Raw genomic sequence first — 115,343 nt, 5'->3', positions numbered from 1 at the left:
GCGATTGCCGAAGGGAAATACAACGAGGATCTGGGTTACCCGGATTATGAAATTTTCATGGAGTATGTGAACAAGCTGGGCGGTAAGGTATCGCCGAAGGTCGAGGGCCGAATTACGGAGCAGAAGAAGCCGGCGAATCCTGGCGATGGCTCTTCTCCCGGATCAGGATCAGGCGGTTCGGGAGGCGGCACGGTAACGCCGCCGACAACGCAGCCTAATCCTCCTGCTACTGGCGGAAATACATCCGAGCCAAACGTGATGACAGGCAATAGTTTGAATATCAGCGCTGCTTCAGGCGGAACGATGGACCGCATTACGGTAAAGGAAGAGGCGTGGAAAAAGGCCGTAAGCGGCTTGTCCGCGAACGGGCAGCAGGAATTGATTATTCGGGCTCCTGAATTGAACCGTGCCGCGGAGCTGTCCCTTCCCGCAGCAGGCCTGAAGCAGGCCATGGAACGGAATCCGAAGGCAACCCTGGTGCTGGAGACCGCACTTGGAGCCTTCCGTCTTCCGATAACGGCTCTGCCTCTGGATGAGGCTCTGGAGACGGCACAAGGGTCCGGCAACATCCAGGTGAAGATGTCGGTGGCTCCCGCAGCAGGCAAGGTAGCGGACGCTATGACAAGCAAGGCCACTTCCATGGGCGCCTCGTTGGCAGCCAATGGAGGACTGCGGTTCGGCGCAGCGGTTGGAGCGCCTGGCGCAGAGCAGGAACTGAAGGATTTCGGGAAGCGCGTCATCAGCCGTATCATGCCGCTGCCGACAGGGATGAATCCGGATTCGCTTGCTGCCGTCATTTATGACGAAGCGGCGGGGACTTTCCGGTTTGTACCGGCCGTAAGGACGACATGGAACGGTAAAGCGGCGATCGAAGTCAAGCATGCCGGAAACGGCGTTTATGCGCTGCTGCAATACAAGAAGACGTTTGCGGATCTTGACGGCCACTGGGCGCAATCGGAAATCGAATCCATGGCTTCCAAGCTGCTCGTGAACGGAGTCAACGCGGACTCCTATGCACCGGGCAAGGCGATCACGCGAGCTGAATTTACGGCCATGCTCGTCCGTGCGATGGGGCTCAGCCCGGTCATCGAGAGCGGTGCATTCAAGGATGTTCAGGATCATTCCGCGTATGCCGGCGAGATTGGCGCAGCCTCGCGCTACGGCTTGATCGAGGGCGGCAACGGCGGTGCCTTCTCGCCGAATGCCAGCATGACCCGAGCGGAAATGGCTGTAATGATCACCCGGGCCATGGAGGCGGTGAATCCGACAGACTTGTTGAATCAGGGTGCGAATGCCGCTGCCGGATTCAAGGATCAGGCATCCATCCCGGTTTGGGCGGCGGCCCATGTGGCCAGTCTTACTAAGCAAGGCATCGTACAGGGTGACAACCAAGGCAATTTCGGAGCACTCGATTCGGTCACGCGTGCGCAAGCAGCACTCGTACTGAAGCGTACTTTGACAGCGTTGAAGTTTATGAACTGATCGAAGCAGGATAGCATTTCATGATTAGACCGTCCTTAAGGTGGATTGAAACCTTGAGGGCGGTCTTTTGCATACTCAGGCAGATGGCAACCGGTTAAAGTGAAGCGATCAGGCATCCGATACATTTATTAAGGGATGGATATAACGACCTGATAACGATCTGATAAGGATCTGATAAGGATGGAGTTCATGCGCATTGAATCTGAATATACATATTGGAAGTGGAACAAAGCATTGCTGAGTGAGACGAAGCAATCGGAGGAAACAGCTGCGGAGAGTGTTCTCGGCTGGTATCTAAGCCTTATGGGAACGGAATGAGCCTTAATACCGAGGAAGCGCTGGAGCTGCTGAATCTTCAGCAGGAGCGGCCGCTGTTCAAGTCAGAAGGTATTCGAGATAAACCGTGAAGATGGTAAAAAATCATGCTGGTAACAAATTGATACTTGCTGTATAATTCTCAGTAAGTATTGGATGAACGTGAGATTTTTCATTGTATTCAAGTCTAATTTCGTTTATTTTGAAAATAGATGTATTTACATGAAAGGATTCATGTTATAATTTCAATATAACAACTAAGTTTATAGGAATTATCGGTTAATTAGTGATTAAGGCATTACAAAATAAAACATGAATATGGATCTTCGGGGTAAGGTGAAATTCCTGACCGGCGGTGATGGTTCGTTCCTTCGCGAACGAACCCAAGCCCGCGACTCTCTGCGTTCTGTAGCCAACATGAATGCAGCGACTGACTTGGTGCAATTCCAAGGCCGACGGTAAAGTCCGGATGGGAGAAGATCAAAGATGAGTTTGCCGTGAATGCGAATATTCCATTTTGGCGCAGGCTTATTTGATCAGCCCCCGTATACGTCGGCCATGCCGATGACGGGGGCTTTCTGCTAGTAAGACCTCCGTATTCAAGACAGGAGAGGGCAAGATGAGTAATATGAATACCGGGATCAAGGTGAAACCTTATGGTTCCGACACACAGGCAAGTCGACGTTTTAAAGGAGGGTTCTGGCTCGTCGTTTTGGGGGCCGCCCTGTGGGGCGTTGACCCGTTATTCCGGGTTATTCTGCTTAAGAATCTGACTTCGGCTCAGATCGTTTTGCTCGAACATATCATTATTTCCTTGATTGCGATTCCTGTATTGTGGAAGAACCGGGAGGAACTTAAGAGCCTGGGCTGGAATCATGTCGGCGCACTGCTGTTTATATCCTGGGGCGGTTCGGCATTGGCTACCGTATTGTTCACGATGGGGCTGTCGAGCGGAAATCTGAATGCCGTCCTGCTGCTGCAGAAGCTGCAGCCGCTGTTTGCCATCATTCTGGCCAGCCTGCTTCTGAAAGAGAAGCTTCCGCGCCATTTCGGGATCCTGCTTATCATCGCTTTGGCAGGCACGTATTTACTCACCTTCGGCTTAACCCTGCCGATCGGCCATTGGAACGAGTTTGTTCAAGTCGGCAGCCTCCTGTCCTTAGGCGCAGCAGCCTTATGGGGCGGCTCAACGGTCATGGGACGCTTGATGGTAGGCAAACTGAAGTATGAGACGGTAACCTCGCTTCGTTTCGTGCTCGCGCTGCCGCTCCTGACCGTCATTACTTGGAGCGAAGGGGCAGCTTGGAATATGCCGGCATGGGGCACAGGCGCCTTTGCCTTGGTATCGCTGAACCTGATCGGGCAGGCACTGCTGCCGGGTCTGCTGAGCTTGCTGGTGTACTATAAAGGGCTGACCACGACCAAAGCCTCTGTCGCAACGCTGGCTGAATTGAGTTTTCCCATGGTGGGCGTGCTCATCAACTGGATTGTATTCCAGCAAATCGTGACAGGGCCTCAGCTCCTAGGATTCCTGCTGATTTGGATCGTGCTGTTCATCATATCGAGACAGCAATCCGAGGCTTCTCCGCAATTGCAATAAAATCATACGTTTGTAGAAAAAGCCGATCCGATGGGGTCGGCTTTTTTTGCCGTTACTCCAAGCAAAGCTACTCCAATCCGTTTGCATGGCGAAACGATTATTTTTTCAAAAGATGTGTAGGGTTTCCGGAATTAAAGGTGTCTTATATAGTAGCACGGGATTTGTGGCTTGGTTCTACCAACAGAGATGATTATATAAGAGGGGGAGGATCCCATGGAGGATCAGACATTGCTGGATGGGCTAGCGAGGAAAGATCCGCGATGTTTTGAAACATTGGTTGACCGCTATTCACGCTACATAGCCGCGGTGGTTGCTAAGGTGGCAGGAGGGCGGTTTAATTCCTTCGATGTGGAGGAGATCACCGGGGACGTGCTGGTCAAGCTGTGGACAGACGGGACAAAAATCATGCTGCGCGGAGATAGTCTCAAGCCTTATCTGGCGATAGCCGCGCGTAATCATACCTTGAATGCATTGCGAAAGAGGCAGCGGGTCATTGAATCCGAATTGGAAGATGACGCCGTTTCTTGTCCCTCTGCGGAGGCACTGGCTATTCTGCGGCAGGAGAAGGAAACGATAAGCGGCATGGTACAGGGGATGGGCGAACCGGATCGCGAAATATTCATCCGCAGGTACTTTTATTTAGAGAAAGTCCGCGATATTGCAAGCCGGCTGAATATGCAGGAGAAGGCCGTCACCGCCCGGATCCGCCGGGCAAGGGACAAACTGCGCATACATTATGAAACCGAGAATCCGTAGGATTTCTATAAAGACCGTGTCTATAGGAGTGAAGCTTCAAATCGATTGCGAAAGGGGATGGATGCAAGTGAAGCGGCGAATTGTAGATATCATGGCCAATATCGACAATCAGGAGCTGGACAATCTCCTCCTTACGGAGGAAGAAGAACGCGAGTTAACGCAGCAGATCAGTATGGAACGGATCAAGAGCCGAGCGATGAAGCGTATTCAAGAGGAGGAAACGATGGTGTTTAAAAACAGGAAAGTGAAAAAATATAAAGCCAGTATCGTTATCGCTGCCGCGATGATTATGATACTTAGCACGACCGCTTTTGCGAGCCAATACATGGATAGCTTGAAGCAGTTCTTCGGTCAATCCGCGTCCATTGCGGAAGACGAACGGTCACCTATACAAGGGACGGATACAGCATCCGGGGTAACCATGAATGTTGAAGAAGGGGTTTATGTCGGCAACAGCGGTTATTTGGTGGTCAGTTTCATGAAAGAGGACGGCATGCCATTCCCCGAGGGTGCTTCGATCCCCCTACTTGAACTGAAAACGGAGCAGAGTGTGAATTATATGGTGGGGCAGCAGCTTCTTGACGACAACAAAAAGCTTGTCGGCGTGTTTGAGATGGATGCGATGAATGACCTCGAGGGACTGAAGGCACGGATCACAGCCGATCGAATCATGTCAGCGGACAACGCCCAAGCCGTTGAAGGCCCTTGGAATGTGCAATTCACCATTTCTCCGGGCAAGCAAAGAGAACAGAGTTTGAATCTGGCAATTGATGAGGGTAAGGAAGCACTGTCTCTCCACACCATTAGTGTTTCATCCATCGGTGTAGCCATCGAAGGCAAGCGTACCGACGGTGAGCTGGATAAACTGCCGGACTATACGCCGGAGGTTAAGGTCATCGCCGCGGACGGATCGGAATTGAAGCTTCACGCCAGCTCGACAAGCACCACGAAGAGCGGATTTCAGTGGCTGTATAATCTGGACAGCAAGAATAACCTCGTATTTCTGGGGGATATGGACATCAAAAGCGTCAGCATTGACGGCAACGTGACGGAGCTGAAATAAATATAAAGCCGGCATGGGGAAACCATAAAGGGGCAGAAGCGAAGGCTTCTGCCCCTTATCCATGATGAATACCTCGGGCAGCAATGGAACCCGAAAACCGTGAAGCAGCAGGCCATAGCCTGAATGCTCACGGTTTTTTTGCAGCTTGGGATCCGAATTTTATACATGAGAAAAAAATGTATTGAAATTGAAGAAAACGTCCATTACAATGAAACCAATTGCCATACTAGTTATACTAGTATACAAAATTACGACTCTCTACATAAGTGAAAGCAGCAGCGGAATCTATTGAATCTAACGCTCCAAATGAGGGAGTCTATTCTTTAAGTCAAATATGTAAGCGCTTAATTGCACAAGCTGGTGGACGAAGGACTGCTGGACAAAGAGAGCTTTACCCAGGATGACGATCAGGCCGTGCAAAAATTCGTGACCGGCAAATCCTTCATCATCAACGGCAACTCCCAGACCGTGGTCCAGCACCGCACCGATATGGACAAAACGCTGGGCGAAGGCAAGTATGCCATCAGCAAAATCACGGTTCCCGGCGGACCGGCCGGCCAGCTGATGTCCGGCAGCCGACTCGAGAACGGGGTCATGATCTCATCCAAAGTGAAGGAGAGCGAGCATTTCAAAGCCATTCTGCAGTTTATCGACTGGCTCTATTACAGCGACGAAGGACAGGAATTCGCGAAGTGGGGCGTCGAAGGCGTAACGTATACGAAGGAAGGCGGCGTACGCAAGCTGATGGACGACATCAACTACAACGGACTGAATCCGAAGGGCACGAAGGATCTGCGGATCGAGTATGGCTTATCGGGCGGCGTGTTCGCTTACGGCGGCACGACCGAGCTGCTGCAATCCATGTTTAGCGAGGAAGAGCAGCAGTTCCAGAAGAGCATGAGCGAAGCAAAAACGGTTGTGAAGCCGGAGCCGCCGATTCCATACTCGGTAGAAGAGCGCGAGCGAGTGACGCTTTTGAGCACGCCGCTGAAGGACTACACGGATCAGAACACGCTGAAGTTCATTCTGGGCGACCGCGATCTCGCCGAGTACGACAAGTTCGTGCAAGAGCTGGATAGCCAGGGCGTGGGACAATACCTGGAGATTGCGAATAAAACGTATAAAAAATATAAAGAGCAACCATAACCAACGGATCGACAGGCTGCGTTTCTTGATGGAAGGGCAGCCTGTTTTTCGGTTCGGCCGTTTGCGTTGGTTCCCAAGGAGGGCATTCCAGATTGCGAGTCACCGTTCAAGACATCATCAACCGCTTAATAGAGCCCGCAGCATTTCTTGAATCCAAGGTGGACAGGGTTACGGCAGGAAGCGCCGAAGCGGTGGTCCACGGCATTGCCGTCACGTTTACGGCATCGTATTCGGTTCTGCAGAGAGCGGTCCAAGTTGGGGCCAACCTTGTCATTACCCATGAAGGGGCGTTTTACAGCCATCAGGAGGAGGGATATGAGGGGTTGGAGGCGAGTCCTGTCTTTCAGGATAAACTCCGCTTGATGGAGTCCGGGGATCTGACGATTTACCGGTTCCATGATGCGCCTCACCGATACGTTCCCGATATCATGACGCAAGGACTGGTTCAGGCGCTGGATTGGGAAGTTTATGTCGATAAGCATCTTAAGGCAGCGGCCATTGTCACGCTGCCGGAAGAGATGAGCCTGCCGGATATTGCGGAGCATGTAAAAAGAAAGCTGAATCTTCCTTACCTTCGTTATGTCGGTAATCGAAGCAGCATATGCTCCAGAATCGGCATAACCGTGGGCTATCGCGGCGGCGGCGCGCATGCCATTCCCCTCTGCCTGAAGGAGTCGCTGGATCTTCTCATCGCAGGGGAAGGTCCGGAATGGGAGACGCCTGAATACATGGGCGATGCGGCGGCGCAGGGCAGGGGCCCGTCCCTGCTTCTGCTCGGCCATGCTGCCAGCGAGGAGCCCGGCATGGCCTGCGTGGCCGATAGGCTGCGGGAGTTTTTTCCGGGGATTCCTATACATTATATACCGTCCGGCCCTTTGATTCGGGTAATATAGAGGGAAGGGTAACTTTAAGCAAAGAGAACATAGAGCATTTAAGAAAGAGGTAGCGATATATATGTCAACAGAGCAAAAGATTAAAGGCTCTACCAGAGAGTATTCTTATCAGCTATTGAAGGATCGGATATTTCATCTGGAGCTGGAGCCGGGTACGAAAATCTCGGAAAAAGAAATTGCGGATGAATTGAACGTCAGCCGGACACCGGTCCGGGAAGCGTTCATGAAGCTTGCGGAGGAAGAGCTGCTGGACATCATTCCGCAAAGCGGGACGATCGTATCCCGTATTAATCTTCGGCATGTTGAGGAAGGCCGATTTATCAGGGAGAAGATCGAGAAGGAAATCGTGGCCCTCGCCTGCGGTTCTTTTCCCGAAGAGTTCCGCTTCCGCCTGGAAACCAATATTGCGCTGCAGGACGTGTGCGCGGGCAACCATAACTTCTATAAGCTGTTTGAGCTGGACGAGGAGTTCCACCAAATTCTGTTTGAGGGGACGGGCAAAGAACGGACCTGGAAGATGCTGCAGCAATTGAACATCCATTTCAACCGTCTGCGGCTGCTTCGCCTGTCCAAGGACTCCAACTGGGAGAATATCATCTCCCAGCATAAAGAAATGTATCAGTTGATCGTCAATCGGCAGGCGGAGCAAGCCATGAACGTGATGGAGCGTCACCTGCGCCTCGTCGTTGTGGAGCAGGATATTTTGCGAGAGAAGTATCCGCATTATTTCATCTAACCATCGATATACATTCATCATTCAAAAATAATGGCCCGCAGGAGAGTCGCCCGGGAATCAAGCGACCTGCCTTGCGGGCCATTTTTCATTAAATCGATCTGCGGATGACACGGTCCAGAATTTGGGCCACGTGGGATGGCCCCTGGGCCAGATCCTGCTTGTCGAGGGTTACCCAGGAGTGCTGTTCATCCATATCGAGCGAACGCTGGAGCCAGCCTGAAACGCCTCTGCCTCTCCGGTCGACTTCGACCAGGATGGAAATCCCCTCCTGCTCCGGATAGAGAATCAATTCAAGCTCTTTGATATGACCGGCATAGGAGGAGCCGGGATAAAATTCAATTTCCTGCACGAATGGAACACCCTGGCCGAGCCGCGGATGATATTCGCATGTTGCTATTTTGAAGCTGAAGCCAAGCGCTTCGACGGCGTCGAACACAATGGATGCGTCCTCGTTCGGTTCGACGTCGATGAAATCGCGGTCCTTCGGATCGATGGCATTATCGATATCGAGTCCGGTGTGGATCCAGACCGGCTGCCGCGAAATGGTGAGCGGCGTTTCCAGCGGCAAAGGAAAGGCGAACGGAATTTCCTGCTGATCGCCAGGCTTCAACGTGAGGCGGCTTGAGACGTTGACTTTTGCAATGGTATAGGATTCTATGTATTTCTTGTCGTCGCTTTCCCTGGTATATTCCGTCATCAATTTCAAATAGATGCGGTCGACCGTCTGCTCTACGTTGCCTCCCTTAATGTGAATGATTCCGCGTACTTCTTCACCCGGATAATAGGAGGATTTTTCGAGGTGCGTATCGATCTGGGCGGCTCCAATTCCTACACTGGCTAACATTTTGTTAAAAAACGACATAAAAGATACCTCCATAAGAGAATGTATGATAATGGAATTATACGCTGGAGGATCGTCTCTGGTTTCCATATCGAAAAAATATTTTTTGCGGTTTTTTGCGGAGCCAAGATGTTGGCGCCAATGAAGCGAAAGAATCCCCGTACGACACCGGGAAAAAGTACATGGCTCGTTCGCATTCGCGGGTCCGGCATGGTATATTGGACACGATACCATTAAGGATGGAGCAATCAAGGCATGAGTGAACAACGGCGTTCCGGACAAGGAACCAACAACAGCAAATCAGCGGCATACGGGAAGAAGACTGGTGAGCGGACTGCAGCGAACAAAGCAGGGGCAAAGCCGATTTTTCAACGTGACCGTATGAAGAACAGCAATTCGTCGTCGGCATCCCCGCATGCGAAGGGGAGACGAGCGAATCAATATAAGCAAGGGGTACGCGGACCGAAGCCGTCATCCGGGCGCGAGCATGCGGATGAGCTGCAGGCCGGGGACGTGATTGTCGTTACGATCAAACGCCTCGGCATTAACGGCGAGGGAGTGGGTTACTACCGCCGCAAGGCGGTGTTTATCGATGGAGCGATCACGAATGAGGTGGTCAAAGCCGAGGTGAGGGAGGTTCAGCCTAAATTTATCAAGGCGCAGCTGCTGGAAGTGGAGAAGCGTTCGCCTCACCGGATAGAGCCCCCTTGCCCGGTATTCGGCATTTGCGGCGGATGCCAAATTCAGCATATTTCCTATGAGGGACAGCTGCAGGCGAAGACGGATATCGTGCGCGAAGCGTTCAGCCGCTACGCGGGATTGGACGATGTCAAGTTTAAGCCGATTCTCGGGATGGAGCATCCATGGGACTACCGGAACAAAGCCCAGCTGCAGCTGAAACGGAAGGGCCATGAAGTGATCGCAGGGCTCTATGAAGCGGACAGCCATACGATTGTGGATATCAGCGGCTGCCCGATTCAGCATCCGAAGGTCAATGAAGCGGTGGAGAAGGTCAAATCCGTACTCGAGGAATTGCGGATACCGCTTTATAAGGAGAATGGTGCCAAGGATGGCGTACGGACGATCGTAGTCCGTCACGGCTTCCAATCCGGGGAATTGCAGGTGACGCTGATCACGGCTGGAAGCAAGCTGCCAAGGCAGGACGATCTCGTTCGTATGCTGCGCCTTACCATTCCGGAGGTAAGCGGAATTTCACTCAATATCAATCCGAAGAAAACCTCGCTCATCTTCGGAGACCGGACAATCTCGCTATGGGGCACCGAGAGCATGCAGGAATCGCTGAGCGACCTGCAGTTCTCGCTGTCGCCGAGAGCGTTCTTCCAGCTGAATCCGCAGCAGACCGTCAAGCTGTACGAGTCGGTCCGGGCGGCAGCGGGGCTGACCGGGAAGGAAACCGTCATCGACGCCTACTGCGGCACCGGCACGATCGGCTTGTGGCTTGCGCCGTATGCCAAGGAGGTGCTCGGAATCGAGACGATTCCTGAAGCCGTCGAGGACGCCAAGGCGAATGCACAGCGGAACGGAAGGGCTAACGCCAGCTTCCACGTCGGCCAAGCCGAAGAGCTGCTGCCGCGCTGGGTCAAGGAAGGCATGAAGCCGGACGTCATCATTGCCGACCCGCCGCGCACCGGCCTGGACCCGCGCTTCCTGGAAACGGTGCTCCGCACCAAGCCGAAGCGGTTTGTATACGTATCCTGCAACCCTTCGACCTTAGCCAAAGATTGCAAGGTGCTTCTGGACGGCGGCTACGAGCTTGAATGGGCGCAGCCGGTCGATATGTTCCCGCAAACCAGCCATGTGGAGGCAGTCCTATTGATGAAGCTGAAATCATAGAAGCCATATGATGGCTTCATGTAAGCGAGTTTCCATTTTCGCTTTGGTCGACAACGCCCCCTTTCTATGATATGGTAGCAAGTAATTAGGCATTTCGTTCCCATGGAACGAGGTGCCTTCTCGCATATATAAAAGGTTTTTACATTAAATGTCTATCTGGAGGTGATGCAATGGTGCTCCTGATTTCCCCGCTACGGGGGGAGAAATCCGTAGTTCATAACGGACGATCGATGGAGAGTGCACCCAAATAACGATAATCTGAGGAGTGTTGTTGAGATGAGAGTAAATTTACGAGCAGAAACGCGCGCTGCGATGAACAAAACCGGACTGAAGCAGCTTCGTCTTTCGGGACGAATTCCGGCGGTTGTATTTGGCACAGGGGAAAACAATATGATGATTCAACTGTCCGCCAAAGAGTTCGGCAAATGGGCACGGAACGGCAAAGGAGGGATCCTTGAGCTTCATTTTGAAGATCGGGAGCCGATTCCGGTTTTGCTGGAGTCCGTTCAGCGTGATCCGGTAACTCGTGAATACATTCATGTCGACTTTTTACGTATCAATATAAATGAAGTTGTGCGGACGAGAGTGAATCTCGATTACATCGGCACCGCAAAAGGAGCCAAATTGGGAGGAGTCGTCCAAATCCAAAGCACGTTCATCGAGATCGAGTCCTTCCCGGACCAAATTCCTGCCACGATTCCCGTTGAAATCAGCAGACTAGAGATCGGGAATTCGTTGCATGTCGGGGATCTCAAACTGCCCGACGGCGTCGTGCCGATTTCTTCGGCCAACGAGCTGCTTGTATCGGTGGTAACGCCGAAAGTCCAGTCGGAACAACCGGAGGCTATGTAGCTTCTGCTGCCGGCAATTGCTTCCCGAATATCGGGAAGCAATTGCCGTTTTTTTCGTTAAAGCCCTTGATCGGAATCCGCGCTGGCAGAGGAAAGCTCTTTACCCGTCGATTTCTTCCATAATTCCCCTGGTAAGTAGGTAGAAAGACCCCTGACCTTTTCAAGGCGGAACCCTATAATGGAATTGCGGGAAGTCGGACATCGGAATCCCGGTTAAGCATGAATCGATCAGGAGCTTGCCCTAAGGAGGACGAGATGGATATAACCCAGGATTTCATAGATGAACGTTTCAAAGCTTATGTGCTCGAAACCTATTGCGGGAACCGTGAACGGATTCAGGCGGGCGATGTAGAACATATTATATCGCTGCAGCTTTCAAATCATGGATACTCAAGCCTGAATGGGATCGAGCATTTCACGTCGCTTGAAGAGCTGGATTGCTCGTCCAATAGCCTGACGGAGCTAGATCTCAGCAAGAATAGCAACTTGAAAACGCTGAATTGCGGATTTAACCGAATTCGAGATTTGGATGTCAGTCACAACGCCATGCTGACGAAGCTGGTCTGTTACTGGAATATCCTATCCGAGCTGCGGCTCGAGCAGAACGTGGATTTAACGGAGCTGGATTGCAGCTACAACTCCCTGTTTGCTTTGGAGCTGTATCAGAACCCCCGGATAACCTATCTCCATTGCGCAAACAATTATTTAATGAGCTTACACCTGGAGGAATGTCCGGACTTGATCGAAATCCGCTGCAACCATAATCATCTGACAAAGCTGGACGTAACCGGAAATCCTTCGCTGCAAAGCTTGAGATGCTTCAATAATCACATCACCGAATTGGATCTCACTCGCAATGTGCTATTAACGGAGCTCTACTGCTCGGAGAACAAAATCTCCAAACTGGATACGCATCGTAATCCCAAGCTGGAGCGGCTGGACCATTCCAACAATCTCATCATGGAGCCGGACCATACCGTTAAGGGCGTTGGGACCTTCGAATACGACGTCTCGCTGTCTTTCTACGGGGCCAGGCTTCAATGGAAGGAGACGGAGCTCTCCGTCAGCACGGTGGCCTCTGCCGAAGCGGATATGAACCGGCTGTCCCCGGTCATCCGGAATGCCTGGACGAATTTTGGGGAGCTGAACGACCGGGCGCTGGATCTGATTGCCGGGATGCACCCCGACGAAGACGTGAACGAGTTGGTTCTATCCGAGCTTGCCTTCGACAAGGACGGCACGTTTCGGCTAGGGTATGATGCAGGCGATACGCCGGCCGGACAACTATACATATACGTCCTGTTTAACGACAAGCTTGAAATGAACGGGGATCTCGTTTATGAAACGTATTAACCTGCGAAAGGGCTGTTATATCTGATGAAAGACGATAAAATCGTATACGGGTCGATCGACGATTACATTTCCGGCTTTGCTCCGGAGGTCCAGGATATCCTGCAGACATTAAGGCATGTGATTCAGGAAACAGCCCCGGAAGCCGAGGAAAAAATCAGCTACCAGATGCCAACCTTCGACCTCCACGGGAACCTCGTGCATTTTGCGGCATTCAAGAAACATATCGGCTTTTACCCCGCGCCCAGCGGGATCGAGGCGTTCCAAGATGAGCTGAAGGTATATCATGCGTCCAAGGGAACCTTGAAATTTCCGATCGATCAGCCGCTGCCTTATGACCTGATACGCCGAATCGTCCAATATCGGGTTCAGCAAAACCTGGAGAAGGCAGAAAGCAAAGCGAAAAAGAAGAGGTAGGCGAAGTGCTCGGGAGGGGAAGGCAGCCTTGCTGCCTTCTTTTATCTTATAGAGTTTTCTTCATATAGTAGTGGGTATGCCGCCCGGCGTTCTCGATTTTGCCATACACTTCGTAACCCTGCTTAAGGTAAAAATCCAAGGCTTGAAAGCTCAGCGTATCCAATTTAACGAACTCGCATTGCTTCTCCTTTGCGATGTCTTCGGCCTTGTTTAACAGTTTGGCGCCGTACCCCGATTGACGGAAGGGTTCATCCACGAACAAATAGTGGATCTCCAGCCAGTTCCAGCATATTTCCCCAACGACTCCGCCCAAAATCTGACCGTCCTCCTTCCTTAACAACAAGTTGATTTCCTGGTAACGGCCTTTTAAATCGTCAGGGAAATGCTTCAGATTATACGCAATCATTTGGTTTCTTACGTAATGTTTGTCCACGCTATCGGTTTCGTTTGATTCATTCGTGAAATAGATATTCATATCGTTTTACTCCTTCCGGTATGCCGGATGCGAGGTGTTTGCAGGATTCGGATACGGGTTATGCTAGCTCTCCTCCTCAACATACCATATGTGTTGCATGTACCGGCGGTAAAAAATCCTTTTAACAGAATGTACCCGTGAGCCCGCGGGGGAGCTATGTTATACTGTCAGTGTTATTTTATCCGTTTCATCTAAGGAGGATTGTCCTGACATGTGCTGCATCGCATTCATACGTATTCGTTAATGAGGGTACAGAACATCTACATCCATCCATTTTCATGTAAAAATGCGAAGGATTATTTGTGCTGTGCCTTTTTCATTACTATACGAATGAATGAGGTGCTTTTTTGTGTCCAAATATCATAAAACCCATCGTGAAAAGCTGAAGAAACCGTCCAACTTTTCCGCGCAGCATCTATTAATCAGCAAAAGGCTGATTCATGATATGATCGACTTGGCCCGGATTCGCTCCACCGATACCGTTCTTGATATCGGCGCGGGTACAGGGGCGTTAACCTTTCCGCTTGCAGAGAAAGCGGCGCGCGTGCTCGCAATCGAGGCGGATCCGGCATTTGTGGATAAACTGCTGGGCAAGATGAAGGATAGCAGCAACATTCTCGTCAAGCAGTCGGATTTTCTGGAAATCCCGCTGCCGAGAAATCCATTTGCCGTCGTGGCCAATATTCCGTATTCGATCACCACGCCGATCATGGGGAAGCTTTTGGAGTGCCCCGGCCTCCCTCTGCAGCGGGCCGTACTGCTTGTGGAGATGGGGGCAGCCAAACGTTTTACGGCCGTTCCCATTCAAGATCCGCGAATTCTCAGCTGGAGGATGCAGTACGACATTCGGCTCGTGCGGACCGTTTCGCCCCGTCATTTTGCGCCGCCTCCCCAAGTGGATTCAGCCATTCTGACCATTCATCGGAGGAAGAAGCCGCTCATTGCCGCATCGCATCAGCCCAAGTTTACGGCGCTGGCCGCCTATGGGCTGCGGGATGCCCGGCTGCCGTTATTTGCGGCTCTATCGGGCGTGTTTACACCTCCCCAGATGGCGAAGCTCGTTAAAGTGCTTAGAGTGGACCGAGAGCTCCCCGTCGGTCGGCTGAACGAAGAGCAGTGGGGGACCGTTTTTCATACGATGCTCCAGCATGTGCCGGCGAATCGCTGGCCGAAGCTTCGCAAGGGCGCCGGCAGCAAGTCCAAGAAAAGAAAGCGACTTTGAAGCGTTAGCCAACACTTCGAATTCTCGCTTTTTGAAAAAAATCGCGAAATCCTCTTGACCCTGACACTAGTGTCAGGGTTTACAATGAAATCGAATCGTTCGTCCAGGAGGTGTGAAAGCATGAAAATCGGAGAACTCGCGGCCCGTACCGGCGTCAGCATTCGTTCGCTGCGGTACTACGAGCAGCAAGGATTGCTGACGCCTGTCCGAAACGAGAACGGTTATCGGGAATATTCGATGCTTGCGGAAGAGCAGGTGCGTACCATCCAGTTATATCTAAACCTTGGATTGACCACCGAGCAGATCGCCGGTTTCCTGCATTGCGTCCTGAAAAACAAAGAGGCGTTTTGCGCGGAGGTGTTCCCGATTTTTCGTCAAAAAATCGCAGAGATCGAAGCGCAGATTCACCAGCTGAATCATATCAAGATGAATCTGGAGGAACGCATGCAATCGATTCTGGATGAACGGGAATCGGAGGAAGCGGAGGAATGCAAATGAGTTTACCACGATTAGACGCAGGGAGCTTTCAAAGCTCGATCAACCAGAACGGGGTCACGCTTGTTGAATTCGGAGCGGCATGGTGTCCGCCCTGCAAAGTGCTGCTTCCCATTCTGGAAGAGCTGAGCCGGGAGGAAGCGGGTCGCCTGGACATCTATCAGGTGGATTGTGACGAATCCCCCGAGCTTGCCGCCCAATTCGGCATCATGTCGATGCCGACGGTGATTGTGTTTCATAACGGAGAACCGGCAGATAAACTGATAGGGCTCCGGCCGAAGAGTGTATACCAAGCGGCGCTGGGCCGTTATGTATCATAAAATGAATGAATAGCGAAAACGCCTCTGATGTCGTGATGTCAGGGGCGTTTTCTTTTGGAGTAGAGGGCATTACGCCCGGCGTATCGAACTCTAATATATGGAAGATGTATGGATGTAACCTGTTTAAAGGAGATACTTTCAATGAGATCAAGAAGGAAAATCGTTTCTCTTATGGCCATCATCGTATTTAGCTGTCTAGCCATGAGTTTGGTCGACGCGGTGATCCGTCCGGATTACGCCGTCAAATCCGCCATCAAAATCATCCTCTTTCTGACATTGCCGATTGGCTACGCCATCTTCGCGGGCGGGGTTCCGTTTCCCAGGCTGTTCGCGTTCGAGAGAAGGGGTCTCCTAACCTCCCTGCTGCTGGGACTCGGCGTATTCGCCTTCATACTCGGCGCCTATTTTGGGCTGGGGCCTTTATTCGACTTTACCAAGGTGACAGGGGCACTGGAGGATAATATGGGTGTCAATGCAGGCAATTTCGTATTGGTCGCCCTTTACATATCCATCGTGAATTCATTGCTGGAAGAGTTCTTTTTCCGCGGATTTGCTTTTTTCACGCTGAAGGAGCAGGTCGGGCGGAGGTTTGCATATGTATTCAGTGCCGGGGCTTTTGCCGTGTATCATGTTGCGATGATGTCCAGCTGGTTCTCGGCAGGACTGTTCCTCTTGTTAATCGCGGGGCTGGTTGTGGCGGGACTGCTGTTTAACTGGCTGAATGAGCGAAACGGCAATATTTACGCGTCCTGGATGGTGCATATGTTTGCCAATTTTGCGATCAATGCGATCGGTTTGATGCTGTTCGGGATGATTTGAGTGTAGGGTTTCGGGCTCCCTGGATAGCCTTGTAAAATGACGGATTGACCCTCACATGATGTGATGCTTTAAAATGCGGATAACCGATGAAAAAGGAGCTGCTTGGCGTGCATATTAGTGAATTGTCACGAAAAACGGGCGTAAGTCTGCGTTCCTTGCGTTATTACGAGGAGAAGGAGCTGCTGTGCCCGGAGCGTCTGAATAATGGCTATCGCGAATACAGGGAAACGGATATCGAGCGGGTCCGCTTGATCCAGATGTATTTTAGCCTGGGATTGACGGTGAAGGAAATTATGAGTTTTTTTCAATGCGCGTTCGATGAGCATATCAAAATCGAATGTCTTCCTAACGCCATTGAGGTGGGAAGGCGGAAGCTGGATGACATCCAGCTGCAGATGGAGATGCTGAAACAGGCGGAACTCCATTTGGAGAAGAGCATTGCGGCATGGGAGGCTATTTTGCATAAGGGGGACGGGCGTCGTGAACAAGGCTAGAGGGGAAGAGGTACAGCGAGTGGCCGTTGTGACGGGAGGCAACCGCGGGATTGGAAAAGAGATAGCAAGACAGCTCGCTGCCAAAGGGCTTCAGGTGCTGATTACATCCCGTGACGAAGAGAAGGGAAGGCTGGCAGTCCAAGAACTGCTTAACGAGGGGCTCCGTGTGAAACTGCATGTAGCGGATGTCCATGAGGTCCGCGATGTGGCAGGGATGATGAATCGAATACAGTCTGGCTATGGGCGCCTTGACGTGCTGGTGAACAATGCGGGGGTGATTTTGGATCGAGGGGTTTCTGTGCTCGATGTAGAGGAGTCGGTCGTGCGCGCAACGCTGGAGACGAATTTTTTCGGGGCTCTGCGAATGACGCAGGCTGCAATACCCTTGATGAAGCAGCATCAATACGGGCGTATCGTAAACATCTCGTCGGGTCTCGGAGCCTTCGAAATCATGCAGGGCGGTTACGGTTTACAAGGGGCATCCGCGGCATACCGCATCTCCAAAACGATGCTGAACGCGTTAACCTGTCTCGTCTCGCAGGATGTAGCCAATACCGGAGTAAAGGTGAATGCGGTGTGCCCGGGCCGGGTTCAGACCGATATGGGAGGAGCAGACGCTCCGTTAACCGTTGACGAAGGGGCCGATACGGCGGTATGGCTGGCGACGATGGAGGATGATGGACCCAGCGGGAGTTTTTTTCGTGAACGGCAAAGAATCGCTTGGTAATGCTGAACATAGTTCAGCTAACAAGGTATTAAATCTATCGTATGGTATACCGATGACTCTACTAATGATTAGCAATATAAAATTACTCTGAAAAAACTCCTATTTTGAAGACGCTGATGTATAATAAGCGGTATCAGGAGGTGCAGAGTATGAGTGATATCAACATTTTCGGCCATCAAGCTCTGTTTGAACATGTCTACAAAAGTGCTCCAATTGGCATTGCCCTGGTTACGATAGAAGGAAGCTGGATCAGCGTAAATCCTGCGGCGTGCAAAATGTTTGGCTACACGGACGAAGAATTGATGGCACAGCCGGCAACCGATTATATTTATTCTGAATGCATTAACAATAAAGACAAGCTTTTACGGTCCCTGGATGAGGCGTCCTCAACCATTGCGGTGGAGAAACAACTCGTACATAAGGACGGCAATGTCATCTGGGCGTCGATACATGTTTCTCTGGTTCGCGACGATCAGGATCAAACTCCCTTGTTCTTCATTTCGCAAATTGTTGATATTACCGACAGCAAGGTAGCCGAGCAGAAGCTCCAGGAGAGCATTGAGCGATACACCTCGCTGAAGAAGTATAACCATGATGCGATTATTTCTTTCAATCTGGAAGGCAGGATTATTAACGGGAACCAGATGGCGGAGCAACTGACGGGTTTTAAGATTCCGGAGTTAATCGGAACTAAAATCTCGAATTTGATCGGCGAACGCAATCTCGCCCGAGTGCTCTCTTCTGCGGCCGATTATGTTGCCGCCGAGAAGGGGATCAACTGTATCCATCACAAGGACGGGCATCAGGTTGAAGTGCTCGCGACGCTTGCCCCCATTGTCATTCATGGCAAGAATGTGGGGTTCTACATTATAGCCAAGGATATGACGGAGCAGAAAAGGCTTATCATCGAGAAGGAAGCAGCCGAGAAGACGAATAAAGCCAAAAGCGAGTTTCTGGCGATGATGAGCCATGAGATCCGTACGCCGATGAACGGCGTAATCGGGATGACGGATTTGATACTGGAAACCGAGCTTGATGAGGAGCAGCGGGAGTACGTGCAGATCATCAAGAAGAGCGGGACAACCCTGCTGAACATCATTAATGACATTTTGGATTTCTCGAAGATCGAATCGGGCAGAACGGAGCTGGTGGAGGAAACATTCAGCCTAAGAACGGCCCTGTCCGAGACATTGAATATGATTCTTCCGAAGGCGCTGGACAAAAATATTGAGGTGACCACCTCTGTAGCGTCCGACGTGCCGAATCAAGTCTATGGGGATGTGACGAAGCTGCGGCAGGTATTAATGAACCTGCTCAGCAATGCCATTAAATTTACGCCGAACGGTTCCGTTTCGATCTCGGTTCAGTGTGTCAGGGACCAAGCTAACTCGAAGCTCATACAATTCTCCGTTACGGATACGGGCATAGGGGTGCCAAGCGAGAAGATTGCGCAGCTGTTCGAACCCTTCTATCAGGTGGATCATTATATGACGCGGCAGGTGGAAGGAACGGGACTCGGGCTGGCCATATGCAAAAAACTCGTTCAGTTGATGGGCGGGGATATCTGGTATGAGCGAAATCCGAATCAGCAGGGGTCCGTCTTTACGTTTACGGTCGATTTTTCGTTTAATGCAAACGCGGGCAACATGCCGGAGGCCGGGACGGTTCACGAGAATCACTCCGACGGCAGCGATCTGAAAATTTTGATTGCTGAGGATAATGAGGTGAACCAATTAGTCCTCAAGAAGATGATTGAGAAGCTGGGGTACAATTCGACTACCGTTCTCAATGGGCTTGAGGCGGTAGAGGCCTTTAAGCGATATCCGTATGACATGGTGTTCATGGATATACAGATGCCCTTCATGGATGGCATGGAAGCGGTCCAGCTCATTAAGGAATCGGCCCCGCCCGATCATCAGCCTTATATCGTGGCCGTGACGGCCCATGCGATCAAGGGGGATCGCGAGAAATATTTAGGAATGGGCATGGATGAGTATGTCAGCAAGCCTGTCAGCTTGAATGTCATCTCGGCCATTATCGATAGGTTTCTGGCTGAACGAAATATTGCGCAAGCCTAAATAGACAAAAGCTCAAGTGATTTCACTTGAGCTTTTGTTATTCCCATGCAGCATAACCTATGAGGTGCTGCCGGTCACGCCGCTGCCGTTCTTCGTTAGGTTGTAGATAATGACCTCGCCGCTCCAGAAATGAAACTTGAGGATGACTTCTCCGTCTCTGACCTCGTTAAAAAAGACAGGTTTAAGCTTGATTTCATGGCTTGCGTAGGATGGGGAAAACGTGTATTCAAATTCCTTGAAGGAGGTCCAATCCTGCGGCCCTGCATTGCCTCCCGATGCGTAAACAGCCTCCATCGTGGCCAGCTGATCCCCGTTAAACGTCGCGGGAATGCTGAACGAATCAGTGGTTCCCTGCGTGCTGCGCAGCACAGGCGTATCATGATAAACAACCCTGAAGTTCCAGTCCGCGCCTCGGTTGAACTTGGCCGTCAGTACGGCATTCACTCCGAATTGTCCGGATGAAGTCAGCCTGGACAGAAGGCTGGATGTAAACGTAATCGTATTTCCGTTCAGCGTGTAATCCTGCCCGGCGACTAACCGCTGTCCGTTTGAGCGGATTTCGGCCAATGCGTTGCCGTTCAAGTTCAATGGGATGCTGTGATCCTGGACCGCCGCTCCTTTTTTCACAAAAATCAGATCGGTATCAGCCGTGGAAGAACGCCCGCTCCAACCAGCCTTCATGATATTGTACAGCTCCGGATCGGACCAGGTGAAGGCGGTTCGCTTAAAGTGCTGGCCGTTGTCCCATAACATATGGGTAATGTTCTTCTGTTGAGATAATGGGTCAGATATTCGAAGAACTTCAGTTTCTCGCCCTGCTCAATGACCCCTGTGCTTTGATCGAAGCCAAGCAGCCCGTATTCGCCAAGGATAACGGGAATCCCTCTAGCGATAAAGGTGTCATATACATGGTTGAACGTCTGATCGATATCGTTTCGGGTATCCGTCTCAAAACGGGTATACCCCGCGATGTTCACGCTGAACGGCCAAAATCCATAATAATGGACGGTGGCGATGAGATTGGCATCATTCAGCTTGGTCATGGTGTTGTACAGCTCGTTCATTCTAGCTTGAGTCGGAGATGCCTCAAGGGTAGAGAGCACAAGCGGCCGGGTCGCGTTGCGTGCTCCAGATCCACGGACGATCCGATGGAACGACGTTTGAAGCTCATCCAGCATCTGAAAGGCTTTGGACTCGTCGGTGGTCCCGCCATCCGAGAAGCGGGGTTCATTGACGCTTTCAAACATCAGCTTGTTCGAATGGTTACGGAAGCGCTGGGCAACTTGAGTCCATACGGCGTTGTACTTGGCAACGACTTCGTTGCGGTTGTTCTCCATATGGCTGATCCACAGCCACGAATCGTGATGGACATTGATCATGACGTACAGATCGGCGTCCAGAGCCCAATCGACAACCTCCTCGACCCGGTCCATGTAAGAGGCGTCGATGGCATAACTCGGTGCACTGCCGATGTGATGGTTCCAGGTTACCGGAATGCGGATGCTCTTATATCCCTGTGCCGCAATTTGGTCGATCAGCGCTTTGGTGATGCGCGGATTTCCCCATGCCGTCTCGTCAGCTCCCACGGCATCCAGCGAATTGCCCAGGTTCCAGCCGGGCTGCATATCATTGACGTAGGCTTGGAGATTTTTCTTTGGATGCTTTGGATGTTCGTGTTTCGCTGCGGATGCGTATGAAGGGAACAATGAGATGACCAGAGAAACGACGAGAGCCAAGGAACAGATGGATTTCTTATTGAGGTTTATCATTAGCATCTCCTTTGTCATGAAGTTGTGAAGCGGTATTTTCACTAGATTCATTCAATCACCGTTATCCGTTGTTGAGGACCTAGCTGCAACATTGGCTATTCAGGTTAGGATTCACCTCCAAACGATATTTTTGAAAGCGCTTTCTAATAATAAATTATCATATTTTTCCATGGGGAAGTACCCGGATAATTCATCTTAAAATCATGTGGAAATTAGTTATGAGATGCAAGGAGTTTTGAAAATGGGGGCTTGATGAGTGAAGGGTATAAAAAGCTGTTGCTTCTGTCAAATTGACAGAAGCAACAGCTTTTCTTGGGACTAAGCATTTTGAAGTCTATACCGCTAATTGCATTTTAAGGAGTTGTAGTTTTCAAAACTAAGGTATTAGAAGGTTTAGAGAGCACATGGGTTTGATCTTTTAATACAGATATGACATAGACGGCGTATTTTGTATTTATTTCAATATTCTTATTAAAAGAATCTGTGGTTGGGATACTGATTGGAATTACGATATTTTTCCCGGTTTTATCTATTGGTGTTTTTGTAACTTCTTTGTCAGCAGCATCTTTTGATTTTTGTAGATCGAAGGTTTTCATTTCTGCTTCTGGCACAAAGAACAGTCGATAATGATCGATATTAGACTCATTGATCGCTTTGTTGAATTCAACTTGAAGCTTCCCGTCTTTATTCAAACTGGCTTTAACGGCCGAAGCTTGTAATGGGACCGGGATAGTAAAATTCTCGGATGGTCGAGATAAGCCATTAGGGTTTTGGGTTGCTCCATTCGCTACCACGAGAATGTAAACTTTATATTCCTTACCCTCCGAAATGGCATCATCGTTTACGTCTTTCAAATTGGTTAAATTTTGCACTATTTCGCCTACTTTAGGCTTAACTGCAGTGTAAAGATTGCTATCCTTTATTCCTTCTGCTCCTTTTATTTCCAAGGTTTTATCCGAAGGAACAACCATAATCCGATATTCAATAATCCCTGTAGTTGTTCCCGTGAACTTGACGGCAACATCACTGGCATTACCATTTCCGCTTACAATTTCTGCTTTCACAGTGGAGGGAATCTCCAGAACTGTTTTGTTTTCCAATGTTACTGAATTGGAAGCTTTTGAGAGCGTGTTTTTAATATTCTTATTGTTGCTAACAGATAAAACAAATACACGGTATGATTGTTGATTAGCAATTTGTTTTCCGAATGCATCTAGGGTACCGTCTATAAGATTGCCATCATAGTTAGCACCAGGGAAGACGGTAAAGTAGCTTTCTGCTGGGAGTCCATTAGCAATATCTAGATTGAATTTGCTCAAGTCTGATTCATTTACAACGATTATTCGGTATTCACTAATGTTTTGTTCGTTTGCAGATTTAGTGAAGGATACTTTCAGGTCACTAGCGTTGCCTTCATCACCAGCATCTTTCACTCGAACATTATTTGCTTCTCCTACCTGACTTACTCCTTGCAACTTGATTTCGTCGGATGGAGCGGAAAGAGCATCGCTGTAACTGGAGGATCTATTGCTTACCGATAAGACATACACGCGATAGCCTTGATCATTCCGAACCAGCTCACCGTCTGTGTCTCGAGCATTAGCACCTAAATTTTGACTATAACTGTTCGCTTTATATATTTGAGTGTAATAATTGTTTGATTGTGCTTGGGATACTGTTAGATTCTTGGATGATTTGACTACAAGAATACGATAGTGATCAATAGTGCCTTCTCCATTTGCAGGAGAGAAGGTTACTTTCAGATCACTTCCGTTGCCTTCATTGCCGACATCCGCTGCCGCAACGTTTGTAGCCTTACCAACTTCAGTCACGCCTTGAATCGTAACCGCATTAGAGACCGCCGAAAGCGCGTTGCTGTAATTCGAATAGCTGTTGCCTACAGACAAGACATACACGCGGTAGCTTGAACCTCTTTGAATGAGGGCTCCATCGCTATCCTTGGTCGTGTTAACCAAATCCCGAGTGATGGTACCGCCGGTTTTGTTAACCAACGTGTAATACCCATTGCTGTAAGCTTGCGACACGTTCAGGCTTTGGTTTGACTTTACGACAATCACCCGGTAATGGTCGATGTAGCTTTCGCCATAAGCAGGACTGAAGGTGACTCTCAGGTCGCTTCCGTTTCCGTTATTGCCGTTTAGCGTCAGGGACGGCGTGGAAACAGGGTTAACGTTCTGATTGGCGTTCCCAAGCGTAATGGAAGCATAGTCAGATAATGCATTGTTACTGGTCGAATATCCTACGGACAGGACATAAACGCGATAGCTGACGCCATTGCGAATCAGTTCTCCGTCAATATCGCGGCTGCCTGAATTCAGCACCTGCGACATGTAGTTGCTGCTGCTGTTGTTCTTGCTGATTTGCGTATAATAATAGCTGCTTAAATTGGTTGCCCTGTACAGATCAAAATAACTATTCGATGATTTAACAACGAAGACCTGATAATGGCTAATATTCGATTGATCGGACGGGCGATAGAATGACACCTGCAGGTCGCGACCGTCATTGTAGTTGTTCACGTCGGTGACGGACAGGCTGGTAACCGCGCCCACATTGTAGCTGGAACTCAAGATGATGGAGCTTGATGGAGCGGACAGCACGTTGTTATTGGCGTTATTGTTGTCCACCGCCATGACGAATACGCGATAGTACACGCCGTTGCGAATCGTTGCTCCATCCACGTCTCTGGCGCCCGATGACAGCGTCAGGTTCGTGATGTTATTGCCGGTTTTGTTGACATGGGTATAGTAGTTGTAGCTGGAAGCCGTGTTGGCTCTGCTTAGGTTAAAGCTGCTATAATTGCTGTCCTTTACGACAAACACGCGATAAGAATGAATGCTGGATTCGTTGGACACCTTGTTGAAGCTTACGCGAAGATCGCGGCCATCACCGGCATCGCCGATATCCGTTACCTGCGTGATGAAAGGAACCGTTGTATTCCCCGTGCTGAGGGTGATGCTGGCCGAACCGGACGAGAGGTTGCTTGCAAGCACGCTCTCGTTGCTGCTGACAGACTGAACGAATGCGGTGTAAGCGACTCCGCTGCGAATGAGCTCGCCTGAAGTATCGCGGGCGGAAGAACTCAGCGTCGTGGACAGCGTTGTATTCGTCGTACTGGATTTGCTCACCGTCGTATAATTCTGGCTAGCTACAGACTTAGCTGCTGCCAAGTTGAAGTTAGCTGCATCCTTCGTTTTTACGACAAACACGCGGTAGTTGCTTACATTGCTCTCGTTTTGGGCGCGCGTAAAGCTGACCTGAAGATCACGGCCATCGCCGTAGTCGCTCACATCGCTCGCTTTTACGTTGGTTGCGCCGTTCACCGAATTGGTGTTGGTCAGCGTCAACGACGGGGAAGCCGAGGAAAGGGCATACGTTCCGCCTGTTTTGCTGACTGCCAATACATAAGCCTTATAAGCCTGGTTATCGCGGATAAGGTCACCGTCCACATCCTTTGAGCCGGATGTAAGGGTCAGCGTCGGATCCGAGCCGGATGGATATACCGTGGCGTAAGCAGCGGAGGATACGCGCTGTGCCTCGGTTTGGTTTAACGTCTTGGACTGCTTCACAATCATGACGCGGTAATGCGAGATTAAAGGTTCGGTCGACGATTTGGAGAAGCTGACCTGCAGATCGCGGCCGTCTCCGGCATTGCCGATATCCCGAAGGGTTACGTAATTCACCGGTGCGATCCCGGTATTGTTCCCGCCGGAATTGTTCGTCGTGGTGACGGTAACGGTTTTCGTTTTGGAATTCCAGCCGATTTTTTGGCCAAGGGCTTCGCTTACGAAGCGGACCGGCACCATGGTGTTGCCTTTTAAGTTCTTCGCCGGTACATCCAGCGCCACCGTCTTGTTATTGATGGTGGCCGTCTTGGAGTTGATTTTTAGGATGACGGTCGTGCCATCCTTGACCGCCGTGACGGTTTTCGTTTTTTGATTCCATTTGACCGATGCATCCAAGGCTTCGAAGATGGATCGCATCGGAAGCATGACGCGTCCCTGGATCATGACAGGCGCTTGAGGCGTATACAGCTTGACGCCGTCAATCAAGACGCTGATGTTCACTGCCGCCTGGGCCTGCGATTGGAATGTCATGGGAATTAACAGTATAGCTGCTAGCAAGGCAGTCCATATTCTTTTCACACACTCAACCTCCTGAATTTGCTTTGTTATTATTTTCCTCTACAATATGACGCATTCGTTCAGAATAAAGTTTCAACTATTACATCGGCATTCCGAAAATATTTTTTAGTACCAGATCATAAATAAGGGAAGAAACAGTGCATATTCGCCGTTTCTTCCCTCGTTATTGTTGATCAATATTGGGTAATGGGTTCGGTGCCGCCTGCGATCGACCGGGTTACCGCATCATAGATATTCGGCGGGTGCTCGGCGATTCGGTGGCACAAGTACAGGAACCACTCCTCGCCGTATGTCAGGTAGATTCGGACGGGGAAGCCTTCCTCCTTCAGTTGCTTGGCAAAGTCCGTTCGTATGCCATACAGCATTTCAATTTCGACGGCTGCGCCGCGATACACTTCGTTGCGGGTCATATGCCGCAGGATAGGTTCATCATGAGTGGCGACCGATACCGCCCTGCCTGCCTGAACGCATAAATCCACCATTTGAATATACCTAGTGGTAAGCGTCTCGGAACGAGGAATATACTGTCCCTCTTGTTCCTGATAGGCGCCTTTTACGATGCGGATCGTGCCGGAACCGTAGGTAAGAACTTGTTCGAGATCTTCCAGGGTTCGGGGGAGCTGGGCTTGCAGCGTGATGCCGACATTCGCGAACCGGGCCGATATTTTGCGATGCAGCGCAAGGATGGCATCCGTTTTGGCGGACTCCTCCATGCTGATGACCAGCTCCAAATCGGCCGCCTCCGCTTGGCTGGCAAGCCCTTCAAGATGCCGGTAAGCCAAATTCTCGTCTACCGATAATCCGATATGGGACAGGTCGAGCGAAATACGGGTGCCCGGCCGGCCATTCGAGCAGGCTTCGATTAACCGGGAGAACTCCAGGAAAGCCTGCGTACATTCGGCTTCGGTCAGGGTGTTCTCCCCGATATATTCCAGCGAAGTCCGATAACCTCGTGCATCCAGTGCATCCCGGCAGAACAAACCTCGATCCAGCACGTCTCCCGCGACAAAACGCTCCGCTGCACGCAGCAGGATCGGATACCATTCGGCGGATTGCCGGACGTATTGTTTGAGCTGCAGGTTACGGGCAACTGACTTCAGAGCGTCGGCAAAAGCCTGTTCAGATAAAGAATCAGATAAAGAATCGTTCAAGTTAAACACCTCGCAACATTGGGATCTTCATGATTCTATCAGCGTCTGCGCGAGGCGATATTGTATAAAATTGCGGTTAGTTTAAGATGACGCTGCTTTCGCATACCGAAGAGGCGTTGTCCCCACGCACCCGGCAAAAGCTCTCGTGAAATGGCTCTGATCGTAAAACCCGGACTCGGCAGCAACGTCGGCGATGGTCTTCCCCTGTAACAGCTGCTCTTTCGCATAATTGATGCGCAATAAATTTTGGTAGGCATGCGGAGCAAGATGATAGGTTTCCGTAAACATCCGAATGAGGTGGAATTTGCTGATCCCGGATATGTCCTGCAGGGTATCGAGTGTAATGCGGTCTTTGTAATGATGATCCAAATACTTCTTCGCTCGAAGCATAGCCCGGGATTCATGCACATTGCCGCCAGGCACCGAGGCGCTTTCCTCCTGAAGCAGGCCGGTTTCCCGCATTAATGCCATCAGCATGGATTCAATCTCCAATGGAGTGGCTTTTTGCTGAAGCCCAATTCTGCAGGAATGAACCAGATTTCGGCAGCGATCGTTTTGATATTTCGGCAGCAGGATGGGCATATCGGATTGGGAGGGATGATAGCGGGCAGGCGCAGGGTCGAGCCACCGGGGATGGATAAAAACCATCGTGTATTTCCAGTCGGCGGGATTCTCGGGATGGCAAGCATGAGGGAGCAGCGGCGGGAAATGCACAATATGTCCCTGAGCAGCCTCATACCGTTTCCCGGCAGACCATATGCGGGTAGCCCCTTGCTCAATGAGACCAATGGAGATTTCTTCGTGAAAATGCTTTTTATAGGCCAGATGATCCAAAGCATCGCATTGTTTGATTTCCAAAAACGGCAGAGCAGGGTCGCGCAAAAATATAATATCGGGCATTTTCGTCACTCCTCCTTTTTGACTGGGGCATTCCCGTATTACCGTGTTAAAACCGGACATCAATAGCTACATTATAAAGAAGGCGTTATGTTTGTTCAAAGACGGCGTGAGCCTATTATATAACTTTACGGAAATATAACTGTATAGTAATATAATAAACATGTTGAACGACAACCTTTTTGAAGTATTGGCAGAGCCGAACCGCAGGACGATATTGGACTACCTGCGCGTGAAAGAGTGTACGGTGGGGGAGATTGTAGATCTCATGCAGCTCAGCCAACCCGGCGTGTCCAAACATCTGCGCATTTTGCGGGACGCTGGCCTTGTCTCGCTGCGGAAAGAAGCACAGAGGCATGTGTACAGCCTGAATGCCAAGCCTCTGGAGGAGATCCACGACTGGCTGGAGCCCTATCGGCAGTTCTGGACGAACAAGCTGGATGATCTGGAGAGGCTGCTGGATGAGGATGAAGCTCCGTAATCTTCCTAAGGCCGCCGGATTGGATGATCCATTTTTGAATCAAACATTCCATGAGGAGGATGAGTGATGCTGGCTGTTGTACGGCAAGACGAGTTCGGAACGACCGTCCGATTTGAACGCCGCCTGAAGCATTCGGTTGAGAAGGTGTGGTCCTATCTGACGGATAATGACAAGCTGAAGCAGTGGTTTTCGGAGCTGAAGGTGGAGGATTTGCGCCAAGGCGGAAGAATTACCTTTGACATGCAGGACGGAACGTTCGAGGAGTTTGAGATTACGGACTATCGGGAGTTATCGGTACTGGAGTATACGTGGGGAGAGGACCGGGTGCGTTTTGAGCTGCATCCCGAGGCCGAAGGCTGCCGTCTGGTGTTGATCGAGACGATAACGAACATCACGGATCATACGCCGAAGGATATTGCCGGTTGGGACGTATGCCTGGACGTCATTGAGGCACTGCTGGATGGCAGGACGCTTGAATCGCGCAAAGACGCCTGGTCCGAAAAATACGAGCAATACGTTCACGTATTTGAACAATTGCCCCGAGCATAAATTTTGCTCCTTCCCAGCATGCAAACATGCGGGGTTGGAGCTTTTTTTATTGGAAGGAGGGTGAATTCCATCTATAATCGGATGAGGGATATATTCCCATATGGAATACGTCTGGGTGGAGGGATCAAAATGCCGGATTACAAGGTAAACATCTTGCAGCTTAGAGAAGATAACTATCATAACGGGCTTAAGCTGGGCCGCAGCCTGCGAAATCAGCCCATATTGAAAGCTTTCGAAGCGGCCACCAAACCGGAGATCGACACGGAACAGTTGAAGAGCATCTATAACGAGTTTGCCCCGCAGCTGCTAACGGAGCTTGAAGGACTGGCGGAAGGTTTGGAAATGTCCTTTCCCAAAGCCGCGGCGCTTTTGGGCGGATACGACGTCCCGAAAATCGCGGCCATGGGCTGCTCGGCGATGATCACGGCCTCGTATTACGTAAGAAATTACGATTTTACGCCTGCGTTTTACGATGGTTATTTTACTGTGGCTCAAGCCGATCAAGGCCTGGCAACCGCGGGCTATAATTTGCAGGCCATAGGCAGGCATGACGGGGTGAATGAGCAAGGGCTTGCCGCCGGGCTGCATTTTGTCAGCTTTGACGGATACGAGGCGGGACTGTCGCCTTGGGTCGGCGTTCGGATGATACTGGAATCGTGCAGTACGGCAGAAGAAGCGTCTTATATGCTGCGCCATATTCCCCATGCGGCTTGTTATAACTTTTCAATAGGAGATGCACGGGGCAACATGGCCGTTGTCGAGGCAAGCCCGGACCAAGTGATTTCCCGTGCGGGCGGGGAGGCGGCAATTGCCTGCGTTAACCATTATGAGGCGTTGACGGGCAAAAACAGGCCTGCCATCGAGCATTCCCTGCGGCGTAAACGTTACCTCGACAGCCTGGATGCGGAACGGTTAACCCAAACCGAGGCTTTCGGTTTGTTTAAGGATCCAAAGTCCCCGTTGTTTTTTACGGATTACGACGATTTGTTCGGAACGCTGCATACCTTTTCGTACGCCTTCGAAGATGGAAGGGTCATGACCTCGCTTGCTCAGGGCGGCGTGCTTGATTTTTCGTTCAGGGAGTGGATCCGGGGACAAGATATCCCCGAAGCGGCGTTGACGGGACATATCGATGGATATGAGGACGGACAGCGTGTTTAAAGCTCGGGCAGCAGGATTGCGCTTGGGTGCAATCGCGGCATTGTTAGTCCTCCTGCTGCTTTGTGCCGGAAAAGCCGATGAGGATATTACGCTTCAGAACGAGATCAACATTCCTTTTTTATATCGATTGCTAATGTCGTATGCCCCGGATTCATATACAGTAGAAAGCCAATACGGCAAACCGGATATCGTAAGAAAAGAACGGGACTATACGTATGAAATTCACGAAATGGCGGATGGCAGCAAGCTGGTTTCGTTCTTTTATCCCAGAGGTGGACATCTCACGGATCAATGGCGGCTTAGCCGCCTCCCGGAGCGGAGCGAGTTTGAAGCTTTGGTTCCAGGAGAAGCCCTTGCTCAAGAAGTCAAACGGATCGATCCCTATTTTAAGCTCATGACCGACGCGAGCCATGAGACGGGAACCAGCGAGCATCGTCTCCGAGATACCGGATTGGCCACGATTCAATACAAGCACGCAGGGGGCAGATGGATCGTGGATTCGATCGAGTACACGGCTCAGGACCCTTCCGGTTTCGTAACGAAGCTTCGTGCGGAGGACCGGGCAATCTTCTGGAAATCATAGGATGTTTATCATGGCTTTATTATGAGCGCTTCTTCCGGGTGAAGGAGCGTTTTTTGTGCCGTTCGTGCATGCCGAATTTGGAACATTCTGTGACTTAGCCGTCTGGGGCGGTTCAGCGTTTTCATTGGCGGATTTGTTTATGCTACACTGATTTTAAGGATGGATTCACGGATCAGGACAAGCCAAACAAGTGAATCTAACAACGAAGAACACGCAAATAGAATAGTCCGCTGCACAGGTTTAGGCAGACGCCGTATCCGTATAGACATTGACCATCTGCAGCTGACGCGCTTATAGACCGCTTGGGTTACCTAATTTTCTACATAACGTTCCAGGCCGATAAGGCAACGATGAGTTGGGAGTGGAGTGACATGGCTTTTGTGAGCATTAAGGATGGATATAAGCGCTATCGGATGGGCGAGACCACCATTGTAGCCAACGACGGAATCAACCTGGAGATCGAAAAGGGCGAGTTCGCGATTATCGTCGGTCCCAGCGGGGCAGGAAAATCCACGGTGCTGAACATATTGGGCGGCATGGACACCGCCGATGAGGGGCAAGTGCTGGTGGATGGAACGGACATAGCAAAGTTCAACAGCAAGGAGCTGACGGGATATCGGCGCAATGACGTCGGATTTGTGTTCCAATTTTACAACCTGGTTCCCAATCTGACGACAAAAGAAAACGTGGAATTAGCCTCGCAGATTTCGCCCCGAGCTCTGGATGCCGAGCAAGTGCTGCGGGATGTCGGCCTGGAGCAGCGCCTGAACAATTTTCCGGCACAGCTGTCCGGCGGCGAACAGCAGCGGGTGGCGATTGCCAGGGCGCTTGCCAAGCAGCCGAAGCTGCTTCTCTGCGATGAACCCACGGGTGCGCTTGATTACCATACCGGGAAGCAGGTGCTCAAGCTGCTCCAGGATACCTGCCGCCACACGGGAACGACCGTTATCGTCATTACGCATAATTCTGCCCTGGCACCGATGGCCGATCGAATCATCGAGATCAACAATGCCAAGGTTCGGAAGACGGTGGTGAATCCGAATCCCGTTTCCGTAGACAGCATTGAGTGGTAGGGAGACATCGATGATGAAGAAGAAAGCGTTATGGACTGATATTTTCCGGGAAATATCGCGGACAAAGGCACGGTTTCTGTCCATTTTTGCGATTATTATGCTCGGCGTTGGCTTTTTCGCGGGGATCAAGGCCACCGGGCCTGATATGCTGGATACGGCGGATCACTACTATAAGGATTTAAAACTGATGGACCTTAAGGTTCAATCGACCTTGGGTCTCGAACCAAGCGATATTGAAAAGCTGAAACGGGTTGCCGGCGTGGATGCGGTTCAACCGGGCTACGGCGCGGACGTATTTCTCGGCGACAGCGGGCGGATCGCGAAGGTGCTCTCCTATGACCCAGGTAATAATCTGAATCAATATGTGCTTACAGAGGGTCGAATGCCAGAGGCAGCAGGCGAAATCGTCATCGATGCAGGAGAGAGAGGAAACGAATTTAAAATAGGGGATCAGGTCACCTTTACCAATCCGGATCAGGAAGTGGATTTGGGGGAAACGTTTGATCATCTGACGTATACAGTCGTTGGAAGAGCGAAAAGCCCGCTGTTCATAAGCAGCATGAGCCGGGGAACGAGCGGTATCGGCAAAGGAACGGCGGATGTATTTGCCGTTATTCCGGAGAAGGATTTTAAACTGCCTGTTTATACGGAAGTCTACTTGACCTTTCATGACACGGCGGAACCTGCTCCTTATACAGCCGAGTATGACGAGAAAATCAGCCGGCACAAAGAAGCAGTTGAACTGGCGCTGGAGGCCATGCCGCAGGAGCGGCTGGCGGAAATCCGTGCAGAAGGTCAGAAGAAGCTGGACGAGGCGACGCACAAAATCGAGGATGCCAAGAGGCAGCTTGCCGATGCGGAGCAGGAGTTAACGGATGCGAGGCTCAAGCTGAATGAAGGCGAGCAAGCGTACCGCGATGGGGTGAACAAGCTTCAGGCCGAGCTGGCCCAAGGGCAGGCTAAACTCGATGCGGCGGAACAAGAACTTTCGCATGGCAGAGCGGAACTGAAACGCAATCAGCAGAAGCTGGAACAGGGCCGGAATCAGCTCAAGACGGGTCAGAGCCAATTGGATCAGCAAAAGGCGGAGCTTGCGCCGAAGCTGGCACAAGGACAGCAATTGGCGAAGGCGCTGCAGCAAATCTCCGGCTTGGACCCGGAGGTCATTCCTGACGAGCAGAGGCAAGAGCTGCTCTCGGCAGCTCAGTCAGCCGATCCGAAACTAGCGGTCGCCGTCGGCGGCTTCATGGACGGCGCATTGGACGGCGCTGCTTTGCGACAGGCGGCTTCCGCGTTCCAGCGTGGCCTGGGCGAGGCTTCGCTGCAGCTGGATCAGGCTGAGCAGAAGCTGGATGCAAGCGAAGCAGAGCTGAAGGACGGGCAGGCTAAGCTTCGGGAAGCCGAGCGTCAGCTCGCGCAGGGCGAGGCTTCGTTGAAGCAAGGAACCGAAGAGCTTGCAGCCGCCAGACGGGAGGGGGAAGCCAAGCTCGCGAATGCGAAAGCGGAGCTTGCCCAAGGACAGGCGGACTACCGGGAAGGTCAGGAGAAATTCAAAGAGGAAAAAGCAAAGGCTATGCGGGAGATCGCCGACGGCGAGAAGGAAGTGGCCGAGGGCCGGAAGGAGCTGGATCAGCTTGAGCTTCCCAAGGTCTATGTCATGGACCGCAGCGTCAACCCGGGATATACCGAGTACAGCGATAACGCGGACCGCTTATCTTCCATTGCGACCGCGTTCCCGGTTTTCTTTTTCCTGATCGCGGCCCTCGTCAGTCTGACGACGATGACCCGGATGGTTGAGGAGCAGCGGCTGCAGATCGGAACCCTGAAAGCCCTCGGTTACAGCAACCGGGACGTGATGAAAAAGTTTCTGGTCTATTCGACGCTGGCGAGCGTTGCCGCATCGGCTGCCGGACTGGCCGTCGGCTTTACCCTGTTTCCCGCCATCATCTATGATGCTTACGGCGCTTTGTATAATCTGCCCGATGTAAGAACCAGCTTCTATCTCAGCTATAGCATCGTCTCGGTTGTCGTGGCTGTGCTCTGTACCACCATGACGGCTTATGTGGCCGTGCGGGTGGAGCTTCGAAGCAACGCCTCGGTCCTGATGCGTCCAAGGGCGCCCAAAAACGGATCCCGCATATGGCTGGAGCGAGTGCCATGGGTGTGGAACCGGCTCGGCTTTATTGGAAAAGTAACCGCGCGAAATCTCTTCCGCTACAAGCAGCGGATGTTCATGACGGTCTGCGGCGTGGCCGGGTGCACGGCCCTCATTCTGACCGGTTTCGGTCTTAAGGACTCCATCGGGGATATCGCGCCGATGCAATACGGCAAAATCATGCAGCACCAGGCGACCGTGGTATTCCAAGAAGATAACGGCGAGAGCGGCGGGCTGGAGGACTATAACAAGCGCCTAGCGGGAGTTCCGGAGATTACGGGAATCCTGAACGTGACCCAGGAGGCGATGACCGCGGCGGCCCCCGGCGTGAACGGCCAGGATGTGAATTTGTTCGTGCCGCAATCGCCGGAGAAGATCGATTCGTTTATCGTGCTGAAGCCCCGCGAACAGGAGCAGACGCTGTCGCTGACGGATGACGGCGCGATCATTACCGAGAAGCTGGCCAAGCTGTTCGATCTCGGCATTGGCAGCACATTCACGGCTCAGAACAGCGATAATGAACCCTTTGAAATGCGCGTGGCGGGGATTACGGAGAACTATGCCTTGCACTACGTGTACATGACGCCGAAATACTACGAAGACATTTTTGACGCAGCGCCCGAAGCGAACAGCCAGCTGCTGACTTATGACCGTAAGGATCCGGGGTGGGAGGATCGGCTCGGGGAATCGCTAACCGCAAGCGAACGGGTCGCCATGGTGAGTTTCACGAGCGGCGTGAGCGACGCCTTCAGCGATACGATGGGCAGCATGAACGTCGTGGTGGTCGTCCTCATTGTGTCCGCTGCGGCCCTCGCATTTGTCGTGCTGTACAATCTGACGAATATCAACGTATCCGAACGGATACGCGAGCTGTCGACAATTAAGGTGCTTGGCTTCTACGACAAGGAAGTAACCATGTACATTTATCGCGAAAACATGATCCTGACCGTGCTCGGGATCATAGCGGGCAATCTGGCAGGCATATTCCTGCACCGCTTCGTGCTACTGACCGCAGAAGTGGATGCGATGATGTTCAGTCCCACCATCCATGAAATCAGTTATGGCTACGCGGCGCTGCTGACGCTACTGTTCTCGGCCATCGTCATGGCTTCCATGCATTACAAGCTGAAGCGGATCGACATGATCGAAGCGCTGAAGTCGTGGAATAACATATAGTTCGGCATGAGAGCCATTTTCGCGGGAGACGATCCTTGTGAACGGGCTCTCTTTTTCGCTGCCTGTTCATCCTGGTTTTTATGTTGCCGCCATGCGTGAAGAGGTATTGGAATGCGATTTCCGGCGATAATTTTCATCCGCCGGCAAGATCTAGGAGAAAATATATTATAATAGACATATCCAGCCATTGTACGAACTAATATTGCTACTACATGAAGACCTGTGGGTAAATGATGTAAGAAATAGGATAAGGGTCTTCGACACTCGGAGGAATGCATATGGGAATTGTCTTCTCGATCTTGAAAAAGTACCGCGTTGCAGCGATTGCGGCACTTGCCATGATGCTGATCGAGCTCACCGTCGAGCTGATTCAGCCGCTGCTTATCTCCAAAATCATCGACGACGGCATACAGAAGCAGGACATGTCCGTCGTATGGATGTGGGGAGCCGTTTTGACTGGAAGCGCTATTATAGCCTTCATCGCCGGGATATCCAGCTCTTTTTTTGCGGCGCATACGAGTCAGGGGCTCGGTTATGATCTTCGCGATCAATTGTATGACAAGGTGCAGTCTTTCTCTTATTCGATATTTAACCGGTTCGCCACTTCATCGTTGATTACCAGGCTTACGGGTGACGTCACCCAGATTCAGGACACGGTGTTCATGGGCTTGCGGTTCATGACGCGCGTTCCGCTGGTGGTGCTCGGCAGCATTATCATGGCACTGGTCGTGAATGTGAAGCTGGGCTTGCTGCTTGTGCTGACCGTGCCCGTATTGTTTATTTTCATCGCTTGGATCATGAAGCGGGCTGCCGATGCGTTCCGCAGCGTCCAGCAGCGGCTGGATGCGGTGAACGGCGTCATCCAGGAGAATCTGACCGGGATTCGATTGATCCGCGTATTCGTGCGCATGGGCCATGAAATTGAGCGCTTTGCCCGTACCTCCGGCAAGCTGATGAGCACCACCGTCTCGACCTTGCGATTAACGGAGACAACGATGCCGTTTATTCTCCTCGTCATGAACGCCGGGATCATGGCGGTCCTGTGGTTCGGCCGCAAAGATATTGCGTCCGGCAGTGCCAGCGTCGGCGAGGTGGTCGCCGTCGTCAACTATTCCCTGCGCTGCATCGGCGCCATGTCAGCCCTGTCTTGGGTCGTCGTTGCCTTTTCCCGCGGACGGGCTTCCGCCCAGCGTGCGCAGGAGGTGCTGGGCACGGAGGATATGGCGGCTGGCGCAAACAAGGACATAACCGGAAAAGTGGATATTCAGGGGGGCGTCAAATTCGAGCAAGTGAGCTTCAGTTATCCGGGCAGCGACATCGACGTCCTGACGGATATTTCCTTTGAAGCGAAGCCCGGTGAGCGCATCGCCATCATGGGAGCCACGGGTTCCGGCAAATCCTCGCTGGTCCAGCTGATTCCGCGGCTTTACGAGGAAGAGAAGGGGACCGTGCTCGTAGACGGCGTGGACGCCGCGTCGATCGATGAGGTGAACCTGCGCAGCAGCATCGGCTATGTGCCGCAGGAAGTGCTGCTCTTCTCCGGGACGGTGCGGGAGAATATTGCTTGGGGACGCGAGGATGCAACGATGGAAGAAATTCAGGAGGCGGCTCGCCGAGCTCAGATTCATGATACCATTGAGCATCTGCCTAACGGGTATGACACGATGCTGGGCCAGCGCGGGGTCAATTTGTCCGGCGGACAGAAGCAGCGCCTGTCGATTGCGCGGGCGCTCGTGCGAAAGCCCGCCATCCTCATTCTGGACGACAGCACCAGCGCTCTTGACGTCCGAACGGAAGGCGCCCTGCTGGATGCCCTCAAGGATTTATCCTGCACGACGTTTTTGATTACGCAGAAGATCAGCTCGACCACTTCTGCGGATTTGATTTTGCTGCTGGATGACGGGCGTTTGATCGGAAAAGGGAATCATGACGCTTTGATGAAAAGCTCCGCTCTGTATCGACGCATCTATGAATCCCAGTATGGAGAGGAGGCGCAGCATCATGCTCAAGGCATTCACTGAACCGTTTCGTCATCCGAAACCGAAGCTGGATCTTGACAAGAACAAGGATGGCGGCAGCCGTGGCGGCAAGCCGAAAGCCAAGGCGAAAAACTGGTCGGGCACCCTCTCCAGGATATGGACCTATCTTGCCCGGCGCAAAGGGAAACTCGCGCTCGTGCTGCTGATGGTGATGTTCAGCTCGGGCCTGGCGCTGCTGGGTCCCTATCTGCTCGGCGTCGGGGTGGACAAATTTCTGGATGATGTAAGAAATCCCGACAGCTCCATCGATTCCGCCTGGCTGTACTTTCTGGTTGGCCTGGCCGTCGTATATGTCCTCCAGGCCTTAACCACCTGGCTGCACAACGTCTGGATGATCGGCATCGCCCAAGAGACCGTGTACCGGATGCGGATGGATCTGTTCACGCATCTGCACCGGCTGCCGATTCCGTTCTACGGCAAGCGCCAGCAGGGCGAAATCATGAGCCGTCTGACGAATGACATCGAGAACGTGAGCTCGACGCTCAACAGCTCGGCCATTCAAATCTTCTCGAGCGTGCTGACCTTAATCGGCACGTTAACCGTCATGTTATGGCTTAGCCCGCTGCTTACGCTGCTGACGTTCCTGGTCGTGCCCCTGATGATGATGGGGATGCGCTGGATTACCCGCCGAACCGGCCCGCTGTTTAAAGAGCGTCAGCGCAATCTGGGGGATCTGAACGGTTACATTGAAGAAACGCTGTCCGGGCAGCGAATCATCAAGGCTTTTTCCCAGGAGGAACGGGTGGTCCGCGAATTCGATGAGCGCAATCAACGGATTCGTCTATCGGGCTTCTGGGCGCAGAGCATATCGGGCTTCATTCCGAAGCTGATGAACGGGCTCAACAATTTGAGCTTTGCGATCGTAGCAGGCATTGGCGGCATTCTGGCGATTCAGGGCCATATTACGATCGGCGTCATCATTATATTCGAAAGTTACGCGCGGCAGTTTACGAGACCGCTGAACGATCTGGCGAACCAATGGAATACGCTGCTCTCCGCCATTGCAGGTGCGGAACGCGTATTCGAAGTGCTGGACGAAGAGGTGGAAGCGAAGGATGAAGGAGCGGCTGTCACGCTGAAGAGCGTAGAGGGGGCGGTCAAGTTCGACAAAGTCTCGTTCTCTTACGATAAAGACGGGGACACCTTAGAAGGCATCAGCTTTGAAGCAAAGCCCGGCGAGATGATTGCGCTGGTCGGTCCGACCGGTGCGGGAAAAACCACCTTGATCCAGCTACTCTCCAGGTTCTACGATCCGGACAGCGGAAGCATTACCCTGGACGGCCGGGACATTTCTTCGATCCGCAGGGAAAGCCTGCGTTCGCAGATGGCTTTCGTGCTTCAGGATTCGTTCCTGTTTCAGGGCACCATCCGTGAGAATATCCGTTTCGGCCGGCTGGATGCGACCGACGAAGAAGTGGAGGAAGCCGCAAAATTGGCTAACGCCCACTCGTTCATCGTGCGCATGAAGGATGGTTACGACAAAATGCTCAAGCCTGACGGAAGCGGCATCAGCCAAGGGCAGAAGCAGCTGCTTGCGATCGCAAGGGCGATTCTGGCCAACCCCTCCATGCTGGTGCTGGATGAAGCGACAAGCAGCATCGATACCGTAACGGAGATCAAGATCCAGGAAGGGCTGCAGCGATTGATGAAAGGCAGGACGAGCTTCGTGATAGCCCATCGTCTGAATACCATCCGCTCCGCCGACCGCATCCTGGTGCTGAAAGACGGACGCCTGCTGGAGCAGGGCTCCCATGAGGAGCTGCTGAAGCAGGGAGGGTTCTACAGCGACTTATATCATGGACAGCTGAAGCGCGCCGCCATGTAATCTTAGAGTGGCACCATGAGGAAGAAGCGCATGTTCTTCTCTGCCCGCAGCCGCGTTTGGACGTATAAGGGTTACCAGGTATGGGCAGGCACCATAGTATCCACAGCATCGCCATCGCATTTAACAAATTAAAAGCATCAGGACATCATCAAAACCACCGGAGCGGCTTACAGCCAAGCGTTGCTCCGGTGGTTTTTGTGTCGGCATGCGCGGATCTGCGCAGCCTGTATGCGAATAGCCCCGATCATAATCGGATGGGCAGGCATATTTTCATCAAATGCCCCCGCATTGGCTGCCGTTCCTTATTTGGATCCGGTAGTTTGAACCTGCAGCTTATGCTGTGCCGTCCTGCCAAATTGCAGCATAAACAGCAGAAGGATTCCTGCTTGCAACGCCACCAAGACGATATAGATGTTGCTGTAGGTCGAAGCTCCCTGTACCATGTTCAGCGGGTTCCAGCGGGTGCCGGCGCCAAGGTCGACGGCTTTGCCGTAAACCCCGGTGGCAATCGCGCCGGACAGGAAGTTAAGCAGCGAGAACAGTCCCATGCCGACGCCGGTTTGCTCTTTGGGCAGCGATAAGGAGATCGTCTTGGAGAGCGAGATTTGCATAAACATGATACCGACATTGCCGAAGATCAGGAACAGTGCAATCAGGAGCGGCGATACGCCAGCAAAGGTGGACAACAGGGCAAAGCACAGCAGCAGCAGGGTGGAAGCCGCATAGAATAAATAGCGGGTTCCCTTGGTATCCGCGAGCTTGCCGCCTCTTCCGCCGAGCATGGCCGTGACGACGGCTCCGGGCACCATGACAAATCCGATCCATCCCGGTGCCAGACCGTTCAAATCCGACAGCAGCTGCGGAGTAAGAAAGGGCAGCGCATAGCCGACGCTCATGATGAACATGCCGAGGACAAGTCCGACCGTATAGCTTGGGTTGCGGAATAACCGGGGCTGGACAAAAGGCGCTTTAGCCGAACGAATGCGCAGAAGGAACGCAAGGAACAGGATCAGGCTGCCTAAACCGAATATCCAGCCGCCTTGGGTCACCGCCAGAAGCAGCAGCGCGACCGTTCCGGCCAGAAGGCCGCCGCCGAGCCAATCGATCCGTGCGCCCTGGCCCTGTTCATTGCCCAGATATTTGCGATAGAGAGGGAGGGTGACCAGGATGAGCAGCGGAATGAAAAAGAGCCATCTCCAATGGAACGTGCTAACGACCAATGCGGAAACCACCGGCCCGACCGCGTTGCCTATGGCGAGCCCGGTCGCCGTTATGCCGAGTGCGCGGCCCCGGTTTTCGGCAGGGAAGTAACGGACCGGAATGATCATGGCGATTGCCGGAATGACGGCTGCCCCCGCTGCCTGAAGGATCCGTCCCAGCAGCACCATCCAGTAGGCCTGTGCGGCCAAGCCCGTGATGGAACCGACAAAGAAGAGAAGCAATCCGAAGGTGACCAGATTTTTGAGTTTATAGGTGTCGGCCAATTTTCCGTACAGGACGGAGCCTATGGCATAGATGAGCATGTAAATCGACGATACCCAGCTGACCTGGGCGAAGGAAAGTCGGAATTCCTGGCTGATTTCCGGAAGCACGATATTAAACATGGTTGCGCTCATCGACGAGAGAATCATCGTAAACGCCAGAATGCGTATTAATTTTTCAGCCGGCGGCTGTTGCGGTTGTTGATGTTCGTTCATGTGATTTCCCCCTTTCCTTTGGTTACGATTTATTCTACAATCGATAGTTAATAAATAAAAATATATATTATGACATGCATTCATATACTCAAGGATATCAATGAAGGAGGAAGAACCCCCATGGAACTGCTTCAGCTGCATTATTTTCAGACGGTGGCCCGAATGGAGCACATGACCAAGGCCGCGAAGGAACTTCGTATTGCCCAGCCTGCGCTCAGCAAGACGATTGCCCGCTTGGAGGAAGATTTGGGCGTGCCTCTGTTTGATCGGCAGAGCCGGCAAATTAAGCTCAATTCATTCGGGAAGGCTTTTCTGAAAAGCGTCGATACGGCGTTATCGGCCCTAGAGGAAGGCAGGAGGGAAGTGTCCGATTTGGCAGGCATGGAGCGGGGGAGCATCCGCATAGCAACGACGGCATTGCCCCGGCTGTCCAAAGCCCTGGGCGCTTTCCGCGCGCGATATCCTGACGTGAATTTTCGCATCATTCAGATTCCGCCCGACTCCACGATGGAGATGGTGCAGATGCTGGAAAACGGAGAAATCGATCTGTGCTTTACCGCGGCGGCCCTGGACGAAGACCACATTCGGGAGATTCCGGTCCTCCATGCGGAGGTGTTCCTGGCGGTGCCTCACGGCCATCGATTGGCGGGACGGTCCCGCATTTCCCTTCAGGAGGTGGCGGGGGAGGCCTTCATCGAGTACAAGGCAGGCCATCCGTTTCGTAAAATGAACGAAGAGTTTTGCCGATTGGCCGGGATCAGCCGGGAAGTCGTATGTGAAGTAGATGAGCCGGCGGCATTGTCCAGCCTCGTATCGGCCGGGCTTGGAGCCGCATTTGTACCCGGATGCAAAGGGGACGACATGCCCCCGTACGCGATGGTGCGCATCGAGAAGCCTTCCTGCTACCGCACCTTTACCATAGCTTGGCTGGAGCGGCGCTACTTGTCCAAGGCCGCAACGGAGTTCCAGTCATTCCTGGTAGACTATTTCGGCGAGTTTCAGGAGCCGATGAAGCATAAAGACGTGATCTGACAAATCACGTCTTTTTTCTGTCCCGGCCGCCTCCCTTCTACATAAGGGGAGCATCCCCTTCATATGGTTACTCTTTATGACAATGAGGTCTTCGCACACCCATGACGGTTGTTCTCAACAGGCTTAGGGAGAAGAAGGCTTTATTTCATGCCGGATTTTCGGCCCGATGTTCACCCGATGTTCCTTGCGAAAAAATCCTTGCCTGAAATGGAACGTTCTGGTATGCTATTGTCCTTCTCTCATTTTCGCCTTGTCTGAAGTGGATGGGTCCGCCATCTAAAATGCTTATCGGAGGTGCTTCATGCTTTATTTCACATTGGCTTCCAAAGCCTATGCCCGCAATTTGCAGTACCGCGGCGCCCACATGGTGCACAATGTCGCCAGTGCGATGTTCGGCTTCATGTATGCCTGTATCTGGCTCGGTCTCGGCGCCGATTACGCGCTCGGAGATTACGGAACGCAGGGAATGGTCGGCTACATCGCCTTTACGCAAGCCGCGCTCTGGGTTTCCAGTTTCGTCACGAATGGCCTCGGCATCCCCCAAGCCGTGCGAACCGGCCATATCTCCCTGGATTTGATGCGACCCGTTCATTTGTTCAGTCATTTGATGGCCAAGGAATGGGGGCAAATCGCCTACCAATTCGTTTACAAATCAATCCCGATCTACCTGGTGTATTATTTTGCCTTCTCACTGCAGCTGCCTGGAAAAGCAGTCACCTTCCTCTACGTTGCCATTGCGCTCGCAGGCGCCGCCTACTTATCGATTTGCATCAACTATCTCATCGGCGCATCGGCATTATGGACAACGGAATCGTCTTGGTTGTATTGGGGCAACCACGCGATGATCAATCTCCTAGCCGGTTTCTTCATTCCCATCGAATGGCTGCCGGGCTGGCTTCAGGCGATTGCCTGGTGGTCGCCGTATCCGTATCTGCTCTATGTGCCGACCCGGATCTATCTGGGCTTCGATGACGTTTCCCATCTGTGGGGCACGTTGTCATGGTGCGTGCTGCTGACGCTGGCAAGCCTGCTGGCTACCGGATTCCTAAGGCGGAAAGTGGAGGTGCAGGGAGGATGACCGCGAGATCCTGGCTATCCCTGTATGCGCTGCTGATCCGTACGAGCATCAAAAGCCGCATGCAGTACAAATTCAATTTCATCCTGGCTTCGTTTCTTGCCGCATTGATCCAAATTTCCGAGTTTCTCATGGTCGCCATCGTCCTCTACAAATTCGGAGCCATTCAGGGCTGGTCCATGCATGAAATCGGGTATTTGTTTGCCGTCATGACGCTGTCGAAGACGCTCTACCGGACGTTTGGGGATGAAGTGCATCATCTTGAGAGTTATCTGGTCAACGGGGAGCTTGACCAGCTGCTGACCCGTCCCATGCCGGTGCTGCTGGCGCTCATGCCGCAGAAATTCCGGATCATGCTGGGCGAAGTGCTGCAGGGCGGTTTTCTGCTCTGGTGGTCGCTGCATGGCATGATGGCGGCAGGTCAGGTGGGATGGAGCGCGGTGCCGCAATCGCTGTACATTATCGTCACGGGTGCCGTCATCCTGTTCTCGATCGGCCTTGCGACCGCAACCTTCGGTTTTTGGACGACCCGGATCACCGAGCTTCAGAACCTGACGGAGGATGCGGCCCGGACGGCGGCCCAGTATCCGCTCACGCTGTATCCCAAATGGATGTCGTCGATCCTGCTGATCGTGGTCCCGGTCGGTTTGGTCAATTATGTCCCATCGCTATACATACTGCGGGGCGAGCTCGGAGCCTGGGTGCTGCCTGCGTTGGCTGGAGCGGCCCTGTTATGTCTCGGTTTAAGCCTGAGGTTCTGGCAGTTTGGTTTGACGAAATATCAAAGTACAGGGAGCTAAAGGAGGATTGCGTCCATGATTGAAGTGAGCAACATACGCAAGGAGTTCAAAACGCCGGTCGTGAAGGAGGGGCGCTTCTCCGGTCTGCGAACCCTGTTTACGAGAGAATACCGGACGAAGGAAGCCGTGAGGGGGATCAGCTTTCAAGTGGAGCCGGGGGAATTCGTCGGTTACATCGGTCCGAACGGCGCCGGCAAATCCACAACGATCAAAATGCTGACCGGCATTCTCCACCCGACCTCGGGCAGCGTATTGATCGGAGGTTTGAATCCGCACAAGGAACGGCGCAGCGTGGTGAACAATCTGGGCGTCGTATTCGGTCAGCGCAGCCAGCTGTGGTGGGACTTGCCGGTGAAGGATTCCTACGATATTTTGGCGAAAATGTACTGCGTGGATCAGGCGGACAAGGAGCGCAGACTCGGACAGTTTGCCGAACTTCTGGATTTACGGGCGTTCTGGGAAACGCCTGTGCGCAAGCTGTCGCTCGGGCAGCGCATGCGCGCAGACCTCGCGGCCGCGATGCTGCATGATCCGGACGTGCTGTTCCTGGATGAGCCGACGATCGGCCTGGACGTGAACGCCAAGCGGAACATCCGCCATTTTCTCAAGCTGGTCAACGAGCAATTCGGCAAGACCATCCTGCTCACGACGCATGACATGGACGATATCGAACAGCTCTGCAATCGCGTAATGGTCATTAACAACGGCGAGCTTTCCTATGATGGAACGGTGAAGTCCCTGCGCGAGACGATCGGGCTGCCTACGGTCATCACCGTGACCTTCCGCGGACCTTTTGTTATCCCTGAGCAGTTTCAGGGGGAAGGCAATCTTTCCGTCCCGATCCGCGTGACAGGTTCTCTGGATAACACCGTCACGATTGAGGTGAACCGCCGCGAGATGAACACGCTTGATATTTTTAAAGAGCTGGGCCGCTGGGGCGAGCTGGACGATATCGATATGGAAGATCCCGATTTTGAAGACGTGATTCATAAGGTATACTGACTAAATCAAGAGAGGGCTTCAAATAGGAGCCCTCGTTTCACTCCAATATGCTAAACTACCAGTATATCCCTCATAAGGAGTCAAACACAGACGATGAGTTTTACTATTTTATACATAGAAGACGATAAGGAGATCGGCGCTTGGTCCAAAGATTTTTTAATCGAACTTGGCTATAAAGTGATCTGGAGGACTTCAGGCCATGATGCTATGGAATCTTTTGAAACGTGCAGCCTGGTCATACTGGACATCATGATCCCAGGATTGGATGGCTATACGATCGGACAGCGGTTCAAGCAGCGCCGTCCGGATGTACCGATCTTAATGCTGACTGCCAGAACGTCAATGGAGGATAAACTGCAAGGGCTATCCTTTGCCGACGATTATATGACCAAGCCGTTTCATCCCGACGAACTGGCTGCACGCATTCAGGTGCTGTTAAGACGTTCTGGTTCAATGGCTTCGGATAACCTCCAGGTGAAGCATTTAAATATTGACCGGAGAACGAACCGTATATTAAATACGGAAACGATGGATGAAATCGTTCTTACGGGCAAGCAATTTCACATTTTCATGTATTTAATCGATCATTTGAATCAGATATTAACCCAAAAGCAAATCTACGAGGCCGTATGGAGGGAACCGTATATTCATGGCGACAAATCGCTTATGGTGCATATTCGCCATTTACGGGAGAAGATCGAGATCGATTCAAGCTCTCCTCAAATTATAGAAACGATCCGGGGGGTCGGATACCGGGTGTGCTCATGAATGTGGGTCGCTCGCTTATTCAGACAAAGGAAATGAACTTGCAATGGGAAGTGAAGTCCATTCTTAGCCGCACCTCAGCTATGGTTTGGGCGGAAATTTAAACGAAACTTAAACTCCGAGTCAACTTAATGCTCTCTTTAGATAGGTATGATGAGCTTGAGGTGATGAAATGAATGAATCAAGAATGAAAAAAGCGGGGGTTGTTGCTTGCATTGCTGCTGTGCTGTATGCCCTTCCCCATTATTGGTGGGGGCTTGGCTTCGGGTTTGCATTCCCCGGGGATTTCCAGGAGACGCCGGATGATTTTTGGTCACATGCGATCGGCTACTGGGGAATGGGAACCATCGCTATGTTGGCTGCCGTCTTCGCGCTTGCTTTCGCCAGGCCTTGGGGGAGACGACTGCCGAAATGGATGTTAGTTGTTCCGGCAACAGCCGGTTCGGTGTTGTTGTCATTATGGGGATTTATCTATTTCGCCCTGCAGTATCTGTTAGCGGTTGGACGCGTTCAGTCGGCCCCGATGCACGCTGCTCAAGATGCAAGCCCCATGGCGGCGTGGGGATACTTCTGGTATGCGCTCTTTCTGGTCTGGGGAATTTCGCTAGGCATTGCTGCATACCATGCCGGAAAAACCCGATGGCGCAAAATGGAAGAGCATTTCACTAAATAATCGGAAGTAATATTTTGGATTGCACATTTTTGGTATCTTTATACAATATAATAGGATACACACCGAAAGAGGAGCCTGCAGGAGGTTCCTCTTTAATTTGGGTGCAAATGGACATAGAGGAAGTATAATATAGAGATAAGGCGAAAGCTGCCCCGGCTCTAATCATAGGAGCCCAAGAAACCCAAGAATAACATCTACATACAAAGGATGAGCCACCATGAAGTTGATGAAGCGGATCTGGTTCCGTATCGGGAACCATTACAGGAAGAAGCGGGATTTTGAGCAAGCCCTTAAATATATGAGAAAAGGCGAAAGCGCCATTACAAGTTTTAATGACAAGCTGCACTATGCGGAACTGCTGCACAACAGCGGCTATTCGGATGAGGCCGTGGCTTATCTGGGACGCGTGATCGAAACGAGCGGCAGCCATCGCGCGTACGAGCGGCGCGCCCATATTCTGCGGGAGCTGAACCGGGAGCGCGAGGCCATCGAGGATTTGGATGAAGCGATTCGATTGAATGCGGACAATTATATGAATTGGTATACCCGGGGCATTGCGCACAAGGATCTGAACCAGTACGACGAGGCGATCCGGGATCTGAAGGAAAGCATCAAGCGGGAGGACGACAGCACGGTAATTTCGACCTACTATGAACTGGGCATGGCTTATTACGAGAGCGGGAATCCGGCGGAAGCGGCGCGCTATTTTCGTTTAAGCATCCAGAAGCCGGAGCGCGCCATTCCGATGTATTACTACATGCTGTCGGTGTCGCTGGATCTGATGGATCATGTGCAGGAAGCCGTGGGCGTCCTGCAGGAGGGAATCCAGCTGGCTGACCGGTATGAAGCGGAAGCGGATGGCGGATATGCGCTGTTCGCGGGAAGCACCAACTACAGCTATGGCGCCTTCCAGACGTTTCAGCGGCAAGCGCGCGAGGCGTATTCCTTCCGGAAGCCCATGGCGGATCTGTACGTGCAGCTGGGGGATTTGGGGCAGGCCGAGCACTATCTGTCGGAGGCCATTGAACGGTATCCGGATACGTACGAACTTTACTTAAAGAGGGCGGAGGTCTTGAACCGGTCCGGCAGCAAAGCTGCGGCCAAAGCCGATTTGGAGTGGGCGATCGAGGCGGAACCGGACGATTACCGCGCATATTTCGATTTGGCCCGTATCTACCGCGAGGATGCCCGGGAAGAGGAAGCCTTCGAGCTGATTTCGAAGCTGTATGCGAGACAGCCGGATTCTCCGCTGGCTTGCTACTGGATGGCCGACTGCTACTACCGGCTGGGTCGCCAGGAGGAGGCGCTGGCAATCAATGACAAGCTGCTTAAGCTTGAGCATGATGACGCGCCCAATTATGTTCAGCGTGCCGATATTTATATGGAGATGAACGATCTGCCGTCTGCGGAGCAGGCTTTGAAGGAAGCGGCCGCGCTCCAGGACGGGACCGAGATCCGCAACAAGCTCAGCTACGTGCTCTATCTTCAAGGACGCAACGAGGAAGCGCTGCTGGAGCTGCAGGAAGCGGTTAAGCAGGAGGAAGCCTTCTCGGAGCACCCGACGTACCTGGCGGCCAGCGGTCATATTTACAAGGAGATGGGCATGTGGGACCTTGCCATCGATGCGTATTCCCAGGCGATTCAAGCGCATCCGTCCAATCCGCGATTCTATGAATTCCGCGCCGTTTGCTTCGTGGAGACCGGCCAGCTCGAGCGGGGACTGGCGGACTGCGCTCAGGGGCTCAGCTTGAACCCGGGGCAGGGAAGCCTGTACAGCCTGCGAAGCGGAATTTATTATTCGATGGGAGACTACGCGCGCGCGAAGGAGGATACGCTGCAAGTGCTGGAGCTTTCGCCGGGTCACCCCGGGGCATATTTCAGGCTGGGGCAGATTTATTACAAGGATCAGGACGAAGATGCGGCATTGGCTGCATTTGACGAGGTGCTGAAGGTGGTGCCGGAGCATGCCGAAAGCTATCTGTACAAAGCGCATATCTATTACGGCCAGTTTGAGCATGAAGATGCGGTGCAGGCGATCGTGAACTGGAGTTTGCATCTTCAGAAGGAGATGCCGGCTGCGGAGAAAATTCAAGCCATCGAAGGCCTTGAGGGTTTTGAGGAAGGTTTGCTGGATAAGGCGGTTGAACGCTTAACGGGCATGTATGGACATCAGCTTTATTTATCTTGAGAGCATGCACTTTCTGGCAGCGGGCAAGGGGTGTCACATTTTGTCTAAAATTATGGTATGATTCAATTGTTGTTGCAGCATCATGTGCTCGCAGGCGGTATCGCCACGCGGGCTTTCTTCATGTGGCAAGGAGGGGGATTTTAGGATGATCTCGCTGCAAGAGGTCAGTAAAAGCTATGGCAACGGCGCGGACCGTTACCTGGCAATCGATGCCGTCTCTCTCGATATTGAAGAGGGCAGCATACACGGCATCATCGGCGCCAGCGGAGCCGGTAAATCGACGCTGCTGCGCATCATGAACGTACTGGAGAGACCGGACGCCGGCATAGTCTCGGTGAATGGACGGGAGCTGACCGCCCTTGGCAGCAGGGAGCTTCGGGAGGCAAGAAGGTCCATCGGCATGATCTTTCAGCTGTTCCAACTGGTCAGCAACCGGACGGTATGGGGCAACGTGTCCCTGCCGCTTGAACTGGCAAAGGTACCGAAGTCTGCCCGTGCGGAGCGCGTTCAGGAGGTCCTGCGCTTTGTCGGGCTGGAGGATAAAGCGAAGTCATATCCTGCTCAGCTTAGCGGCGGCCAGAAGCAGCGGGTAGCGATTGCCAGAGCTTTGGCCAATTCGCCGACCGTCTTGCTGTGCGATGAGCCGACGTCTTCCCTGGATCCGCGGACGACGGCGGATATTCTGGATGTGTTAAGACATATTAACCGGACGCTGGGGGTTACGATCGTCATCGTCTCGCACGAAATGGACGTGGTGAACGGCATTTGCGACCATGTGTCCGTGATGGAGGACGGCCGCTTGACCCGAACGTACCGTAATCGCCAACAGGATGGAGAGGTGCCTCGAGGTACCGGAACTCCAACTAACGGTGCTGAAGAAACGGGGGGACTGGGCTTCTATGAATGACATCATTCAATACGTGAACGATTATTTGGCCTATGTCCTCCAGTATCAGCATGAAATATGGCGGGCGATCGGCGAGACGTTCATTATGGTGGGCATTTCGATTGCTGCCGCTATAATACTGGGTCTTCCGGTCGGAACACTGCTATTTCTGTGCCGAAAAGGACAGCAGTATGAGAACCGGCTATTGTTCTCCATTCTGAATGCTCTGGTCAACGTTATACGGTCATTTCCGTTTCTGCTGCTTGTCGTTGCCATGATTCCGGTCACAAGGTGGATTGTCGGTACATCGCTCGGCACGGTGGCCGCTGCCGTGCCGCTATCCGTCGTAGCGGTTGCCTACTACTCCAGATTGGTTGAGCAATCCCTGCTGGAGGTGCCGAAGGAAGTGATGGAGGCCGCCTCTTCCATGGGGGCCTCCACGATCCAGATGATATTCAAGTTCCTGTATGTGGAGGCCAGGTCGGGTCTTGCGCTCGGACTGACAACCTCCACGATCAGTTTTATTTCGTACTCCACGGTCATGGGGATCGTGGGCGGGGGCGGCGTCGGGGATTTCGCGATCCGCTACGGGTACCAGCGATTCGAGGAAGAGATCATGACGTTTACGATCATCATCATGATCATTCTGGTACAATCGATCCAGTTCGGCGGGAACCTGGCTTCCAGGCTGCTGGACAAAAGAAAAGTATAATTGCGGTTTTGAACATGCTTGCACAGATTATTTTTTACCTGGAGGTAACCTAAAATGAATAAGAAATTATCGCTGCTTCTGCTGACCCTCATGCTTGCGCTTGCGGGCTGCGGACAGCAGCCAGCCAAGGACGAAGCCCCGGAGAGCGCGGCGCCCGAAGCGAAAGAAGAAGTGACGCTGAAGGTCGCAACGCTCATTCCGCCGATGACGGAAGTGCTAGAGCTGGTGAAGCCGATGCTGAAGGAAGAAGGCATCAATCTGGACATCCGGATTCTGTCCGATAATGTGCAGCCGAACAATGCGCTTGCCCATAAAGAGGTGGATGCGAATTTCTTCCAGCATGTACCGTACATGGAAGAGTACAATGCGAACAACGGGTCGGAACTGGTTCCGGTCACGCCGATCTATAATGCCGTTTTCGGCGCGTACTCCAAAAAATACAAAACCATCGAAGAGCTTCCGGACGGCGCAACGATAGCGATTCCCAACGATCCTTCCAACATCGGCCGATCCCTGGTGATGTTTGAGAAGAACGGTCTGATCAAGCTGAAGGAAGGCGTCGGCATCCAAGCGACGCAGGCCGACATCGTCGAGAACCCGCATCAATACAAGTTCACCGAGGTGGATCTGCTGATGCTGGCCCGCACCCTCGACGACGTCGATATGGTGGCCATGACGCCTGCCTATGCCAAACCGTTGGGACTGACGCCTAAGAAGGACGCCCTGGTAACCGAGGGCAACGACTCCGATTTCACCATTACGCTGGTGGCCCGCAAGGATAACGTGGATTCCGAGCCGATTCAAAAGCTCGCCCAGGCGATGACCAGCCCCGAAGTGAAGAAATTCTTCGAGGAGAACTATTCCGAGATCGCGCTGCCGGCTTTTGAATAAATCAACGTTTCATTTTGGCCATAGCCTGACCGTTCCCCTGGTTTTCGGGGAGCGGTTATTTTTTTGAGCGCAGGCAAATATGGTATACTCTTGATGGATTTGAGAGGTGCACCTTACATACCATACGTATTGGAGTTGAGAATTTATGAAAAAAGAAGTAGTCGACAGACTCATTACCTATGCGCAGATGGATACGCAATCCGACGAGAACAGCCACACTTGCCCTTCTACCCCGGGGCAGCTGACGCTGGGCCGGCTGCTGGTGGACGAGCTGAAGGGCATCGGCATGCAGGAGGTCACCATGGATGAGAACGGCTATGTGATGGCCACGCTTCCGGCTAACACGGATAAACCCGTCCCGACCATCGGCTTTTTGGCACATATCGATACGGCGACCGATTTTACGGGTGCCGGCGTCAAACCGCGGATCGTCGAACAATATGACGGACAAGACATCGTTTTGAATCAAGCGCAGAACGTGATCCTCTCCCCGCGCGATTTTCCGGAGCTGAGCGGTTACAAAGGACATACGCTTGTGACAACGGACGGCACAACGCTGCTGGGCGCCGACGATAAAGCGGGCATTGCAGAGATCATGACGGCGATGAATTACCTGATCCAGCATCCGGAGCTGAAGCACGGCAAAATCCGCGTGGCCTTCACGCCCGACGAAGAGATCGGTCGAGGACCGCATAAATTCGACGTGGAGGCCTTTGGCGCCAAATACGCGTATACGATGGACGGGGGGCCGCTGGGAGAGCTGCAATACGAAAGCTTTAATGCGGCGGCCGCGCTCGTGACTTGCAAAGGCAAGAACGTCCATCCCGGAACGGCCAAGGGAAAAATGGTCAACGCGGCGAAAATCGCCATGGAGCTGAACGGCATGCTCCCTGCGGAAGAAGCGCCTGAACATACCGAGGGATATGAAGGCTTCTTTCATCTCACTTCCATCGAAGGCGATGTGGAGGTGACCGAGCTTCGTTATATTATCCGCGACCATGACCGGGAGCTGTTCGAAGGCAGGAAAGCCAAGCTGGCTTCCATCGTCGAAGAGCTTCAGGACAAGTATGGAGCCGAGCGGATCGTGCTTCAGATGAAAGACCAATATTACAATATGCGGGAGAAAATCGAGCCGGTCAAAGAAGTGGTCGACATCGCGCAGACCGCGATGGAGAAGCTGGGAATCAAGCCGATCATCGAACCGATCCGCGGGGGGACCGACGGTTCCCAACTGTCGTACATGGGCCTGCCGACACCGAACATTTTTACGGGCGGGGAAAACTATCACGGACGATATGAATACGTGTCCGCCGACAATATGGTACTGGCCGTCAAGACGATTATCGAGATTGTCCAGCTGTATGAGGCGCAGGCATAAGTTAAAAGGCAGTTGTGTTATTAATAGAAGAGCTCCCGGCATTCATGCCGGGAGCTCTTTTCATTTGCAGGATCATGTTTTATTCGAGCTTTTTTCCAGGCTGTACTTATATTCGCTGGGGGTCATGCCTGTCCATTTGCGGAACTGCTTGGAGAAATAGAGAGCGTCGTTGAAACCGACGGAGGAGGCAATTTCATGGATGGAGAAGGACGATCTCATGAGTGCTTTGGCCTTCTCGATGCGTACCTTCATGAGGTACTGCATGGGCGAAAGGCCCGTATGCTGTTTGAACATCTTGGACAGATGGGCCCGGTGATAGCCGAGTGCCTTCGCCATCTGATCTATGGACAGCTGCTGGTGATATTGGGTCGAAATCCAGCGCTCCGTCTGTCTCACGCCCCGCTCAATATCCGGCACGTCATTGGAGCTCGACGGAAGAAACTCGCGGTTTAACATCGCCAGCTTATGGAGCAGCAATCGGAGCCACCCGGATGCCTGAAGATCCTCCAGCCAAGGGTGATCCGATTGGTTAAACCCGAGACGCAGATGACGGTACATCTCAGCCAGGGCGTTCAGTTCGGTTTCTTCCGTGCAGCGGATAATCGGCCTGACGGGTGTAACGCCCATATCAGCCAGCAGCAGGTTGGTGCCTTTCTCCTGCAGAGCCACCCAGTTGTAGTGCCAGGGATTCCGGTCGTCCGCTTCATAGCTGAACAGAACGCCGGGAAGGATCACGAAGGTATCGCCTGCCCGGCAGTGATGCACCGTGCCAGCGCATTCGAACACGCCTTGGCCTGTCAGGACGGTGTGAATAAGGCAGTAATCATGGATGATGGGCCCGATTTTGTGGCGGGGTACGGGCATGCCTTCGCCGCTGAACAGAATGTTCAGGTCATGGCCCCCGGGCGAAGGGTTCATGCCAATCGTGTAAAGGGTATGGTCCGGCAAAATGGACATCTTTTTGGCTCCTCCTTAAACGTATGCGAAATCGATCGATGAGCGGATATGAGATAGAGTTAGATTACATAATCGCACGACAAATGTCCATATGGCACTTGTTTTGCTCCATATTCAAAAAAGGCCGATTATCTTATAGTTAGTCATGTGAAAGCGTATTAATTTATGGAGTTTAAGGAGGGCATTTATTGATGTCTAAGATTACATTCATCGGAGCAGGAAGTACCGTATTTGCCAAAAACGTCCTGGGTGATTGCATGCAGACGCCGGCTTTGCAGGGGTTTGAACTTGCTTTGTTTGATATTGACCCCGTTCGTTTGAAAGACTCGGAGAACATGCTGAATAACATAAAGAAAACCAGCGGCAGCACCTGTGTCGTAAAATCATACGGCGACCGCAAGGAAGCGCTTCGCGGAGCAAAATACGTCATTAACGCGATTCAGGTTGGAGGCTATGACCCGTGCACGATCACGGACTTCGAGGTTCCGAAGAAATACGGGCTAAGACAGACGATAGCGGACACCGTGGGAATCGGCGGAATATTCCGCAACCTCCGCACCATCCCGGTCATGCTGGATTTCGCGGCTGATATGCGGGAGGTTTGTCCGAACGCCTTGTTCCTCAACTATACGAATCCAATGGCAGTGCTGACCAATGCCATGAACACGCTGGGCGGCGTGCAAACCGTAGGATTGTGCCACAGCGTTCAGGCATGCATCCCGCATCTGTTCGATAATTTGGGAATAGACAAGGAAGGCGTGCAGGCCAAAATCGCCGGCATCAACCATATGGCATGGCTGCTTGAGGTAACGAAGGACGGCGTGGACCTGTATCCGGAAATCAAGAAGCGCGCGGCGGAGAAGCAGAAGGAGAAGCACCATGATATGGTCCGTCTCGAGATGATGCTGAACTTCGGTTACTACATTACCGAATCGTCCGAGCATAACGCCGAATATCATCCGTATTTCATCAAGCGCAACTATCCGGAGCTGATCGAACGCTTTAATATCCCGCTGGATGAATACCCGCGGCGCTGCGTGAACCAAATCGAGGGATGGAAGGCGATGCGCGAGGATTTGGTCAACAACCAGGATCTGAAGCACAACCGTTCCCATGAATATGCCTCCTACATTTTGGAAGCAATCGAGACCAATAAACCGTTCAAAATCGGCGGCAATGTGATGAATACGGGACTGATCACGAACCTTCCGAAGGAAGCCTGCGTCGAGGTTCCGTGTCTGGTCGATGCCAGCGGCGTGACGCCGACCTATGTTGGCGATCTGCCTCCGCAGTGTGCCGCGCTGAACCGCACCAATATCAACACCCAGCTGCTGACGCTGGAAGCCGCGGCAACCGGCAAGAAGGAGCATATCTATCATGCGGCGATGCTGGATCCGCATACGGCAGCAGAATTGTCCATGGATGACATCAAGAGCCTGTGCGACGACTTGATCGAAGCGCACGGAGACTGGCTTCCTAAATACCAGTAAGGAAGAATGGATGAACGAAAGTAACGCAAGGAGCAGGGGATCCTCCCCGCTCCTTGCTTTTTTTTGAAGCGCAATGGATGGGCCGATGTTACACTAAACCTAATGATGACTCGTTTTGCCTGTCACTCTATGTTAATGAAAACTGCTTATGCAGGTATATGGGGGTGCGGTATGAAGCTGAGGCTATTTATGTGCCTGCTGTTCCTGTTTACGGCAGGATGTGCCCGTGATGTAACGGTGTTCGAGTCCGCGGTTTATTCGCTGGAAGACGACAGGATTGCCGTGGACTGCTCCGACAAAGTGAATCGTAACCGGAAGAATCACACGGATGAGGGGTACCACTGTGAGGTGCTGGTCACCGAATCGACTTCCCTGAAGGCAAGTGGAGGAGGAGCTATCACGCTGGATGAGCTAAAGGAAGGCGATCTTATCCGCATCACGTTAAAAAAGCCGTTGAACATAAGCAAGAACAACAGAAGTTTTGAGGCCAAAGAAATTATGCTGCAAGCCCAATAAAAGAGAGACGCTCTTTCGCTGCGAAAGACGTCTCTCTTTTTCGTTAACGGACCTCGTGCGTCATCCCTTACGGGTTCAGTTTCGCGCGCGGGAGCGTGATGAGAAACACGGTTCCCGATCTTGGCGAGCTTCGAACCGAGACGCTTCCGTTCATGGCGCGGATGGCTTGATAGGAGAAGGTGAGCCCAAGCCCGGTCCCGCTCATTTTGGTGGAATAGTAGATCGAACCGAGACGGCTTAGCTGCTCGGGGGTCATGCCGATCCCGTTGTCCTTGATTTCCACGGCCACCTGGTCCGTTTCTTCATAGACGGTAATGTTGACCATGCCGTTGTCGACGTCTTTGCACGCCTCGATCGCATTCTTAATAAAGTTGACCAGCAGCTGCTTGAGCTCTGCGGGACTCCCCGAAATGTAGAGGTTCGACTGGGGAGAGTCCGTGCTGAGGGTGACGTTGCTCATATTGGCATATGAAGTCATAAGCTCAACGACGGACTTGATTTGGGCGGTAAGCTCGATTCGCTGCTGAAACGGCAAGTGAGGCTTGCTGATCGAGAGGTATTCGGACAAGATCTGTTCGGTTCGGCGAATTTCCTCCATGCTGATTTCTAGGAATCGTTCGGTCTTTTCCGGAGGGAACGTGCCGCTTTTGATCAATTGCAGGAACCCCAGCACGGTCGTCAGCGGATTGCGGACCTCATGGGCAAGGGAGGCGGCGACATGATTCACGGCTTCGGCTTTTTCATTCTGGATATACCGCAGATAAAGCTCCTTGTCGGATACGGACTTGTTAAACAGGGTCACGAGAAGCCATATCCCGAGCGAGTTATGAACCGGCATGGCTAAAATATTAAAAACAAAGTAATTCATGATGTAGTCAGGCTTGGTTATATAGAGTACCAGGAGCGGAAGGACCGAGAAGCTGATGCCGGCTATAAAAATGATCCATAATTTGTGTTTGCTTCGGTGATACAGGAATGACAGCAGAACGGACAGCGGGAACGTAAAGATCAAGATTATAATGGCGTCGATCGTGCCGGATCCGCCAATGTACAATCTGTAGATTAGAAATTCCACGAGCAGAATTGCCCCAGTCAGGAACCCTCCGAACAGCATGCCGAAGAACATAATGACATACCGTACGTCAAAGATCAGACCGCTTTGGACAGACGAAGCAAAGGTCATGGACAGCAGCATGCACAGCGAACAAATGACAATGATGAAATTACGGGAATAGTTGACAGTCAGTTTTCTGTAATAGATGTTGTATGCAACAAAAGGCATCAATGCAAACAACAGCTGCAGCAAAACATCTTTGATCACAGGCAGTAGGCCCACCCCTTTGAAGAGTATCGGATCGTCCGCTAGATTACCATGTCCATTCAAGTTCGACGTCAAATGGAAAAATCCTCGAGGCTTGAATAAAAATGACAAAAAAAATAATTCGTACTCAGATTGAACCGAGGTACATATAAATCCATCAAGAAAGCGCTTGCAGACAACCGATGTTCGACTCGGATACTCAGCACTTAAGTGAGAACACATTTCCATGAATGGGAGGGTTCACAAGTGAAGCTGAAAACCGTTCTGAGACCCATGTTCATTCTATTGTTGGCCGCGTCTTTTTTTGTCGCGGGGTGCCAAAGCGTAACGCCGCCGCCGACAGCATCAGAAACACCGCCGCCTAATGAAGAAGTTAAGACGCCCGGAGGAAGCGAAGAACCGGCACCGCAGGGCGATGCGAAAGCAACGCCGAGAAACGAAACGCTTTACGTGAACGGCTTGCAATGGGGAGCGCCCACGAATTTCAACCTGCTTAGCGGAAACCCGGCGTTTCCGATCAACTACGGAAATTCGAGGGAACTGGTGTATGAAACGTTGTTTATGGTCAACCAGCTCACAGGCGAGTTAGAGCCGCTGCTTGGGACCAAGTACGAATGGACCGACGATCTCAACTTGCGGATCGAGCTGAACCAGGATGCCAAATGGAGCGACGGCAAGCCGTTCACCTCCGACGATGTCGTCTATACCTACCAGCTTGGCAAAAAGTATGACATCAACTGGAGCAGCTTCTGGACGTACATCGAGGACGTAACGGCAGACGGACCGCAAACGGTGAACATCACACTCAACAAAGACAATCCGAACAAGTTGACGGTGCTCGACAGCATTGAGATCATGCCGATGCTGCCTAAACATGTCTGGGAAGAGATAGAGAAGAAAGCCAACAACGATCTTGCCACCATTCGGAAGGAAGTCAACGAGGACCCGATCGGAACGGGGCCTTATAAAATGTATTTTTACAATGACCAGAAAATCACGATTATACGGGACGATAACTACTGGGGCCAGGCGCTCTTCGGCAAGCTGCCGGCTCCAAAGTACATCACCCATGTCATCTATAAAGATAATGCCGCGGGCGATCTGGCGTTCAAGAGCGGCCAGGTCGACGTATCGCAGCAGTTTATTCCTCAGGTATGGAAAATGTGGGAAGGCGGGGCTCCGGTCAAAACCTATATCAAAGAGGTGCCTTATTATGTGCCGGGCTCCATGCCGTCGATTTTCTTCAACATGACAAAGGAAGGGCTCGACAATGCGGATGTCCGCAGAGCGATTGCCATGGCAATTGACTACGGCAAAATCTCGGAGCTGGCCATCAGCGGCTACTCCGCCCCGATGGAGCCGTCATTGACGCTCAATACGGAGGCCGAAGCGAAATATGTGGACCAGGCGGCCATCAAACCGCTCCAGTGGACAACGGACGTGGAGGCGGCCAATGCGCTGCTCGATTCCATCGGCGCCGCGAAAGGGAAAGACGGCATCCGCGTTCTGAACGGTACCCGACTCGGTCCGTTTGAGATTGAATGTCCGTACGGCTGGTCGGATTGGAACGCTGCGCTTGAGATCGTCGCCCAGAACGCGAAAGCGATCGGCATCGAGATTCGGACCAAATTCCCGGAAGCGCCGGTATGGACCAATGATCTTCAGACCGGCAAGTTCGACATTATCATGAACACGCCTGCGGGCGGAGTCAGCCCGAGCCAGCCGTGGAACCGCGCCATGACCATCATGTACTCCAAAGGCGTTGCGCCAATGGGCGAAATGGCATTCTACAACTGGGGCCGATACAAGAACGATCAGGCGGATGCCATCATCGAGAAGATTCCTACCATTTCGGACGAAGCCGAATTGAAAGCGCTCTACACCGAACTGACCCAAATCTGGTTGAAGGATATCCCGTCGATTCCGCTCATGTATCGTCCATGGGTATTCGATACGGTTAATGAATCGGTCTGGAAGGGCTTCCCGACCGAAGGGGACGGCAGCAACATCCCTCCTCAAATTTCGATGGATGGGGCCGGCATCAAGTCGCTGTATCAGATTCATAACTGAGGATATAACTCAATGAACGAAGACCTGTATTGGTGGATTAGCACCCCTGATATAGGTCTCTTTTCCACCAAATTCGAAGGTGCGATTCATGGGGGTGAGCTGCTTGAGTGTTTACGGAAAATATATCGTCAAGAAGTTCTTCTGGTATTTTCTGACGCTGGTAATCGCCGTTACGCTGAACTTTCTGTTGCCCCGGATGATTGAGGGGAATCCGGTCAGCATGATCGTGTCCGAGATGACGCAGGGGATGACCGACAGCGATACGATTAAGCGGGTCTATGAGACCTTTCTCGTGGAGTTCGGCATCGACAAGCCTTTATGGGAACAATTCTTCATCTATCTGAAAAATTTGGCGACCGGCAACCTGGGCACTTCGTTCGGGCTGTATCCGAAACCGGTCACGGAGATTTTGGCCTCGGCAGTGCCGTGGACGATCGGTCTCCAGCTTCCGGCCATCCTGGTTGGCTGGATCATCGGCAACGTGCTGGGCGCCGTTGCGGCATACCGCAAGGGCGTGTTCGATAAAGTGATTTTTCCGGTGGCTTTATTCGTGAATTCCATTCCGTTCTTCACGCTGGCCATCATCATGCTGTACGTGTTCGCACTGTCCCTGAACTGGTTTCCGCTGCATGGCGGCTACGACTATCAGATGGTGCCGACGCTCAGCTTTGAATTCTTCGCTTCGGTGCTTCGGCATCACACGCTTCCTTTCCTGTCGATCGTGCTGGTGACCATCGGGGGTCAAGCCATCGGCATGCGCGAGATGTCCATCTATGAGCTCAATTCGGATTATGTGCTGTACAGCAAGCTGCTCGGGATACGGGATTCCAAGATCGCGAAATATGTATTCCGGAATGCCATGCTGCCCCAGATAACGGGACTGGCGTTATCCATCGGCACGATGGTAGGCGGCTCTCTGATTTGCGAGATCGTGTTCAGTTATCCGGGGATCGGAACCTGGATGTTCACGGCGATCCGTCAGCTCGATTATCCGTTAATTTCTGGCTGCACCCTCTTGATCGCCCTGGCTGTGCTGCTGGCCAACTTTACGATCGACTTAATCTACGGCTGGATCGATCCGAGAATCAAGGCCGCTCAGATGGAGGATCAATAATATGAACAGTTCCTTTCGCATATTGATCAAATCGCCAAAGTTTATGTTCGGAGCCTGCATGCTGCTGGCCATGATCGGCATGGTGCTGATCTACCCGCTCTTTAACCGCAATGACCCGCTGGAAATGATCGCGCTGGCATATCAACCGCCGGACTCGAAGCTGCTGCTCGGGTCGGATAACTTCGGCAGGGATTTATTTCTTGAATTGATCTACGGCATTCGGACCTCCCTGCAGGTAGGGCTGATTGCCGGCGTATTTGCTACCGTTATCGGCCTTGTGATCGGTTTAGCCTCAGGTTATATCGGAGGCATGATCGATAATCTGCTGACCGCGATCACCAACATTTTCATCGTGATTCCTTCCTTTGTCATCCTGATTTTGATCTCGGTCAGCATCGATTCGCGCAGCTCGTTTGTCACGGCGGTCATCATCGGCATCACCAGCTGGCCCTGGACGGCCAGGGCCGTAAGGGCGCAAACCTCCTCATTGCGAAACCGGGATCACGTGAACATCGCCAAAATATCCGGGTACAGCACGCCGCGCATCATTGTCTCGGAGATTTTGCCGTACATCGCCTCCTATGTCGTGATGGCTTTCGTGCTGCAGACGGCATCGGGCATTCTCTCCGAGGCTTCCATCTCGATGCTGGGACTCGGCCCTTACAACACGATTTCCCTCGGCATCATCATGAATTGGGCGCTCGTCTTCGAAGCGCCGGTTGCCGGGGCCTGGTGGGCCTTTATCCCGGCGGCGATTTCCATCGCCATCATCACCTTCTCCTTGTACATGATGAACACCGGCATGGATGAAATATTCAATCCGAAGATTAGGAGCTGATGGGGCCTTGAGCACAAATATACTGGAAGTTAACGAATTGAAAACCTTTTACCGTACCCGGCTGAAGGAGCATGTATATGCCGTAGACGGCGTGAGCTTCTCGCTCGAGAAGGGGAAGACGCTTGGCATTGCCGGCGAATCCGGCTGCGGCAAATCGACCCTTGCCCTCAGCCTGATGGGATTCTATTTTCCGCCGCTGCATTTCGGCAGCGGCTCGATTGTCATCAACGGCACGGACATTATGAAGCTCGGCAAGGAACAGCTTCGTTCCCGGGTGTCGGGAAGAGAGATATCGTATATTCCGCAAGCGGCCATGAATGCCCTGAATCCAACGCTCAAAATCATTCGATTCATCGAGGATATCATGAAGGAGCACCGCCCCGAGCTGAACAAGAAGCAGGTGTGGGATATGGCGGCGGAGCGGTTCGAGACCTTGAATTTGTCGACCAAGGTGCTGAACTCCTATCCGAACGAACTGTCGGGGGGCATGAAGCAGAGAACGGTCATCGCGATTTCCACCATTCTGAATCCGAAAGTGCTGATTGCGGACGAACCGACCTCGGCTCTGGACGTAACCTCGCAGAAAGCGGTTATCAAGCTGCTGAAGAGCCTGCTGGACCGCGGCTTTATCCAATCCCTTGTCTTCATCACGCACGAGCTGCCGCTGCTCTATCATGTAACGGATGACATCATCGTCATGTACGCGGGGGAAATCGTGGAGCGGGGAACCGCGGAGCAAATGATATTTGACCCGATCCATCCTTATACGAAAAAGCTGATGGGCTCCATCATCGTGCCCGAGGAGGGCATGAAGGGCCATAAGCTTGCCGCCATTCCGGGGACCCCGCCCAATCTGAAGAACGTGCCGGAGGGCTGCCGGTTCGCCGACCGCTGCTCCTATGTGCAGGATGCCTGCCGGAAGGGCAAGATAACGAGCCGGACCGTGGGGGATCGAATCTATCGGTGCATCGTGGAGCCTGATGTACTTAAGGAGTGGTATGCGAATGAAGGGGAATGACGTACTGATTCGGGGAGAGCATCTCACGAAGGTGTTCGGTTACGGGAAGCAGAAGACAACCGCCGTGGAGGATGTCAGCTTTACCTTTCATGAAGGCGAAATCATATCGATTGTCGGCGAGAGCGGAAGCGGCAAAACGACGCTGGCAAAAATGATCATGGGCTTGCTGAAAGAGAGCAGCGGGACGATTGAATATATGGGCAAGCCGAGACGGCTGAAGCGGCATGGAGACCGCAAGCGCTATTGGAAGAACATTCAGGCGATTTTCCAGGACCCGTTCTCTTCGTTCAACCTGTTCTACAAAGTGGAGAAGCTGCTGCTCGACTGCATTAAGCTGCAGGGAGATAAACTGACGAAGGAGGAGCAATTCCGCAAGATGAAGGAAGCGTGTTCCTTCGTCAATCTAAAATTCGAAGAGCTGCACAATAAATATCCGTTCGAATTGTCCGGCGGGCAGATGCAGCGCCTGATGATCGCCCGGATTTTCATGCTTCATCCGAAGCTGCTTATTGCGGATGAACCGACCTCCATGGTCGATGCGTGCTCGCGGTCCACGATCCTTGACATGCTCTTGAAGCTGCGGGATGAGAATAACATGACGATTATTTTTATAACCCATGACGTAGGGCTTGCTTATTATGTAAGCGATACGCTGTATATTATGGAACAGGGGAAAGTCGTGGAGCGCGGACCGGCGGAAGAGGTTATCCTGAACCCGCAGCATCCGTATACGCAGCAGCTGATATCGGATGTGCCCAAGATCCATTCCGAGTGGGATTTGGCATAAGGCCGTTAGCTATGGAACGCTTATGGAAAGCTCGAAGCGAGAAACCGCTTCGAGCTTTTATTTTTGGCAAGAGACAAGGAACGGGAGTATCTCCACAGGTTTACCCTCCTGAACACGCAATAAAACTCCCTTTGATACGTAGTCTGTCATCTTGGCATGTACGTCGATCAACCATTTTGACTTAGGGCATGCACTTCATAGGACTGCTGGCGCTTCGTGTATTTTCGCAGATATGACACTCAGAAACGTGACATAAAATTTCTTAGTCCCTGATCTTCGCATTTGTGAAGGATCTGCCGATAAATGATATGGCTGCCATTGGGTTCGTCCCGCAGCCTGCATTCGGCATAACGCAAAGCCCCTGACGTGGCTTGCGTGTATGCTTCATAAGGAGACTATCAAACATCATGCACAGCTACTTCTTGGGGGCAACCGTTTTGGTGTTGGCCGCCATGACGATTCTTTTCTTGATTATCTTATACAGATGTGGTTATCAGCGGAAGTTAAGCCATCGGGCCTTGGACATGGCCGAGAGCAGGTTCCGCATGCTTGACGATATGCTGCTTACGCTGGATGTCGGGATTTGGTCATACGATGTCGGCACCAGGACCATACGAAATACATCCTTGGCTTTTCATAAAATCACGGGTTATTCGCATCGCGATTTCTCGGACGGGCTCTCCTGGGAAACGATGATTCATCCCGAGGATATGGCGCTGTTCCGAACCTTGGTTGACAAGCTTCGGCAAGGCGAGGCGGTCCATACCGAATACCGCATCCTCCACGCGGAGGGCGACGTACGCTGGGTTCAGGTGAAAATGATTCCGACGATGAATGAGTCCGGGCAAATCGTCCGTACCGATGGCATTGCCATTGACATCACCACCCGATTCCGCATGGAAGAGGCACTGTATGATATGGCGGAATGCAAGAAGATGGAGCAGGCGCTCAAGGAAAGCATGAACCGGTATCGCCGCCTCGTGGAATTATCGCCTATTGCCATCGCGGTGTGCAAAGAACGCAAGCTGATGTACGTGAATCCCGCCGGACTTCGGATCCTTGGAGCCGCTGGACCCGACAAGATCCTGGGCACCGATCCTTGGGACTGGGTGTTTGATCCCTATGAGGAGTGGGCACGCAAACGGCTTACGCAGCTGATTCGCAGCAGGCGGGTCGTTCCCGAGGAGTTATCCATAAAGCGGGTGGACGGAGAGCGGGTCGATGTCGTGGCGACGGCCCTGTATGACGAGGAATCGGACGCCATTGAAATTTTCTTCGAGGATATTACCGCCCGTAAATCAGCGGAAAGGGCTCTGATGGAGAGCGACCGTATCAACCGCCACATTCTGGATATCGCACCGGTCGCGATGTTCCTGCACTCCGATTTTTCTTACATTTATGCCAATCCCGCTGGCTTATCCTTATTGGGAATTACGGACATCGCGCAATTGGACGGCACCTCCTTCCAGGACGTGATTCCTTCCGACCAGCTCGAGTTCGTGACGTCTGAGGTTGAACATGTGTACGAAAGCGGGAATACCTCCGAGCTCGCGGGAAATAAGCTGGTCCGGCTGGATGGAATGATCATCGATATCGAGGCCATCACGACACCGATCCCTTATATAGGCGATAATACGGCACTTACCATTATTCGGGATGTCACGGAACAGAAGCAGGCCGAACGCGAGCGGATTGCGGCAGAGCGCCTTGTCCGGGAGAGCGAGGAACGGTATTTCAGGCTTCAGATGAGTCTGGATCAATTCTCCTCGGATCTGTTCGGGATGGTGAAGATCAGCGAATTGAACGCCCGGATCGTGCAGGAGATCAGGAAAGTGCTGGGAACGGACCGGGTGAGCCTGATTCGGATCAACCACCACAGCCTGCATATCAAGATTCAAGGCGGCAGCAAAGAGCTGCCGCAAAGGGTGCTTCACTCGATCCATAAATGCGGCCCCGAGCATATTCCGCTTTGCAAGCTGTTTGAGACGTGCGACGGATATTTCGTCAAGATCGGGGAGATGAACGGGGACAGCAGCATCGTCTGCATCGCAGGCGAGGCTCCGCTGCTCATGATTCAGGCCAAGAAAATATGGCTGGAGACGATTACCCGCTATGCAAGCGTCCTGTACGATAATTTTCGCGTGATCGAGGACTTGACGAGGGAGCTGGAGAAGCTGGGATCCTCACAGCAGATCATGCCCCTTTGGCTGCTGCGGCTGATGCTGCATCTCTCCGAGAATGAGCGGAAGCGACTGTCCCAAGATCTTCACGATGCCGCGCTCCAGGAACAGATTATCTGGTACAGGAAATTGAATCAGATTACATCGGATCTTGATCTGCCGGAACATCTGCGTCCACAGCTGGAGGAGATTGAGCAGGGGCTTTTGGATGTCATTTATCAGATCCGAATCACGTGCAATGAGCTTCGCCCACCGCTGCTGAAGGAAGAGGGGCTGGAACGTTCGCTTGAGGCATTGTTTGAATTCACCCAGCTCCGCACCAATTACTCCATACAGTTCGACTGCTCGAACTTCGTTGATGATATCAGTGACGACCATTTGATCGGGTTGTACAGGATCGTTCAGGAGCTGCTGGCGAATGCCACGAAGCATTCCAATGCGACGGAGGTAAAGCTTCGTTTGTCCACCCAGTCGGATGAGGTCAATCTGAGTTATGAAGATAACGGAGTCGGAATGGATCCCAGCCAAAAGCCGGATCAATTCAACAGTATGGGAATCGGCGGCATGAAGGAAAGGGTGAGAAGCATGAACGGCAAAATCCAGTTCGACTCATCGGAGAGCGGGGGGCTCGCTGTCTATATATCGATAACGGCAAAGTAAGCATGGATACCGGCAAAGCAGCAAACAAGATACCAGACTAAAGGAGTCATGAGGGTTATGAAGATCGATATTTTATTGGTGGATGACCATCCCTCGGTGATGGAGGGAACCAAGGTGCTGCTCGAACAGGAAAAGGATATGTTCGTCAAGCTTGCGAATACGCCGGAGCGCGCGCTGGAGCTGGTCCATACGGAGCGCTTTGACGTGATGCTGATCGATATGCATATGCCGGGGATGAACGGAATCGATTTGGCCAAGCAGATCCTCCGGATCGCCCCGAACGCGGTGATGCTGATCTATACGGGCTTTGAAGTCAGCAATCATTTTAACCTGATCATGGAGGCGGGACTGGCTGGTTTTGTCTCGAAAACGTCAGGCAAAGAGCAGCTGGTGACGGCTGTTCGATGTGCGCTGCGAGGCGAAGTGGTTCTACCGTTGACACTTGTGAAGCAGCTCCGCCGCGTGACCGCGAATGGCCCGGAACGGACGACGGGTGCGCCGGCAGCCCAGTCTATAACCGATAAAGAATACAGCATTCTTAAGGAGATCGCTCGAGGAAAGAGCAATAAGGAAATTGCGGGGACGGTTATTATGAGCCAGCGTTCACTGGAGTACTGCTTAACCAACCTGTTTCAAAAGTTGAATGTGAAGTCGCGCATAGAGGCTGCGCTGAAAGCGAAGCAAATGGGGATTCTGTCGGATTCCGATTTTGTTCAGATGAGCTGATAAACTCGGTCTTTTTTCTATATGCTCAGACGATATCCAAAGCATGTTTCGACATGATTCCGATCATAACGCAATCATTCGACAATAAACCGCAAGGCATCCCGCAAAATTCTTGCGTGAGCACGCAACAGAATTTCGGTTACGAACGGTAAGCAAGTGTATATGCTTATGTTACTGGATGGATATAGTCTGTAAGTAGGAAGGGTGGTAACTTGCGGCATGACAAAGGACCTATTTGAATATGGCGTCGATGATCTCTTGTCACGGGAAGAGATTGAGGAAGTTTTGGCGCAGCTTGAAGAAGAGTGGAATGAATTTAACAGCCGGAAGAAGCGAGGGTGACTCATAATGAAACGATGGAAATCTCTGTTTGCGATGAAACTTCAAAGTCGCATGCTGCTTATTATTTTGGGAGCAATCACGATATTTTTAGGCAGCATGATGACCTATATCAGCATGACGACAACGGAAGAAGCTCTCGATTCGGCCAAGACGCTTGCAGTGACAACGAGTGAGAAGATCGGCGCGCTGGTTCAGGCCGAGCTTGACGATGTCATGAACTCTGCACGTACTTTGGCCGTAAGCTTCGTTGGCATGAAAGAGACCGACACAACGAATCGTCAAGCCGTTAATGAAATATTGAGAAGAAACCTGGAGGATAATCCGTCCTGGAAAGGAATCTGGACGTTATGGGAGCCGGATGCTTTTGACGGCCGGGACAACGATTACCGAAACAAACTCGGCAGCGACCATTCGGGCCGCATGATGTCCTACTGGGCAAGGACAGAAGCGGGTCTGGAGCGTACGATTATAGAGGATTACGATCAGGAAGGGGAAGGCGACTTCTATCTTCTGGCGAAGAACAGCGGCAAAGAGATCATTATGGATCCGTACGAGTTCAAAGTAGGCAACGAGGATGTCATGATGACGTCGCTCGTCGTGCCGATTATCGATAACGGCAAGACCGTCGGCGTGGTGGGCGTCGATATATCCCTCGCACATCTGCAAAGCGTCATGGAGCAATTCCGGTTATTTGATACGGGGTATGCGCATATTTATTCGAATACCGGCGTGATCGTAACGTCGCCGGAGGACGGATTGATGGGACAGAAGCTGGAAGAAGCATATCCTGGCAAGACGGTTCCCCTTATACTGGATGCCATTCGGGAAGGGGATGTCTATACCGAGGAAGACTCCGCGCTGTACAAGCTGTATACGCCGATTAAGACCGGATTGACCGAAACGCCATGGTCGGCCGCCATCATTATCCCGATGGATGAGATTACGGCGAAATCGGATGCCTTGATCATCTCCATCATAGCGGCAGGCGTGATCACTTTGGCGGCCTTGGCGGTCATCGTGATCCTGTTAACGAGATCCATCGTGAAACCGCTGGGCGTTTCCGTAGCGATCGGCGAGTCCATGTCCAAGGGTGACTTCACGCAGGAGGTTCCCGCGGATTATCTTCGCAGGGCGGATGAGATCGGAACGTTGTCCCGGGTGTTCGCTCAGCTGCTGGAGAGCATGAGGGAAATGATCGGCAAAGTGAATATGAATGCATCCTCGGTTGCAGCCGCTTCGCAGCAGCTGTCGGCCGGTGCCGAGGAGCTTGCGGTGGGCAGCAGCAGCCAAGCTGAATCCGTGCAAACGGTCAGCGAATTGTTCCAGGAATGGTCCAATGCCATCAATTCCGTTGCAAGCGATGCATCGGCAGCGTCCGAGCTCGTGAACCAGACTTCCGGGATTGCAGCGGAAGGCAGCGGAATCGTCCAGCAGTCGGTGGAAGGCATGAATCGGATACGCGAGCATGTTGCCAAGCTTGAGACAGACTCCCAGCGGATCGGCGAAATCATCGAGGTTATCGACGATATCGCCAAGCAGACCAATCTGCTTGCGCTCAACGCCACGATCGAGGCTGCACGGGCAGGGGATCAAGGGAGAGGGTTCGCCGTGGTGGCGGATGAGGTGCGTAAACTTGCCGAACGAAGCGGAGGAGCCACGAAGCAGATTGCCGACATTATCAAAGGCATGCAGAAGAATACGGCCGATAGCGTGGAGGCGGTGCATCAGGGCGTCATCCATACGGAAAAAGCGGGCGAAGCCTTTGCTCATATTACAAGCATGGTGAATGAGTCGGCAGGCAAAGTCATGGATATTGCCGCCGCCAGCGAGGAGCAGGCGGCCCAGGCTGTAGAGGTGGCGACGGCTATCGAGACGATCTCTTCTTCCACGGAGGAAACGGCGGCTACAAGCGAGGAATCCGCTGCAACGGCACAATCGCTTGCCGAGCTTGCCGAAGAGTTGAACCATACCGTCTCCGCTTTCAAAATCTCGTAGCACCACTGCGATAATGATGATAAGCTTGGCCTAAGGGCCAGGCTTTTTTATATGCGCGTACCGTGGTCACCGAGTTCTGTAAGTTTGTGGCGTCGAGGGGCGTTTTTTATAAACCGAATGCTGTTCTGCTTATGACAAAGGGGAGGAGGAGTGGTTGTGAACGGCAGCTTGTTTCAGCAAATGCTGGAAGAGGGGGATTATGTCCCGCGCTTCTATGCCTATTATTATAAACAGTGGATGAATTATGAAATGCCCTACCATCAGCATGATTCAACCGAAATCATGTATATGATTTCCGGAGTATGCCGGATTGACGTGAAGGCAGGCGATACGGAGAAGAGCGTCATTTTGAAGAAAGGGGAGTTCATGGTGCTGGATGCCGGTGTTCCGCATCGGTTAATCGTGGATCAGGCCGCCTCATGCCGAATGCTGAACGTGGAATTCGGTTTTATGGAAAGTGAAGGGAAGGCGCCATCTTTAAGGCATATCGTCGGAGAAGAAGAAGAGGTATCTTTTCTCTTGAAGCGGCCGTTCCGCTATTTGGTGCTGGCTGATCAGGAGGAGGTATATCCGGTGCTGAAAAGCCTTGTGCTTGAGCTCGATCAGAGAGGTACTGACGGCAGGATGATGACGCATGCGCTGTTTATACAGCTGCTTGTATGCATCGCCCGTTTGTATGAAGAAAGAGAACGCAGCGACATGCAGCAGAGCGACTTCTATATTAAACGCAGCGTCGATTATTTACATCAGAATTATGACCGCCAGATTCAGGTGAAGGACGTAGCCGCGGAAGTGAATCTGCATCCCGGTTATTTGCACCGGGTATTCCGCAGAGGGACAGGCAGGACGATAACCGAGTACCTGACAACGATCCGAATGGAAAAGGCCAAGATGCTGCTGGAGCAGACGGACATCCCCATCCATGAAATATCGGATTATGTGGGTGTGGGCAGCAGGCAGTATTTTCATATGTTATTCAAGAAGTATACGGGCAGCACGCCGGTGGAATATCGTCTTCGGAAAGACCGGAATGCCTGGAACTACGGTGAAGACGATGTTGAAGATAAGAAGTGAGGATTTTTGACTCCGAAGGGTCCAAGAGGTCATGATTTTGATAACGCTTACCGTCCCTCCATTGCTACAATGGGTACAATCTAATTAGTAGCTTAGGAGAGGATGAAATGTCATTTAAGGTTGCTTTTATCGGAGCGGGAAGCATCGGCTTTACCCGGGGGATTCTGCGCGATTTGCTGACCGTACCGGAGTTCCGGGATATCGAGGTCGCTTTCACCGACATCAGCCAGCATAACCTGGAGATGGTCACGGAATTATGTCAGCGGGACATAAATGAGAACGGGCTGTCGATTGCGATCCAGTCCACCACGGATCGAAGGCAGGCACTGCAGGATGCCAAATACGTCATTTGCACCATCCGCGTGGGCGGTCTGGAGGCATTCCGCACGGATGTGGACATTCCGCTGAAATACGGCATCGATCAGTGCGTGGGCGACACGCTCTGCGCAGGAGGCATCATGTACGGCCAGCGGGGAATCCCCGAGATGCTGAACATCTGCCGGGATATTCGCGAGGTGTGCGCGCCCGATGTCCTGCTGCTGAATTACTCGAATCCGATGGCCATGCTGACATGGGCATGCAATCGGTATGGAGGCGTGCGGACGGTGGGTTTATGCCATGGCGTGCAGCATGGGCACCACCAGATTGCCGAGGTTTACGGTTTAAAGAAACAGGACGTCGATATTGTCTGTGCCGGCATCAATCATCAGACCTGGTATATTCAAGCTTCGCATCAAGGCAAGGACTTGACGGCCGGGCTGCTGGAGGCGTTCGAGCGCCATCCGGAGTACAGCAGAACGGAGAAGGTCCGCATCGATATGCTCCGGCGTTTCGGATATTACAGCACCGAATCCAACGGCCATCTAAGCGAATACGTGCCTTGGTACCGCAAACGGCCGGAGGAAATTACGGAGTGGATTGATCTCAGCAGCTGGATCAACGGAGAGACGGGCGGATATTTGCGAGTTTGCACCGAGGGGCGCAACTGGTTCGAGACCGATTTCCCGAACTGGATGAAGGATCCGGCAATGGAATTCAAGCCGGAGCACCGGGGAGAGGAGCACGGCTCCTACATCATTGAAGGCTTGGAGACCGGCAGGGTATACCGTGGACACTTTAATGTGGTGAATGAAGGCATCATCGCCAACCTGCCGGTGGATGCCGTCATCGAAGCGCCGGGATACGTTGACCGCAACGGCATTTCCATGCCGCTTGTCGGGAATTTGCCTCTTGGCCCGGCTGCCGTATGCAGCGTAAGCATATCCGTTCAACGGCTGGCGGTTGAAGCGGCGGTTCATGGAGACGACAAGCTGCTTCGGCAGGCGTTTATGATGGATCCGCTGGTCGGTGCGGTATGCAATCCGAAGGAAATCTGGCAGCTGGTTGATGAAATGCTGGTAGCCGGTGAAGCATGGCTTCCTCAGTATTCGGCTTCGATCGCCGAGGCGAAGGAACGCCTGGCGGCCGGCAATCTGATCCCGACCCGCTCGTATGAAGGCGCAGCCAGACTCAAGGTGAAAACGGTGGAGGAGATGCAGCTCGATCGGGAGAAAGCGAATAAAAACGCAGGTGAATCCGATAAAGGGAAAGATCGCGAAAAAGTGTAAGCCGATTGCACATCAGCGAAGGCAATCAGAGATTACAAGGCAAGTCTTTCATGTATACGCAAATATGGTATCACTTCTGGCAGAGGATGGTATAACGGACAAAAATCCGTTATAATCCGTCTGCCGGGAGTGATTTTTTTGCATGCCGTTCCTCTTGTACCGGCATATACTACGGATATATAGATAAAAATTCGGATGGACAATCCCTGACCTTAGACAGGTACACAGTTTGGGTAAAAATGGGTACAATGCAATTAGATAGGCAAAGCTGACCACGAAGGAGGCATGGGAATGATTATTGGGGTTCCCAAAGAAATCAAAAATAACGAAAACCGCGTAGGCATGACGCCGGGTACCGTTATCAGTTTCAAGAATGCCGGGCATGAAGTGCATGTCCAATCCGGAGCCGGTCTGGGGATCGGTTTTACCGATGAAGATTATGAGGCGGCCGGAGCCAAAGTGGTCGCAACGGCCGCGGAGGCTTGGAAAGCCGAGATGGTGGTGAAGGTAAAGGAACCCCTGCAGGAGGAATATGACTACTTCCAGGAGGAAATGATTCTATACACTTACCTGCACCTGGCCCCCGAACCGGAGCTGACCAAAGCGCTGGTGGACCGCAAGGTGAGCGCCGTTGCTTATGAAACGATACAGCTGGCGGACGGCAGCTTGCCGCTGCTGACCCCGATGAGCGAAGTGGCGGGAAGAATGTCCATTCAGATCGGGGCGCATTTCCTGGAGAAGGCGCATGGCGGCAAAGGCGTGCTGCTAAGCGGCGTCCCGGGGGTAGCTCCGGGCAAGGTCGCCGTCATCGGGGGCGGCATCGTCGGCACCAATGCGGCACGAATTGCGCTGGGACTCGGTGCGGACGTCAGCATTCTTGATATTAATCCCGTCCGGCTTCGACAGCTGGATGATCTCTTCCAAGGGCGGGTCAAAACGATCATGTCCGATCCGTATCACATTGCGGAAACGGTTAAGGCCGCCGATCTCGTCGTGGGTGCGGTGTTGATTCCCGGCGCCCGGGCTCCGCGCCTCGTCACGGAAGAGATGGTGAAAGAGATGAGCCCGGGATCGGTCATCGTGGACGTGGCAATTGATCAAGGAGGCTCGATCGAGACGATCGACCGGATCACCACCCATGATCATCCGACCTATGAAAAACATGGCGTCATCCACTATGCCGTTGCCAATATGCCGGGCGCCGTAGCCCGTACCTCCACCATGGCATTGACCAATGTAACGGCACCCTACGGGTTGAAAATAGCAAGCAACGGAATCCGGTCTGCCGCCCGCCATGACAAGGCGCTGGCCAAGGGCATCAATGTCATCGGAGGCAAAGTGACCTATGAAGCCGTGGCGGCAGCTCATGGTTATGCGCATACCAGCATTGACGACTATCTGCTGGCATAGAGAAAACATGAAAAGAGCCATTTTTCAAAAATTTGACACGATACCAAGGTTTATTGCGTAAATCTTGGGGGCGAACGATTTAGCCAGCGTGAGCAAAATTGAAAGATGGCTTTTTATGTTGGCCTGAATATCCGATATATATAGAAAGGTTTTTTGTTTGTAGCGAATGGGGGAGAAGGCTTGAAATGAAACGTATGCGATGGTTGATTGTTTTGCTGGTTCTGATCATAGGGACCGGCACATCGGTATGGGCTGCGGGTATTCCGTCCAAACTTGGGCTGGTGCGAGATACGGCCGGCCTGTTTGATTCGTCGCAGCGGCAGTATTTGAGTAAAATCGCCAAAGGGGAGCAGATCCGTGTCTTTGTTTTGACGGTTCCGAGTTTGGAAGGTCAAAGTCCGACGGATTATGCCAATGCAGCGTACGATGCATGGAATTTGGGCACGGCGGATGTTTTGCTGCTGATCTCTTCGGGAGACCGGAGCGTGGAATTCAATTTTAACAATCCGCGGCTGCAGCAAGCCATCGACGAATGGAGCAGCAATAAGGGGAAGGGTACCGGCAGTTCCGCCATAACCGCCATGCTGGACGCTTATTTCATACCGCATGCGAAGGAGGGAAGTTTCTCGAAGGCCAGCGCGAGCATGATCCACCAGGTCCATCGCCTGGCAGCTCTGCCCGTCGGTGAAGATCCTGTTCAGGGAGATGATCATAAGGCCGAGGCGGTATCACCGGCACCCGAGAACAAGGGGAGCGTCAAATCCACGGATGAAACAACCCGGTCAACGTCCACGGCAGATACCGCCGCTCCTCTGAAGATCGAGTTTCCGAAGCTCCCATGGATCGAAATGGTTGCTGGGGGATTGGGAATCACGCTGATCTTTATGTTGATCAGGGGTTACCTTAAAAAGCGCAAATTGTCCATGATTTCGGAGCAGTTCGCTGAATTGCTGGTCAAATGCAACGCAAGTCTCGAGAAGGTAGGCGCCTATCAGGGGATTGCTCAAGGCAAGACAGGCAGAGCGGTGCAGGAAATCGCAGATCGTTTGTCCGAGTTTATGGTGGCTGCCGCAGAGAGTAAAACCGAGCTGCAGGAGACCCGGATTTTCATCCTGCGTTATGCTTCCATGGATGAAGCCTTCCAGCGGTTTTCGAAAATCGCCGATCGGCTGGAGCATGGGATCAAGGCCGAAGATAACCGGATTACCGTCATCGAGCATGCCGATAAAACGGCGAAAGGGAGAACCACGGAGCTGCACGCGGATTACACGGTGCTTAAGCAAACCCTTGACCGGACGGCAGCCGATACGGGATATCCCTTCCCGATCTTGTATCAAGAGTTTGAAGGGCTGGAACAAGATATTCAGCGCGCCGTCGAGCTTCAGCTGTTTGACCCGCTGGAGGCGCAGGAGGTTCTAAAGGCAGCCGAGCAGAAGCACTCCATGAGCAAGAGCAACATCGAAGACGTGGCTGTTTATGTTAAGAAAGCTCATGAATTTTCGGATCAGTCGGCGGCTATTCGCGCCGAGATTGTTAAGATCATAGAAACCCACCAGTTGTATCGGATCAAGGTCCGGCCTTTTGAGCGGCTGGATGATGCCCGGGAGCAGATGAACCAACTGGAAAATTATCTCCGTCAAGGGAAAATGGGGGAAGTCCGCAAGTCTTCGGAACGTGCGCACGCTATGCTGAAAGAGGCGCTGGGCATGACTAGACGGCAGGCGGAGCTGAGAAGGCAGAATCGAAACGATCTGGATCGGTTGTATGGGCAAATACAACAATTTCATAACGAAAGCTCCGTGCTGCAATCGATGCTGAATCATTGCAGAAGCCAGTATGTACCGAGACATTGGCAAAGCTGGGAGCAGGCTTTGGCGAAGGAATCGCAGGAGGTCCGCATGGCGGACGGTAAACTTCCGGAGGCCGAACGCTTGACGCACGACGAGGTGCAGGAGTTCGAAGAGGCGAGCGAGATCATTGAGAACGAATCGATGACGATGGCCCGCGTGCTGCAATGGGTACGGGAAATGAAGGAAACGCTGGAAGGCCTGGATGATCGGCTGCAGGCTGTACGCCGTGAATTGGCAGCAGCTCAAGAAGTGTTTGTCAGTCAGCAGAAGACCCTGCAGATTCATAACGTCGTCACGAGCAACCACTCGCTTCTGTTAGGGCTGCCTGATTCATTTTGGAGAAATGTACAGACCGTGGGCGATGCGCTCTCATCCCCGTTGTATGATCTGGATTATCTGGAGAGCGCAGCGAGGAGCTGTACCCACGATGCCGAGCATTTTGCCTACGGGGTCCAAGACATTGTACGTCAGAAGGAGGAAGCCGAACGATTATCCGTTCAGATCGAGCAGCGTTTCAAACAAGTTTCGCGGAAGGCCAGCAGGGGATTCAAGAAAAATTACAAGTCTTATCGGCTTCGAGTCGAGCAGTTGTTTGAGCAGGGGATGTATGCGGAAGCCTCGCATGAACTGTTGAATACCGCGGAATATATCGATCGGGTAGAAAGGGAGATTCGCCATCAGGAAATGCTGGAGCAGCAGCGCAGGGCGGCCCAGCAGCTCCAAAGAGCGGCCGATCAAGCGAGAAGAGCCGCGGCGGACGCCCGCAAAGCGGCAGCGCAGAACAGCAGCCGGTCATCGGGCTCCAGCTGGGGAAGCTCCTCCGGTTCCTCGCATTCCTCGGGTGGTTCCGGCTGGGGGGATTCGTCATCCGGAAATTCGTCCGGCGGATCAAGCTGGGACAATAACAATTCCTCCGGTGGATCGAAGTGGTAACCGGAGGGCAGTCGACCTAGTAATCATCCTGCGACATGCTCTCTTCGTCGGCAACCGCTTGTATTTCCTCGGAACCGATGCTGATGAAGCGGTAGCCGTCCGCGGCCTGCCTCTTCAGCGCGCGTTCTTTGATGAACCTGGGACTGGCTTCCCCGCCGTCTTCGTCATACACGAGCAGAATGCCATCGGTTTTGCGGAGGAGCAAATCGTCTCTGGCCGTGAACTGCCATGGCCCCTGGTATGGACCCTTGCTGACCGGCGCATAGAAGTCTACCCCCTTCATGACTTCCTGAAAATAAGCTTTTTTATCATCGTTCCATTGTTCTTCGGGATTCTGGTACGCCGTCAAAATGGAGCATTTCAGGTGAGGGTAATGGGACTTTAGTTCTATTGCCACCTCAATGGCCCACAGGTCCACGCCGTATTGGCCGGGGGTGATTACCCACTGGAGGCCTTCTTCCAGAAGGGGAACCAGACGATTGGCGATCGCTTTGCGTATATAAGGAATGCCTTGATGTTTGTTATTGTAAATACCGAGCTCATGGGCTCGATATCCGGTAATCAGAATGTTTTCCAATCGAGCACGCCTCCTGAACAGAATTAGGTCTAGTGTACCTTTTTCGGAAATTTTGATCAACGGATGTTACAAATCGTATAGAATGGGTAAGTAATCCGGAATACATATTTTAGGAGGAAATTGGATTGAAGAAGTGGACAGCAGTATTACTAGGGGCAATTTTGGTAATGAGCATGACGGCATGCGGCAAAGACAACAAAGCAGCAGATGATGCCGCAGCAACACCGCCTGCAGCGGAACAAGGGACGACGACTCCGGCAGAGACGCCGCCGGCTAAAGAAGAGCCGAAGGAGGAGGCTTTGCCGACCGCTGACGAGCTTCTTCAAAAATCGGCCGAAGCTTCGAAAAACTTGAAGAGCTTTGCCATGAAAGCCGATGTCAAGCAGCACATCGTTGTTGAAGGCGCAGAGAAACAGGAGCAAAACGTTGATATGTCGCTCGATTCGGAGCTTACGCTCGAGCCGGTGGAGATGATGCAGAACGTCGTGATGGATTCGCCGGAAGGCAAGGTCGAGATGAAGCAGTATATAACGGAAGACGGCATTTACATGCTTATGGATGGTCAATGGATGCAGGTTCCGAAGGAATCGGAGCAGGAGATCCGCGACAGCCTGGATCCGAGCAGCGCGAGTCCTGAGCAGCAGGTAGAGCAATTCAAGACCCTCGCTAAGGACTTCAAAGTAACGGAGGACGGAGACGCATACGTCCTGACGGCGGATGTCTCCGGCGACAATCTGAAGGAGCTTGCCAAGTCTATGATGAGCCAAGCGGGCAACGATCCGCAGATGGAAGCCATGATGGACCAAATGGATATCAAGAGCATTCATATTACTTATGGCGTGCAGAAGGAATCTTACCTGCCTGTAACAACGGATTTGGACATGGTGATGGCAATGGAAGCCGAGGGTCAGAAGGTATCCTTGGATATGAAAATGAAGAGCGCATACTCCAAGCATAACGAAATCAGCAAAATCGAAGTGCCGAAGGAAGCATTGGAAGCGAAATAATGCATCTCGGCTGATGGAACAAGAGGAATATGAACCGTCATATTCCTCTTGAAAAAGGCTGCCCCGGTTCTCCGTAGATGTTCTACGGACCGGGGCAGCCTTATTTAATGAAATTCGTTTCATCTCAACGGCAGGGTCAAGGCAGCGGTTTCCTCCATGATTGCAAGAGGCTTGCCATGATGCGTGCTTGTGTTAACGGTCTGCGGCTCATATATCTTGCGGCATCGCCAAATTTAAGGTTTAGCAACTTCGACGATGACGCTGCCGAACAATTGACCGTCGATCGAGACCATAATGCGCCAAAGTCCAGGCGAAGGAAGTGACATCGTTGTCGGCAATGAGGCATCGGCACCGTTATGAGGATAAGGAGCGACGCGAGATTTAAATACATCGATGATTTCGGACGAATTTTGTTTCACGGCAGTGATGACCAGATCCCCCGTTAATTCTTCCTTGCTTCCCCAAAAGTGCCACATGTATTTATTGGGATGACCTGCGATAAACCCAGGATCAATAAAGCCGAGATGTCCCTTAATGCCGGTCATTTCAGTGGGAGGAAACTGGGAGGACAGCATCGCCTGGTCTTCAGAAGCAGCCGAAACGAAGTTCGGGCTCGGCTCCCAGCTGCTATCCGGCACATCAATAACGATATCGCCGTATTTCTCATGATCCACCATCACGTCGAAACGCCATAAACCGGAAAGCGGCAGAGCGAAGCGGGAAGAAACTCGCGTTAATTCATTGTAAGCCATATCGGAGGTAATCTTGGTCTCGGCAAGCTCCTCGATGATAGTTCCCGTATCTCGGTGAACGGCGGATATGCTGATCGTTTTCCCTTCAAGCTCTTGGATCGGGGTTAATAAATTCCACCAGGCTCCGGCCGGAGAGCCCGCGGCAGCTTCCCCGCCCGGAAAAACCTGAAGTTTATCCACGCCATCCACCGTGTATACGCTTCGGGGAGTCCACTTGGCAGCGTATCCCCAGCCCTGGATGGGGATCATCCGTTGAAGCGCAGGGGACTCGCGCCATCCCCATACCGCCGCTATGAGAAGCAGCGCCAATACGCCCGCGGTCATGCTGATAAGACGCGCTGGAGCTCTTCGTCGTTTACGGCTTATGACGCCGTTTGCGGCGCTCTGCGATACATCGGATTTCATCTTCGCGGTGAACATCGGCTCGTTGAACGGAGGGGAAGCAAGCTCCTGCATCCAATCCGGCTGCGGCTCTTGTTCGGTTTTCATGGGATATCCGCTCCTTTCAACATCGTTTCCATCCGGGCGCGCGCCCGGTGCAGTCTGGACTTGATCGTTCCTTCGGATAGGCCGAGCAGCTGGGCCATTTCTTTTCGCGGCAGCTGATAGTGGAATTCCAGGATCAGCACTTCCCGGTATTTGGGCGGCAGCTCCATCACGCATTTCCAGATCTGCGAGACGGCCGCAGCATCCATGAACTCTTTTTCCGCGGAAGGCTCGGTCTGCTTGGAGGTGATCCAGCCGGTTAAAGACACCCTTGTCATGAAGGAGGATTTGAGATAGTTCAGGGAAAGATTGCGGGTGATGGTTAACAGCCACGTTCTGACCGAGCTTCGGCCCTCAAAATCATTCCAGTGCTTATAAGCCCTAAGGAACACGTCCTGACTGATATCGTCCGCCGCATCTTTGCGTTTCGTTAAGAAGAACGCATAGTTCCACACGTCCTGGCCGAAGGACTCCATCCAGCCGCTCAGCAGCGTGCTTGGATCATTCACGGCTACCATAGATTTAAGGGTCTCCAATAGCATCACCTCGAATATTAGACAATCGAAACATGGATCGGTTCCCGAATTTCCCGCAAAAATTTGAAACAATTTAACCTGCAAATCGTTGTATGAATAACAGGGATGCAGGAAATCGAGGAAGGGGAGCAGGGGCATGCATTTGTATTTTAAGGATAACTTTTTTAGCTCGGGGATAACAGATATTATGGATAGGGAAGGCCGTGTAATAGGAAGCTTGGACTTGAAGAGCGCTTTCGGCTCCTCGCTGGACGTGTATAACGCCGGGGGAGAGACCGTATGCAGCGGCTCGTTCCGATTCTTCTCGAACAAATGGAATATCACGGGCGGCAATGGGGAAGAACTGGGTCTGCTGCGCATGCGGATGAGTTTCTTTACGAAAAAATTCGAATACGATGCGGGGGCGCGTGGCGTGTATGAGATCACTTCGCCTGCCTTTTCCAATGAATATGAAATAACGGATGAGACCGGAAGGATCATCGCGCAATTTTCCCGCATTAGCGGCTGGCTCCAAGCCGGAGCCTATCAGCTGCAGAATGAGAGCGATGTTCTCGATGACTGGGAGCTCGTTGCCGTCGTGATGGGCATTCACCAAATACGCAAACGCAACAACAGCGCCGCCGCATCGAGCTCTCATTAAACTTAAGGGAACCCAGATTAGATGATGAGGAGGAATCAAGCTTGGACGAAGTCAGCGATCATCTGGATTATGGATTAACCCTTGTATTTATCGGCTTTAACCCGAGTCTGCGATCGGGCGAAGTGGGGCACCATTATGCAAACCCGCGCAACAATTTTTGGAGGATCCTGCATAAGTCCGGTTTGACTCCACGTTTATATGAAGCCGCAGAGGACGGGGAATTGCTTAAACTGGGTTATGGATTCACCAATATTGTAGCCAGGCCCACCCGGGGCGCGGAAGACATTACCCGCGAAGAGTATAGGCTCGGAAGAGAGACGCTGCGGAAGAAGCTGGAGGAATACAGACCGGAGGTTGCCTGTTTTGTCGGCAAGGGCGTGTATACCGAATACAGCGGCAAGGCCAAGGCGGACTGGGGAATCCAGCCGGACTCCGTCGTAGACGGCGTCCATGAGTTTGTAGCTCCATCGTCCAGCGGGCTGGTGAGGATGCCCATGGATGAAATTATCGGAATTTACAGGCAGCTGCATGATTGGATATCGAGGAACGAGTTCTGACTTGGAAAGTTCGGATGAAACGATTCGCAGGCAGGAAAAAGAGGAACGCCAAAAGAGAAGCCGGACACGGTTGACCGGGCTCAGGGGCGTTCCTCTATTTTTAGAGAAATATAGTATTGACTTCGGAGGGAGCCCCTCCTACTCTCGCTGGAAAGACTTCCGCTGCCATGCAGTCGGTCTTTCAAGAGAAGATGTCGTTAGATGGTTATCTTCCGGCTATTCCGGACGTTTCAGCAGCGCGGGATCGATCCGCGGCACGAGCCCTTCATCGGCTGCGCGGTTCAGCAGGGCGGAAATTGCTGCATAGCCGTCTTCGCCCAGCTCTGCGGTAAATGGATTGACATATAAGTCAATGTGGGCATCGGCGACGTCCGGGTCCATTTCCTGTGCGTGCCGGAGGACATAATCCCGGGATTCCCCGGGATGTTCCCAGGCGTATTCGACCGAGGAGCGGATCCAGTTCGAGATGCTGGCCAGATCCAGCGACCTGCGGGCCACGATCGCTCCCAGCGGGATCGGCAGATTCGTATCGGATTCCCACCAGCTGCCGAGATCGGTCATCAGCTTCAATCCGTAGGACGGGTACGTGAATCGCGCTTCGTGAATGACCAGCCCGGCATCGATGGCACCGTCGCGAACAGCCGGCATGATCTGGTCAAACGGCATCACCACGATTTCGCCGAGTCCCCCGGGTACGTTTTGGGCGGCCCACAGGCGAAACAACAGATAAGCCGTGGAGCGCTCGCTCGGAACGGCTACTCGCCGGCCGGACAGCGCTGCCGGACTGTCCGGGGTCTTTCCGTCGGTCAGCTTGTCCGCCGTCAGAACGAGAGGCCCGCAACCGCGGCCGAGCGCTCCCCCGCAGGGCAGCAGGGCGTATTCATCCAGCACCCAGGGCAGTGCGGCATAGGATATTTTCAAGATGTCATGTTCCCGATCCTCGGCCGCCCAATGATTGGTGATATCGATATCCGCATAGGATACATCAAGCTCGGGAGCACCGGGAATAAGACCGTGAACCCAGGCATGAAATACAAATGTGTCGTTGGGGCAAGGGGAAAAAGCGATTTTCATCGTAGCACCTCCGGTAGTAATGAACTTGCTGTCTCAAGCGCCTGCAGCGCCTCCTTGATCTTCCATGCGCCGCGGTCCCGCGGACCGACCTGATTGGATATGGTACGGATCTCAAGCACGGGTACCCCGGCTGCAGCGGCAGCGGTGGCTACGCCGAACCCTTCCATCGCTTCGGCGCAGGCGTTCGGCACCCGGCGGAGAAGGCTGGCGGCCGTCGCCGCCGTTCCCGTCGTGGTGGATACGGTCAGCACGGGGCCATGGGTCACGGCGGCGCCGGCATCCTCCAAGGCCTCGACGAGCTTGCCGGCCGCGGCAGCATCGACCGGAATCCGATCCGTTCCGAAGCCGAGCTCCTGAACGCTGCTGAAGCCGTCTTCGGTTTCGGATCCGAGATCCGCCGCAAGGATGAGGTCCGCAATGACGATGGAGCCAACCTCAGCTTGACCGGCAAAACCTCCGGCGATGCCTGCGCTGACAACGAAATCGTAGGAGGTTTGCATCAACCGGCGGGCAGTCGCGGCCGCCGTTGCCGCCGGACCGACTCCTCCCGCGATAACCTCGAATCCGGACGCATTCTTTAGGCCGCGCAACACGGCATCTTTTTCGGCATCAACCGCCGTGACGATAAGCACGCGCTTGGAGGAATGCGGGGCCGAGCTATATGACTCGATTGTATCTACCGAGTTGGATTGGGTATGTTCCTGCATGTGAGTAATCTCCTTTTTGGCTGAAACGTTAAGCATCTCATCCCTTTTACGTTATAACGTTCCGGGGGCGATGTAAAGTCCTCGGTTCAGGCGGGACACTTTATGTGTAGCAGCAACTTTCCGATATAGAGTATAATGAAGGGTAACTAGCATACATACATCATGGGGTAGATTCGGAGGTTGGATAGCTTTGCGGAAGAAGGGTGCGAACGGACAAGAAAGCCGGGCAAGACTACTGGTTGTTGCCGCCAATGAATTTGCGAAGTCAGGATACCATCAGACCAAGATCAGCACCATCGTTTCCCGGGCAGGATTGACGCAGCCGTCATTCTATTTGTATTTTGAGAGCAAAGAGGCGATTTTCAGGGAGCTGATGGAGAAATTTCGTTCGGAGCTTAAAGGCCTGATCGAGGGAAGCCGGTTGGAGAGCGGAATCGATGAGGCTCATGTGAGCGGGCGTTTGCTTGGCGTGCTTACGGGGTTGTTCACGTTTCTTGGCAAGGACCCGGATTTGACGCAAATCGGTTTTTTTATCGGGAATGATTCCGTCATCGTAAAGGCTGAAATGGCAGCCATGATCGAGCAAAATCTGAAGGGAGAGCAGCAGGACGGGTACTTTGACCGTGATTCCGACATGCACATCGTTGCGGAGTGCCTGGTCGGCGTCATCGAAAGGCTGACCTCCCAGCAGCTGCTGACAGGCAAGCGGACTCCTGAGGATCTTGCGCGTCACGTGGTGAGTTTATTTATGCACGGCATTAGCATCTATCCGGCTAAGTGAGCTGTACGGGCAATCCAAGCCTCGTTCATGCAGGAACGAAATGCAGATGCTTGAAATCATAGAAACAGGCTGTGAACATGGTTAAGGGGAACCTGGAACAGCCTGTTTTTTGCTGCTGAACGCTGCCAAATTCTAGCAAACGTTTGATCTTTTTCAGAGAATTGCAGTATATTCATTATACGATATGTAACCGGTTGCAACTGGTGGATGGCACACGAAGGATCAAGAATCGGGGGACTCATTCATGAAGAAGATGATGCTGGTTTACGGCGCTCTTATATTGGCTTTTCTCACCTATGTGTTCATGTACAGGCTGGAAGACAAGCGCTCCTCGGCCTGGGAGGAAGGCGGGCTGCACGGCAGCATTGGCGAGAATTACGTCATGGTCACATTTCAATCGGGGATGGAATATTGGAAAAATATATTGAAGGGCTTCGAGGATGGAGGGGACGCGCTCGGCGTAACCGTCGATTATCGCGGGTCCACGCAATATGACGTGGAGGAACAGATTACCGTCCTGGAGCAGGTCATCGCGAAGCGTCCGGCCGGCATCGCCTTGTCGGCCATCGATTCGAAGGCGCTGACGTCCACGATCAATAAGGCCGTGGATGCCGGGATTCCGGTCGTCCTGTTCGATGCGGATGCACCTGACAGCAAAGCGTATTCTTTTCTTGCAACCAACAATTACAATGCAGGGGTTGCGGCCGCGGACAAGATGGCGCAGCTTCTCGGCAGGGAAGGCGAAATCGGAATTGTGACCCAGCCCGGGCAGCAGAACCATGACGACCGCTCGGAGGGCTTCCGGGACACGTTGGCGCAGAGATATCCTTCCATGTCCGTGGTGGAGATCAGGGAAGGAAAAGGGGATACCCTCGTTGCCAAAGAGGCTGCGGCTGACATGCTGGGCAAGCACCCGGATCTCAAAGGGATCTTCGTGACGGAGGCCAGCGGCGGAATGGGCGCGGCGGATGCCGTTATCGGCGCGGGTAAGGCGGGCCGGGTGACCATCATTGGATTCGATACGAACAAGGGGACGCTGGACCGGATTTCCGACGGAACCATCGCGGCTACGATCGCCCAGGGTACTTGGAACATGGGCTACTGGTCCTTGCAGTATTTATTTCACCTGCATCACGGACTTACCGTACCGGCCCCGACGCTCGGGAATGACGTGTCGCCGCTTCCCGTGCGGGTGGACACCGGAATCTCGATTGTGACCCGAGAGAATGTGAATGATTATTATGCGAAATAACAGAGTGGAATCCTGGCGCAAAGGCATTTCCCGTTGGCTGCGGTTCGGGGATTTGCCGCTGAGATACAAGCTGGTCATCCTGTTCCTCATGGTTGGGATCCTGCCTTCAATCGCCCTTGGCGTTCTTGTCAATTGGACGGTAAACCGCATTGTGGACCAGCAGGTAACCTCGAATACCATTCAACTGATCGGAAAGGTCAACCAGACCCTGGACAATGATATGGAGAATTTGCAGAACATTACGTATTTGATCGGCTTCGACCCTCGCACGGAACGGTTTCTGCAAGGGGACATTCAAGGGGATAAGCCGGCGGCAGGAGCCGATGTTCCTTCGGGAACCTATCGCCCGCAAACGTCCCCGGTCAAGCAGGATAATGAGGAAAATTACGAGATTAAGCGATACCTTCAAGGCTTCACGACGCTGTATCCGGAAATCGCCTCCATTCTTCTGGTCAATCGCGAAGGAGCCTATATCAGTAACGAAATGTACGCGCGCAGTCCGGCGAATTTGACGGAGGAAGAATGGTACCGCGAGGCCGTTTTAAACGAAGGGATTTTTACCGTGCTCGGCCATCCGGCAGACCGTAACGTCACCACCCACGTTCATTACGCCAACGAGGAGCTGGTGTCGGTCGTACGCTCGTTTGTGGATCCGGATACGAGGGAAGTGACCGGTGCGGTATTGATCGACTTGAAGCTGCGGGCGGTCGCCGGGGCGGTCCGGGATGTCACGCTCGGGAAAAGCGGATATTTGATGGTGGCAGAGGCCGGCGGCTCGAGCATTTATACCCCGGAGGATTCCATCATCCCGTCCATTCCGCCATCGTGGTTTCCGGAAGAGGAGAGCGGCGCTTTGATCCGCGAGGTGAACGGGGAACGGCTGCAACTGATATACGGCACGTCCTCCTTTACCGGCTGGCGGACGATCGGCGTATTTCCAACCAGCGAATCGGTGTATGAAGTGCGGGAGATTCGTTTTTATATGATCTGTTTCTTGTTTATAGTGTGCTTGTTTGGGGTTACGGCGTCCTACACGCTTTCGCAGTCCATATCCAGGCCGATCTGGCAGCTTATGTCCTTCATGCAAAAAGCCGAATCCGGGGATTTGACGATCCGCTACTGGGGAAACCGGCAGGATGAGGTGGGCATGCTCGGCCGCAGCTTTAACCGCATGCTCCTGCAGATCCGCAAGCTGATGAAGCTGAGCGAGCTGCGGGAGAGGCAGAAGCGCGAAGCGGAGCTGCGCAGCCTGCAGGCGCATATTAAGCCGCATTTTCTGTACAACACGCTGGATACGATCCATTGGATGGCCCGCAAGAAAGGGGCGGATGACGTATCGGATCTGGTAGAATCCTTGTCGCGGTTGTTTCGGATCGGGCTCAGCAAAGGCGATGATATCATTCCCATGTCCGACGAATGGACGCATATCAGCAGTTACCTGCAGATCCAGAAGACGCGTTACCGCGACCGGCTGCAGGTTGAGATGGAGCTATCCCCTGAAGCCGAGAGACTGCACGTCTTGAAACTTATCCTCCAGCCGATGGTGGAGAACGCGATATACCACGGCATTAAGGCCCGGAGAGGCCCGGGGCGAATCTGGATCCAAGCACAAGTTGAGGATAATGCGCTGGTGCTTGCCGTACGTGATGACGGGGCAGGTATGCCTGCGGAGCGGCTGGAGGCACTTCGCAGGCAGCTTGCCGATCCGGTAACGGCCATGGAGGCGCCTCCCGAAGAAGGGCCGGGTGCAAGCCGAAGCTACGGTATGCTGAATGTACAGGCCCGTATCAAGTTAACGTTCGGGGAGACGTACGGAATTATGATTGACAGTATAGAGAACGAGGGAACCACGGTACGGATTACGCATCCGCTGCTGCATGCCGTTCCTTCGTCCTCCGATCATGATGGGAGAGACTCACGATGAAGAAAGCGTATCAAGTCTTGATTGCCGACGATGAGCCGATTATCCGCGAAGGGATTCGGGATGCGGTCGACTGGGGGGCACTCGGCATGGAAGTGGCTGCCGAAGCGGAGGATGGCGAGGAAGCGCTGGAGCTTGCGCTCAGCCAGCCGATTGACATTATGCTGGTCGATATGAATATGCCGTTCCTGGACGGCATCGGGCTCATGAAGCGAATGAAGGAAGAACGCCCCGCATGCCGGTTCGTCATTATTACCGGCCATGACGAATTTGCTTATGCGCAGGAAGCGATCCGGCTCGGGGTAAAGGATTATATTTTGAAGCCGGTGAATGCGGAGCATCTGATCCAGGTGCTCCGCAGCGTTCGGGATGAGCTGAACGACCATCAAATCCAGGAAAGCTACCTGAAGAAGGCGTCGGAGCAAATCGAGAAGAACATTCCGCTGCTTCGGGAACGATTCTGCCTCGAATGGATGCATGGCTTGCTGGATGAGGAGGAGGCGATCGAGCAGCTGGAGTTCCTGGGACTGCCGCCTTACCGTCCCACCCGGATCGGCATCGCCAGATGGCCGGAGATGACGGCTCCGCAGCCGTTGATGAAGGAAAGCGACCGCCAGCTGTATCTGTTCGCGATGGAAAATATAATCGCCGAGCTGTTTCATCCCGCACCCTGCGTTTTGTTCCGGGACCATACCGGCTGGATCGGCATTTGCTGCTGGGGAGAAGCGGGTACGGAGATTGCGGCCGATGCCGAGCAGTTGATCCAGAAGTACTTGAAGCTGGCCGTGAACGTACATCTGGAGCCGGTTTCTGAAGGAGCGGACGGCGCGGTTGCGGCCGCCTACGAGGCTTGCCGGGAAGGGGTATTCAAGGAGGCGCAGCTGTCTCCGCTGGTACGGCGTGCCCGTCAGCTCATCCAGGAACAGTATGCCGTTCGGGAGCTGACGCTGGAATCTTTCGCCCAGGCCCTGCAGGTATCGCCGGTCTATCTGAGCCGGACGCTAAAGAAAGAGCTGGGCACGTCCTTTATCACGCTCATGACCCAGACGAGGATTCAGAAAGCGATCCAGCTGCTCAACGCCACCGAGCTGAGCATCCTGGACATCGCGGAGCGGGTGGGGTATGACAGCCAGCATTATTTCAGCACGGCCTTTAAGAAGGTGATGGGGGTGTCGCCGAACCGGTACCGCAAAGGGGCGGCGGTTCTGGAAGAATAGACGAAACGAAGAGCGGAGCCCACGGTAGGTAGCGATAAGAAGCGTTAGAAGCGGTGATTGCGTTCCATGGCAATCCCCGCTTTTTTTTCTTGCAATCCGAGGGGGGACTCATTCGAGATAAATTTTTTGTCGAATCGTTAACGTTTGTTAATTATTATTGACATCCTTTTTTGCTAGAATGGCGGTCAGGACCGTGGAATCATGGACAACATGCACCAGAGTCTCTATTCCTTGCTATTTACTTACTATTTATTTCAAGAAGGGGGGATTCCATTGCGCAGATTGAAAAAAATCGCGATGCTTCTGCTCGCATTCCTGATGATCATGCCGAATCTGCCGCAGCCGGCGCATGCCGCATCCGTGGCCCCCGCCGGCATCAAAGGAATCGGAGCGGGATACCTTCATTCCTTGCTGATTGCCGGAGACGGCACGGTTTGGACGATGGGGGACAACAGTGCGGGAGCACTGGGCAACGGCACAACGGATAATGCATTCCGACCCGTACCGGTGACCAAATTCGACGGTACGCCGCTGGGAAACGCGAAGTTCGTGACGGGCGGAGGCTATTTCTCGGTCGCGCTGCTGAATGACGGCACCGTATGGGCCTGGGGCAGGGGAGTCTATGGGACGCTCGGCAACGGTGCATCGGATAATCAGCATCGTGCCGTGCAGGTAACGGAGTCCGGCGGCGGGCCGCTAACGAATGTACGCAGCATCGCCGCGGCTTACAACCATGTTCTGGCCATCAAGGAAGACGGATCGGCTTGGGGGTGGGGATCCAATTCCAGCAGTACGCTTACCGATTATTATGACGTCATCAATCCCCGGGCCGTACGCATCAAGGCGTCAAGCGGATCTTATCTTAACGACGTGAAGGCCATAGGGGCGGGCGAATATCATTCCGTTGCGCTGCTGAACGACGGAACGGTATGGGCCTGGGGCTACGGAGGCTTCGGAGCGCTGGGCAACGGATCAACGGCCGACTCCGACTATCCGGTACAGGTGATCGATTCTGCCGGACAGCCTTTAACCGGCATTACCGATATCCAAGGCAATCGATTGGGCGGCATGGCTCTGAAGGGAGACGGAACCGTCTGGGCTTGGGGATACAATGAGAATTTTAACCTGGGCAACCCGGGACTGACCTCTTCCAACACGGCGATTCAGGTTCAGCAGGCAGGTTCCTTGCCGCTTACGAATGTAGTCCGGATATCCGGCGGCGGCCGCATGAGCATGGCTCTGAAAAGCGACGGAACCCTGTGGTGGTGGGGCATGCAGAACCGGAACCTCCAAGTCGCAACAAAGCTGCTCGGCGACGCAGATCTATTCGCTGCCGGCGACAATCATGCCCTTGCGATTAAAGCGGACGGTACCGTATGGGGCGCAGGCTGGACCAGCAGGGGAGAACTGGGCATATCGGATGCCAGCCCTTTGGTATATTACACGTCTGCGCTGCAAGTATATCCGGCCCGGACGCAAATCAGCGCCAGTCCCGCTTCCATCGACGCGGACGGGACCAGCAAGACGACGGTCACCGTAACGCTCAAGGAAGGAAGCAACTATAACATCGGCAGGAGCGAAGGGACCGTTCAGCTTAACACGACAGCGGGCACGCTCGGTCCGGTCACCGATCACGGGGACGGGACGTATACGGCTGAACTGACGTCGTCCAAGACGACCGGAACCGCAACGATTACGGGCATCATTAACGGTTATCCCATGAGCGCAAGCGGCACGGTGAAGTTCAATCCGCTTGGCGCTTCGACCGTCACTTCAACGGTCACCGCGAGCCCGGCATCGATTCCGGCGGACGGCAGCAGTATCTCCACCGTGACGGTGCAGCTGAAGGATAGCAACGGAAATCCGTTGACGACGAGCGGCGGTGCCGTGCAAATGAAGACGACCGCCGGTACGCTGTCCGGCGTGACGGACCGGAAGAACGGGACGTACACGGCACAGCTGAAAGCGCCCGTTTCCGTCGGTACGGCAACCGTAACGGCGGAGCTGGGCGGAACGCCGATCGCGCAGAAGGCAGCGGTCACGTTCGTCCCGGGAGCCGCATCGGCTTCGGCATCCACGATCAGCCTGGGGCAGAACACGCTCACGGCCGGAAGCGGAAGCACGGCGGTGACCGTCCGCTTAAAGGATGCGCACGGCAATCCGCTGGTGTCCGGAGGCGACGCGGTAACGATCCAGTCCTCGCACGGCACGGTCGGGAGGGTAACCGACCATGGGGACGGGACCTATACGGCTGTGCTGACGGCAGGCACGGCCGCCGGCAGCGGGACCGTCAGTGCCGCGGTGAACGGGGCGGCGATGCAGCAGAAGGCCGCGATTCAGATTCTTCCCGCGGGAGCGTCCACGCAAACCTCGGAACTGTCAGCGGCTCCCGTCTCGATCGTTGCCGACGGCAGCAGTAAAACGATGCTGACGGTACGGCTCCGGGATGCCTACGGCAACGCGTTGACGGCTTCAGCAGGTACCGTGTCCATGAGCACAAGCGGCGGCACCATCGGGGCCGTGTCCGACAAAGGCAACGGCACCTATACCGCGACGCTGACCTCGGCCTCTATGACCGGAACCGCTGAAGTATCGGCCATTTTGAACGGTTCTATGATCAAACAAACGGCCGTGGTCTCGTTCGTCCCGGGGGCCGCCTCCGCGGACAAGTCCAGCCTTGCCTCTGCTTCAGGCAGTCTCCAGGCCGGATCGGGGACCACGACGTTAACCGTAAAATTGAAGGATGCGCGAGGCAATGATCTCGTGACAGGCGGCGATGCCGTGACGATACAGGCCAGCATCGGCTCCATCGGTTCCGTTGCGGATCAAGGCAACGGAACGTATACCGCGACGCTGACGGCGCCGACGGCAACGGGCATGTCGGTCGTATCTGCATCGGTTAATGGCGTGAGGCTTGCGCAAACGACGAACGTAAGCATCGTGCCCGGCCCCGTGTCTCTGTCGGCATCCACGATCAGCGCCGCGAACGCAAGCGTACCGGCTAACGGAACCGGCACGACCAGGGTTACCGTGGAGCTGAAGGATACGCATGGCAATCGTTTGACTGCTTCGGGCGGTACCGTAACCTTGTCGGCTACGGCAGGCAGCCTGAGTGCGGTAACGGATCACGGCGACGGGACGTACAGCGCGACCTGGACGGCGCCCACGACCGCCGGAACCGCAACGGTGTCGGGTTTTGTCAACGGCTCGGCACTTGCCGGCAAGGCAAGCTTGAACTTCGTTGCCGGAGCGGCATCGCCGTCAGCGACGAGCCTGTCGATCGACCCGGCCTCGATTACGGCAGACGGAGTCAGTACGGCCGTCATTACGGTCCAAGCGAAGGATGCCTACGGCAACCCGGTGACGCAAGGAGGCGACGCGGTATCCGTCGAAACAAGCGGAGGCACGCTCTCCGCCGTCACGGACCGCGGTAACGGCACTTATACGGCTACCGTTAAGGCGCCGACGACCGCCGGCAAGGCCGTCGTCCGGGCCGAGCTGAACGGCAAGACCGTCACGCAGACGGCGGACATCGCGTATGTTCCGGGCGCCGCTTCCCCGGCAACATCGCTCCTCACAGCGGGGGCGTCCGCGCTCCCGGCTGACGGGTCAAGCACAACGGCGCTGACCGTGCAGCTGAAGGACGTCTACGGCAACAACCTGACGTCCGGCGGCGACAGGGTGAGCCTGAGCGCGACCGCCGGCTCGATCGGAGCGGTAACGGATCATGGGGACGGCACATACTCGGCCGTGTTTACGGCACCGACGGTTGCCGGTCCGGCAACGATCACCGCGACGGTGAACGGTGCGAAGCTATTGCAGACCGCTTCCGCTGATTTTGAGCCCGGAGCGGCTTCGGCGCGCGAATCGCTGCTGACGGCAGCATCCCCGGCGATGCCGGCTGACGGCGCCAGCACAACAACCGTGACGCTGCAGCTAAAGGATGCCTTCGGCAACGAATTGAAGACGGGCGGTGATACGGTCGTGTTAACCACGACGGCCGGAACGTTGGGCAGCGTTCAAGACCATGGCGACGGCACGTATTCAGCCATGCTGACGGCCGGTACGGTTTCCGGTTCAGCCGTCGTATCGGGTGCCGTAAACGGCGTGCCGTTGGAGCACCCCGTATCGGTGGATCTTCTCGCCGGGGCGGCATCCGCGGCCGAATCGATCATCGAGACTGACAGCAAAGCAATCACCGTGGGCGGCAGCACGTCAACGGTTGTCACGATTCGGCTGAAGGATGCCTTCGGCAATGCGTTGACCGCAGGAGGCGACAAGGTCCTGCTGGAGACGACGGCCGGAACGCTGGGAATGATGACGGATCATCATGACGGTACGTACACGTCCATATTGACGGCCGGCACGGCGGCAGGCGAGGCCGTCATCACGGGAAGTGTCAACGATGTGCCGCTGGCGCACACGGCGTCGGTGCAGTTCATGCCTGGCCCGGCTTCGGCGGACCAAACGATATTGTCAGCCGACCGGGCAGTCGTCACCGCTGACGGGCTAAGCCGTTCAATCGTGACGGTACAGCTGAAGGACGCTTACGGAAACGAGCTCCGCTCCGATGCCGGATCGCTCCAGCTTAAGCTGGCGTCGACGCTTGGCCTGCTGACGGAGCCGAAGTACGAAGCGGATGGCCGTTACACGGCCGGCGTTTCATCGAATAGGGCCGGAACAGCCGTCATTACCGGAACCTTGGACGGCATTCGGATCGCCTCGGCAGTGACGGTATCCTTCGAGCCGGGCGAGCCTTCGGCGCTTCGCTCGACGGTGGATGCGGACCGGACCGGGCTGACGGCCGACGGCAAGCAATCCGCGCGGATTACGGTGCAGCTGAAGGACGCCGCGGGCAATTCGGTTCCGGATGACGGCGGGCCCGCGGACATTCGGATTCATTCCTCGATCGGCACCGTTTCCGCGGCTGTATACGAGGCCGAGGGGCGGTACACGGCATCGCTGATCTCAACCGAGGCCGGCATTGCCGTCATTACGGCATCCGTGGACGATAGCGAGCTCGCAGACACGGCGGAGGTCGAATTTCTGCCGGGTCCCGCTTTGGCCGCAGCATCGGAGCTGTCCGCCGACAGCGGGGCAATCCCGGCTAACGGCTCTGCTGCCTCGACGATTACCATCTCGGTGAGGGATGCCTTTGGCAACAACACGGGGAGCGGGGCCGATATCCGGCTTGAAACAACGCTTGGCACCGTGACGGAAGCCACGTACCGCGAGAACGGCGTGTATACGGCGGAAGTCCGTTCAACCGAGCCGGGAGTGGCCGACATTCGCGCCTGGATCGGCGGCGAGCCGATTCGGGATGGCGTGCAGGTGACCTTTGCCGACGGCATATGGTTTACGCCGCCCTCGTACCGACTTCAAATCGGCGAATCGGTGCGCACGGTCGTCGAGGTGACTTACGGGGATGCTACCTCGGACGTAACCGCAGATGCCCGCTTTCAATATGATGATGGGCTGATTCTGGTGGCTCGGGCCGAGGACGGTTCCTGGTATGTCACAGGTCTTCGTACCGGGCGTACCGTCATGCAGGCCGTTTATGAGGCTGATGCCGGAAGGCTGACAGCCGCCGCCCCCGTCACGGTTTATGCCGTGCCGACCGGATTGACCCTGGATGCTTCCCGGTATGAAGTGAGGGAGGGCGAATATCGCCAGATCCGGGTAACTGCACATTACTCGGACGGCACGTCCTCTGATGTGACCGCGGAAGCCGCATACCGTCTTGCAGACAGAGGCTATGCATCCCTGAATGCAGCGGGCCGGCTGCACGGCATCCGGTCAGGGAAATCGTCCATGACCGTGACCTACGAAGGTTTAAGCACCACGGCTGAGGTTGCCGTTTTGCCGCCGGCTCACTCAGGCGGTGATCCTGGTTCCGGCGGAAGCCCGGGCAACGCCGTCGGCCTGCCGGGCAATGCCGGCGGGGTGAAACCGCCCGCAGGGGAAGATCGCGGTCTCACCGTCGATCTGGTGCTCGACGGGGAAGCCGGCCGGACGATCACGCTCGAGCACGAACAGCTGAGTTCAGGCCGCATCGTGATTGAAACGAGGGGCGGAACGAAGGAATGGTCGCTGCTCATGAAGCCTGCCGTCGTGGAGCGGCTGCAGGAGCTTGTCAGCGGCGCGGTGTTGGAGTGGCGCACGCCGCAGGGCGTATTAGTCTTCTCACTGGCTGAACTTGGCGAGCTGCCATCGGATTTATCTGCGGCTTTCATCGGGCTCACGATCAGAACGGCCGATGACGAGACGGAGACGAGACTCGTGGAGTTCTCGCGAAAAACGGGAGCGAGTATGCGGCTTAAGCCGTTCTCCGTGTCGCTGAGCGCGTGGAAGCCGGACGGAACGGCGCAGCCGCTGGCAGATGGCCGATTATCCGCAACCTTCGCGCCTTCAGAGCGAATGCTGGCCGACGGCCGGTATTTGACGGCAGCTTACCTCGATGAAGCCGACGGACAATGGAAACACGTTCCGGCCCGTTTCGCTTCGGCCGAGAATGCCCTTCTCACTTTGAAGGCATCGGGAACCTATACCGTTCTGGAGAGCCGCCGCGCATTCACCGACATGAGCGGGCATTGGGCTAAAGCCGACGCCGAACTGCTCGCGAACAAACTCATCGTGCAGGGGACGGAGGGCGGCCGTTTTGAGCCGGGCCGCTCCATCACGCGGGCGGAGCTTGCCGCCATGCTGGTCAGGATGCTGGGGATCCATCCGAGCGGAGCGGCCGCGGTTCCTGCTTCGTTCAACGACGTGGCGGGCCGATGGTTTGCAGCCGACGTTCAAGCCGCCTATAAGGCGGAATTGATCCAAGGGTATGCGGACGGCAGCTTCCGTCCGGATGCGGCCGTGACCCGTCAGGAAATGATCGTCATGATCGCAAGGGCGATGGAAGCGACGGGACTTGGCAAGGAGGCCGAGGGAGCGCCGCTGCAATATGCCGACGATGTCAAGCTTGCAGCATGGGCTCGCGGGGCAGTCGACCGGCTTTCGCAGGCAGGACTGTTGACGGGCGACCAAGCGAACATGCTGGCGCCGGAGCGGGCGGCTACGCGAGCGGAAACGGCGGCCATCCTGGCAAGAATGCTGCAATCGGGCATGTGATCGCAGTATGGTCGGCGGGCGTTAGTGCCCGCCGGCCTTTTTAATTCCATGGATGCATGGAAAGAGAACATCTGGTTGCGTGCGGATATACGCTGCAGCATGGAGAGAGCCTCCGGTTCGTTGGCAAACAACAAACCGGGGGCTCTTTTTGACGACGATAAAGTCATTCGGGCCGGTTCCCATGGAGCATATTGTGCACATCTCGCAAGAATGCCGAACAACAAAAGTATGAAAATTATAAAAAAGGTTGTTTTCGTGGAAAGACCCCTCCACCCGAACGGAGGTATCCTTTTTAGTACAGAGAGGCTTTTCGAACCTTCGGTTGTAAGCGCTCTCGATTTCATTTTTCGGAAAGGGGAACTACCGATGAAGAGAGGATTGCCAGGATTGCTGATCGCGGTGCTGCTCTTGGCCCTGACGGCCTGCAACCTCGCCGAAAGCCAAACCGGCGATGCTGAGAAGGGTTACGTCGGCCTTGCGATGCCCACCAAATCATCCGAACGCTGGGTGGCTGACGGGAAGAACATGGAGCGGCTGTTTCAGGAAAAAGGGTATAAAACCGACCTTCAATTCGCCGAGGACGTGATTGAAAACCAGATTTCCCAAATCGAGAACATGATTACGAAAGGGGTCGACGTGATCGTCATCGCTTCGATCGACGGCAATACGCTGACCGACGTGATCAAGAAGGCCCATGATCAGGGAATCAAGGTCATCGCCTACGACCGGTTGATCCGCAACACCGAGCATTTGAGTTATTATGCCACCTTCGACAATTTCCAGGTCGGCGTTCAGCAAGCCTCCTATATTGAAGAGAAGCTTGGCCTGAAGGAAGGGAAGGGGCCGTTCAATATCGAGCTGTTCGGCGGATCGCCGGACGATAACAATGCTTACTTCTTCTATGACGGCGCGATGTCCGTGCTCAAGCCTTACATGGATTCGGGCAAGCTTGTCGTTCGGAGCAAACAGACCACGATGGCCCAGATTGCGACCCTGCGCTGGGACGGCGCCCTGGCGCAGTCGCGGATGGATAACCTGATCAGCGCCAACTATTCCAGCGAGAATCTGGACGCGGTGCTGTCGCCCTACGACGGGATCAGCATCGGCATCATCTCCTCGCTCAAGGGCGTAGGCTACGGGACGGCCGGCAAGCCGCTGCCAATCATCACGGGTCAGGATGCGGAGCTTGCTTCCATTAAGTCGATCGTGGCCGGTGAGCAAACCCAGACGGTGTTCAAGGACACGCGCCAGCTCGCCGAGCAGGCGGTGAAGATGGCGGAGAGCGTGCTGAAGGGAGAAGAGGCCGAGGTGAACGATACGGAATCGTACGACAACGGCATCAAAGTCGTGCCTGCCTATTTGCTTCCCCCTGTATCCGTTGATGCTTCCAACGTGGAGAAAGAGGTTGTGGAGACGGGCTACTATTCCAAGGAAGAAATCGGATTGAAATAGTCTTTAGGCATGCGAACACGAAAGGATAGGAAGGTGAAGCCAGATGTCAGAGTACATTCTTGAAATGCGGAACATTACGAAAGCGTTTCCCGGGGTAAAGGCGCTGGACCAGGTGAATCTGAAGGTTCGCGAAGGCGAGATCCACTCCCTGTGCGGGGAGAACGGAGCAGGCAAATCCACGCTGATGAAAGTGCTGAGCGGCGTGTATCCTTACGGCAGCTATGAGGGAGATATTCTGTTCAAAGGCAGCGTCTGTGAATTTAAAAACATCAAGCAAAGCGAAGACCTGGGCATCGTCATCATCCATCAGGAGCTTGCGCTGATTCCTTATTTGTCGATTGCCGAGAACATCTACTTGGGGAACGAGCGCGCCGAGAAGGGCATCATGAACTGGAATGAGACGATGACGGGGGCCAAAGAGCTGCTGGATAAGGTGGGGCTCAGCGAGAACCCGAATACGCAGGTGGGCAGCATCGGCGTCGGCAAGCAGCAGTTGGTCGAAATTGCGAAGGCTTTATCCAAGAAGGTGAAGCTGCTTATTCTGGACGAGCCGACGGCGGCGCTCAACGAGGACGACAGCGAGAATTTGCTTGCGCTGATGCTGGAATTCAAGAAGCAGGGAATTTCCTGCATCCTGATCTCCCATAAATTGAACGAGGTGTCGAAGGTATCGGATTCCATTACGATTCTGCGAGACGGCCAGACCATTGAAACGCTGGATATGAGAGGCGGCGAGGTGAACGAGGACCGGATCATCCGCGGCATGGTCGGGCGGGATTTGACGAACCGCTATCCGGAGCGGAGCCCGAAGATCGGGGAGGTCATCCTGGAGGTTAAGGATTGGACGGTATATCACGAGCTGCAAGCAGGCCGAAAAGTGATTGACAATGTGAGCATGAATATCCGCCGGGGGGAGGTCGTGGGCATTGCCGGGCTGATGGGATCCGGCCGGACCGAGCTTGCGATGAGTATTTTCGGCAGGGCTTACGGCCGGAACATCACGGGTACGCTTCGGAAAGACGGCAAGGAAATCCGCAATCAGTCCATCAACGAGGCGATTGAAAACGGATTTGCTTACGTGACCGAGGACCGGAAGGAATACGGGCTGATCCTCATGGACGATATCAAACGCAACATCTCGCTGACCGGACTGTCCAAGCTGGCAAAGAACATGGTCATTGATGATCGGGAAGAAATCCTCGTGGCGGAAGACATGCGGAAGAAGCTCAAGATCAAAACGCCGAACATTCTCCAGAAGACGGGGAACCTCAGCGGGGGGAATCAACAGAAGGTTGTGCTGAGTAAATGGATCTATGCCGGGCCCGACATCCTGATTCTGGATGAGCCGACGCGGGGGATTGACGTCGGAGCCAAATACGAAATCTACGCGATCATCAACCAGCTGGCGGATGAGGGGAAGGCGGTGCTTGTCATTTCCTCGGAGCTGCCTGAAATTTTAGGGATCTGCGACCGGATTTATGTCATGAGCGCGGGACGGATAACCGGAGAAGTTGGCAGAGAACAGGCTTCGCAGGAAACCTTGATGAGATACATGACCAAGAATGGAGGGGCTTAAGCATGGAGACGCTCAAAAAAATGTTTAAAAACAACATCCGCCAATACGGGATGATCATCGCCCTTGTTGTCATTATGATTTTTTTCCAAATCATTACGGGAGGGCTGCTGCTGGAGCCGATCAACATCACGAACCTGATTCTCCAGAACAGCTATATTCTCGTACTGGCCATCGGCATGGTGCTTGTCATCATTACGGGTCATATTGATTTGTCGGTCGGTTCGGTAGCCGCCTTCGTCGGCGCCGTTGCTGCGATCATGATGGTCGATATGCAGCTGCATCCGGTCATTGCCGTCATCGTATCCTTGATCGTCGGCGGTCTGATCGGAGCATGGCAGGGATTCTGGGTGGCTTACGTGAGGATACCGGCCTTTATCGTAACCCTGGCCGGCATGCTCCTGTTCCGCGGCCTGACGATGATTGTGCTGGAGGGCCAATCCATTGCGCCGTTTCCGGGCGGCTTCCAGAAGCTAAGCTCCGGCTTCATTCCGGACTTCGGCAACACCGGCACCAACCTGATCGCGATTCTGGCCGGCATCATCTTTACGGTTATTTTCCTGATCAATGAGCTGCGGGAGCGAAAGGCCCACAAAAAATACAACTTCGACGTTCTGCCAAGCGGCTTGTTCCTCCTGAAGCTGGTGCTCATTGCGGCCGTGATCAATGCCTTTACGTTCATGCTGGCTAGTTACGCCGGCCTGCCGAACATTCTGATTCTGCTGCTGGTGCTCATTATCATCTATTCCTTCGTGATGAACAAAACCGTGATGGGCCGTCATATTTACGCGCTTGGCGGCAACGAAAAAGCGGCGGCGCTGTCCGGCGTGAAAACCAAGAAGGTCACGTTCTGGGTATTCGTCAATATGGGCGTCATGGCCGCCATCTCCGGTTTGATTTTTGCCGCCCGCTTGAACGCGGCGACGCCGAGAGCCGGTACGAACTTCGAGCTGGATGCCATCGCGGCGAGCTTCATCGGCGGCGCTTCGGCCACCGGCGGGATCGGGACGGTCTTCGGCGCGATCATTGGGGGGCTCGTCATGGGCGTCCTCAATAACGGGATGTCGCTCGTAGGTCTCGGCATCGACTGGCAGCAAGGCATTAAGGGCCTGGTTCTCCTCGCGGCGGTAGCCTTCGACATTTATAATAAGAAGAAGAGCAGTGCCGCTTAATCTATACGGTGGCGTTATATCATAAAATGGCTGATTCCGGGGTAGAAGGTGCTACCCTGGATCAGCCATTTATTTTGGGTATTGGTTACATTTTGATCGTAACTCTTCGGGTGATCAGCCGAATCAGAATCATTGCAATCAGGATGACGGCCAGGGAGCCTGCGAGCGAAACCGGCAGCGTGACGGAAAAGTCTGTCGTGACCGGCAACCACTGTTCCCATATGGAAGCCAGCTCGAACTGCCACAATGCATCCATGAAGCCGATCAACACGAGGGCAACGGCGATCCATCCCAAGCCGCGAATCCAGCCAAACCGGTAAAATCCGGATCCGATCATCCACCCCATCAAATAATAGATGAAGATTTGGATACCGTAGGAAACGAGCGTCAGCAGCCAGCTGTTGTCGAACTCCTGCAGCAGTCGGGTGCTTCCCGCATCTTGTGATGCAAACAGCGAGACAATCCACTGGATCAGTGCCGCGGCAACCGGAAATGCCAGGGACAGATAGACGGCCGCTAAAGCGGAACCACCAAAGAAATCCCGGCGCGTAATGCCGTGTCTTACATAATAGCTCAGAAAACCGTAAGCTGAAATGATGCCGATGACAAGCATAAATCCTTTGGTGGAGCGGTATGCGATGGAGAAGAAGTCCTCATCTGATATTCCTTCCCGAACATTGATGCCAATGCTGCTGCCGATGCCGGCTCCAATATAGATCAGCAGCACAATCGTTAGAAAACCCAAAGCCCAGCTGCCTTGTTGAATAAACATTTCCGTCGATACTTTGCTTACGGGCGATGACGTCTTTTTCATGCGGAATACTCCTCCCCCGTCAGATGGATAAACAAGTCCTGGAGCGAGATCGGCCCGATCTCAAGTCCTGCCTTCAATGCGGCTGATTGAGATGCCTCGCCCAGATCCCCGTAGACCATGACGGCCTTGGTGGAACCGAGCTGCTGCACGTTGAGCACCTTCATGCCCTGGATGAATTCGTCCACCTTGGCCGCGGGACCCGTAATGGATACACCCCTGGACGTAAGGCTTTCATAATCGTCTTGAAGAATGAACCGGCCTTTGTGGATGATAATGACTTCCTCAAACAAATAATCCATCTCCGATACCAAGTGGGTGGAAAGAATGAACGTACGCGGATGGCGTTCCTGGTCCTTCAGCAGTTCCCTGTAAAAAATTTCGCGCGAAGGCGCATCCATGCCGAGATAAGCTTCATCCAGAATGGTAACCGGCGACCGGCTGGCGAGGCCGATGCATACGTTAAAAGCGGACTGCATGCCTTTGGAGAGCTGCTTGAGCTGTTTATCCAGGGGCAAATTGAATTTGCGGGCAAGCTCCAGGGCATAAGCCGTATCAAAATGGGGGCGGTACCTGGCAACGGATTCAATCGCGGCCTTGACCTTGTCCGTCTCCTCTTTATAGTCGACATCGTAGATGAAGGAAACTTCCCTCATGATTTTGGCATTTTCGAAGGGCTGCTCGCCGCCAATCGTAACCGATCCCGACGATGGTTCGCGAAATGAAGCCAGGATCGACAGGAGCGAGGTTTTGCCTGCGCCGTTGCGACCGAGGAGACCGTAAATTTTGCCGGCCGGGAGGCGGAGGGAAATATCGCGGACGGCTTCGACGCTGCCGTATGTCACCGATACCCTATCTAACTGTACATCAAGATTCATGGGGGTCACTTCCTTTTAACTGGGTTATGATTTGAACAAGCTCATCCGTGGACAAACCGAGTTTGTCCGCTTCCTGTACCATTGGCACCACATAATGTTCCGCAAATGCACTCTTTCGGGTCCGGAGCAGCATTTCCTTGGCCCCCTCAGCAACAAACATGCCGACACCTCGCTTTTTATAGATGAGTCCGGAATCAACCAGCAGGTTGATTCCCTTCAACACCGTAATGTGATTGATTTTGTAAAATTGGGACAGCTGCGTCGTGGAAGGAACCTGTTCACCTTCAAGCAATTGGTCATTGACGATCTGGTCCTCGATCTTTTCCTTGATCTGGATGAACAGGGGCCTATTATCTGGATGCACGGTACCGCTCAATAAGAATCACCACCTTGCCTTCGTTGTCCTGTTAAGGTTATATGCTTATATATATGACTATATAACCAAAACGTGAACGGCATGTCAAGCATTTGGTTGAATATCATGCCTCCATCGGGACGCTTTAACAGCGAACAACGTCAAAAAAGGCCGGCCAGAAGGATCTGGTTGGCCTTGATTTATTTACCTGATGCGTTAGTCATATTGGAGTATAGCTAACGTATGCTATGCGAACCTCGATGCTCAATTAAAACAAATAGCAATATCATTTCATTTGGCTTCCGAATACTCGGAAGCGTCCATAGGAGGGAGCTTTCCCCGTTTCAAATCACGGATCGATAATCCAAAATCGATTTGCAGATGCGGATAATCCGGAAAGTTGGCCCAATCTCCGCCCCACTGGAAGCCTAAATCCTTTGCAATCTCCACGACTTCCATCCAGTCGGCCTTGCCGTTTCCGTTCCCGTCGTATTCCATATCCCAGATGACGCTGCCATCCTTCAGCCTCAGCGCAAAATCAATGGCGAGCCCGTAGTTGTGAAGAGATTCCCCGGCCTTGGCGTTTGTCACGATGCTGCCCTCGGTGCTGCGGCCCTGATTGTAGATGCGGGTCTGCTCTTCGTGGCTCCGGTAACCGTCCGTTATGACAATCGTGATCCCTTTTTTCTTGGTGAGACGGACAAGCTCATTCTTCTGTTGCAGTACATAAGGGTGGAGCTGGGTGATTTCAGGGGATTCTTTGCTATTAAAATCAAAATCGAGATCGTTGATAAATCCCGGTATGGCGGTTTGCAGCTGCATGTAGAATATGGCGAGCAATAAGGCAACAACAAGGAAAAGCGTCGTTTTTTTGCGTTTGATCATGCGGACTCTTTAATCTACCTACTTTCATATGATGGCTTACTCTATTATATCGGCATCCCGCCCCGCATTCCAGCAGACCGTTAATCACGCCCAGATACCGGAATGAATAGCAATCCATGGTTTATCGCATCCTAGTTCATAAAAAGGACTTGGTCCGGAAATGGGGAATAACGAATGAGCAATATTCAAAACATGTCGATGAGACTCAATCAGCTATCCAGCCAATTGGCTGCTGCAGGACAGCACGGCCGCATGGACGAAGTCGGGATGATCGTGAACGAGCTCGGCGGGATCCACGCCGAGCTTCGGAATGCGCAGGCTGCGGTCACGCCTGAAACTTCTTCCGCCGTGCGCCAGGAGCTGGTGAACTGCAGGATGGTGCTGCATGGGATGATGGGGGCGGCGCAGGATATCCGAACCGCTGCGGCGGAGCAGTACCGACAGGTGCTGGGCGAGAATAAAACGATGTTCGAGCAGCTGGACGAGGCCGCGCAGCAGAGCGACTATGCGCAAGCCTATCAGTATCGCCAGCTGTTCAAACAGATGGATCAAGTCAGCCAGCAGCTGCATCAGCTGGATGGCTCGATGCTGGACGCAGGATACCAAATGGAGCGGGCGCAAACGGCCGGCGGCGGCCTGAACGGGGCAGTGGCTATCGAGGAACTGACTTCAAGCACGGACGACAGCGGAACGATGATGTAAGCATGCCTGGAAGGATGCGCGGGTCAGAATTTTTCTTAATGCAACGAAATCATGATGGAAGCTGCAGTATCCGTTCCATAAGGATGCTGACAGCTTCTTTTTTGTTATTGAAAGAAAACTCTTTTTTAATATATAATTAAGGAGAAAATATTCTTTTTTGTCCAGATAGAGAGAAATGAGGGATGTGGAATGGCAAGAGTAGGCCCAAGACTGAATCAATCCAATACGCTGCTGATGATATCAAGCATTTATTCTTCCCTGACCAAGACGGAGAAAAAAGTAGCTGATTACGTAAAAGGTTTCCCCGAGGAAACGGTCCTTGCCACCGTTACGGATTTGTCCGAGAAAGCAGGGGTCGGAGAGACCTCCGTCATTCGATTCTGCCGCAAGCTGGGGTTCCGGGGATTTCATGAGTTCAAGCTGTCGGTTGCACAGGACTTGGTGGATCGTCCCCCATCCGTAGTCGATACCTCTATCGATGAGCAGGACGATTTGATGACGGTGGCTCGCAAGCTGACGATGCAGCATGAAATTTTACTGAAGAATACGCTGGATCTGGTGAATGCCGACAATCTGAGGATGGCGGTTGATAAACTGCTGGCCGCAAACAAAGTGTATGTCTATGGCGTAGGCTCTTCAGGCATAACCGCCCTGGATTTGCATTATCAGCTGATGAGGCTGGGACTCAATGTGGAAGCGCACCGGGATTCTCATATTATTGCCATGTCCGCTTCATTGGTCAAGAAGGGCGATCTCGTATTCGCCATATCCACTTCCGGAAGCACGCGCGACCTGGTGGATCCGGTGAAGGAAGCGAAGAAGAATGGAGCGGACGTCATCTGCTTGACCGGGCACCTGCGCTCCCCGATTGCCACATACGCAGATACGGTGCTGCTCGTGTCTTCCCGGGAAATGCCGACCGAGGGCGGGGCACTGGCGACAAAATTCATGCAGACGTATATGCTGAACATTCTTACAACGCTCTTAACGATGAAAAAAGAGGATGCCTCGGAATCGTTGAAAAAAACCGCAAGTTCCGTTGCGGATAAGCTGTACTAGTGAATCGATTCCTTGAATCGATTCACATATTCATCATCGGCGAAAGCGGGGTGATCTTTCGTTCGTTTTTTAAGGATCACAGAAGGGAGTGTTACCTTATTATGGGTTACGCCATCGGCGTTGATATTGGGGGGACGAAAGTCCAATTTGCGGTCATCGATCGAGGGGGGGAGATCATAAACCGGCATCGGGTGCCAACCGAGGCCCATAAAGGTCCAGAGCAGCTTATGCACAAAGTGCTGCTTGGCATCGACATGATGATGAAATCGGCCGGCGCTGAGGGAGAGGTGCAAGGGATCGGCATCGGCAGCGCAGGCCAGATCGATTTTCGGGAAGGGACCGTTCTTTACGCGGGAGATACGCTTCCCGACTGGACGGGGACGGCAATTAAACGGCTGGTAACACAGCGTTATAACACTCGCGTGTATGTGGACAATGATGTCAATGTCATTGCGATGGCGGAGAAGATGTACGGGGTTGGCAAACACTGCGATAATTTTGTGTGCTTGGCTCTTGGCACCGGCATCGGCGGTGCCGTCATGGAATCAGGACGCCTTCTGCGAGGCGTCTTTGGCGGGGCGGCGGAGCTCGGCCATGTTAGTGTTGACATTAACGGCCCTCGCTGCAGCTGCGGAAATAACGGATGCATCGAGCTGTATGCCTCCGGAAGCGGGATTGCCAGAATAGGCCTTGAAATGCAAAGAAATGAAAGCGTTTCATATGCATGGAGGCCTAATTCCCGGGATATTATTCGGGCTTGGCAGCAGAATGATCCATCCGCCACGGCGGTCATGCGGGTGGTCATCCGGGCGCTGGGAGCTGCTGTTGCCGGGTATATTCATGCCTTTAATCCGGAGGTCGTTGTGATCGGAGGCGGGGTTGCGGAATCCGGTCCCGTTTTTTGCAGGAGCTCGATCAGGAAATCGATGCCCGAACGTCTTCGTATATGAGAAGCTGCTGCCGGATTATGGCTGCGAGTTTTGGCAATGACGCCGGCGTCATAGGAGCGGCGGCCCAAGTATGGTTTTACGGTGAGATGGAATGTATGCAATACGTCATATAGGTGGATCATTTCTCCAAAACGATTCAAATAACTAAAAAATATTTTTAATGTTGATCAGGCATAATTATCATGAAATATCCTAGATGCAGCAAGGATTATGATTATAATCCTTGCTTTTTTTATGCCCGGATAAAAACAAAAACAAGAAAATTAAGGATTGACGAAAGAGTAATTATCCATTAATTTCTGTTTAGAAGGAATTTTTCTTCAGTTATGAAATTATAAAACCATGAAATGTTGGAGGGTGAGTCATTTTGAAGAAGCACTATAGAAAGAAGTCGTTTCACGTTTTGCTTATGCTGCTCTTAGCCTTCTCCACCGTATTAAGCGCATGCTCCGGAGCGGGCGGCACTGGCGGCAAGGCCGGCCAGGACGGCAAGGTTGAAATTCAATTATGGAGTTCTGCCACAGCAGAAAACGCGAAGCCGATTGAGGATGCTGTAGCGAAATTCAATGAAAGCCAGGACGACATCGTAGTCAAGACACTCAGCAATCAGGATCATCAGAAACAACTAACCGCGATTTCGGGGGGCAGCGCTCCGGATCTCATCGTAACGCAGTGGAATAACATCGGACCTTGGTCTGCTGCCGGTGCGGTGCAGTCGCTGGAGGAATTCATCAAACGGGACGGATTCGACACAAGCCAGATCATTCCTGCGGCGCTGGATCGCATGAAGGTCAACAATGATATCTTCGGGTTCCCGATTTCCATGAGCATGGCCAATAAATTGTTTTACAACAAAAAGGCGTTCGAGGAAGCAGGACTCACGGCTCCGCCGGAGACGCTCGAAGATCTGCTCGAATATTCGAAGAAGCTGACCAAGAAGGACGATAAAGGAAATATAACGCAGATGGGCTTTATACCGGATTACCCTTGGATCGATAACGTGTTTTGGCCGATCATCTTCAACGGCTCATGGGACGACGGCAACGGGAAGCTGACCGCGAACCAGGAAGCGAATGTAAAGGCCATTGATTATCAAGTGAATTATTATAAGGAATTCGGGCAGGAGAGCATCGATAAATTCAAATCGGGCATGGGCGGTCTCGAAACTCCGCAGGATCCGATCCTGACCGGCAAGCTGGCCATGATTATCGGCTGGGAGAACTGGTATGTCAAGCATCGCGGCGAAGGCAAGGAAGTCGGCGTAGCGCCATTCCCTTACCCAGCAGCCAACCCTGATCTTAAAGGCTCCGGCATGGTTAGTCCGATCGCCATGTTCATTCCATCCAAGGCGAAGCATCAGGAAGAGGCGTGGAAGGTGATGCAGTACCTGCTCGGTGAGGACGTTCAGATTGAATACAGCATCCAGAGCGGCTCTATCCCCGTTCTAATGAAAGCGCTTGATAATCCGAAGCTGACGGAGAACCAAGAGGTGAAGGAACTTTGGGACTATTATGAAAGTGCGAAAAATCCGAATTTGAAGGGCTTCCCGAACAGCATTTACATTAACGAATACTTGCAGACCTTGAATGAAGAAACGGAGAAGGCGCTCAAAGGACAGATAAGCGCTCAGGAAGCGATGGATAATGTCGTGAGCAAGATGCAGCCGATCGCGGACAAAAAATAATCTTGATGATGCAGGAGCGGCGAGTACGATAGGCAGGCTGGCCGCTCCCTGCAGGTGTTGTTTTTTACTTGGAGGTGAAAAGATCACATGGAACGTTTGGAACCCCGGAGCGGAATGAAGAGCAGGGAAAGAAAACGGCTGATCATCGGACTTTTGTTTTTAAGTCCATGGATATTCGGCTTCCTGGTCTTCCAGCTCTATCCGATTATCACGTCATTGTATTACAGCTTCACGGAGTATAACCTGTTTACCTCGCCCCAATGGGTCGGCCTGGACAATTATGTGGAGATGACCCAAGACGGCAAAATGTTCTCATCCCTGTACAACACCGCATTCATGGCTTTGTTCGGATTTTTCCCCCAACTTGCGTACGCCCTGGGCATTGCCCTGCTGCTAAACCAGAGCGTCAAGGGACTGTCCCTGTACCGGACGATTTATTTCCTGCCAACGCTGGTCCCGGCCGTAGCGGGATCCTTGCTGTGGATTTGGCTGTTGAACGCGCAATATGGTTTGGTGAACCAGATGCTGGGCGCGATCGGCCTGCCCGAACCGAATTGGCTGATGGACGAGAACTGGACCAAACCGTCGCTGATTATGATGGGTTTCTGGGGGACCGGGACAATCACCATCATGTATTTGGCGGCGCTGCAGGAAGTGCCCAAAATGTATTATGAGGCCGCTTCCATTGACGGTGCGAACAAGTGGCATAAGTTCTGGCATATCACGTTGCCGGCCATCTCGCCCATGACCTTCTTCCAGCTCATTATGGGGCTGATCGGCTCCTTTCAATATTTTTCCCAAGGCTACGTGTTTGCGGAATCAAGCAATCAGGCCATTGGCGGGCCGGGGAACTCGATTTTGTTCTATGCGATTTATTTGTTCCAGAACGCCTTCATGTTCCTGAAGATGGGATACGCCTCGGCGATGGCTTGGATTTTGTTTATCATCGTGCTGCTGCTGACCCTGTTAATCTTCAAAACATCCAGCAAGTGGGTCTTCTATGGAGGTGAAAAATAATGAACGAAGCATTTATCGGCCGAAAGATCATTCCTCATATGCTGTTAATCCTCGTGGGCCTGCTGTTTCTGGCGCCCTTCGCTTGGCTGCTGCTGACCACCTTTAAGACCGAGGAGGAAATCTTCGTCATTCCCATCCAATGGATTCCGACGGAATGGATATGGGATAACTACGTAAACGCGGTCAACATGATTCCGTTCATCAAATACACTTGGAACACCGTCGTGATTGCCTTGATGAGCGTTGCAGGCGTCGTGATTTTATCGCCGCTGGTCGCGTACGGCTTTTCGAGAATTCAATTTAAAGGCCGAAACATGCTGTTTATCCTGATGCTCAGCACGCTGATGCTCCCCATGCAGGTAACGATGATTCCGCTGTATGTCGTATTCAACAAGGTCAACCTGCTGAATTCCAACTGGCCGCTGGTGCTGTCGGCGTGGTTCGGGACGGGGATGGCGTACAATGTGTTCCTGATCCGGCAGTTTTTTAACGGAATTCCGATGGAGCTCACCGAATCAGCCAAAATCGACGGCGCGTCGGAGTTTCGCATCTACGCCCAAATCGTGCTGCCGCTTGCCAAACCGGCCCTTCTGACGATCGGCCTGTTTACGTTTCTGGGCGCATGGGGCGATTTCCAGGGAGCGTTGATTTACTTGAACGATCAGGAAACATGGACCCTGTCCATCGGCCTGAAGCAATTTATTCGGGAGAATGGGGTGGCGTGGGGGCCTTTAATGGCAGCCGCTACGCTGTTTACGATTCCCATCATCGTTCTATACTTCTTCGTCCAGAAGAAGTTTATCGAAGGCATCACGATTACGGGCTTGAAGTAAACGAAGGATGACGCAAGTTTATACTAAACCAGATGTAGGAGCTAAATATGAGGCGGATGATTACAGATAGAGGATTAGTGGTGTCTTGTCAGGCGTATGAGGGAGAGCCGCTGTTTGGACCGCAGCATATGGTTGAAATGGCGAAAGCGGCCGTGTTGGGAGGAGCCATCGGGATCCGGGCCAATGGAACGGCTGATATTGCGGCAATTAAAGCGGCGGTGAGCGTGCCGGTCATCGGGCTGCTGAAACGGCAGATCGAAGGTTATCCCGTTTACATTACGCCGACCCTTGAGGATGCCTTAGCCGTCCATGAGGCCGGCGCCGATATTGTAGCAATGGACGGGACGCTGAGGCCGAGACCGGATGGGAACAAACTGAAAGAGGTAGTCGATGAGCTGATTCGTCGGGGAATCCATGTGATGGCGGATGTTTCCACCTTGGAGGAAGGACTGTATGCGGCCGATTTGGGCGTTCATTATATTTCCACAACGCTGTCCGGGTATACAGCCTATAGTCCGGAAACGACAAAGCCCGATATCGGGCTGGTCGCAAGGCTGGTTCAGGAAACGCGGCTGCCGGTTATAGCCGAGGGCAGGTTTGCCAGCGCGGACGACATGATTCAGGCTCTGAATGCCGGCGCCCGGTTTGTCGTGGTAGGCAGCGCAATTACGCGTCCCCAGGATATAACCGAACGATATCGGAAATCGATTGAAGCGCAGGTGGATCTGAACGAAGGAAAGGGCAGGGGGGTTCGAATATAGGATTGGAGGCATGAAGGCAGATCATGACTGGAAGGGGGTGAGATGACGAAACCATGGCAGTGGCGCGAGTTACGGCGCCGGCCCACGATTGCTGGAGCTCGTAAGGCTGAAGTCCGGTGAAAACCGGCGAAGATCAGGAAGCATGATAAGAGGAGGTTAATTTATATGCGTTCTATGAAACAACGGGTATCGTTAGCCATGATTGTGGCCATGATGTTCTCGATCATTCCTTTCGCTTATGCTGATGAGGCTCAATCGGAAGTGCGAAACCTGGCAAGAAATGCAACCTACTCGTGGTCGGAGGCCCCGGAAGCCAATTATCCCGACCCTGGCCATAAACTGAACGACGGAATACATGGAACGCGGAATGTACTGGATTCCGCATGGGTCGGTCATATACGCAAGAAGACGCGTGAGGTCGTATTTGATCTTGGCGAGGCCAAATCCATCTCGGGCATCAACGCGCGTTTTCTGCAGGATTGGCCTGGCTCGGCGATTCTGTTTCCGCTAACGGTTTCGATGTATGTCTCGGACGACAATGTTCATTGGGCGAACTTGACGAATAAAGCGACCCAGACGTTATGGGTGGACGGTCCGCCTGTAGACGAAACGTACGCTTGGGATAGCCAGACCGATGGCGTGCCGGGCTTCGAAGATGGGAAGTTCGCTTACGCGCGTTATGTGAAGGTAAGCTTCACCATGCATACAAGGGCCTGGACCTTCATCGACGAAATCGAGATCATGGGGACTGATGGCAAAGCCGCTGGGGCGGTGCAGCTTCCGCCGCAAGAATTTAAATATTTGCAGCCGGGAGAGGCTACGGCCGGCATTCATGATTTGTCCCTTCTATACAATGGTCATTATGCCAATGGGGATGGAGACTGGAGCAAAGAGGAGATCATTCCTCAGATCAGCTACGTGGACCAGAACGGGGAGCCGGTGGATTGGTTTTTTGACGGCGTGCTTACGCTTGGGTTGATATCGGCGGATGGACGCGACTTTGGCGGCGGCGCGAACCTGCAGGACTGGAAGTGGTACCTCGACAAGACTTTTGATGCGGACGGCGAGATGCACCAGCTCAATGAAGCCACCAAGGAGGTGGGAGCCAAGCTGGGGCAGCCTGACCATAAAACCAAGGTGGTCGTGATGATCCCGGATACGGGCGAGTATCTAACCGACTTCGGCGACGTGGACGGAGATGGAATCTCCGAAAATTTTAACGCCGGGGCCATTGGCGAGGAGTCGGCCATGGCGAACAGGCAAAAGGCGATCCGCTGGTGGATGGACGAAGTGCTGCAGCGGTGGGAGGCTAACCATTATTCCAATCTGGAGCTTGCCGGTTTATACTGGCTGTCCGAACAGGTAAGCACAAGCGCTTCCGGTCCGGATATGCTGAAATACGTGAACGGCCAAATTCACGGCGAAGGCTTAAAGTCCTTCTGGATTCCTCATTTCTTGGCCTATAAGAGTTATATGTGGGAAGAGGTCGGATTCGACGCGGTCGCGTTCCAGCCGAACTATTTCTTTGAAGACATGAGCAGCGAGCGCCTGGACGATGCCGCATACACGGCCAAACGATTCGGGATGGGCGTCGAGATCGAGTTTGACGGACGGATGCTGACCGACGAAGTATTCCGCAACCGGTATAAGGAATACCTGGATGGCGGCGTGAAGTATGGCTATATGAACGATACCTTCAAAGCGTATTACAAAGGCTCGGGGCCTGTGTTAAGAGATGCAGCGGCAAGCCAGGATCCGGATATCCGGATAATGTATGACTGGTTGTATCAGTTTGTTAGAGGAACGTACCAGCTGGAGAATACAAGCTCCCTGCACCTGAAAGGTCTGGTCGATCAGCTGGAGCAAGCAGGCGGGTTTGCGAACCATGGGGCTGCCCGCTCGCTTACGGCGCACCTGGATTCGGTCATCCGCTTCGAAGAGAAGGGGAACAAGCAGCAGGCGGCCCACCATTTGGACGGCTTCATGGAGTTGCTGGAAAGCCATAAGCAGAGCGGGACGGTATCCGGCAAAGCCTATCCCTTGCTGAAGGCAAACGGCGAGTATTTGGCGAAGCATATGCAGTAGCATTCAGACGGATAAGAGTTCGCTCAACAGCTATTTTCGTTTGGCGAAGCGACTAACGGCTGTGGAAGAGGAAGAGTTGCATAAGAAGGGTGAGCCAAAGGAGAGACCTTGGCTCACCCTTCTTTTTCCTTATGCGGAGAGGATAAATCCCATACCGGGCATGCAAGGACGACTGCTCATTCCTGCTGCAATAAGCTGGATCGCAGCTGTTCCAGGTAAGTCTCGACAGCCGTCCGATTCATTCGGTAGTAGATTCGGTTTGCCCGCTTTTCCATCATGACGAATCCCTGGTGTATGAGTGCGTTCATATGATGCGAGATGGTAGCCGTGGTTAGATTCAGCCGGTCTGCCAGTTCCGAACCGTATGCCGGCTCACGGTAAATTGACTTCAGAATTGCAAATTTGCTGGCATCGCTCAGCATTTTCAACGTTTTGCATATCTTCTCGTCCGAGATGACCCGGCTGACCGCTTCTTGAAGAGCTTCAAAGAGAATGCCGATATACAGCGTCTCTATTGAAATCTCGCTTTTTTGAGGATGGAGCGTGACCATATTGAAACCCATGATTTGCGGAACGATTCGGATTTCCTTATCGTCCAAGAGATTGATTTGGAATCGGTTATTGATGTACTCCAGCGGTTCGGTTTGAACCACCTGATGGTATCTTGCCGCAAAGCGGTCCAGCAGAGGCTCAAGCAAGGGCAATTGTTCCTCATACAGGGTCATGGCCTGTTCAAGGATGCTCCGCAATTCCTGCATGTACAAATCAAAGTTCTGATATAAGAGATGTAGTGTCCATTTCTCCTGAACGTCCAGTTCGAGTCCGTCAATCATGTTGGTCAGATCGGCATCGTTATGAGTCGCTAGGCATTCGTGGCTTTCGGCATCCCCCATAAATAATCGGAAGAGAGACTCCGCGTACTTGCGCCGCCGTTCATCCTGCATGACAGGGGACAGCCGAAGAATATTCGCATTCGTACCCGCTGAGCGGAGATATTCATCCAATAGCAGCTTGGCGCAGCACCACCCCGCTTGTCCCCGGCTTTCGAAGAAAAAAGCCATGCGATCAGGCGCTGCTTCCAGTTGGCCGTAAACCAGCTCTCCTATCTCGATGATGGGGTCGAAGGTTTGCAATAGGTCCGGCGAGTCCAGATTATATTTCATCGTGAGTTCATTCTTCACGGACCGGGTGTCTTCATGATTCGTATACCGATAGAGCAATTCGATGCATTCACGGAGAATATCCGGCCTTGCCAATACCGTTATGTTCATGGGATTACTCCTTTACAGCTGGCGTAATGTGTTTATGAAGAGCATACCAACAAACAATATAATTGTAAAAATACCAGTAGCGACAAATAGCTGTTCAAGGGTTATAAACGTCATCGCGGTGGCGATGATCAGCGAACCGAGCGGAATAGTTGAGCTTGCGATCGCGTTAAAAATGGCACCGGCGCGAGACAAGTAGGATTCCTCAATGTGTTCCATGAAGGCTACCCCGATCACCGTTTCCACGAAGGAAGCAAAAAAACCGAATATCAGCATGGTAGAAGCCAACATGACATAGGTCAGCATGACTTGTCCGGAATAGTGCGATATCCAGAACCATACCAGATAACAGATTCCAATGAACGTCCCGCCAGTGATGAACAGAATGCGTGCAGAGAAATGTTTTCTTAAGTAAGGGAACAAGAAGGCACCGATGCCAAGACCGATCGTTGAGGAAATGCCGGCAACGGACAACCCCTTGGCGGACAGTCCTAACACTCCCGTCGTGTATGGAGCCATCATGGAGTTAATGGGAATCAGGAAGATGCCCATGATGCCGCCTAATATGCAGACGGCGAATACGACTTTTGCCTTTCTTAGATAGATGAATCCCTCGGCCAGCGCATGGAGATAGCCTTTCAAATCCAGCCGAATCGGGCTCCGCTGCCATGTTTCCTTGTTGTTGATGCCCAGAATGAAGAGGGCGGACAGTAAAAAGGTGACGGCGTCGATCAAAATAGCCACCCCAAGGCCGAATAATCCGATGATGGCTGCGGCAGCGCCAAGACCGGCTAACTCCACGATTTTCTTGATGGTTGAATTTAAGGATATGCCATGGGTATATAAGGCTTTATCAAGCACTTGGGGAATGATGGCTAACCCGGCGGGAATGCGAAGGGATTCCAGCGTGGAATTCATGAACGTAAGCACAAGCAGAATCCAGGGTTGAAGCAGATCAAGCAGAAGCAGGACGGCAGTGGCGCCTACAATCACTCCTCGTCCGATATCCGCAAGGATCATGATGGTTTTCTTGTGAAGTCTTTCAACGATGGCGCCTGCAAAGGGCTGAAACAGGATGGAAGGGAGTGCATTGATGCCGAAAATAACGGCTACCCATGAGGCGGAACCGGTAAGCTGGTATACCATCAAGGAAAAAGCAATCATGTCGATGGAATCGCCGAACCGGTTCACGGCATTGGCCATCATTAACTTCAGATACTCCTTTTGGGATGACAGATCCCGATAACGAATCTCTCGAGCGTTTTCTTGTATCACCATCATCTAACCACCTTTCTAGATAGAAGTAAAACATAACTGTTAGATGATGGTCAATAATAATTTTAGATCATTATCTAATAAAAGATCCGTTATCGTAAAATAAAAAAATAAACGGAGTCAGCCATGGGCTTGACTCCGTTTGTCATTTCATTCCGGGATCTTGTATGTTTTTAAGCCTTCCGCCATTCCCCGACAGCTTTGTTCAGGCGGGACAACGCCTCCTGAACGGTGGCGCGCGTGCAGGCCAGGTTCATGCGCATGAAGCCTTCGCCTTCCTTGCCGAAGGCCGCGCCGCTGTTCAATCCGAGCTTCGCCTCTTGAACGAGGAAGCGGTTTAGCTCTTCGTGGGACATGCCCATGCCGCGGAAATCAATCCACAACAGGTAGGTGGCTTCCGGCATAACCACCTTCAGCTCGGGCAGATGTTCCTGTGCATATTGGGCTACCAGCTCCATGTTCCCGCGGATGTAAACCAGAAGCTCATCCAGCCACGGTTCGCCCTCACGGTAAGCAGCCTCGGTGGCGGCCGCACCCATCGGCGTAATGGAGCCGATGGCGTAACGGTTCAATATTTTGCGGAACTTGCTGCGCAGCTGCGCATTCGGGATGATGATGTTCGCCGTGTTCAGGCCGGCGATATTAAACGTCTTGCTAGGCGCGGTACAGATGATGGAACGCTCTGCGGCATCCTCGGACAGCGCGGCGAACGGCGTATGCGCGCCGGGTTCAAACACCAGATCCGCATGGATTTCATCCGATACGACAAGCACGTCGTATTGCTGGCAGAGGGAAGCCAGACGATCCAGCTCGGCTCGGCTCCACACCCGGCCCACCGGGTTGTGCGGACTGCACAGAATGATCATTTTGACATGGCCGGTAGAAAAGCTCTTCTCCAGGTCCTCGAAATCCATCGTGTAATCCCCCTCTTCGCTAAGAAGAAGCGGATTATGCACCAGCTCACGGCCATGGTCCTGAACGACGCTGTAGAACGGCGGATAGACCGGCGTCTGGATGACGACTTGATCGCCCGGCTCGGTGAACGCATCCACGATAAGGCTGAGAGCCGGGACGACGCCCGGACAGAACTGAATCCACTCCTGCTGAATGCTCCAGCTGTGGCGTTTCTTCATCCAATCGCTAATCGCTTCGCGGTAAGAGTCGGACGGGAACGTATAGCCGAACACGCCATGCTCCACCCGTTTATGAAGCGCCTCTACAACGGCGGATGGCGCGGCAAAATCCATGTCGGCCACCCACATCGGAAGCGCGTCCGGCACGCCGAAGACGGTGGGGACATTGTCCCATTTCTGACAGTTGGTACAGGTGCGGTCAATCGCAAGATCAAAATTCATATGTAATTCCTCCTAGCTGAGTTGAGTTAGTCTTTAGGCTATGAATTTGGCCAGCGTGATCAGGCCGGTAATCGTAATTACGTTTAGTATGGTCGATATAAGGACAGTTTGTGCAGCAAAATCAGGCTCATTCTGATATTCTTCCGCCAGGATGGACGAATTGACGCCGACGGGCATGCCGGAAGCGATGATGAGCGCTTGCGCCGGAACGCCTTTTAGCCCGAGCAGCAGCACGATCAGAATGCCGATAGCCGGCGCGACCAAAAGACGCAGCAGGACGCTGAGGTAAACATCGAGCCGGCGCAGGCGCAGCGGATATTTAATGATCTGTGCTCCGAGCGTCAGCAGGGCGATCGCCACCATGGACTGGTCCGCATAGGTCAGCGGCTGCGAGATAAAGACCGGAAGCGGCAAGGCCAGGGAATGCAGCACAATGCCGATGACGAGGGCATAGGGGACGGGCATTTTCAGAAATCCGATAATGGCCTGTTTGTATAATCCCTCCGTCTTGGCTCCCTGAATGGAAATAACTCCGTACGTAAACGTAAGGAGGCTTTGAAATGACATGATCAGCGCTTGCACCGAGCCGGCCATCGGATCTCCCTTGAAGGCCAGATCATTGATCGGAAGGCCGTAGTTTCCCGAATTATCCAGCAGGAGGCTGTTGGTAAATGCGGCTCTCATCCCCCGGTTGAACTTGCGCTGTCTGGCAACCAGCATGCTGATCAAGTAGAGGACGCCGATATAAAGCGCATAAAATAACGCCACCATGCCCAGAAGCTGCGGTGACATCTTGGATTCGTACATACTCATAAATACGGCTGCAGGCGTAATGTAGTAAAAGTTGATTTTGGCGAGTGTGTACAAATCGAGCTTAAAGGCATATTGCATAATAATGCCAAAGCCTATCAGGACAAAGATGGGAAGTACCACTTCAAGTAAAATGTCGGCGATCATGCTGTTGTCATCTTCTTTCCATGAGTATAGCTTGGTAATGGTCTGGCTGTGCGTATGACGCCATGTCATTATATCATGACAACGGATGGTTGACACTTGATTCCGCATGGAAAAAAGAACAAAGCACGCGCATCTTGCGGGCCTTTAAGCGAAACGTTCTTGACTTCAACGGAACCTAACCTTGGAGGAAGAGGTGCGCAGGATTAGCTGGCGCAGACCATCGCGATACACGCCGGCTGCACGCAAAAAGGATGTTCCTTGGCCCCTGACCAAAGAACACCCTTGAATTTGGTTATTGCAATGGGAGCGTCTGTCGGCGCGTCCTTATTGCGGGTTGGTAGTCCAAATCCCGGCGGATTTGACGAATACGCGCTGCGGCAGCTTGAGCGCAGCCAGTACAAGCTCGGCTACGTCTTCCGGCTGCATCATCCGGTCCTCGTCCCCGATCTTCAAGCCGGCATTGACGGCGAGATCCGTGTTCACGGTGCTCGGGGTCAGCGCCGTCACGCGGATGTTGTGCTTGCGGACCTCCTGCAGCACGGCTTCGGTCAGTCCCATAACCGCAAATTTCGAAGCGTTATAGGCTGAGCCCGTGGCGAAGCCGCGTTCTCCGGCCGTAGAAGAGATATTGACGATGTCTCCTTGGTTGTGCTCGATCATGCCGGGCAGCGCTGCGCGGGTCATATAGTAAGTCCCCATCAG

Annotated in this window: 94 protein-coding genes, 1 pseudogene and 1 riboswitch (2 of these 96 running past the window's edge); of the genes and pseudogenes, 72 read left to right on the top strand and 23 right to left on the bottom strand. The window is 53.1% G+C overall.

Features of this window, described 5'->3' with window-relative positions; translation table 11 throughout:
- From RB297_RS13615 to RB297_RS13580, 8 genes are all read left to right on the top strand, one after another.
- Nucleotides 1-1,482 carry the 3' portion of a choice-of-anchor I family protein gene (locus RB297_RS13615; protein WP_375120704.1) on the top strand. 3,630 nt of this gene lie to the left of the window's left edge, so 1,482 of the gene's 5,112 nt are visible here — the last part of the coding sequence; its start codon lies off the left edge, out of view; its stop codon occupies nucleotides 1,480-1,482.
- Nucleotides 1,483-1,671: 189 nt separating this feature from the next.
- Nucleotides 1,672-1,800, top strand: a complete 129-nt coding sequence (locus RB297_RS13610; RefSeq protein WP_375120703.1) for a hypothetical protein — start codon at nucleotides 1,672-1,674, stop codon at nucleotides 1,798-1,800.
- A gap of 315 nt (nucleotides 1,801-2,115) precedes the next feature.
- A riboswitch (FMN riboswitch) is annotated at nucleotides 2,116-2,282 on the top strand.
- A 134-nt stretch (nucleotides 2,283-2,416) separates the two neighbouring features.
- Nucleotides 2,417-3,397: a DMT family transporter gene (locus RB297_RS13605; RefSeq protein WP_090910621.1), complete on the top strand. Its 981-nt coding sequence runs from the start codon at nucleotides 2,417-2,419 to the stop codon at nucleotides 3,395-3,397.
- A gap of 213 nt (nucleotides 3,398-3,610) precedes the next feature.
- On the top strand, nucleotides 3,611-4,153 hold the full coding sequence (locus RB297_RS13600) for an RNA polymerase sigma factor (RefSeq protein WP_036662412.1): 543 nt from the start codon (nucleotides 3,611-3,613) through the stop codon (nucleotides 4,151-4,153).
- A 61-nt stretch (nucleotides 4,154-4,214) separates the two neighbouring features.
- On the top strand, nucleotides 4,215-5,216 hold the full coding sequence (locus RB297_RS13595; protein ID WP_213580584.1) for a hypothetical protein: 1,002 nt from the start codon (nucleotides 4,215-4,217) through the stop codon (nucleotides 5,214-5,216).
- Nucleotides 5,217-5,564: 348 nt separating this feature from the next.
- Nucleotides 5,565-6,362 (top strand): type 2 periplasmic-binding domain-containing protein, encoded by a 798-nt coding sequence (locus RB297_RS13590; protein WP_375120702.1) that lies wholly within the window; start codon nucleotides 5,565-5,567, stop codon nucleotides 6,360-6,362.
- Nucleotides 6,363-6,454: 92 nt separating this feature from the next.
- Nucleotides 6,455-7,255 carry a Nif3-like dinuclear metal center hexameric protein gene (locus RB297_RS13585; protein ID WP_375120701.1) on the top strand — a complete coding sequence of 267 codons (801 nt, stop codon included), beginning with the start codon at nucleotides 6,455-6,457 and terminating at the stop codon, nucleotides 7,253-7,255.
- A gap of 61 nt (nucleotides 7,256-7,316) precedes the next feature.
- Nucleotides 7,317-7,991 (top strand): GntR family transcriptional regulator, encoded by a 675-nt coding sequence (locus RB297_RS13580; RefSeq protein WP_015733828.1) that lies wholly within the window; start codon nucleotides 7,317-7,319, stop codon nucleotides 7,989-7,991.
- Between the two features lie 88 nt (nucleotides 7,992-8,079).
- On the opposite strand, the gene RB297_RS13575 is transcribed toward RB297_RS13580, so the two are convergent.
- Complete coding sequence (locus RB297_RS13575; RefSeq protein WP_009595388.1) at nucleotides 8,080-8,853, bottom strand: sporulation protein; 774 nt, start codon at nucleotides 8,851-8,853, stop codon at nucleotides 8,080-8,082.
- Nucleotides 8,854-9,087: 234 nt separating this feature from the next.
- Between RB297_RS13575 and rlmD the strand changes: the two genes are divergently transcribed.
- The 4 genes from rlmD (at nucleotide 9,088) to RB297_RS13555 (ending at nucleotide 13,304) form a co-directional block, all read left to right on the top strand.
- Complete coding sequence (gene rlmD, locus RB297_RS13570) at nucleotides 9,088-10,686, top strand: 23S rRNA (uracil(1939)-C(5))-methyltransferase RlmD (RefSeq protein ID WP_375120700.1); 1,599 nt, start codon at nucleotides 9,088-9,090, stop codon at nucleotides 10,684-10,686.
- A gap of 276 nt (nucleotides 10,687-10,962) precedes the next feature.
- Entirely contained in the window at nucleotides 10,963-11,538 is a 576-nt protein-coding gene (locus RB297_RS13565; protein WP_096775240.1) for a 50S ribosomal protein L25, read from the top strand.
- A gap of 254 nt (nucleotides 11,539-11,792) precedes the next feature.
- The gene (locus RB297_RS13560) at nucleotides 11,793-12,890 is read left to right on the top strand and encodes a leucine-rich repeat domain-containing protein (RefSeq protein ID WP_375120699.1); all 1,098 of its coding nucleotides are present in this window, start codon (nucleotides 11,793-11,795) and stop codon (nucleotides 12,888-12,890) included.
- Nucleotides 12,891-12,914: 24 nt separating this feature from the next.
- Nucleotides 12,915-13,304: an iron chaperone gene (locus tag RB297_RS13555; protein WP_096775242.1), complete on the top strand. Its 390-nt coding sequence runs from the start codon at nucleotides 12,915-12,917 to the stop codon at nucleotides 13,302-13,304.
- 46 nt (nucleotides 13,305-13,350) lie between these two features.
- On the opposite strand, the gene RB297_RS13550 is transcribed toward RB297_RS13555, so the two are convergent.
- A complete protein-coding gene (locus tag RB297_RS13550) occupies nucleotides 13,351-13,779 on the bottom strand; it encodes a GNAT family N-acetyltransferase (RefSeq protein WP_096775243.1) in 429 nt (142 codons plus the stop codon).
- Between the two features lie 349 nt (nucleotides 13,780-14,128).
- Here RB297_RS13550 and erm point away from each other — a divergent pair, with 349 nt between their 5' ends.
- The 7 genes from erm to RB297_RS13515 all read left to right on the top strand — a co-directional run bounded on the left by erm (nucleotide 14,129) and on the right by RB297_RS13515 (nucleotide 19,934).
- A complete protein-coding gene (erm, locus tag RB297_RS13545; RefSeq protein ID WP_375120698.1) occupies nucleotides 14,129-15,001 on the top strand; it encodes a 23S ribosomal RNA methyltransferase Erm in 873 nt (290 codons plus the stop codon).
- Between the two features lie 120 nt (nucleotides 15,002-15,121).
- Nucleotides 15,122-15,499: a MerR family transcriptional regulator gene (locus RB297_RS13540; protein WP_015733837.1), complete on the top strand. Its 378-nt coding sequence runs from the start codon at nucleotides 15,122-15,124 to the stop codon at nucleotides 15,497-15,499.
- Nucleotides 15,496-15,816 (top strand): thioredoxin family protein, encoded by a 321-nt coding sequence (locus RB297_RS13535; RefSeq protein ID WP_009595391.1) that lies wholly within the window; start codon nucleotides 15,496-15,498, stop codon nucleotides 15,814-15,816. The genes RB297_RS13540 and RB297_RS13535 overlap by 4 nt, the downstream gene beginning before the upstream one ends.
- A 141-nt stretch (nucleotides 15,817-15,957) precedes the next feature.
- Nucleotides 15,958-16,635, top strand: coding sequence for a CPBP family intramembrane glutamic endopeptidase (locus RB297_RS13530; protein ID WP_375120697.1), 678 nt, complete (start codon nucleotides 15,958-15,960; stop codon nucleotides 16,633-16,635).
- An 86-nt stretch (nucleotides 16,636-16,721) separates the two neighbouring features.
- Nucleotides 16,722-17,129 (top strand): MerR family transcriptional regulator, encoded by a 408-nt coding sequence (locus tag RB297_RS13525; protein WP_096775246.1) that lies wholly within the window; start codon nucleotides 16,722-16,724, stop codon nucleotides 17,127-17,129.
- Nucleotides 17,116-17,856, top strand: a complete 741-nt coding sequence (locus tag RB297_RS13520) for an SDR family oxidoreductase (RefSeq protein ID WP_375120696.1) — start codon at nucleotides 17,116-17,118, stop codon at nucleotides 17,854-17,856. Before RB297_RS13525 ends, RB297_RS13520 begins: the two co-directional genes overlap by 14 nt.
- 149 nt (nucleotides 17,857-18,005) lie before the next feature.
- Nucleotides 18,006-19,934 (top strand): PAS domain S-box protein, encoded by a 1,929-nt coding sequence (locus RB297_RS13515; protein WP_375120695.1) that lies wholly within the window; start codon nucleotides 18,006-18,008, stop codon nucleotides 19,932-19,934.
- A 57-nt stretch (nucleotides 19,935-19,991) separates the two neighbouring features.
- Here the strand turns inward: RB297_RS13515 and RB297_RS13510 are convergent.
- The 4 genes and pseudogenes from RB297_RS13510 to RB297_RS13495 form a co-directional block, all read right to left on the bottom strand.
- Nucleotides 19,992-21,703, bottom strand: a pseudogene (locus RB297_RS13510) (cellulase family glycosylhydrolase).
- Nucleotides 21,704-22,056: 353 nt separating this feature from the next.
- Nucleotides 22,057-25,869 (bottom strand): stalk domain-containing protein, encoded by a 3,813-nt coding sequence (locus RB297_RS13505; protein ID WP_375120694.1) that lies wholly within the window; start codon nucleotides 25,867-25,869, stop codon nucleotides 22,057-22,059.
- Between the two features lie 173 nt (nucleotides 25,870-26,042).
- Nucleotides 26,043-27,020: a proline dehydrogenase family protein gene (locus tag RB297_RS13500; RefSeq protein ID WP_375120693.1), complete on the bottom strand. Its 978-nt coding sequence runs from the start codon at nucleotides 27,018-27,020 to the stop codon at nucleotides 26,043-26,045.
- An 81-nt stretch (nucleotides 27,021-27,101) separates the two neighbouring features.
- Nucleotides 27,102-27,920 (bottom strand): AraC family transcriptional regulator, encoded by an 819-nt coding sequence (locus RB297_RS13495; protein WP_192569441.1) that lies wholly within the window; start codon nucleotides 27,918-27,920, stop codon nucleotides 27,102-27,104.
- A 160-nt stretch (nucleotides 27,921-28,080) separates the two neighbouring features.
- Between RB297_RS13495 and RB297_RS13490 the strand changes: the two genes are divergently transcribed.
- The 8 genes from RB297_RS13490 (at nucleotide 28,081) to RB297_RS13455 (ending at nucleotide 38,959) form a co-directional block, all read left to right on the top strand.
- Nucleotides 28,081-28,398: an ArsR/SmtB family transcription factor gene (locus RB297_RS13490; RefSeq protein ID WP_015733844.1), complete on the top strand. Its 318-nt coding sequence runs from the start codon at nucleotides 28,081-28,083 to the stop codon at nucleotides 28,396-28,398.
- A 66-nt stretch (nucleotides 28,399-28,464) separates the two neighbouring features.
- Complete coding sequence (locus RB297_RS13485; protein ID WP_015733845.1) at nucleotides 28,465-28,947, top strand: SRPBCC family protein; 483 nt, start codon at nucleotides 28,465-28,467, stop codon at nucleotides 28,945-28,947.
- A gap of 129 nt (nucleotides 28,948-29,076) precedes the next feature.
- Complete coding sequence (locus RB297_RS13480) at nucleotides 29,077-30,108, top strand: C45 family autoproteolytic acyltransferase/hydrolase (RefSeq protein ID WP_375120692.1); 1,032 nt, start codon at nucleotides 29,077-29,079, stop codon at nucleotides 30,106-30,108.
- Complete coding sequence (locus RB297_RS13475) at nucleotides 30,101-30,691, top strand: hypothetical protein (protein ID WP_375120691.1); 591 nt, start codon at nucleotides 30,101-30,103, stop codon at nucleotides 30,689-30,691. Before RB297_RS13480 ends, RB297_RS13475 begins: the two co-directional genes overlap by 8 nt.
- 371 nt (nucleotides 30,692-31,062) lie before the next feature.
- Nucleotides 31,063-31,764, top strand: coding sequence for an ABC transporter ATP-binding protein (locus tag RB297_RS13470; protein ID WP_009591627.1), 702 nt, complete (start codon nucleotides 31,063-31,065; stop codon nucleotides 31,762-31,764).
- A gap of 10 nt (nucleotides 31,765-31,774) precedes the next feature.
- Nucleotides 31,775-35,095 (top strand): FtsX-like permease family protein, encoded by a 3,321-nt coding sequence (locus RB297_RS13465; protein WP_375120690.1) that lies wholly within the window; start codon nucleotides 31,775-31,777, stop codon nucleotides 35,093-35,095.
- Between the two features lie 278 nt (nucleotides 35,096-35,373).
- A complete protein-coding gene (locus RB297_RS13460; protein WP_375120689.1) occupies nucleotides 35,374-37,116 on the top strand; it encodes an ABC transporter ATP-binding protein in 1,743 nt (580 codons plus the stop codon).
- Nucleotides 37,097-38,959 carry an ABC transporter ATP-binding protein gene (locus RB297_RS13455; RefSeq protein WP_375120688.1) on the top strand — a complete coding sequence of 621 codons (1,863 nt, stop codon included), beginning with the start codon at nucleotides 37,097-37,099 and terminating at the stop codon, nucleotides 38,957-38,959. The genes RB297_RS13460 and RB297_RS13455 overlap by 20 nt, the downstream gene beginning before the upstream one ends.
- A gap of 302 nt (nucleotides 38,960-39,261) precedes the next feature.
- Here RB297_RS13455 and RB297_RS13450 read toward each other — a convergent pair whose 3' ends face one another.
- Nucleotides 39,262-40,656 carry an MFS transporter gene (locus RB297_RS13450; RefSeq protein WP_375120687.1) on the bottom strand — a complete coding sequence of 465 codons (1,395 nt, stop codon included), beginning with the start codon at nucleotides 40,654-40,656 and terminating at the stop codon, nucleotides 39,262-39,264.
- 120 nt (nucleotides 40,657-40,776) lie between these two features.
- Here RB297_RS13450 and RB297_RS13445 point away from each other — a divergent pair, with 120 nt between their 5' ends.
- The 11 genes from RB297_RS13445 (at nucleotide 40,777) to pepT (ending at nucleotide 52,058) form a co-directional block, all read left to right on the top strand.
- The gene (locus tag RB297_RS13445) at nucleotides 40,777-41,688 is read left to right on the top strand and encodes a LysR family transcriptional regulator (RefSeq protein WP_192569434.1); all 912 of its coding nucleotides are present in this window, start codon (nucleotides 40,777-40,779) and stop codon (nucleotides 41,686-41,688) included.
- Between the two features lie 301 nt (nucleotides 41,689-41,989).
- On the top strand, nucleotides 41,990-42,766 hold the full coding sequence (locus tag RB297_RS13440; protein ID WP_036662442.1) for an ABC transporter permease: 777 nt from the start codon (nucleotides 41,990-41,992) through the stop codon (nucleotides 42,764-42,766).
- Nucleotides 42,763-43,563 carry an ABC transporter permease gene (locus RB297_RS13435; RefSeq protein ID WP_375120686.1) on the top strand — a complete coding sequence of 267 codons (801 nt, stop codon included), beginning with the start codon at nucleotides 42,763-42,765 and terminating at the stop codon, nucleotides 43,561-43,563. Before RB297_RS13440 ends, RB297_RS13435 begins: the two co-directional genes overlap by 4 nt.
- 15 nt (nucleotides 43,564-43,578) lie before the next feature.
- On the top strand, nucleotides 43,579-44,565 hold the full coding sequence (locus RB297_RS13430) for an ABC transporter ATP-binding protein (RefSeq protein ID WP_375120685.1): 987 nt from the start codon (nucleotides 43,579-43,581) through the stop codon (nucleotides 44,563-44,565).
- A 93-nt stretch (nucleotides 44,566-44,658) separates the two neighbouring features.
- Complete coding sequence (locus tag RB297_RS13425) at nucleotides 44,659-45,333, top strand: response regulator transcription factor (RefSeq protein WP_192569430.1); 675 nt, start codon at nucleotides 44,659-44,661, stop codon at nucleotides 45,331-45,333.
- Between the two features lie 169 nt (nucleotides 45,334-45,502).
- Nucleotides 45,503-46,003, top strand: a complete 501-nt coding sequence (locus tag RB297_RS13420) for a DUF3995 domain-containing protein (protein ID WP_340964583.1) — start codon at nucleotides 45,503-45,505, stop codon at nucleotides 46,001-46,003.
- A 217-nt stretch (nucleotides 46,004-46,220) separates the two neighbouring features.
- Complete coding sequence (locus RB297_RS13415; protein ID WP_096775264.1) at nucleotides 46,221-48,191, top strand: tetratricopeptide repeat protein; 1,971 nt, start codon at nucleotides 46,221-46,223, stop codon at nucleotides 48,189-48,191.
- Nucleotides 48,192-48,336: 145 nt separating this feature from the next.
- Nucleotides 48,337-49,098 carry a methionine ABC transporter ATP-binding protein gene (locus RB297_RS13410; protein WP_375120684.1) on the top strand — a complete coding sequence of 254 codons (762 nt, stop codon included), beginning with the start codon at nucleotides 48,337-48,339 and terminating at the stop codon, nucleotides 49,096-49,098.
- A complete protein-coding gene (locus tag RB297_RS13405; protein ID WP_015733860.1) occupies nucleotides 49,091-49,789 on the top strand; it encodes a methionine ABC transporter permease in 699 nt (232 codons plus the stop codon). Before RB297_RS13410 ends, RB297_RS13405 begins: the two co-directional genes overlap by 8 nt.
- A 54-nt stretch (nucleotides 49,790-49,843) precedes the next feature.
- Nucleotides 49,844-50,680 (top strand): MetQ/NlpA family ABC transporter substrate-binding protein, encoded by an 837-nt coding sequence (locus RB297_RS13400; RefSeq protein WP_096775266.1) that lies wholly within the window; start codon nucleotides 49,844-49,846, stop codon nucleotides 50,678-50,680.
- A gap of 145 nt (nucleotides 50,681-50,825) precedes the next feature.
- The gene (gene pepT, locus RB297_RS13395; protein WP_096775267.1) at nucleotides 50,826-52,058 is read left to right on the top strand and encodes a peptidase T; all 1,233 of its coding nucleotides are present in this window, start codon (nucleotides 50,826-50,828) and stop codon (nucleotides 52,056-52,058) included.
- A 72-nt stretch (nucleotides 52,059-52,130) separates the two neighbouring features.
- On the opposite strand, the gene RB297_RS13390 is transcribed toward pepT, so the two are convergent.
- Nucleotides 52,131-53,015, bottom strand: a complete 885-nt coding sequence (locus tag RB297_RS13390) for a helix-turn-helix transcriptional regulator (RefSeq protein ID WP_096775268.1) — start codon at nucleotides 53,013-53,015, stop codon at nucleotides 52,131-52,133.
- 191 nt (nucleotides 53,016-53,206) lie between these two features.
- On the opposite strand from RB297_RS13390, the gene melA (RB297_RS13385) reads away from it, so the two are divergent.
- Both melA (RB297_RS13385) and RB297_RS13380 read left to right on the top strand, forming a co-directional pair.
- Nucleotides 53,207-54,505 (top strand): alpha-glucosidase/alpha-galactosidase, encoded by a 1,299-nt coding sequence (gene melA / locus RB297_RS13385; RefSeq protein ID WP_096775269.1) that lies wholly within the window; start codon nucleotides 53,207-53,209, stop codon nucleotides 54,503-54,505.
- 171 nt (nucleotides 54,506-54,676) lie between these two features.
- Nucleotides 54,677-55,021 (top strand): hypothetical protein, encoded by a 345-nt coding sequence (locus tag RB297_RS13380; RefSeq protein ID WP_096775270.1) that lies wholly within the window; start codon nucleotides 54,677-54,679, stop codon nucleotides 55,019-55,021.
- A gap of 67 nt (nucleotides 55,022-55,088) precedes the next feature.
- On the opposite strand, the gene RB297_RS13375 is transcribed toward RB297_RS13380, so the two are convergent.
- Nucleotides 55,089-56,342, bottom strand: coding sequence for a sensor histidine kinase (locus tag RB297_RS13375; protein WP_228468782.1), 1,254 nt, complete (start codon nucleotides 56,340-56,342; stop codon nucleotides 55,089-55,091).
- A 246-nt stretch (nucleotides 56,343-56,588) separates the two neighbouring features.
- Between RB297_RS13375 and RB297_RS13370 the strand changes: the two genes are divergently transcribed.
- The 13 genes from RB297_RS13370 to RB297_RS13310 all read left to right on the top strand — a co-directional run bounded on the left by RB297_RS13370 (nucleotide 56,589) and on the right by RB297_RS13310 (nucleotide 74,946).
- On the top strand, nucleotides 56,589-58,412 hold the full coding sequence (locus RB297_RS13370) for an ABC transporter substrate-binding protein (RefSeq protein WP_375120683.1): 1,824 nt from the start codon (nucleotides 56,589-56,591) through the stop codon (nucleotides 58,410-58,412).
- A gap of 103 nt (nucleotides 58,413-58,515) precedes the next feature.
- Nucleotides 58,516-59,526 carry an ABC transporter permease gene (locus RB297_RS13365; protein ID WP_085981266.1) on the top strand — a complete coding sequence of 337 codons (1,011 nt, stop codon included), beginning with the start codon at nucleotides 58,516-58,518 and terminating at the stop codon, nucleotides 59,524-59,526.
- Between the two features lies 1 nt (nucleotide 59,527).
- Nucleotides 59,528-60,364 (top strand): ABC transporter permease, encoded by an 837-nt coding sequence (locus tag RB297_RS13360; RefSeq protein ID WP_009591588.1) that lies wholly within the window; start codon nucleotides 59,528-59,530, stop codon nucleotides 60,362-60,364.
- Nucleotides 60,365-60,371: 7 nt separating this feature from the next.
- Nucleotides 60,372-61,382, top strand: a complete 1,011-nt coding sequence (locus RB297_RS13355) for an ABC transporter ATP-binding protein (RefSeq protein ID WP_015733868.1) — start codon at nucleotides 60,372-60,374, stop codon at nucleotides 61,380-61,382.
- Nucleotides 61,369-62,169 carry an ABC transporter ATP-binding protein gene (locus RB297_RS13350; RefSeq protein WP_009591620.1) on the top strand — a complete coding sequence of 267 codons (801 nt, stop codon included), beginning with the start codon at nucleotides 61,369-61,371 and terminating at the stop codon, nucleotides 62,167-62,169. The genes RB297_RS13355 and RB297_RS13350 overlap by 14 nt, the downstream gene beginning before the upstream one ends.
- A 407-nt stretch (nucleotides 62,170-62,576) precedes the next feature.
- Entirely contained in the window at nucleotides 62,577-65,009 is a 2,433-nt protein-coding gene (locus RB297_RS13345) for a sensor histidine kinase (RefSeq protein WP_375120682.1), read from the top strand.
- A gap of 57 nt (nucleotides 65,010-65,066) precedes the next feature.
- The gene (locus RB297_RS13340; RefSeq protein ID WP_375120681.1) at nucleotides 65,067-65,735 is read left to right on the top strand and encodes a response regulator transcription factor; all 669 of its coding nucleotides are present in this window, start codon (nucleotides 65,067-65,069) and stop codon (nucleotides 65,733-65,735) included.
- A 219-nt stretch (nucleotides 65,736-65,954) separates the two neighbouring features.
- Complete coding sequence (locus tag RB297_RS13335) at nucleotides 65,955-66,077, top strand: hypothetical protein (protein ID WP_255250579.1); 123 nt, start codon at nucleotides 65,955-65,957, stop codon at nucleotides 66,075-66,077.
- A 6-nt stretch (nucleotides 66,078-66,083) separates the two neighbouring features.
- A complete protein-coding gene (locus RB297_RS13330) occupies nucleotides 66,084-68,072 on the top strand; it encodes a methyl-accepting chemotaxis protein (protein ID WP_096775276.1) in 1,989 nt (662 codons plus the stop codon).
- A gap of 156 nt (nucleotides 68,073-68,228) precedes the next feature.
- The gene (locus RB297_RS13325) at nucleotides 68,229-69,146 is read left to right on the top strand and encodes an AraC family transcriptional regulator (RefSeq protein WP_375120680.1); all 918 of its coding nucleotides are present in this window, start codon (nucleotides 68,229-68,231) and stop codon (nucleotides 69,144-69,146) included.
- A gap of 107 nt (nucleotides 69,147-69,253) precedes the next feature.
- Complete coding sequence (gene melA, locus RB297_RS13320) at nucleotides 69,254-70,753, top strand: alpha-glucosidase/alpha-galactosidase (RefSeq protein WP_375120679.1); 1,500 nt, start codon at nucleotides 69,254-69,256, stop codon at nucleotides 70,751-70,753.
- 291 nt (nucleotides 70,754-71,044) lie between these two features.
- A complete protein-coding gene (gene ald, locus RB297_RS13315) occupies nucleotides 71,045-72,163 on the top strand; it encodes an alanine dehydrogenase (protein ID WP_375120678.1) in 1,119 nt (372 codons plus the stop codon).
- A 185-nt stretch (nucleotides 72,164-72,348) separates the two neighbouring features.
- A complete protein-coding gene (locus RB297_RS13310; protein WP_375120677.1) occupies nucleotides 72,349-74,946 on the top strand; it encodes a TPM domain-containing protein in 2,598 nt (865 codons plus the stop codon).
- A gap of 16 nt (nucleotides 74,947-74,962) precedes the next feature.
- Here RB297_RS13310 and RB297_RS13305 read toward each other — a convergent pair whose 3' ends face one another.
- Nucleotides 74,963-75,523 (bottom strand): SLOG family protein, encoded by a 561-nt coding sequence (locus RB297_RS13305; RefSeq protein WP_375120676.1) that lies wholly within the window; start codon nucleotides 75,521-75,523, stop codon nucleotides 74,963-74,965.
- Nucleotides 75,524-75,648: 125 nt separating this feature from the next.
- Here RB297_RS13305 and RB297_RS13300 point away from each other — a divergent pair, with 125 nt between their 5' ends.
- The gene (locus RB297_RS13300) at nucleotides 75,649-76,530 is read left to right on the top strand and encodes a DUF6612 family protein (RefSeq protein ID WP_375120675.1); all 882 of its coding nucleotides are present in this window, start codon (nucleotides 75,649-75,651) and stop codon (nucleotides 76,528-76,530) included.
- A gap of 233 nt (nucleotides 76,531-76,763) precedes the next feature.
- Here RB297_RS13300 and RB297_RS13295 read toward each other — a convergent pair whose 3' ends face one another.
- Both RB297_RS13295 and RB297_RS13290 read right to left on the bottom strand, forming a co-directional pair.
- A complete protein-coding gene (locus RB297_RS13295; protein ID WP_375120674.1) occupies nucleotides 76,764-77,771 on the bottom strand; it encodes a DUF4871 domain-containing protein in 1,008 nt (335 codons plus the stop codon).
- On the bottom strand, nucleotides 77,768-78,286 hold the full coding sequence (locus RB297_RS13290; RefSeq protein ID WP_009591721.1) for an RNA polymerase sigma factor: 519 nt from the start codon (nucleotides 78,284-78,286) through the stop codon (nucleotides 77,768-77,770). The genes RB297_RS13295 and RB297_RS13290 overlap by 4 nt, the downstream gene beginning before the upstream one ends.
- Before the next feature lie 154 nt (nucleotides 78,287-78,440).
- Between RB297_RS13290 and RB297_RS13285 the strand changes: the two genes are divergently transcribed.
- Together RB297_RS13285 and RB297_RS13280 are read left to right on the top strand one after the other, a co-directional pair.
- Nucleotides 78,441-78,944, top strand: a complete 504-nt coding sequence (locus RB297_RS13285; protein WP_375120673.1) for an LURP-one-related family protein — start codon at nucleotides 78,441-78,443, stop codon at nucleotides 78,942-78,944.
- Nucleotides 78,945-78,985: 41 nt separating this feature from the next.
- Nucleotides 78,986-79,501 carry a mismatch-specific DNA-glycosylase gene (locus RB297_RS13280; RefSeq protein ID WP_096775285.1) on the top strand — a complete coding sequence of 172 codons (516 nt, stop codon included), beginning with the start codon at nucleotides 78,986-78,988 and terminating at the stop codon, nucleotides 79,499-79,501.
- A 216-nt stretch (nucleotides 79,502-79,717) separates the two neighbouring features.
- Here RB297_RS13280 and RB297_RS13275 read toward each other — a convergent pair whose 3' ends face one another.
- Nucleotides 79,718-80,575: a 1,4-dihydroxy-6-naphtoate synthase gene (locus RB297_RS13275; RefSeq protein ID WP_375120672.1), complete on the bottom strand. Its 858-nt coding sequence runs from the start codon at nucleotides 80,573-80,575 to the stop codon at nucleotides 79,718-79,720.
- Nucleotides 80,572-81,282: a futalosine hydrolase gene (locus RB297_RS13270; RefSeq protein WP_192569412.1), complete on the bottom strand. Its 711-nt coding sequence runs from the start codon at nucleotides 81,280-81,282 to the stop codon at nucleotides 80,572-80,574. Before RB297_RS13270 ends, RB297_RS13275 begins: the two co-directional genes overlap by 4 nt.
- 190 nt (nucleotides 81,283-81,472) lie before the next feature.
- Between RB297_RS13270 and RB297_RS13265 the strand changes: the two genes are divergently transcribed.
- From RB297_RS13265 to mmsB, 8 genes are all read left to right on the top strand, one after another.
- Nucleotides 81,473-82,063 (top strand): TetR/AcrR family transcriptional regulator, encoded by a 591-nt coding sequence (locus RB297_RS13265; protein ID WP_375120671.1) that lies wholly within the window; start codon nucleotides 81,473-81,475, stop codon nucleotides 82,061-82,063.
- 244 nt (nucleotides 82,064-82,307) lie between these two features.
- Nucleotides 82,308-83,315 (top strand): substrate-binding domain-containing protein, encoded by a 1,008-nt coding sequence (locus RB297_RS13260; protein ID WP_375120670.1) that lies wholly within the window; start codon nucleotides 82,308-82,310, stop codon nucleotides 83,313-83,315.
- On the top strand, nucleotides 83,296-85,239 hold the full coding sequence (locus RB297_RS13255; protein ID WP_375120669.1) for a cache domain-containing sensor histidine kinase: 1,944 nt from the start codon (nucleotides 83,296-83,298) through the stop codon (nucleotides 85,237-85,239). The genes RB297_RS13260 and RB297_RS13255 overlap by 20 nt, the downstream gene beginning before the upstream one ends.
- Nucleotides 85,236-86,453: a response regulator transcription factor gene (locus RB297_RS13250; protein ID WP_375120668.1), complete on the top strand. Its 1,218-nt coding sequence runs from the start codon at nucleotides 85,236-85,238 to the stop codon at nucleotides 86,451-86,453. The genes RB297_RS13255 and RB297_RS13250 overlap by 4 nt, the downstream gene beginning before the upstream one ends.
- A 273-nt stretch (nucleotides 86,454-86,726) precedes the next feature.
- Nucleotides 86,727-93,569 carry an invasin domain 3-containing protein gene (locus tag RB297_RS13245; protein WP_375120667.1) on the top strand — a complete coding sequence of 2,281 codons (6,843 nt, stop codon included), beginning with the start codon at nucleotides 86,727-86,729 and terminating at the stop codon, nucleotides 93,567-93,569.
- Nucleotides 93,570-93,935: 366 nt separating this feature from the next.
- Nucleotides 93,936-95,021 (top strand): multiple monosaccharide ABC transporter substrate-binding protein, encoded by a 1,086-nt coding sequence (gene chvE, locus RB297_RS13240; RefSeq protein ID WP_036662480.1) that lies wholly within the window; start codon nucleotides 93,936-93,938, stop codon nucleotides 95,019-95,021.
- Between the two features lie 43 nt (nucleotides 95,022-95,064).
- Nucleotides 95,065-96,597 (top strand): multiple monosaccharide ABC transporter ATP-binding protein, encoded by a 1,533-nt coding sequence (mmsA, locus tag RB297_RS13235; protein ID WP_096775292.1) that lies wholly within the window; start codon nucleotides 95,065-95,067, stop codon nucleotides 96,595-96,597.
- Between the two features lie 2 nt (nucleotides 96,598-96,599).
- A complete protein-coding gene (gene mmsB / locus RB297_RS13230; protein WP_009591707.1) occupies nucleotides 96,600-97,766 on the top strand; it encodes a multiple monosaccharide ABC transporter permease in 1,167 nt (388 codons plus the stop codon).
- A gap of 85 nt (nucleotides 97,767-97,851) precedes the next feature.
- On the opposite strand, the gene RB297_RS13225 is transcribed toward mmsB, so the two are convergent.
- The 4 genes from RB297_RS13225 to RB297_RS13210 all read right to left on the bottom strand — a co-directional run bounded on the left by RB297_RS13225 (nucleotide 97,852) and on the right by RB297_RS13210 (nucleotide 100,695).
- A complete protein-coding gene (locus RB297_RS13225; protein ID WP_213580498.1) occupies nucleotides 97,852-98,580 on the bottom strand; it encodes a Tat pathway signal protein in 729 nt (242 codons plus the stop codon).
- A complete protein-coding gene (locus RB297_RS13220; RefSeq protein ID WP_251499318.1) occupies nucleotides 98,577-99,455 on the bottom strand; it encodes an ATP-binding cassette domain-containing protein in 879 nt (292 codons plus the stop codon). The genes RB297_RS13225 and RB297_RS13220 overlap by 4 nt, the downstream gene beginning before the upstream one ends.
- Nucleotides 99,445-99,831 carry a GntR family transcriptional regulator gene (locus RB297_RS13215; protein WP_009591591.1) on the bottom strand — a complete coding sequence of 129 codons (387 nt, stop codon included), beginning with the start codon at nucleotides 99,829-99,831 and terminating at the stop codon, nucleotides 99,445-99,447. Before RB297_RS13215 ends, RB297_RS13220 begins: the two co-directional genes overlap by 11 nt.
- Before the next feature lie 270 nt (nucleotides 99,832-100,101).
- On the bottom strand, nucleotides 100,102-100,695 hold the full coding sequence (locus tag RB297_RS13210) for a M15 family metallopeptidase (RefSeq protein WP_192569403.1): 594 nt from the start codon (nucleotides 100,693-100,695) through the stop codon (nucleotides 100,102-100,104).
- A gap of 174 nt (nucleotides 100,696-100,869) precedes the next feature.
- On the opposite strand from RB297_RS13210, the gene RB297_RS13205 reads away from it, so the two are divergent.
- From RB297_RS13205 to RB297_RS13170, 8 genes are all read left to right on the top strand, one after another.
- Nucleotides 100,870-101,397: a hypothetical protein gene (locus RB297_RS13205; RefSeq protein WP_375120666.1), complete on the top strand. Its 528-nt coding sequence runs from the start codon at nucleotides 100,870-100,872 to the stop codon at nucleotides 101,395-101,397.
- 189 nt (nucleotides 101,398-101,586) lie between these two features.
- Nucleotides 101,587-102,456 (top strand): MurR/RpiR family transcriptional regulator, encoded by an 870-nt coding sequence (locus RB297_RS13200; RefSeq protein ID WP_036662487.1) that lies wholly within the window; start codon nucleotides 101,587-101,589, stop codon nucleotides 102,454-102,456.
- A gap of 101 nt (nucleotides 102,457-102,557) precedes the next feature.
- Complete coding sequence (locus RB297_RS13195; protein WP_375120665.1) at nucleotides 102,558-103,406, top strand: ROK family protein; 849 nt, start codon at nucleotides 102,558-102,560, stop codon at nucleotides 103,404-103,406.
- A gap of 367 nt (nucleotides 103,407-103,773) precedes the next feature.
- Nucleotides 103,774-105,090 carry an ABC transporter substrate-binding protein gene (locus tag RB297_RS13190; RefSeq protein ID WP_096775298.1) on the top strand — a complete coding sequence of 439 codons (1,317 nt, stop codon included), beginning with the start codon at nucleotides 103,774-103,776 and terminating at the stop codon, nucleotides 105,088-105,090.
- Between the two features lie 87 nt (nucleotides 105,091-105,177).
- Nucleotides 105,178-106,107 carry a carbohydrate ABC transporter permease gene (locus tag RB297_RS13185; RefSeq protein ID WP_036662491.1) on the top strand — a complete coding sequence of 310 codons (930 nt, stop codon included), beginning with the start codon at nucleotides 105,178-105,180 and terminating at the stop codon, nucleotides 106,105-106,107.
- A complete protein-coding gene (locus tag RB297_RS13180) occupies nucleotides 106,107-106,940 on the top strand; it encodes a carbohydrate ABC transporter permease (protein ID WP_096775299.1) in 834 nt (277 codons plus the stop codon). The genes RB297_RS13185 and RB297_RS13180 overlap by 1 nt, the downstream gene beginning before the upstream one ends.
- A 47-nt stretch (nucleotides 106,941-106,987) precedes the next feature.
- Complete coding sequence (locus RB297_RS13175; RefSeq protein WP_375120664.1) at nucleotides 106,988-107,701, top strand: N-acetylmannosamine-6-phosphate 2-epimerase; 714 nt, start codon at nucleotides 106,988-106,990, stop codon at nucleotides 107,699-107,701.
- A 165-nt stretch (nucleotides 107,702-107,866) separates the two neighbouring features.
- Nucleotides 107,867-109,786: a DUF4855 domain-containing protein gene (locus RB297_RS13170; RefSeq protein WP_375120663.1), complete on the top strand. Its 1,920-nt coding sequence runs from the start codon at nucleotides 107,867-107,869 to the stop codon at nucleotides 109,784-109,786.
- A gap of 176 nt (nucleotides 109,787-109,962) precedes the next feature.
- Here RB297_RS13170 and RB297_RS13165 read toward each other — a convergent pair whose 3' ends face one another.
- The 5 genes from RB297_RS13165 to RB297_RS13145 all read right to left on the bottom strand — a co-directional run.
- Nucleotides 109,963-111,057 (bottom strand): ArsR/SmtB family transcription factor, encoded by a 1,095-nt coding sequence (locus tag RB297_RS13165; protein ID WP_375120662.1) that lies wholly within the window; start codon nucleotides 111,055-111,057, stop codon nucleotides 109,963-109,965.
- A gap of 12 nt (nucleotides 111,058-111,069) precedes the next feature.
- Nucleotides 111,070-112,335 carry an MFS transporter gene (locus RB297_RS13160; RefSeq protein WP_375120661.1) on the bottom strand — a complete coding sequence of 422 codons (1,266 nt, stop codon included), beginning with the start codon at nucleotides 112,333-112,335 and terminating at the stop codon, nucleotides 111,070-111,072.
- Nucleotides 112,336-112,502: 167 nt separating this feature from the next.
- Nucleotides 112,503-113,684, bottom strand: a complete 1,182-nt coding sequence (locus tag RB297_RS13155) for a MalY/PatB family protein (protein ID WP_277748241.1) — start codon at nucleotides 113,682-113,684, stop codon at nucleotides 112,503-112,505.
- 33 nt (nucleotides 113,685-113,717) lie between these two features.
- Entirely contained in the window at nucleotides 113,718-114,641 is a 924-nt protein-coding gene (locus tag RB297_RS13150) for an AEC family transporter (protein ID WP_375120660.1), read from the bottom strand.
- A gap of 324 nt (nucleotides 114,642-114,965) precedes the next feature.
- Nucleotides 114,966-115,343: the 3' portion of a 3-ketoacyl-ACP reductase gene (locus tag RB297_RS13145; protein ID WP_015733909.1), read on the bottom strand. It continues 342 nt past the right edge of the window; only the last 378 of its 720 coding nucleotides appear in the window; its start codon lies beyond the right edge, outside the window; the stop codon is at nucleotides 114,966-114,968.

It is taken from the genome of Paenibacillus sp. CR_12, from assembly GCF_041953985.1.
Lineage (GTDB): Bacteria > Bacillota > Bacilli > Paenibacillales > Paenibacillaceae > Paenibacillus_AQ > Paenibacillus_AQ lautus_A.
This window is presented reverse-complemented; position numbering and strand designations above follow the sequence as displayed.

Coding starts and splice junctions, on each gene's coding strand:
- RB297_RS13610 (WP_375120703.1), top strand. CDS start 1,672: ATGCGCATTGAATCTGAATATACATATTGGAAGTGGAACAAAGCATTG.
- RB297_RS13605 (WP_090910621.1), top strand. CDS start 2,417: ATGAGTAATATGAATACCGGGATCAAGGTGAAACCTTATGGTTCCGAC.
- RB297_RS13600 (WP_036662412.1), top strand. CDS start 3,611: ATGGAGGATCAGACATTGCTGGATGGGCTAGCGAGGAAAGATCCGCGA.
- RB297_RS13595 (WP_213580584.1), top strand. CDS start 4,215: ATGCAAGTGAAGCGGCGAATTGTAGATATCATGGCCAATATCGACAAT.
- RB297_RS13580 (WP_015733828.1), top strand. CDS start 7,317: ATGTCAACAGAGCAAAAGATTAAAGGCTCTACCAGAGAGTATTCTTAT.
- RB297_RS13575 (WP_009595388.1), bottom strand. CDS start 8,853: ATGTCGTTTTTTAACAAAATGTTAGCCAGTGTAGGAATTGGAGCCGCC.
- rlmD (WP_375120700.1), top strand. CDS start 9,088: ATGAGTGAACAACGGCGTTCCGGACAAGGAACCAACAACAGCAAATCA.
- RB297_RS13565 (WP_096775240.1), top strand. CDS start 10,963: ATGAGAGTAAATTTACGAGCAGAAACGCGCGCTGCGATGAACAAAACC.
- RB297_RS13560 (WP_375120699.1), top strand. CDS start 11,793: ATGGATATAACCCAGGATTTCATAGATGAACGTTTCAAAGCTTATGTG.
- RB297_RS13555 (WP_096775242.1), top strand. CDS start 12,915: ATGAAAGACGATAAAATCGTATACGGGTCGATCGACGATTACATTTCC.
- RB297_RS13550 (WP_096775243.1), bottom strand. CDS start 13,779: ATGAATATCTATTTCACGAATGAATCAAACGAAACCGATAGCGTGGAC.
- RB297_RS13540 (WP_015733837.1), top strand. CDS start 15,122: ATGAAAATCGGAGAACTCGCGGCCCGTACCGGCGTCAGCATTCGTTCG.
- RB297_RS13535 (WP_009595391.1), top strand. CDS start 15,496: ATGAGTTTACCACGATTAGACGCAGGGAGCTTTCAAAGCTCGATCAAC.
- RB297_RS13530 (WP_375120697.1), top strand. CDS start 15,958: ATGAGATCAAGAAGGAAAATCGTTTCTCTTATGGCCATCATCGTATTT.
- RB297_RS13525 (WP_096775246.1), top strand. CDS start 16,722: ATGAAAAAGGAGCTGCTTGGCGTGCATATTAGTGAATTGTCACGAAAA.
- RB297_RS13515 (WP_375120695.1), top strand. CDS start 18,006: ATGAGTGATATCAACATTTTCGGCCATCAAGCTCTGTTTGAACATGTC.
- RB297_RS13495 (WP_192569441.1), bottom strand. CDS start 27,920: ATGCCCGATATTATATTTTTGCGCGACCCTGCTCTGCCGTTTTTGGAA.
- RB297_RS13490 (WP_015733844.1), top strand. CDS start 28,081: ATGTTGAACGACAACCTTTTTGAAGTATTGGCAGAGCCGAACCGCAGG.
- RB297_RS13485 (WP_015733845.1), top strand. CDS start 28,465: ATGCTGGCTGTTGTACGGCAAGACGAGTTCGGAACGACCGTCCGATTT.
- RB297_RS13480 (WP_375120692.1), top strand. CDS start 29,077: ATGCCGGATTACAAGGTAAACATCTTGCAGCTTAGAGAAGATAACTAT.
- RB297_RS13470 (WP_009591627.1), top strand. CDS start 31,063: ATGGCTTTTGTGAGCATTAAGGATGGATATAAGCGCTATCGGATGGGC.
- RB297_RS13465 (WP_375120690.1), top strand. CDS start 31,775: ATGATGAAGAAGAAAGCGTTATGGACTGATATTTTCCGGGAAATATCG.
- RB297_RS13460 (WP_375120689.1), top strand. CDS start 35,374: ATGGGAATTGTCTTCTCGATCTTGAAAAAGTACCGCGTTGCAGCGATT.
- RB297_RS13455 (WP_375120688.1), top strand. CDS start 37,097: ATGCTCAAGGCATTCACTGAACCGTTTCGTCATCCGAAACCGAAGCTG.
- RB297_RS13450 (WP_375120687.1), bottom strand. CDS start 40,656: ATGAACGAACATCAACAACCGCAACAGCCGCCGGCTGAAAAATTAATA.
- RB297_RS13445 (WP_192569434.1), top strand. CDS start 40,777: ATGGAACTGCTTCAGCTGCATTATTTTCAGACGGTGGCCCGAATGGAG.
- RB297_RS13440 (WP_036662442.1), top strand. CDS start 41,990: ATGCTTTATTTCACATTGGCTTCCAAAGCCTATGCCCGCAATTTGCAG.
- RB297_RS13435 (WP_375120686.1), top strand. CDS start 42,763: ATGACCGCGAGATCCTGGCTATCCCTGTATGCGCTGCTGATCCGTACG.
- RB297_RS13430 (WP_375120685.1), top strand. CDS start 43,579: ATGATTGAAGTGAGCAACATACGCAAGGAGTTCAAAACGCCGGTCGTG.
- RB297_RS13425 (WP_192569430.1), top strand. CDS start 44,659: ATGAGTTTTACTATTTTATACATAGAAGACGATAAGGAGATCGGCGCT.
- RB297_RS13420 (WP_340964583.1), top strand. CDS start 45,503: ATGAATGAATCAAGAATGAAAAAAGCGGGGGTTGTTGCTTGCATTGCT.
- RB297_RS13415 (WP_096775264.1), top strand. CDS start 46,221: ATGAAGTTGATGAAGCGGATCTGGTTCCGTATCGGGAACCATTACAGG.
- RB297_RS13410 (WP_375120684.1), top strand. CDS start 48,337: ATGATCTCGCTGCAAGAGGTCAGTAAAAGCTATGGCAACGGCGCGGAC.
- RB297_RS13405 (WP_015733860.1), top strand. CDS start 49,091: ATGAATGACATCATTCAATACGTGAACGATTATTTGGCCTATGTCCTC.
- RB297_RS13400 (WP_096775266.1), top strand. CDS start 49,844: ATGAATAAGAAATTATCGCTGCTTCTGCTGACCCTCATGCTTGCGCTT.
- pepT (WP_096775267.1), top strand. CDS start 50,826: ATGAAAAAAGAAGTAGTCGACAGACTCATTACCTATGCGCAGATGGAT.
- RB297_RS13390 (WP_096775268.1), bottom strand. CDS start 53,015: ATGTCCATTTTGCCGGACCATACCCTTTACACGATTGGCATGAACCCT.
- melA (WP_096775269.1), top strand. CDS start 53,207: ATGTCTAAGATTACATTCATCGGAGCAGGAAGTACCGTATTTGCCAAA.
- RB297_RS13380 (WP_096775270.1), top strand. CDS start 54,677: ATGAAGCTGAGGCTATTTATGTGCCTGCTGTTCCTGTTTACGGCAGGA.
- RB297_RS13360 (WP_009591588.1), top strand. CDS start 59,528: ATGAACAGTTCCTTTCGCATATTGATCAAATCGCCAAAGTTTATGTTC.
- RB297_RS13350 (WP_009591620.1), top strand. CDS start 61,369: ATGAAGGGGAATGACGTACTGATTCGGGGAGAGCATCTCACGAAGGTG.
- RB297_RS13345 (WP_375120682.1), top strand. CDS start 62,577: ATGCACAGCTACTTCTTGGGGGCAACCGTTTTGGTGTTGGCCGCCATG.
- RB297_RS13340 (WP_375120681.1), top strand. CDS start 65,067: ATGAAGATCGATATTTTATTGGTGGATGACCATCCCTCGGTGATGGAG.
- RB297_RS13335 (WP_255250579.1), top strand. CDS start 65,955: ATGACAAAGGACCTATTTGAATATGGCGTCGATGATCTCTTGTCACGG.
- RB297_RS13330 (WP_096775276.1), top strand. CDS start 66,084: ATGAAACGATGGAAATCTCTGTTTGCGATGAAACTTCAAAGTCGCATG.
- melA (WP_375120679.1), top strand. CDS start 69,254: ATGTCATTTAAGGTTGCTTTTATCGGAGCGGGAAGCATCGGCTTTACC.
- ald (WP_375120678.1), top strand. CDS start 71,045: ATGATTATTGGGGTTCCCAAAGAAATCAAAAATAACGAAAACCGCGTA.
- RB297_RS13310 (WP_375120677.1), top strand. CDS start 72,349: ATGAAACGTATGCGATGGTTGATTGTTTTGCTGGTTCTGATCATAGGG.
- RB297_RS13295 (WP_375120674.1), bottom strand. CDS start 77,771: ATGAAAACCGAACAAGAGCCGCAGCCGGATTGGATGCAGGAGCTTGCT.
- RB297_RS13290 (WP_009591721.1), bottom strand. CDS start 78,286: ATGGTAGCCGTGAATGATCCAAGCACGCTGCTGAGCGGCTGGATGGAG.
- RB297_RS13285 (WP_375120673.1), top strand. CDS start 78,441: ATGCATTTGTATTTTAAGGATAACTTTTTTAGCTCGGGGATAACAGAT.
- RB297_RS13275 (WP_375120672.1), bottom strand. CDS start 80,575: ATGAAAATCGCTTTTTCCCCTTGCCCCAACGACACATTTGTATTTCAT.
- RB297_RS13270 (WP_192569412.1), bottom strand. CDS start 81,282: ATGCAGGAACATACCCAATCCAACTCGGTAGATACAATCGAGTCATAT.
- RB297_RS13260 (WP_375120670.1), top strand. CDS start 82,308: ATGAAGAAGATGATGCTGGTTTACGGCGCTCTTATATTGGCTTTTCTC.
- RB297_RS13255 (WP_375120669.1), top strand. CDS start 83,296: ATGATTATTATGCGAAATAACAGAGTGGAATCCTGGCGCAAAGGCATT.
- RB297_RS13250 (WP_375120668.1), top strand. CDS start 85,236: ATGAAGAAAGCGTATCAAGTCTTGATTGCCGACGATGAGCCGATTATC.
- chvE (WP_036662480.1), top strand. CDS start 93,936: ATGAAGAGAGGATTGCCAGGATTGCTGATCGCGGTGCTGCTCTTGGCC.
- mmsA (WP_096775292.1), top strand. CDS start 95,065: ATGTCAGAGTACATTCTTGAAATGCGGAACATTACGAAAGCGTTTCCC.
- mmsB (WP_009591707.1), top strand. CDS start 96,600: ATGGAGACGCTCAAAAAAATGTTTAAAAACAACATCCGCCAATACGGG.
- RB297_RS13225 (WP_213580498.1), bottom strand. CDS start 98,580: ATGAAAAAGACGTCATCGCCCGTAAGCAAAGTATCGACGGAAATGTTT.
- RB297_RS13220 (WP_251499318.1), bottom strand. CDS start 99,455: ATGAATCTTGATGTACAGTTAGATAGGGTATCGGTGACATACGGCAGC.
- RB297_RS13210 (WP_192569403.1), bottom strand. CDS start 100,695: ATGATCAAACGCAAAAAAACGACGCTTTTCCTTGTTGTTGCCTTATTG.
- RB297_RS13205 (WP_375120666.1), top strand. CDS start 100,870: ATGAGCAATATTCAAAACATGTCGATGAGACTCAATCAGCTATCCAGC.
- RB297_RS13200 (WP_036662487.1), top strand. CDS start 101,587: ATGGCAAGAGTAGGCCCAAGACTGAATCAATCCAATACGCTGCTGATG.
- RB297_RS13195 (WP_375120665.1), top strand. CDS start 102,558: ATGGGTTACGCCATCGGCGTTGATATTGGGGGGACGAAAGTCCAATTT.
- RB297_RS13185 (WP_036662491.1), top strand. CDS start 105,178: ATGGAACGTTTGGAACCCCGGAGCGGAATGAAGAGCAGGGAAAGAAAA.
- RB297_RS13180 (WP_096775299.1), top strand. CDS start 106,107: ATGAACGAAGCATTTATCGGCCGAAAGATCATTCCTCATATGCTGTTA.
- RB297_RS13175 (WP_375120664.1), top strand. CDS start 106,988: ATGAGGCGGATGATTACAGATAGAGGATTAGTGGTGTCTTGTCAGGCG.
- RB297_RS13170 (WP_375120663.1), top strand. CDS start 107,867: ATGCGTTCTATGAAACAACGGGTATCGTTAGCCATGATTGTGGCCATG.
- RB297_RS13165 (WP_375120662.1), bottom strand. CDS start 111,057: ATGAACATAACGGTATTGGCAAGGCCGGATATTCTCCGTGAATGCATC.
- RB297_RS13160 (WP_375120661.1), bottom strand. CDS start 112,335: ATGATGGTGATACAAGAAAACGCTCGAGAGATTCGTTATCGGGATCTG.
- RB297_RS13155 (WP_277748241.1), bottom strand. CDS start 113,684: ATGAATTTTGATCTTGCGATTGACCGCACCTGTACCAACTGTCAGAAA.
- RB297_RS13150 (WP_375120660.1), bottom strand. CDS start 114,641: ATGATCGCCGACATTTTACTTGAAGTGGTACTTCCCATCTTTGTCCTG.